At 69.8% G+C, this 90,506-nt stretch carries 92 protein-coding genes, 3 tRNA genes and 3 pseudogenes; 62 read left to right on the top strand and 36 right to left on the bottom strand.

All coding sequences use genetic code 11. The features are described 5' to 3' along the window. Nucleotides 1–31 precede the first annotated feature (31 nt). Nucleotides 32–2,299: an FdhF/YdeP family oxidoreductase gene (locus J2Y58_RS10920; RefSeq protein WP_310102803.1), complete on the bottom strand. Its 2,268-nt coding sequence runs from the start codon at nt 2,297–2,299 to the stop codon at nt 32–34. 6 nt (nt 2,300–2,305) lie between these two features. After that, on the bottom strand, nt 2,306–3,085 hold the full coding sequence (fdhD, locus tag J2Y58_RS10925) for a formate dehydrogenase accessory sulfurtransferase FdhD (protein ID WP_310102806.1): 780 nt from the start codon (nt 3,083–3,085) through the stop codon (nt 2,306–2,308). A gap of 131 nt (nt 3,086–3,216) precedes the next feature. On the opposite strand from fdhD, the gene J2Y58_RS10930 reads away from it, so the two are divergent. Beyond that, entirely contained in the window at nt 3,217–3,381 is a 165-nt protein-coding gene (locus J2Y58_RS10930) for a hypothetical protein (protein ID WP_310102809.1), read from the top strand. On the opposite strand, the gene J2Y58_RS10935 is transcribed toward J2Y58_RS10930, so the two are convergent. The 3 genes from J2Y58_RS10935 to J2Y58_RS10945 form a co-directional block, all read right to left on the bottom strand. Continuing rightward, nucleotides 3,363–3,956: an urea carboxylase-associated family protein gene (locus tag J2Y58_RS10935; RefSeq protein ID WP_310102812.1), complete on the bottom strand. Its 594-nt coding sequence runs from the start codon at nt 3,954–3,956 to the stop codon at nt 3,363–3,365. The genes J2Y58_RS10930 and J2Y58_RS10935 overlap by 19 nt on opposite strands. Then, a complete protein-coding gene (gene gntA, locus J2Y58_RS10940) occupies nt 3,953–4,654 on the bottom strand; it encodes a guanitoxin biosynthesis heme-dependent pre-guanitoxin N-hydroxylase GntA (RefSeq protein ID WP_310102815.1) in 702 nt (233 codons plus the stop codon). Before gntA ends, J2Y58_RS10935 begins: the two co-directional genes overlap by 4 nt. A 95-nt stretch (nt 4,655–4,749) precedes the next feature. Beyond that, on the bottom strand, nt 4,750–5,052 hold the full coding sequence (locus J2Y58_RS10945) for a 4a-hydroxytetrahydrobiopterin dehydratase (RefSeq protein WP_310102818.1): 303 nt from the start codon (nt 5,050–5,052) through the stop codon (nt 4,750–4,752). Nucleotides 5,053–5,099: 47 nt separating this feature from the next. On the opposite strand from J2Y58_RS10945, the gene J2Y58_RS10950 reads away from it, so the two are divergent. From J2Y58_RS10950 to J2Y58_RS10960, 3 genes are read left to right on the top strand one after another with little or no spacing between them, the layout of a single operon-like run. After that, nucleotides 5,100–5,510, top strand: a complete 411-nt coding sequence (locus J2Y58_RS10950; RefSeq protein ID WP_310102821.1) for a metallopeptidase family protein — start codon at nt 5,100–5,102, stop codon at nt 5,508–5,510. Then, nucleotides 5,507–6,082 carry a heme ABC exporter ATP-binding protein CcmA gene (gene ccmA, locus J2Y58_RS10955; protein WP_310102823.1) on the top strand — a complete coding sequence of 192 codons (576 nt, stop codon included), beginning with the start codon at nt 5,507–5,509 and terminating at the stop codon, nt 6,080–6,082. The genes J2Y58_RS10950 and ccmA overlap by 4 nt, the downstream gene beginning before the upstream one ends. Beyond that, nucleotides 6,079–6,714, top strand: coding sequence for a heme exporter protein CcmB (locus tag J2Y58_RS10960; RefSeq protein WP_310102826.1), 636 nt, complete (start codon nt 6,079–6,081; stop codon nt 6,712–6,714). The genes ccmA and J2Y58_RS10960 overlap by 4 nt, the downstream gene beginning before the upstream one ends. A 113-nt stretch (nt 6,715–6,827) precedes the next feature. Here J2Y58_RS10960 and J2Y58_RS10965 read toward each other — a convergent pair whose 3' ends face one another. Beyond that, on the bottom strand, nt 6,828–7,709 hold the full coding sequence (locus J2Y58_RS10965) for a class I SAM-dependent methyltransferase (RefSeq protein WP_310102830.1): 882 nt from the start codon (nt 7,707–7,709) through the stop codon (nt 6,828–6,830). Nucleotide 7,710: 1 nt separating this feature from the next. Then, complete coding sequence (thrC, locus tag J2Y58_RS10970; RefSeq protein ID WP_310102833.1) at nt 7,711–9,108, bottom strand: threonine synthase; 1,398 nt, start codon at nt 9,106–9,108, stop codon at nt 7,711–7,713. Between the two features lie 85 nt (nt 9,109–9,193). On the opposite strand from thrC, the gene J2Y58_RS10975 reads away from it, so the two are divergent. After that, entirely contained in the window at nt 9,194–10,423 is a 1,230-nt protein-coding gene (locus tag J2Y58_RS10975; RefSeq protein ID WP_310102837.1) for a cyclopropane-fatty-acyl-phospholipid synthase family protein, read from the top strand. A gap of 105 nt (nt 10,424–10,528) precedes the next feature. On the opposite strand, the gene J2Y58_RS10980 is transcribed toward J2Y58_RS10975, so the two are convergent. Both J2Y58_RS10980 and J2Y58_RS10985 read right to left on the bottom strand, forming a co-directional pair. Continuing rightward, a complete protein-coding gene (locus tag J2Y58_RS10980; RefSeq protein WP_310102840.1) occupies nt 10,529–10,960 on the bottom strand; it encodes a hypothetical protein in 432 nt (143 codons plus the stop codon). Nucleotides 10,961–11,004: 44 nt separating this feature from the next. Beyond that, nucleotides 11,005–13,047: pseudogene (locus J2Y58_RS10985) on the bottom strand (S46 family peptidase). Between the two features lie 138 nt (nt 13,048–13,185). On the opposite strand from J2Y58_RS10985, the gene J2Y58_RS10990 reads away from it, so the two are divergent. From J2Y58_RS10990 to J2Y58_RS11000, 3 genes are all read left to right on the top strand, one after another. Beyond that, complete coding sequence (locus J2Y58_RS10990; protein WP_310102843.1) at nt 13,186–14,403, top strand: argininosuccinate synthase; 1,218 nt, start codon at nt 13,186–13,188, stop codon at nt 14,401–14,403. A 134-nt stretch (nt 14,404–14,537) separates the two neighbouring features. After that, nucleotides 14,538–15,650 carry a hypothetical protein gene (locus J2Y58_RS10995; RefSeq protein ID WP_310102846.1) on the top strand — a complete coding sequence of 371 codons (1,113 nt, stop codon included), beginning with the start codon at nt 14,538–14,540 and terminating at the stop codon, nt 15,648–15,650. Continuing rightward, complete coding sequence (locus J2Y58_RS11000; RefSeq protein ID WP_310102849.1) at nt 15,650–16,027, top strand: hypothetical protein; 378 nt, start codon at nt 15,650–15,652, stop codon at nt 16,025–16,027. The genes J2Y58_RS10995 and J2Y58_RS11000 overlap by 1 nt, the downstream gene beginning before the upstream one ends. Nucleotides 16,028–16,108: 81 nt before the next feature. On the opposite strand, the gene J2Y58_RS11005 is transcribed toward J2Y58_RS11000, so the two are convergent. After that, a complete protein-coding gene (locus J2Y58_RS11005; protein ID WP_310102852.1) occupies nt 16,109–18,502 on the bottom strand; it encodes a hypothetical protein in 2,394 nt (797 codons plus the stop codon). Nucleotides 18,503–18,610: 108 nt separating this feature from the next. Between J2Y58_RS11005 and J2Y58_RS11010 the strand changes: the two genes are divergently transcribed. Genes J2Y58_RS11010 through J2Y58_RS11020 form a run of 3 tightly spaced genes read left to right on the top strand, consistent with a single transcriptional unit; the run spans nt 18,611 to nt 23,619 of the window. Continuing rightward, on the top strand, nt 18,611–20,137 hold the full coding sequence (locus J2Y58_RS11010; protein WP_310102855.1) for an NAD(P)/FAD-dependent oxidoreductase: 1,527 nt from the start codon (nt 18,611–18,613) through the stop codon (nt 20,135–20,137). Between the two features lie 31 nt (nt 20,138–20,168). Further along, nucleotides 20,169–21,905: a hypothetical protein gene (locus tag J2Y58_RS11015; protein ID WP_310102857.1), complete on the top strand. Its 1,737-nt coding sequence runs from the start codon at nt 20,169–20,171 to the stop codon at nt 21,903–21,905. A 10-nt stretch (nt 21,906–21,915) separates the two neighbouring features. Beyond that, nucleotides 21,916–23,619 carry a hypothetical protein gene (locus tag J2Y58_RS11020; protein ID WP_310102861.1) on the top strand — a complete coding sequence of 568 codons (1,704 nt, stop codon included), beginning with the start codon at nt 21,916–21,918 and terminating at the stop codon, nt 23,617–23,619. 37 nt (nt 23,620–23,656) lie between these two features. Here the strand turns inward: J2Y58_RS11020 and J2Y58_RS11025 are convergent, their stop codons facing one another. The 4 genes from J2Y58_RS11025 to J2Y58_RS11040 form a co-directional block, all read right to left on the bottom strand. Continuing rightward, nucleotides 23,657–24,787: a GNAT family N-acetyltransferase gene (locus tag J2Y58_RS11025; RefSeq protein WP_310102865.1), complete on the bottom strand. Its 1,131-nt coding sequence runs from the start codon at nt 24,785–24,787 to the stop codon at nt 23,657–23,659. Nucleotides 24,788–24,848: 61 nt separating this feature from the next. Further along, entirely contained in the window at nt 24,849–25,319 is a 471-nt protein-coding gene (locus J2Y58_RS11030) for a RidA family protein (RefSeq protein WP_310102868.1), read from the bottom strand. Nucleotides 25,320–25,351: 32 nt separating this feature from the next. After that, nucleotides 25,352–25,981, bottom strand: coding sequence for an HAD family hydrolase (locus J2Y58_RS11035; RefSeq protein ID WP_310102870.1), 630 nt, complete (start codon nt 25,979–25,981; stop codon nt 25,352–25,354). Further along, a complete protein-coding gene (locus J2Y58_RS11040; protein ID WP_310102873.1) occupies nt 25,978–26,259 on the bottom strand; it encodes a DUF3572 domain-containing protein in 282 nt (93 codons plus the stop codon). Before J2Y58_RS11040 ends, J2Y58_RS11035 begins: the two co-directional genes overlap by 4 nt. Before the next feature lie 34 nt (nt 26,260–26,293). Here J2Y58_RS11040 and J2Y58_RS11045 point away from each other — a divergent pair, with 34 nt between their 5' ends. After that, complete coding sequence (locus J2Y58_RS11045; protein ID WP_310102875.1) at nt 26,294–26,656, top strand: response regulator; 363 nt, start codon at nt 26,294–26,296, stop codon at nt 26,654–26,656. Between the two features lie 350 nt (nt 26,657–27,006). On the opposite strand, the gene rpmG is transcribed toward J2Y58_RS11045, so the two are convergent. Further along, on the bottom strand, nt 27,007–27,174 hold the full coding sequence (rpmG, locus tag J2Y58_RS11050; protein WP_028967260.1) for a 50S ribosomal protein L33: 168 nt from the start codon (nt 27,172–27,174) through the stop codon (nt 27,007–27,009). 160 nt (nt 27,175–27,334) lie between these two features. Between rpmG and J2Y58_RS11055 the strand changes: the two genes are divergently transcribed. The 4 genes from J2Y58_RS11055 to J2Y58_RS11070 all read left to right on the top strand — a co-directional run bounded on the left by J2Y58_RS11055 (nt 27,335) and on the right by J2Y58_RS11070 (nt 30,651). Next, complete coding sequence (locus tag J2Y58_RS11055) at nt 27,335–27,610, top strand: hypothetical protein (protein ID WP_310102884.1); 276 nt, start codon at nt 27,335–27,337, stop codon at nt 27,608–27,610. Between the two features lie 78 nt (nt 27,611–27,688). Continuing rightward, nucleotides 27,689–28,186, top strand: a complete 498-nt coding sequence (locus tag J2Y58_RS11060; protein ID WP_310102886.1) for a DNA starvation/stationary phase protection protein — start codon at nt 27,689–27,691, stop codon at nt 28,184–28,186. Nucleotides 28,187–28,221: 35 nt separating this feature from the next. Further along, nucleotides 28,222–28,407 (top strand): DUF1328 family protein, encoded by a 186-nt coding sequence (locus tag J2Y58_RS11065; protein ID WP_310102890.1) that lies wholly within the window; start codon nt 28,222–28,224, stop codon nt 28,405–28,407. A gap of 84 nt (nt 28,408–28,491) precedes the next feature. Continuing rightward, the gene (locus J2Y58_RS11070) at nt 28,492–30,651 is read left to right on the top strand and encodes a M3 family metallopeptidase (protein ID WP_310102892.1); all 2,160 of its coding nucleotides are present in this window, start codon (nt 28,492–28,494) and stop codon (nt 30,649–30,651) included. Between the two features lie 173 nt (nt 30,652–30,824). Here the strand turns inward: J2Y58_RS11070 and J2Y58_RS11075 are convergent, their stop codons facing one another. Both J2Y58_RS11075 and J2Y58_RS11080 read right to left on the bottom strand, forming a co-directional pair. Next, nucleotides 30,825–31,103 carry a GNAT family N-acetyltransferase gene (locus J2Y58_RS11075; RefSeq protein WP_310102893.1) on the bottom strand — a complete coding sequence of 93 codons (279 nt, stop codon included), beginning with the start codon at nt 31,101–31,103 and terminating at the stop codon, nt 30,825–30,827. Next, nucleotides 31,100–31,276 carry a hypothetical protein gene (locus J2Y58_RS11080; RefSeq protein WP_310102895.1) on the bottom strand — a complete coding sequence of 59 codons (177 nt, stop codon included), beginning with the start codon at nt 31,274–31,276 and terminating at the stop codon, nt 31,100–31,102. Before J2Y58_RS11080 ends, J2Y58_RS11075 begins: the two co-directional genes overlap by 4 nt. Before the next feature lie 138 nt (nt 31,277–31,414). On the opposite strand from J2Y58_RS11080, the gene recQ reads away from it, so the two are divergent. From recQ to J2Y58_RS11095, 3 genes are read left to right on the top strand one after another with little or no spacing between them, the layout of a single operon-like run. Continuing rightward, on the top strand, nt 31,415–33,184 hold the full coding sequence (recQ, locus tag J2Y58_RS11085; protein ID WP_310102898.1) for a DNA helicase RecQ: 1,770 nt from the start codon (nt 31,415–31,417) through the stop codon (nt 33,182–33,184). Nucleotides 33,185–33,228: 44 nt separating this feature from the next. After that, a complete protein-coding gene (locus tag J2Y58_RS11090; RefSeq protein WP_310102901.1) occupies nt 33,229–33,657 on the top strand; it encodes a TIGR01244 family sulfur transferase in 429 nt (142 codons plus the stop codon). A 47-nt stretch (nt 33,658–33,704) separates the two neighbouring features. Beyond that, the gene (locus tag J2Y58_RS11095) at nt 33,705–34,046 is read left to right on the top strand and encodes a hypothetical protein (protein WP_310102904.1); all 342 of its coding nucleotides are present in this window, start codon (nt 33,705–33,707) and stop codon (nt 34,044–34,046) included. 245 nt (nt 34,047–34,291) lie between these two features. On the opposite strand, the gene J2Y58_RS11100 is transcribed toward J2Y58_RS11095, so the two are convergent. Continuing rightward, nucleotides 34,292–35,179 (bottom strand): LOG family protein, encoded by an 888-nt coding sequence (locus J2Y58_RS11100; protein ID WP_310102905.1) that lies wholly within the window; start codon nt 35,177–35,179, stop codon nt 34,292–34,294. 38 nt (nt 35,180–35,217) lie between these two features. Beyond that, nucleotides 35,218–35,865: an extensin family protein gene (locus tag J2Y58_RS11105; protein WP_310102907.1), complete on the bottom strand. Its 648-nt coding sequence runs from the start codon at nt 35,863–35,865 to the stop codon at nt 35,218–35,220. Nucleotides 35,866–36,057: 192 nt separating this feature from the next. Here J2Y58_RS11105 and J2Y58_RS11110 point away from each other — a divergent pair, with 192 nt between their 5' ends. The 4 genes from J2Y58_RS11110 to J2Y58_RS11125 all read left to right on the top strand — a co-directional run bounded on the left by J2Y58_RS11110 (nt 36,058) and on the right by J2Y58_RS11125 (nt 40,642). Continuing rightward, nucleotides 36,058–37,227, top strand: a complete 1,170-nt coding sequence (locus tag J2Y58_RS11110; protein ID WP_310102909.1) for a phosphoserine transaminase — start codon at nt 36,058–36,060, stop codon at nt 37,225–37,227. A 127-nt stretch (nt 37,228–37,354) separates the two neighbouring features. Then, nucleotides 37,355–38,932 (top strand): phosphoglycerate dehydrogenase, encoded by a 1,578-nt coding sequence (gene serA, locus J2Y58_RS11115; RefSeq protein ID WP_310102910.1) that lies wholly within the window; start codon nt 37,355–37,357, stop codon nt 38,930–38,932. A gap of 217 nt (nt 38,933–39,149) precedes the next feature. Next, on the top strand, nt 39,150–39,530 hold the full coding sequence (locus J2Y58_RS11120) for a DUF559 domain-containing protein (RefSeq protein ID WP_310102913.1): 381 nt from the start codon (nt 39,150–39,152) through the stop codon (nt 39,528–39,530). After that, entirely contained in the window at nt 39,530–40,642 is a 1,113-nt protein-coding gene (locus J2Y58_RS11125; RefSeq protein WP_310102916.1) for an ATP phosphoribosyltransferase regulatory subunit, read from the top strand. The genes J2Y58_RS11120 and J2Y58_RS11125 overlap by 1 nt, the downstream gene beginning before the upstream one ends. A gap of 9 nt (nt 40,643–40,651) precedes the next feature. Here the strand turns inward: J2Y58_RS11125 and J2Y58_RS11130 are convergent, their stop codons facing one another. After that, nucleotides 40,652–41,146 (bottom strand): TlpA disulfide reductase family protein, encoded by a 495-nt coding sequence (locus J2Y58_RS11130; RefSeq protein ID WP_310102919.1) that lies wholly within the window; start codon nt 41,144–41,146, stop codon nt 40,652–40,654. A gap of 174 nt (nt 41,147–41,320) precedes the next feature. On the opposite strand from J2Y58_RS11130, the gene J2Y58_RS11135 reads away from it, so the two are divergent. After that, nucleotides 41,321–42,610, top strand: coding sequence for an adenylosuccinate synthase (locus tag J2Y58_RS11135; RefSeq protein WP_310102922.1), 1,290 nt, complete (start codon nt 41,321–41,323; stop codon nt 42,608–42,610). A 58-nt stretch (nt 42,611–42,668) separates the two neighbouring features. On the opposite strand, the gene J2Y58_RS11140 is transcribed toward J2Y58_RS11135, so the two are convergent. The 4 genes from J2Y58_RS11140 to J2Y58_RS11155 all read right to left on the bottom strand — a co-directional run bounded on the left by J2Y58_RS11140 (nt 42,669) and on the right by J2Y58_RS11155 (nt 48,354). Beyond that, on the bottom strand, nt 42,669–43,127 hold the full coding sequence (locus tag J2Y58_RS11140; RefSeq protein WP_310102925.1) for a hypothetical protein: 459 nt from the start codon (nt 43,125–43,127) through the stop codon (nt 42,669–42,671). A gap of 75 nt (nt 43,128–43,202) precedes the next feature. After that, entirely contained in the window at nt 43,203–44,279 is a 1,077-nt protein-coding gene (gene aroC / locus J2Y58_RS11145) for a chorismate synthase (RefSeq protein WP_310102928.1), read from the bottom strand. A gap of 252 nt (nt 44,280–44,531) precedes the next feature. Next, on the bottom strand, nt 44,532–46,274 hold the full coding sequence (locus tag J2Y58_RS11150) for a cisplatin damage response ATP-dependent DNA ligase (RefSeq protein WP_310102931.1): 1,743 nt from the start codon (nt 46,272–46,274) through the stop codon (nt 44,532–44,534). A gap of 1 nt (nt 46,275) precedes the next feature. Further along, a complete protein-coding gene (locus J2Y58_RS11155) occupies nt 46,276–48,354 on the bottom strand; it encodes an AsmA family protein (protein ID WP_310102934.1) in 2,079 nt (692 codons plus the stop codon). A gap of 179 nt (nt 48,355–48,533) precedes the next feature. On the opposite strand from J2Y58_RS11155, the gene rpmI reads away from it, so the two are divergent. The 11 genes from rpmI (at nt 48,534) to J2Y58_RS11210 (ending at nt 57,985) form a co-directional block, all read left to right on the top strand. Then, nucleotides 48,534–48,737 (top strand): 50S ribosomal protein L35, encoded by a 204-nt coding sequence (rpmI, locus tag J2Y58_RS11160; RefSeq protein WP_058755056.1) that lies wholly within the window; start codon nt 48,534–48,536, stop codon nt 48,735–48,737. Nucleotides 48,738–48,757: 20 nt separating this feature from the next. Then, nucleotides 48,758–49,123 carry a 50S ribosomal protein L20 gene (rplT, locus tag J2Y58_RS11165; protein WP_022687966.1) on the top strand — a complete coding sequence of 122 codons (366 nt, stop codon included), beginning with the start codon at nt 48,758–48,760 and terminating at the stop codon, nt 49,121–49,123. A 271-nt stretch (nt 49,124–49,394) separates the two neighbouring features. After that, the gene (locus J2Y58_RS11170; RefSeq protein ID WP_310103073.1) at nt 49,395–49,706 is read left to right on the top strand and encodes a GIY-YIG nuclease family protein; all 312 of its coding nucleotides are present in this window, start codon (nt 49,395–49,397) and stop codon (nt 49,704–49,706) included. Between the two features lie 4 nt (nt 49,707–49,710). Further along, nucleotides 49,711–50,859: a phenylalanine--tRNA ligase subunit alpha gene (gene pheS / locus J2Y58_RS11175; protein ID WP_310102945.1), complete on the top strand. Its 1,149-nt coding sequence runs from the start codon at nt 49,711–49,713 to the stop codon at nt 50,857–50,859. 104 nt (nt 50,860–50,963) lie between these two features. After that, nucleotides 50,964–53,327: a phenylalanine--tRNA ligase subunit beta gene (gene pheT / locus J2Y58_RS11180; RefSeq protein WP_310102947.1), complete on the top strand. Its 2,364-nt coding sequence runs from the start codon at nt 50,964–50,966 to the stop codon at nt 53,325–53,327. Then, a complete protein-coding gene (locus J2Y58_RS11185; RefSeq protein ID WP_310102950.1) occupies nt 53,320–54,198 on the top strand; it encodes an aldose 1-epimerase family protein in 879 nt (292 codons plus the stop codon). Before pheT ends, J2Y58_RS11185 begins: the two co-directional genes overlap by 8 nt. 180 nt (nt 54,199–54,378) lie before the next feature. Further along, a complete protein-coding gene (locus tag J2Y58_RS11190; protein WP_310102953.1) occupies nt 54,379–55,173 on the top strand; it encodes a ThuA domain-containing protein in 795 nt (264 codons plus the stop codon). Nucleotides 55,174–55,245: 72 nt separating this feature from the next. Further along, nucleotides 55,246–55,632 (top strand): DUF2147 domain-containing protein, encoded by a 387-nt coding sequence (locus J2Y58_RS11195; protein ID WP_310102955.1) that lies wholly within the window; start codon nt 55,246–55,248, stop codon nt 55,630–55,632. Then, complete coding sequence (locus tag J2Y58_RS11200) at nt 55,629–55,793, top strand: hypothetical protein (RefSeq protein WP_310102958.1); 165 nt, start codon at nt 55,629–55,631, stop codon at nt 55,791–55,793. Before J2Y58_RS11195 ends, J2Y58_RS11200 begins: the two co-directional genes overlap by 4 nt. Further along, entirely contained in the window at nt 55,794–56,534 is a 741-nt protein-coding gene (locus J2Y58_RS11205) for a 16S rRNA (uracil(1498)-N(3))-methyltransferase (RefSeq protein ID WP_310102961.1), read from the top strand. 77 nt (nt 56,535–56,611) lie between these two features. Continuing rightward, complete coding sequence (locus J2Y58_RS11210) at nt 56,612–57,985, top strand: glutamate--cysteine ligase (protein WP_310102964.1); 1,374 nt, start codon at nt 56,612–56,614, stop codon at nt 57,983–57,985. A 488-nt stretch (nt 57,986–58,473) separates the two neighbouring features. On the opposite strand, the pseudogene J2Y58_RS11215 reads toward J2Y58_RS11210, so the two are convergent. Further along, nucleotides 58,474–59,514: pseudogene (locus J2Y58_RS11215) on the bottom strand (family 43 glycosylhydrolase); the annotation flags it as partial. After that, complete coding sequence (locus tag J2Y58_RS11220; protein WP_405053092.1) at nt 59,514–61,064, bottom strand: alpha-N-arabinofuranosidase; 1,551 nt, start codon at nt 61,062–61,064, stop codon at nt 59,514–59,516. The gene J2Y58_RS11220 and the pseudogene J2Y58_RS11215, both read right to left, overlap by 1 nt. Before the next feature lie 149 nt (nt 61,065–61,213). On the opposite strand from J2Y58_RS11220, the gene J2Y58_RS11225 reads away from it, so the two are divergent. Continuing rightward, nucleotides 61,214–61,987 carry a FadR/GntR family transcriptional regulator gene (locus J2Y58_RS11225; RefSeq protein ID WP_310102967.1) on the top strand — a complete coding sequence of 258 codons (774 nt, stop codon included), beginning with the start codon at nt 61,214–61,216 and terminating at the stop codon, nt 61,985–61,987. 134 nt (nt 61,988–62,121) lie between these two features. Here the strand turns inward: J2Y58_RS11225 and J2Y58_RS11230 are convergent. Then, nucleotides 62,122–62,196 (bottom strand) — tRNA-Val (locus J2Y58_RS11230). Between the two features lie 71 nt (nt 62,197–62,267). Next, the gene (gene cpdR / locus J2Y58_RS11235; RefSeq protein ID WP_310102969.1) at nt 62,268–62,645 is read right to left on the bottom strand and encodes a cell cycle two-component system response regulator CpdR; all 378 of its coding nucleotides are present in this window, start codon (nt 62,643–62,645) and stop codon (nt 62,268–62,270) included. Between the two features lie 131 nt (nt 62,646–62,776). Between cpdR and J2Y58_RS11240 the strand changes: the two genes are divergently transcribed. Next, nucleotides 62,777–63,634, top strand: a complete 858-nt coding sequence (locus tag J2Y58_RS11240; RefSeq protein ID WP_310102972.1) for an N-formylglutamate amidohydrolase — start codon at nt 62,777–62,779, stop codon at nt 63,632–63,634. Between the two features lie 282 nt (nt 63,635–63,916). Here the strand turns inward: J2Y58_RS11240 and J2Y58_RS11245 are convergent, their stop codons facing one another. The 3 genes from J2Y58_RS11245 to J2Y58_RS11255 all read right to left on the bottom strand — a co-directional run bounded on the left by J2Y58_RS11245 (nt 63,917) and on the right by J2Y58_RS11255 (nt 66,806). Then, nucleotides 63,917–64,465, bottom strand: a complete 549-nt coding sequence (locus J2Y58_RS11245) for a cytochrome b (protein ID WP_310102975.1) — start codon at nt 64,463–64,465, stop codon at nt 63,917–63,919. 16 nt (nt 64,466–64,481) lie between these two features. Then, nucleotides 64,482–65,249, bottom strand: coding sequence for a SapC family protein (locus tag J2Y58_RS11250; RefSeq protein ID WP_310102978.1), 768 nt, complete (start codon nt 65,247–65,249; stop codon nt 64,482–64,484). Nucleotides 65,250–65,333: 84 nt separating this feature from the next. After that, entirely contained in the window at nt 65,334–66,806 is a 1,473-nt protein-coding gene (locus J2Y58_RS11255; protein ID WP_310102980.1) for an FAD-binding oxidoreductase, read from the bottom strand. 83 nt (nt 66,807–66,889) lie between these two features. Here J2Y58_RS11255 and J2Y58_RS11260 point away from each other — a divergent pair, with 83 nt between their 5' ends. Both J2Y58_RS11260 and J2Y58_RS11265 read left to right on the top strand, forming a co-directional pair. Further along, entirely contained in the window at nt 66,890–67,360 is a 471-nt protein-coding gene (locus J2Y58_RS11260) for a hypothetical protein (RefSeq protein WP_310102982.1), read from the top strand. A gap of 101 nt (nt 67,361–67,461) precedes the next feature. Continuing rightward, complete coding sequence (locus J2Y58_RS11265) at nt 67,462–68,895, top strand: DEAD/DEAH box helicase (RefSeq protein WP_310102985.1); 1,434 nt, start codon at nt 67,462–67,464, stop codon at nt 68,893–68,895. Between the two features lie 218 nt (nt 68,896–69,113). Here the strand turns inward: J2Y58_RS11265 and J2Y58_RS11270 are convergent, their stop codons facing one another. Both J2Y58_RS11270 and J2Y58_RS11275 read right to left on the bottom strand, forming a co-directional pair. Continuing rightward, a complete protein-coding gene (locus J2Y58_RS11270; protein ID WP_310102988.1) occupies nt 69,114–69,398 on the bottom strand; it encodes a transcriptional regulator in 285 nt (94 codons plus the stop codon). Between the two features lie 27 nt (nt 69,399–69,425). Further along, nucleotides 69,426–69,755, bottom strand: a complete 330-nt coding sequence (locus J2Y58_RS11275) for a type II toxin-antitoxin system RelE/ParE family toxin (RefSeq protein WP_310102991.1) — start codon at nt 69,753–69,755, stop codon at nt 69,426–69,428. A 256-nt stretch (nt 69,756–70,011) separates the two neighbouring features. Between J2Y58_RS11275 and J2Y58_RS11280 the strand changes: the two genes are divergently transcribed. From J2Y58_RS11280 to J2Y58_RS11380, 21 genes are all read left to right on the top strand, one after another. Further along, nucleotides 70,012–70,085, top strand: a tRNA-Gly gene (locus tag J2Y58_RS11280). A 136-nt stretch (nt 70,086–70,221) separates the two neighbouring features. Further along, on the top strand, nt 70,222–71,355 hold the full coding sequence (locus tag J2Y58_RS11285) for an acyltransferase (RefSeq protein ID WP_310102994.1): 1,134 nt from the start codon (nt 70,222–70,224) through the stop codon (nt 71,353–71,355). 190 nt (nt 71,356–71,545) lie between these two features. Then, a complete protein-coding gene (locus J2Y58_RS11290) occupies nt 71,546–72,043 on the top strand; it encodes a hypothetical protein (protein WP_310102997.1) in 498 nt (165 codons plus the stop codon). Then, complete coding sequence (locus tag J2Y58_RS11295; protein WP_310102999.1) at nt 72,040–73,347, top strand: terminase large subunit domain-containing protein; 1,308 nt, start codon at nt 72,040–72,042, stop codon at nt 73,345–73,347. Before J2Y58_RS11290 ends, J2Y58_RS11295 begins: the two co-directional genes overlap by 4 nt. A 111-nt stretch (nt 73,348–73,458) precedes the next feature. Then, nucleotides 73,459–74,538, top strand: coding sequence for a phage portal protein (locus J2Y58_RS11300; protein WP_310103002.1), 1,080 nt, complete (start codon nt 73,459–73,461; stop codon nt 74,536–74,538). Then, the gene (locus tag J2Y58_RS11305; RefSeq protein ID WP_310103005.1) at nt 74,535–74,864 is read left to right on the top strand and encodes a DUF6127 family protein; all 330 of its coding nucleotides are present in this window, start codon (nt 74,535–74,537) and stop codon (nt 74,862–74,864) included. The genes J2Y58_RS11300 and J2Y58_RS11305 overlap by 4 nt, the downstream gene beginning before the upstream one ends. After that, on the top strand, nt 74,861–75,229 hold the full coding sequence (locus J2Y58_RS11310) for an HK97 family phage prohead protease (RefSeq protein WP_310103008.1): 369 nt from the start codon (nt 74,861–74,863) through the stop codon (nt 75,227–75,229). Before J2Y58_RS11305 ends, J2Y58_RS11310 begins: the two co-directional genes overlap by 4 nt. A gap of 42 nt (nt 75,230–75,271) precedes the next feature. After that, on the top strand, nt 75,272–76,276 hold the full coding sequence (locus tag J2Y58_RS11315; RefSeq protein WP_310103011.1) for a phage major capsid protein: 1,005 nt from the start codon (nt 75,272–75,274) through the stop codon (nt 76,274–76,276). A 213-nt stretch (nt 76,277–76,489) separates the two neighbouring features. Further along, complete coding sequence (locus J2Y58_RS11320) at nt 76,490–76,999, top strand: hypothetical protein (RefSeq protein ID WP_310103014.1); 510 nt, start codon at nt 76,490–76,492, stop codon at nt 76,997–76,999. Beyond that, nucleotides 76,996–77,160 (top strand): hypothetical protein, encoded by a 165-nt coding sequence (locus J2Y58_RS11325; protein ID WP_310103016.1) that lies wholly within the window; start codon nt 76,996–76,998, stop codon nt 77,158–77,160. The genes J2Y58_RS11320 and J2Y58_RS11325 overlap by 4 nt, the downstream gene beginning before the upstream one ends. Continuing rightward, nucleotides 77,148–77,540: a DUF3168 domain-containing protein gene (locus J2Y58_RS11330; protein ID WP_310103019.1), complete on the top strand. Its 393-nt coding sequence runs from the start codon at nt 77,148–77,150 to the stop codon at nt 77,538–77,540. The genes J2Y58_RS11325 and J2Y58_RS11330 overlap by 13 nt, the downstream gene beginning before the upstream one ends. Before the next feature lies 1 nt (nt 77,541). Next, the gene (locus J2Y58_RS11335; RefSeq protein WP_310103022.1) at nt 77,542–77,949 is read left to right on the top strand and encodes a phage tail protein; all 408 of its coding nucleotides are present in this window, start codon (nt 77,542–77,544) and stop codon (nt 77,947–77,949) included. Further along, nucleotides 77,946–78,260, top strand: coding sequence for a gene transfer agent family protein (locus J2Y58_RS11340; protein WP_310103025.1), 315 nt, complete (start codon nt 77,946–77,948; stop codon nt 78,258–78,260). Before J2Y58_RS11335 ends, J2Y58_RS11340 begins: the two co-directional genes overlap by 4 nt. Next, entirely contained in the window at nt 78,257–78,451 is a 195-nt protein-coding gene (locus tag J2Y58_RS11345; RefSeq protein WP_310103031.1) for a phage tail assembly chaperone, read from the top strand. Before J2Y58_RS11340 ends, J2Y58_RS11345 begins: the two co-directional genes overlap by 4 nt. Then, nucleotides 78,444–79,034, top strand: coding sequence for a tail tape measure protein (locus J2Y58_RS11350; RefSeq protein ID WP_310103033.1), 591 nt, complete (start codon nt 78,444–78,446; stop codon nt 79,032–79,034). Before J2Y58_RS11345 ends, J2Y58_RS11350 begins: the two co-directional genes overlap by 8 nt. Beyond that, nucleotides 79,034–81,283: a DUF2460 domain-containing protein gene (locus J2Y58_RS11355; RefSeq protein WP_310103035.1), complete on the top strand. Its 2,250-nt coding sequence runs from the start codon at nt 79,034–79,036 to the stop codon at nt 81,281–81,283. The genes J2Y58_RS11350 and J2Y58_RS11355 overlap by 1 nt, the downstream gene beginning before the upstream one ends. Continuing rightward, a complete protein-coding gene (locus J2Y58_RS11360) occupies nt 81,280–82,083 on the top strand; it encodes a DUF2163 domain-containing protein (protein WP_310103038.1) in 804 nt (267 codons plus the stop codon). The genes J2Y58_RS11355 and J2Y58_RS11360 overlap by 4 nt, the downstream gene beginning before the upstream one ends. Next, entirely contained in the window at nt 82,080–82,514 is a 435-nt protein-coding gene (locus J2Y58_RS11365; RefSeq protein ID WP_310103040.1) for a peptidoglycan endopeptidase, read from the top strand. Before J2Y58_RS11360 ends, J2Y58_RS11365 begins: the two co-directional genes overlap by 4 nt. A gap of 1 nt (nt 82,515) precedes the next feature. Then, nucleotides 82,516–84,651 (top strand): phage tail protein, encoded by a 2,136-nt coding sequence (locus J2Y58_RS11370; protein ID WP_310103043.1) that lies wholly within the window; start codon nt 82,516–82,518, stop codon nt 84,649–84,651. Next, nucleotides 84,648–85,151, top strand: a complete 504-nt coding sequence (locus J2Y58_RS11375) for a DUF2793 domain-containing protein (protein WP_310103045.1) — start codon at nt 84,648–84,650, stop codon at nt 85,149–85,151. Before J2Y58_RS11370 ends, J2Y58_RS11375 begins: the two co-directional genes overlap by 4 nt. Nucleotides 85,152–85,281: 130 nt before the next feature. Beyond that, a complete protein-coding gene (locus J2Y58_RS11380) occupies nt 85,282–86,406 on the top strand; it encodes an OmpA family protein (RefSeq protein WP_310103047.1) in 1,125 nt (374 codons plus the stop codon). 287 nt (nt 86,407–86,693) lie between these two features. On the opposite strand, the gene J2Y58_RS11385 is transcribed toward J2Y58_RS11380, so the two are convergent. Continuing rightward, on the bottom strand, nt 86,694–87,425 hold the full coding sequence (locus J2Y58_RS11385; protein WP_310103049.1) for a folate-binding protein: 732 nt from the start codon (nt 87,423–87,425) through the stop codon (nt 86,694–86,696). A gap of 54 nt (nt 87,426–87,479) precedes the next feature. Here J2Y58_RS11385 and J2Y58_RS11390 point away from each other — a divergent pair, with 54 nt between their 5' ends. After that, complete coding sequence (locus tag J2Y58_RS11390) at nt 87,480–88,811, top strand: dihydroorotase (protein WP_310103052.1); 1,332 nt, start codon at nt 87,480–87,482, stop codon at nt 88,809–88,811. 19 nt (nt 88,812–88,830) lie between these two features. On the opposite strand, the gene J2Y58_RS11395 is transcribed toward J2Y58_RS11390, so the two are convergent. Further along, complete coding sequence (locus tag J2Y58_RS11395; protein WP_405053094.1) at nt 88,831–89,595, bottom strand: DUF1134 domain-containing protein; 765 nt, start codon at nt 89,593–89,595, stop codon at nt 88,831–88,833. Between the two features lie 161 nt (nt 89,596–89,756). On the opposite strand from J2Y58_RS11395, the gene J2Y58_RS11400 reads away from it, so the two are divergent. After that, nucleotides 89,757–89,846 (top strand) — tRNA-Ser (locus J2Y58_RS11400). 297 nt (nt 89,847–90,143) lie between these two features. Here the strand turns inward: J2Y58_RS11400 and J2Y58_RS11405 are convergent. Next, nucleotides 90,144–90,506, bottom strand: a pseudogene (locus tag J2Y58_RS11405) (methyl-accepting chemotaxis protein); the annotation flags it as partial.

Below are 90,506 nucleotides of genomic sequence, written 5' to 3' on the forward strand. Positions count from 1 at the left end.
TCACCCAACCCTCTCCCCGGAGGGGAGAGGGCTAAACGGCCACCACCCGCACCGGCACCGATTTCGCCGCCGGCACATGACTCTCTTCGGCATGATGCGACAGCGGGATCAGCGGGTTGCACTCCGGATAATAGGCCGCGATGCACCCGTCCGGAATGTCATATTCCACCACGATCAGGTCGCCGACCCGCCGGTCCTGATTGTCCTCCGCATCGGTCGCCAGCGTCACGGTCTGCCCGGCGGTCAGCCCGGCGCGGGCGATGTCGTTGCGGTTCATCAGCACCACCTGCCGCGTGCCGTTGATGCCGCGGAAGCGGTCCGAATAGCCGTAGATCGTGGTGTTGAACTGGTCGTTCGACCGCAGCGTCAGCAACCGGAAGCGCCCGTCGCCGTCGCTGAAGCCGGTCGCGTTCAGCGTGTCGGGCACCAGGAACTCGGCCTTCCCGCTCTTGGTATCCCATTCGCGCCCGGCGGCCTTGTTGCCCTTCCAGAATCCGCCTTTCTCCTGTTGCAACCGCTCGTTGAAGCGCGCGAAGAAGTTGGGGATCACCGCCGCGATCTCGTCGCGGATCAGCGCATAATCGCCGACCCACGCATCCCAGTCGATCGCCGGGTTCGGCGGCAGGAACGACTTGGCGATCCCGGCGACGATCGCCGGTTCGGACAACAGGTGCGGGCTGGCCGGCTCGACCTTGCCCAGCGACGGGTGGATGACGCTGGTCGAATCCTCCATCGTCACCCGCTGCGGCCCCGTCGCCTGCAGGTCGCGCTCAATCCGGCCCAGGCACGGCAGCAGCCAGGTGTCGCCCGCCGCCGGGATCAGGTGGCTGCGGTTCAGTTTGGTCGCGATCTGCACCGACAGGTCCATGCGCGCCCAGCCGTCCTCGACCAGCTCGGTTTCCGGCACCGCACGCGCGAAATTGCCGCCCAGCGACAGGAACGCCTTCACCGATCCGTCGATGATCCCGCGGCACGCCTCGACCGTGTCGAGCCCCTTCTCGGTCGGTGGTGAGAAGCCATAGCGTTCCTTCAATTTGTCTACCGGCGCCAGTTCGGTCTTCTCGGTGATCCCGACCGTGCGCTGCCCCTGCACGTTGCTGTGCCCGCGCACCGGGCACAGGCCCGCGCCCGGCCTGCCGATGTTTCCGCGCAGCAGCATGAGGTTCACGACCATCCGCACGTTGTCGACGCCCTTGACGTGTTGCGTCAGCCCCATGCCGTAGATCGCCATCGCCGCCTTCGATCGTCCGTACGCGGCGGCGGCACGCTCGATCGCGGCACGGGTCAGCCCGGATTCGCGCTCGATCTCTCCCCAGCCGGTCGCGCGGACCTTCTCGGCGAAGGCCGCGAAATCATGCGTGTGCGTCGCGATGAAGTCGTGGTCGATCGCGTTCTGCTCGATCAGCCATTTGGCGATCCCGGTCATCACGGCGATGTCGCCGCCGGCCTTCACCTGGTGATATTGGGTGGCGATCGGCGTCTCTTTGCCGGTGGCCATCTCCAGCGGGTTCTGCGGGTCGGTGAACCGCTCCAGCCCGCGCTCCTTCAACGGGTTGAACACGATGATGTCGGCGCCGCGCTTATGCACGTCGCGCAACTGGTGGAGCATGCGCGGGCTGTTGGTCGCAACGTTCTGCCCGAAGTGCAGGATGCAGTCGGTGCTGTCGAAATCCTCCAGCGTCGTCGTGCCGACCGGCACGCCGATCGAGGTCTTCAGCCCGACCGAGGTCGATTCGTGGCACATGTTCGAACTGTCGGGCAGGTTCTGGTTGCCGTACAGCCGCGCCATCAACTGCCACATGTACGACGTCTCGAGGCTGGCGCGCCCCGAGGCGTAGAAGACCACCGACTTGGGCGGCAACGCCTTCAACCGCGCGCCGATCGCCTCGAACGCTTCCTCCCACGGCGCGACGACATATCGATCGCTCGCCGCATCGTATTTCATCGGATGCGTCAGCCGCCCGGCTTCCTCCAGCCGATAGTCGCTCCACCCGCGCAGTTCGCTCAGCGTGTGCCGGCGGAAGAAGTCGGGGGTGACGCGCTGGCTGGTGATCTCCCACGCGGTCGCCTTCGCGCCGTTTTCGCAAAACTCGGCCGGATGCGGCGGGTTGGGCTTGGACCATGCGCAGCTGACGCACATGAAGCCGTCGGGCTTGTTCTGGCGCAGCAGTTCGGCGCTGGTCTGGGCGACGTTCTTCTCGCGCGGGATGATGTCGGCCAGCGAGCGGACCGACCCCCATCCGCCCGCGGGACCGTCATAGGGGGTGAAATCGGGGCGATCGTCGTGCTGCTGGGTCATGGACCCCTAACGCATGTGTGCGCCAAAAAGCACCGCATCGTCGCGCGCCAGCGACACCAGGGTCAGCCCGGCGGCGGCGGCGCGGTCCAGTGCCAGGCTGGTCGCCGCCGACACCGTCACCAGCATCGGACAGCCCGCCAGCGCCGCCTTCTCGACCAGTTCGTACGAGCAGCGCGACGACAGCAGCGCAAAGCCGCCGTCCCATGCCAGCCCCTGTCGCGCCATCGCGCCGATCAGCTTGTCGAAGGCATTGTGCCGCCCGACATCCTCGCGCGCGACGCGGATTGCCCCGTGCGCATCGCACAGCAGCGCGGCGTGCGCGGCGCCGGTCGCGCGGTTGAGCGGCTGGTGATCGCGCATCGCCGCCAGCGCCGCGAAGATCGCCGCTGGTGCGGCGCTGCTGTCGGGTACGCGCGGCAGGTCGCGGTGCACCGCGTCGAGATTGTCCATCCCGCACAGTCCGCACGAACTGTCGCTGGTGCGGCGCCGCACCCGCTCCATCACCGCGGCGGCGCGGGCCGGGGGCACCGCCATCCGCACGATCGTGCCCCGCGGCGTCTCATGCAGGTCGAGCGCGTCGATCTCGCCCGCGGTCGCGACGATCCGCTCGGAGAGCGCGAAGCCGGTCGCGAAATCCTCCAGTGCGTAGGCGCTCGCCATCATCACCGCATAACCGATGCCGTTCACCTCGATCGCGACCGGCGATTCGTCGATCACCGCACGCTCGACGCGCGAGTCGGACCCATCGGCCGCTGCGCGGCGGAAGGAATGGGCGAGCGTCTTCAATCCACGTGATCCCGATGGTGCAATTTGGACGCTTCCTTCCTGATCGACATCAACGCCGCGCGACCCGGCCGGGTGCATCATCGCGCCCGTCGGCAGCGTACCGCAATCCCTCCAGCATCGGAGCATCGGTCATGGCCTATAGCAACGACGGCGACTATTACCGCCAACGCGTAGCGCAGGAGCAGCAGCACGCCCGCGCCGCGCCGGACGGCCCGATCCGACGGCTGCACCTCGACTTTGCGGCGCGCTACATGCGACGCGTCGCCGAGACGGAGCGTCAGTCCTCCACCCGGTAGTGGATCGGCTTGAAGCTGCCGCCGTTCGACGCCGGCGCCGAACAGGCGGTCAGCCCGATCACCAGATCCATCGCAGCGCGGAAGACGATCCGATCGCCCGCACGGCTGGTCGGCGGCAGCACCTCCAGCCGTCCGGTCGTGCCGTCGACCGGCACGTTCATGAAGCAATTGAACGCGACCGGGATCATGTCCTCGGTCACCCCCCACGGCGCCAGCGCCTCGGCGAGGTTGCCGAAGCATCCGCGATGCCGCGGCAGGTCGGGATAGAAATGGTCGAACGTCGCATAGGAGCACGGCGTCAGCAGGAAGTCGTGCCGCCCGACCGTATCCTCGACGATTTCCAGCATCACGTTCGAGCGGTTGGAATAAAGCTTGTGCCCGGTCGTCAGCCGGATCGTCTCCGCATAATCCAGCGTCCGCCCCGACGACAGCACCTCGCGCACGTCGGCCGCATTATACGCCAGCAGGTCCGCGACCTGCACCCCCTGCGGGTCGATCACGGTCAGGGTCTGTCCGGCGCCCAGCGTGAACCCCGCGCCGCTGCGTGGGGCGATCTCATGCACCGTGCCGGTCATGCGTGCTTGGTATCCTCGCCCTTGCCCGCATAGTGGAACGGGCAGCGCCACGCCTCGTCGACGACGCGCCCGCTATATTGCCGCGCCTCGCTGGCCTCGCCGTGGCGCGCCAGCATCGGGTTGCGCGATCCCGCGATCGCCTCGTCGCGCACCATGATCGCCTCGCGCATCGTTTCGTACCGGCCATCGGCCCGCAGCTGTTCGAACTGATCGTGCAGATTGAAGACCAATGTCGGGCGCGCGAAGCGGCGCGCCGGGCGCGACGCGTGCGGATGCAGCCCGACGACGAAGAACGCCTCGCCGCCGAAGCTCAGCGAGAAATGCGAATCGGCCGGGTCGTGGCTGACGCGCGCGTCATATTGCTGTCCGCGCCACACGTCCTTGTCGGACAGCGACTGGATCCGCTGCCACAGCGCCGCTTCGAACGCCGGCTCGTCGAGATCCTCGGGACCGTCGAACACCACCGCGAAGCTGCGGAACAGCGTCGGATCCTCGCGATACGCCGCCGCGAACTGGACCAGCCCGTCATGGATGCGCAGGTCGTCCCACGCGCTGTCGATGCTGGTGCACGCCAGCACGTTCATCGTGCCGCGTGCCATCGCCGCCTTCGCGCCCACACAGGGAAAGGCGCGATCGGCGATATGCGCGTGAAGCAGGGATTCCAGCCCCGCCTGCGCATGATGCGTCCAGCGGAACATCGGTGTCTCGGGTGCCGGCATAGGGTGACGGATACGGGCGACTCCGCCGGGATGTTCCGTCAAATCATGTTGATGACGATCAGTCGCTTATGCTTCTAACCTCCCAGGATCGCGTCGATCGCGGTCGCCAGTTCGATGTCGCGCCCCGACAGCCCGCCGGCATCGTGCGTGGTCAGCAGGATTTCGACGCGGTTCCAGACGTTGCTCCACTCCGGATGGTGATCGGCGCGCTCGGCGAGCAGCGCGACCTGCGTCATGAACCCGAACGCCTCGGCGAAGTCGGTGAACACGATCGAGCGGGTGATCGCGTCGCGCCCCTCGTCGTAGTCCCAGTCGGGCAGCGCATCGAGCGCGTCGGCGCGCTCGGCCTCGCTCAGCGGTTCGATCGTGTCGGCCATGTCGCGCTCCCTTCCGTGTCGGTCCGCGCACGGGTATGGCGGGCGGCATGGACCGGCAAGAGGCAATGGGGGCGGCGCCCTCCGCGGACGCGATCGAGGCGCATGCCCGCGCGGTGATCGCGCGACTCCCCGCCGAATTTCGCGCCCATCTCGGCGACGTCGTGCTGCTGGTCGAGGAAGAGGCGGACGCGGAGACGCTCGCCGCGCTCGGGCTGGAGCACCCGCTCGATCTGACCGGCCTCTACCACGGGCGGCCGGTCGGCGAGAAAAGCGCGTTCGACAGCGGCGCGATGCCCGACCGCATCCATCTGTACCGCCAGGCGATCCTCGCCGAATGGTGCGAGACCGGGGTGCGGCTCGACGACCTGGTCGCGCACGTCACCGTTCACGAGATCGGGCATCATTTCGGCCTGTCCGACGAGGACATGCACGCGCTGGAAGATGCGGTGACCGATTGAGCACGCTGACGGCGCGCGCGTTGACCGTCGCCCGCGGCCGGCGCGTGCTGGTCGAGGGGCTCGACCTCGACGTGCCGCGCGGCGGTGCGCTGCTCGTTACCGGTCCGAACGGCGCGGGCAAGTCGAGCCTGTTGCGCGTCCTGGCCGGATTGCTCGCTCCCCTCGCCGGCACCGTCGCGCGCGACGGGCGCGTCGCCTGGCTGGGCGAGGCGGCCGCGCTCGATGCCGAGCGCCGGCTGGGCGAGGCGCTCCACTTCTGGGCCACGCTGGATGGCCGCGCATCGGCGGACATGCGCGTCGCAGCGGCGCTGGCGGCGGTCGCGCTCGACGACCTCGCCGACGTGCCGGTGCGGATGCTGTCGACCGGCCAGCGCCGCCGCGCCGCGCTGGCGCGCGTGGTGGCGAGCGGCGCCGACCTCTGGCTGCTCGACGAACCCGCCAGCGGGCTCGACGCCGCCGCGGTCGCGCGGCTCGAAGGATTGATCGAGGGGCATCGCGGCGGCGGCGGCGCGGTGGTCGTCACCACGCACCAGCCGCTGTCGGTGCGCGATGCCGCCACGGTGGCGCTGTGATCGCGCTGTTCTGGCGCGACGTGCGCCGCGGCTATGCCGGGGGCGGCGCGACGCTCGTCATCGCCTTCTTCCTGCTGGTCGCGGTGCTGTTCCCGTTCGCGATCGGCCCCGACGCGACATTGCTGGCGCGGGTCGGCGGCGGGGTGATCTGGGCCGCCGCGCTGCTGGCGGCGCTGCTCCCGGTCGAGCGGCTGGTGCAGCCCGATCTGGAAGCTGGCGTGCTCGATCAACTCGTCGTTCGCGGAATCGCGCCGACGACCGTGGCGGCGATAAAGATCGCCGCGCATTGGTGCGCCTTCGCCCCGCCGCTGATGCTGGCGGCGGTGGTGGCCGCCGGGCTGCTCGACCTGTCGGCGCAGCGGTTGCTTATGGTCGAGGCGGGGCTTCTATTGGGAACGCCCGGGCTCGCCGCGCTGGCGGTCGCCACCGGCGCATTGGTCACCGGCTTACGCGGCGCGGGCGCGGTGGCGGGGCTGGTCATGCTGCCGCTCGCCGTGCCGCTGCTGATCTTCGGCGCGGGCGCGATCGACGGGGGCGTAAGCGGGCTGAAGCTGCTGGCGGCGGTCAGCCTGGTGTTGCTGGCGGGCGCGCCGCTCGTCGCCGGCGCGGCGATGCGCGCCGGCAGCGCGTAAAAGGCACTTCGCGGGCCTGCATCCACCACCCCGTTCGTCCCGAGCTTGTCGAAGGGCGTGTTCCGGGGGAAGGATTGGGCGACCGACTGCCGGTACCGATTGACGCCCCGAACCTACCGCGACCAGCGCGCCCAGATCGCCGTCGGTAGCGCCAGGCCGCGCGCTTCCTCGCGGACCGCCAGTTCGCCCGCCTCCACCGTACCGGGCAGGTCCGCGAACACCTGTCGCAGCATCTCGCCGATCGCCAGCGCCGACATCCGCACCGCATAGACGGTCAGGAACAGGTAGCGCGACTCGGCATCGAGCAACCGCCGGCAATCCGCGATCAGTGCCGGCAGATGCTCCTCCAGCCGCCACACCTCGCCGTCCGGCCCACGCCCGTATTTGGGCGGGTCGAGCAGAATGCCGTCATAGCGCCGCCCGCGCCGCACCTCGCGCGCGACGAACTTGGCGGCGTCGTCGATCATCCAGCGCACCGGCGCGCCCGAAAGTCCGGACAGCGCCGCATTGCCGCGCGCCGCCTCGACTGACTTCTTCGACGCATCGACATGCACCATCTTCGCAGCCGTAGCCGACAGCGCCAGCGTGCCGACCCCGGTATAGCCGAACAGGTTCAGGCACTCGGGTTCAGCGCAGCCCGCCAGCCGCCCGCGCATCCACGACCATACCGGCGCCATGTCCGGGAAAAAGCCCAGGTGTCGGAACGGCGTGGTCTGCGCGGTGAAGCGCACCTTGGCGTCGCCTTCTCCCCAGGCCAGCGGCCAGCCATCGCGCGGCACCGGCTCGGCGAAGCGCCACTGCCCGCCGCCGTCCTCGTCGCTGCCCGGCACGAACTCGCCGTGCGCGCGCCAGTCGGGCCTGGCGGGTGCCCACAAGGCCTGCGGCTCGGGGCGGATGAAGCGGAACCGGCCATAGCGTTCCAGCTTGCGGCCATGGCCCGAATCGACCAGCCCGTAATCCGCCCACGGCTCCCCGATCAGCGTCGACAGCTGCATGTCAGCCGCGCGGCACCGCATGTTGCGCCACGTAACCGCTGACCGCCTCATAAGTGGCGTCGAGCGTTACATACCGTTCCTCGCGCTCGAACAGGTCGCCGACGCGCGGCGGCAACGCGGGGCGGGTGCCGGTCGCGCGCTCCACCGCGTCGCCGAACTTGGCGGGGTGCGCGGTCGCCAGCGTCACCATCGGCACGCCCTGCGCGGCATGGCGTTGCGCCGCCGCCAGCGCGATCGCGGTATGCGGGTCGACGATCTGCCCCGCACGCTCGTGCGCGTGCCGCATCGCCACCGCCATCTCGTCGGTATCGACACGCTCGCCGACGAACAGCGGCGCCGCTCCTTGCGTCTGCGCATTGGTCAGCCGGATGCTGCGCGCATCCTCGAAGCTACGCATCTGCTCCGCCAGTGCCGCGCCGTCGCGCCCGCCCAGGTCGAACAGCAGCCGCTCGAAGTTGCTCGACACCTGGATGTCCATCGACGGCGTCGGGGTCGGCACGACCGCGCGGCTGGAATAATCGCCGTTCGACAGCGCGCGCGCCAGGATGTCGTTGACGTTGGTCGCGACCACCAGCCTGGCGACCGGCAGCCCCATCTTCGCCGCCACGTATCCCGCGAAGACGTCGCCGAAATTGCCGGTGGGCACGCTGAACGCCACCGGCCTGGCGGGCGCGCCCAGCCGCACCGCGGCGTAGAAGTAATAGACCACCTGCGCCATCAACCGCGCCCAGTTGATCGAATTCACCGCCGACAGCCGGAAGCGGCCTGCGAACGACGCGTCGTTGAACATCGCCTTCACCAGCGCCTGCGCGGTGTCGAAGTCGCCGCGGATCGCGATGTTATGGACGTTGGGCGCGCCGACCGTGGTCATCTGCCGCCGCTGCACCTCACTCACCCGGCCCTCTGGGTGGAGCATGAAGATGTCGACCCCCTCGCGCCCCGCCACCGCGTCGATCGCCGCCGATCCGGTATCGCCGCTGGTCGCGCCGACGATCGTCAGATGCTGGTCGGTGCCCTTCAGGAACCGCTCGAACAGATGTCCCAGCAGTTGCAGCGCCACGTCCTTGAACGCCAGCGTCGGCCCATGGAACAGCTCCAGCAGCCACTGGTCGTGGTCGAGCTGCACCAGCGGCGTCACCGCGTCGTGGCTGAACGCGCCGTAGGCGGCCGCGCACAGCCCGCGCAGCTCCTCGCGGGTCAACGTGCCCTCGACGAACGGCGCCATCACCGCCACGGCGGTATCGACGTAGGACAGGCCCTTCAGCGCGCCGATCGCGTCCGGCGACAGCGTCGGCCAGGTTTCGGGCACGTACAGCCCGCCATCGGAGGCGAGGCCGGCGAGCGTGACGCCCGCGAAGTCGAGCGCGGGCGCGTTCCCGCGGGTGCTGACATAGCGCATGGACGTGCTGCCTAGAAGGCGAGCTACCCTCGCGCAATGCTTCCGCGGTTGCGTCGCGCCCAAGGCAGGGTTTAGCACGCGCGCCATGGCATTGATCGACGTTTTCCTCCGCCGCGCGATCCAGCGCGGCCGCCTCACCCTCACCAAGCCCGACGGCTCGGTCTCCACCTTCGGCCAGGACGATCCCGCGCTGAAGCCCGTGTCGTTCCGCATCACCGACACGAAGGTCTATCGCGAGATCGCCGCCGACCCGGCGCTCGGCGTCGCGGAGGCGTTCATGGACGGGCGGCTGATCGTCGAGCAGGGCGACATCCTCGACCTGCTGATGCTCGCGACCAGCAACAGCCGCTGGGAGAACGGCAGCAACAAGCTCGCCGCCAGCCCGCTGCGCCGGCTGGGCGGGCAGATCCGCCACCGTTTCCTCACCGCAAATAAGGCGCTGCAATCGAAGCGCAACGTCGCGCATCATTACGACCTGTCGGACCGGCTCTACGACCTCTTCCTAGACGTCGACAAGCAATATAGCTGTGCCTATTACACCGATCCCGCCAATCCGCTGGAACAGGCGCAGGCCGACAAGAAGGCGCATATCGTCGCCAAATTGAGCATACGGCCGGGGATGCGCGTGCTCGACATCGGCTGCGGCTGGGGCGGGATGGCGCTGTACATCCATGCCAGGACCGGCGCCGAAGTGCTGGGCATCACGCTATCGGAGGAACAGCTCAAGGTCGCCCGCCGCCGCGCCGAGGATGCCGGCGTCGCCGACAAGGTGCGCTTCGAACTGATCGACTATCGCGCGCTGGAGGGGCCGTTCGACCGCATCGTGTCGGTCGGCATGTTCGAACATGTCGGCGTGCGCAATTTCCGCACCTATCTGAACAAATGCCGTGACCTGCTGACCCCCGAGGGCGTCATGCTGCTCCACACGATCGGGCGCGGCGACGGGCCGAACTTCACCGACAAGTTCACCGACAAGTACATCTTCCCCGGCGGCTACATCCCGGCCTTGTCGGAGATCCTGAAGGCCAACGAATACATCCGCTGGTTCGTCACCGACGTCGAGGTGCTGCGGATGCATTACGCGATGACGCTGCGCGACTGGTACGACCGCACGGTGGCGGCCCACGACGACATCGTTGCGCTCTATGACGAGCGATTCTTCCGCATGTGGACCTATTATCTCGCCGGCGCGATCGTGTCGTTCACGAACGGCCCGTTGGTGAACTACCAGATCCAATTCAGCCGCGACCGCCTCACCCTGCCGCTGACCCGCGACTACATGTTTGAGGAAGAGCGGCGGCTGCGGGAGGGATAAAGCGCCTTTCGCCTTTTTCGTCATTCCCGCGAAAGCGGGAATCCAGAACCTCTGACGTCGCGGCGCTTGTCAGAACCCCCGCCTTCGCGGGAGTGACGGAACAGACTACCGTGTCGGTCCGGCCTTCTGCACCGCACCGTTCGCCGCCGCCCGCGCGCGTGCGGCTTCGGCGGGGTCGACCTTGCCGTCTCTGTTCGTGTCATAGGCGCTGAACACCGCGCCCATCAGCGCGTCCGATTCGGCCTTGCTCACCTTGCCGTCCTTGTTCGTGTCCGCGCGCGCCAGGAACAGTGCGGCGACGCGCTTGGCATGGGTGGCGTCCAGCGTCTTGCCGCCACCGACCTTCATTTTGCCCATCCGCGCCTCGATCTCGGTGCGCGACAGGAATCCGTCCTTGTTCGCGTCCGACGCGGCGAACTCGCGGTTCAGCTTGGCGGTGGCGCTGGCGCGCGTCTCCTGCGCCAGCACGGTGGCGGTCAGCGCCGGCAGCGACAGGAACGCGACGAGCGCGGCGGCAAAGGTGGCATGATGCTTCATATCCGCTCCCCTGCCGCCCGCCGCTTTTACCCGCGCTGAACGGATCAGCGCGCCGCCAGCTCGCGCACGAGCGCGGGGGCCGGGTAGACCTTCTCCAGCGCCTGCTGCACCGCCGCCGCCGAGACGACCACCGTACGATTCAGCGCCGGATCGTAGCCGAAGTTGCCGCCCAGCGAGTGGATGTTGCCGTCGAAGGCCGCGCCGATCACCGAACCGTCCTTCGCGATCACCGGCGATCCCGAATTTCCGCCGATGATGTCGTTGGTGGTCACGAAGTCGAACGGCACGTTCAGGTCCAGCTTCGGGCGCGCCGCGGCATAGGCCTTGGCCAGCACGAACGGCTCCTGCCCCGTCGCGCGCTCGTACAGTCCGGCGACCGTCGTCTGGTAGGGCACCGTCCGCCCGCGCTAGGTCCAGCCGGCGACCTTGCCGTAGCTGATGCGCAGCGTGAACGTGGCGTCCGGATAGTTCGCCGCCCCGAAGGCCGCGAAGCGCGCCTGCGCCAGCTTCGCCTGTGCCGCGGTGATCGGCGCGTCGACCTTCTCGGCATATTGCGCGCGCAAGGCCCGCGCCGCCGGATCGTTCTTCAGCACGAAGCGGATCAGCGGATCGTCCGACGCGCGGATCGCCGCCATCCCGCCGCTGAACAGCCGCTCGCGAACCTTCGGATCGGCCAGCTTCGTGCCGTCGACCAATTGCTTGGCCAACTGCTCGGGCGAATCGCGACCCAGCAGCGCCTTCACCTGCGGCGCATCCGCGGTCAGATACTCGCGCGTCTTCGACAGCCAGAACGACAAGGCCATCTTCTCCAGCCACAGATAGGTCGGCGTCGCGTCGGTCAGCTGCTTTTCCAGCAGCGGCAATGCCGAGTCGGTATAGCCCGGCAACCGCTCCGCATTGGGCTTCTCGCGCTCGGCGGCGGCACGGACCAGCGCCTTCGCATCGGCGTACAGCGTCGAGAACATCCCGGCGCGCTGTTCGAGGAAATAGTAATCGAGGGCGATGTTGCGATAGTCCGCGTCCGCCTTGACGATGTCCGCCCACGGATCGCCGAACTTGGTCCCCGCCTTGGCCTTCAACACGCGCTCATTTTCCGCCAGCCGCTTGGCGAACGCATTGTCGTCCAGCGCGCGCGCCTGCCCCCAATACACCTTGTAGCTGTTCTCGACCCCGAACAGCGTGTCGGCCGCCTCGCGCCGCCGCTCGGGATCGTCCATCCCGGCCGCGATCAGGCGCCCGCGGAACTCCGACAGCAACGTCGTCTGCAGCGGCAGGATCAGCTCGCGCTGCACCTCCTGCTGGTCGAGCGTCAGCAGCCGCTGCGTCCGGCCGGGATTGCCGACCACGAACGTCGCCTCGTTCGCCACCGGTCCGCGCGGGTTCCACGTCAGGTGCTGCGGCGTCGCCACCGGCCTGCCGTTCTCATACGCGCGCAGGAACGAGGCATCCAGGTTGTAGCGCGGGAAATTGAAATTGTCGGGGTCGCCGCCGAAGAACGCCGCCGCGAACTCCGGCGCCCACACCAGCCGCACGTCAGAATATTTCCGATAGGTATACAGCTTGTACTGACCGCCGCCGAACAGCGTCACCACCTGGCATCGCGTCGTTGCCTTGTCGGTGCAGCCCGCCGCCTCGATCCCCGCGATCGCGGCGTCGCGCGCCTTGGTCAGCGCCTCGCCCGACAGGCCCTTGATCGCGGCGGTCACGCGCGGGGTCACGTCGCTGATCGCGGTGACCACCTCGGCCTGCTGCCCGGGGCATTTCATCTCGCGCGCACGGTCGTCGGCGATGAAGCCGTCGGCCAGATAGTCCTTGCTCTTCGACGAGAGGTCGGCCGCGCATTGCGCCACGCAGTGATGGTTGGTCAGGATCAGCCCTTCGGGCGAGACGAACGACGCCGAACAGCCGCCGGTCAGGCGCACCGCCGCCGCGCGCACCTTGTCCAGCCACGCCTGATCGGGTGCCCAGCCATAGGTCGCCGTCATCCGCGCCGCGGGAAAGGCGTCGAAGGTCCACATCCCCTCGTCGGCCAGCGCCGGGGTGGCGGTCAGCACGGTCGCCAGCGACAGCGCGGTCAGCTTCTTCATCGCTCATCCTATGTGATGTTGTTACGTGGTTCTTTGCGCCAGGCGCAGCGCCGCGGCAAGATGCCGGCCGCCGGGGTGGGTAAGTGTTGCCCTCGCGCGCCCGAGCGCGTAGCGGCGCGCGCAAAGGAGCCTTTGCCCATGACCGATCAGATCAAGCGTGTCGTTCTCGCCTATTCCGGAGGGCTGGACACCAGCGTGATCCTGAAATGGCTCCAGACCGAATATGGCTGCGAGGTCGTCACCTTCACCGCCGATCTGGGGCAGGGCGAGGAGCTGGAGCCCGCGCGCGCCAAGGCCGAGCTGATGGGGATCAAGCGCGAGCATATCTTCATCGACGACCTGCGCGAGGAGTTCGTCCGCGACTACGTTTTCCCGATGATGCGTGCGAACGCGCTGTACGAGGGGCTGTACCTGCTCGGCACCTCGATCGCGCGTCCGCTGATCGCCAAGCGGCAGATCGAGATCGCCCGACAAGTGAACGCCGATGCGGTCAGCCACGGCGCGACCGGCAAGGGCAACGACCAGGTCCGCTTCGAACTCGGCTATTATGCGCTGAACCCCGACATCAAGGTGATCGCGCCGTGGCGCGAATGGGACCTGACCAGCCGCACGAAGCTGATCGAATTCGCCGAGGCACACCAGATTCCGGTCAGCAAGGACAAGCGCGGCGAGGCGCCGTTCTCGACCGATGCGAACCTGCTCCACACCTCCTCGGAGGGCAAGGTGCTCGAGGATCCGTGGGACGAGGTCCCCGACTACGTCTATTCGCGCACCGTCAATCCGGAGGACGCGCCCGACCAGGCGGAGACGATCACGATCGACTTCGAGCGTGGCGACGGCGTGGCGGTGAACGGCGAGGGGCTGTCGCCGGCCTCGCTGCTCGCCAAGCTCAACGAACTCGGTCGCCGGCACGGCATCGGCCGCCTCGACCTGGTCGAGAACCGGTTCGTGGGCATGAAGAGCCGCGGCATGTACGAGACGCCGGGCGGCACGATCTATGCGCTGGCCCACCGCGCGATCGAGCAACTGACGCTCGACCGCGGCGCGGCGCACCTGAAGGACGAACTCGCCCCGCGCTATGCCGAGCTGGTCTACAACGGCTTCTGGTTCTCACCCGAGCGCGAGATGCTGCAGGCCGCGGTCGACCATTCGCAGGAGAAGGTCGCCGGCACCGTGCGGCTGAATCTCTACAAGGGCAACGTCATCGTCACCGGCCGCAAGTCGCCCAACTCGCTGTATTCGGAAAAGGTCGTGACGTTCGAGGACGACCAGGGCGCCTATGACCAGCGCGATGCGGCGGGTTTCATCAAGCTCAATGCGCTGCGCCTGCGCCTGCTCGGGCGGCGCGATCGGTAGGTCTTCCGATACGGGGATGATTACCTCTCCGAGGTAAGCAACGGCCGGCACTCCAGCAATGGAGTGCCGGCTTTTTCTTGACATTTTGCCAAACGTTCTTCAAATGTTCCTGTCAAGTTGAAGGGCGAGGTGAGATGAATCACATTTCTGACTTCGACAGGCGACGCGACTTCTCGGTCTGGCTGCGCACCGGCCGCCCGCCGACGCGAACGGAGGACGGTATCGAGTTGAAGTTCAACCCCTATCACGATCCGCGCAACGGGCAGTTCACCTTCGGGCCGGGCGGCCCGAGGCCGCTCTCCCGAGTCGTCATCTCCCACCGCCGCCCGAAAGCGGACGCGCAACGTTTTTCGGAGGCTGTGTGGCGAAAGCCTCCTGCCGCTGCGCTCGACAAGATGCCGGAGAGCGGCGGCATCGTCGATGCCGTCTATCGCCCGGACGACGCGGCGGGATCGTTCCAGACCGTCCAGTTTCGACCGCCGCGGATGCCGCGAGGCAGCAACAGCCGCGCGTTCGAAGACCCGCTGACGCTTGAGCAGACCTTTCCCGGCCTGCGCGACGCACCCGGCGGCGCGGTCATCTCGCTGCTGGATAATGTGTTTGGTCTTAGCGCGCCAGCGAACGCGGACATGGCGGCAACGACGCAGGAGCGAAGCGCGCTGCTCATAGAGCAGATCAGCGCCCTCGACGCGAACTGGAAGTTTCAGTCGCTGGGCTTTCCTACCACGTGGGAAGGGATGCAGAACCAATTGAACGATTTGCGCCTACAACGCGCGGCGACATTTGCCAGGGTGAAGGGCGAGTTGCGGCCGATGCAAGTCGAAACGATGCGCGTCATGCAACGTCTGACGGATCGCGCTTACAGCAAAGCGCTTAAAATGTATGATAACGGATTGTTGAAAGGGCAGCTGTCAAAAGAGCAGGCCATCGGCAGCTATGTCGACTATGAGGTGCGCCGAGACCTTCGGAGAACATATGATAATTATCAGGTAGGATCGGTTGGTGACGAGGTCCGCGTCAATCGGAGGGAATATGATACTTCGAAGCCGGAAACCTCTTACAGGCTACCTGATGCGAGAGTAGGCGACGTCGCCTACGACGTGACTTTGTCGCAGAAGACCCTGAAAGACGCTCAAATTCGTGGCTTTTTCAGTGCAGATTTTCGTCCCGCGCTTGTGGTCATCATTCGGCCTCGCCGTCTTGGCCCGGGAAGCAGCTACATCATAAACAAACCGGAGAAGCGCTAATGATCAACTACAGGCCATACATCCCCCAAACGCTCAGCGAGCTCATGGATCATGTCGTGCCGATGATGGGCGATGCACCCAAGTTTGAAGATGATACCGGATACTTTTCAGGGCAAAATATCGACACCGAATTCCACGCCCTTGTCGAAGGCTTCGGCAAGGTCCGCGACAAGATCGGTGAGGATCGCTATGCCGCCGCGATCGACATCGCCGCGCGCATGAAGGCGTTGTTTCTGGAGGCGGCGGACGAGGACGATCCCAAAACGAGGGAGGGCATCCTGCTGATCCACGAGCTTATCGACATCATCGACGCGGCGCGGGCACGGCGGGTTAAGTCGAAGCTGAAGGATGACGAGGGTCGCGTCACCGGCGACTGATCGTATCAGCGTCCCGGTCGCGCGCATCGCCGCCCACGATGCGCGCAAGCTTCACAAGCGTCCGTGCCGAACGACGTTTCGTCACGAAGCCTTACCCGCCGGCACCGAGACGACGTCCTCCGGCGCATCCACCAGCTTAAGGTACAGCCGGTCCCCCGCAGGCCTGGGCACCGTCACCGTCGTGCCGACATAGCCGGCCGGCACCGCTACCCCGCCGCTCCCGTCCGCGCTCCCCGACACTGCCGCGATCAGGTACAGCGCGTCGCCGGTGATCGTGCAGTCCTTGTCGCCGCACGCCACCTTGGTCAGCGCGGGCAGCCGCACGACCCGCGCCAGCGGCTGCCACTCGCCCAGCGTGTCGCCCTGCACCAGCCGCATCCTGAGCGGCCCCACCGCCGCCGCGCCCAGCGCCTGTCGCGGCGCGATGCTGCCGACCGCGACGTCGCCGCCCAGCGATTGCAGCTTGCCCGATGCCACCGTCAGCTTCGTCGACGCCGTGTCGTCGGCGGTCGCAACCTCGATTGCATCGTCGCTCGTGAATCGCGTGCCCACCGCGCGCACCGAGAAGGTCAGCGTCGCGTCGGATGCCAGCAATCCGGCGGGCAGCGTCAGCGCCACGCGCCCCGGCGCGGGGGCCACCTCGACGTTGCTGCCGACCAGTTCGAGCCGTGGCCGCGGCGGGGTGATCGTCGCGCGCACCGTTGTGGTCCGACCGTCCTTCAGCGTCACCTTCGCATCGCTCGCCCCCTGCGGCAGCGTCTCGGTGTTGGCGGTGGTGGTCAACGCCAGCCGGTCGCTCCCCGCCGGATCGCGCGTCAGCGCCCCGGCGGCAAAGGTCACCCCCGCCACTTCCAGCTTCGCGACTTGGTCGAGCCGTGCGCCCACCAGCCGGCCTTCCCTGTCGCCGGTGTAGAGCGTGAAGCCCTCCAGCCGGCTCGCCTCGGTCTGTCCCTTCAGCGCCAGCTGCGCGGGTGCGCTCTGGCCATATTGCGCGAGCAGCAGCGTCAGCTCGCCCGGCCGCGCCCGCGCGAGCGGCAGCGTCGCGGTCAGCTCGTCGGGGGCGCTCGCCTTCCACTCGACCGGCTTGGTCGCGCCACTGCGGTCGCGCAGCGCCACCTGCTCGACGCAGGCCGAGGCACCCCCTTGCAAGGTCAGCGGCGCGTCGCGGCCGACCACCACCGCATCGTCCGGCCGGGGCTGCCACGCCGAAGGCGCGCCGTTCTGCACCGGGAAGCGCGGGCCGGTGAACGTCTCGAAGCCCCACCGCCCGGTCAGCACCGCCTCGCTGACGCCCGTCAGCCCGACCTTGGCCGCATCGGCGACCACCAGCCCGCCGCGTTCGGCATCGGCGGCGACCGGCAGCTCGGTGCTGCGGCCGTCCTGCAAGGTCAACCGCAGCCGAAGGTCGCGTGCGAAGCCGGTCGCGAACAGCAGCGGCGCATCGTCCAGCCGCAGGACGAGCCCCGGTTGCGCCAGGCACATCGCGTCCTTGGCCACCGCGCGCAGCGGCGGCGGCGCGGCATTGCCGATCGGCGGCAGCGGCGCGACCAGCACCGTTTGCGGATTCTGGAACGACGGCGGGTTGTTGAGTTGCAGCCGCAGCCGGTCGCCCGCGCCGACCGCCAGCGCCGGCGCATATTGGTAGCTGGCGCTGCGGAACACGCCGAACAGCCGTGCGAAATCGCGCGCCAGCGAGATATACGGGCTGTACAGCCCCGCGCCGCCCTCCCGGGTGGCCGCCAGGCTATAGGCGAATTGCGTCGTCGTGCCGCCCAGCATCTCGGCCATGGTCGTGCCGCCGCCGGTCTGGAGCACCATGCCGTCGCGGTTCTGCGTCAGGCACGACGCCTGGAGCGACCGTGCGCGCGTCAGGCAATCGGCGTCCAGCTTGATCCCCAGCGTCCCCGCCAGCGCGGTGGAGACCGGCACCAGCCGCTCGGGCGCGCCTTCCTCGACCCGCGCGACGCCGTTCACGAACGTTTCCAGCCGCGCACGGTCGAGCGAGGCCTGGAACAGGTCCTGCGCGGCGCGCACGAACACGCCCGGCCGCCCGCGCACCGCCTTGACCAACGCATTGTACCCGCCGCCGGTCTCCGGCGCCATGAACGCGATCGCCTGCTCCGCGCCCTCCGGCACGGTGATCGACAGGCCGGACTTGCTCGGCTTCTTGTCCCAGGTCTCGGCCTTGAAGAACCAGTCCTTGGGCGGCGGGTTGGTCGCGCCGCGCAGGAACGCGACGACCAGCACGTAGCGCGCCGACTGGTCGGCGGGCAGGTCGGCGCGCACCTCCAGTCTGTCGCCGGCGCGGATCCCCGGCACCGCGCCCGCCGGCAGCGTCACCCCGCCGCGCGTGACCCGCATGGTCAGCGTCGGACCGGCGAGGTCGAAGGTGGTGCTCTGCGCCGCCGCCGCGGGCGGCAGCATCGGGGCGACGAGGGCCGCGACGGCCAGCACGCGGGGGAGAAGGGCACGCATCCGCGCCGCTATAGAACAGCCGCGCCGCGCTGTGCACCCGCTGGCGTTAACTCCGCTTCAACCAGTTTCCTTCATTGCGTCTCCACGTACAGGAGCAGGCAAGGCGCGATGGCGAAGTCAGGCATTACGGTCGACGTGGCAATCATCGGCGCAGGCCCGGCGGGGCTGACCGCCGGCTATCTGCTGACGAAGGCGGGCTATACCGTCGCGATCATCGAAAAGGACGCGCAGTACGTCGGCGGGATCAGCCGCACCGTCGAGCACGACGGCTTCCGCTTCGACATCGGCGGGCACCGCTTCTTCTCGCGCTCCAAGGAGGTGGTCGACCTCTGGAACGAGATCCTGCCGGACGATTTCATCGAACGCCCGCGGATGAGCCGCATCTATTACGAGGGCAAGTTCTACAGCTACCCGTTGCGTGCGTTCGAGGCGCTCGGCAATCTGGGGATCATCCGCTCCGGGCTGTGCATGGCGAGCTTCGCGAAGGCGAAGCTGTGGCCGAAGCGCGAGGTGCGCAGCTTCGAGGACTGGACCGTCAACGCCTTCGGGCGGAAGCTCTACTCGATCTTCTTCAAGACCTATACCGAGAAGGTATGGGGGATGCCGTGCGACCGCATGAGCGCGGACTGGGCGGCGCAACGCATCAAGGGGCTGTCGCTGTGGGGCGCGGTCGTCGACGGGCTGAAGCGGTCGCTGGGCCTCAATCGCCGGCCCAACGACGGCATGGAGCAGGCCAAGACGCTGTTGGAGAACTTCCGCTATCCGCGCCTCGGTCCCGGCATGATGTGGGAGGCGGCGCGCGACCGCATCGTCGAGCGCGGCGGGCAGGTGCTGATGGGCCATGCGCTCCACCAGTTGCGGCTGACGGAGGCGACCGGACGCTGGACGCTGACCGCCAACGGCGCCGACGGCCTCGTGGCGCTCAACGCCGCGCACGTCATCTCCTCGGCGCCGATGCGCGAGCTGGCCAGCCGCATCCACCCGCTGCCCGCCGCGCTGCCGGAGGCGTCGAACCTGAAGTATCGCGACTTCCTGACGGTCGCGCTGATGATCCGCTCGCCCGATCTGTTCCCGGACAATTGGATCTACATCCACGATCCCAAGGTGAAGGTCGGCCGCATCCAGAACTTCCGTTCGTGGTCGCCCGAGATGGTGCCTGACCCCGCGATCGCGTGCGTCGGCCTCGAATATTTCTGCTTCGAGGGCGACGGGCTGTGGACGTCGAGCGACCAGCAGCTGGTCGCGCTCGCCACCGCCGAGATGGCGACGCTCGGCCTGTGCGATCCGTCGCAGGTGACCGGCGGCGTGGTGGTGCGGCAGGAAAAGGCCTATCCCGTCTATGACGAGGATTATGCGCAGAACGTCGACATGCTCCGCCGCGAGATCGAGGGTCGCTATCCGACGCTCCACTGCGTCGGGCGCAACGGCATGCATCGCTACAACAACCAGGATCATGCGATGATGACGGCGATGCTGACGGTCCGCAACATTCGCGCCCGCGCGCGCGTGTACGACGTCTGGGCGGTCAACGAGGATGCCGAATATCACGAAAGCGGCAACGAGGGGGACCGGGACGGCGGAACCGCCGCGCTCGCCAGCCTGCGCCAGGTGCCGACCGCGCTGAAGGCGGCGTAAGCTGGCGCCCGATCGCCGCCATGCCGCCGTCGTGCTCGGCGCATGGGCGCTCGCCGCGCTGGTGCTGGTCGTCGGCGGCTGGGATGCGATCGTCGCGCGGCGGTTCGCCGACGCCGACGATGCGATGCGGCTGTTGCAGGTGCGCGACTGGCTGGCCGGGCAGGGGTGGTTCGACGTCGCGCAGCACCGTCTGAACGGCGGCGACTTTCCGATGCACTGGTCGCGGCTGGTCGACCTGCCGCTCGCCGCGACGATGCTGCTGCTCCGCCCGCTGCTGGGCGGCTCGCTGGCCGAGCATGCCGCGCTCGTCGTCGTGCCGTTGCTCACCTTGCTGGCGACGCTGGCGCTGGTCGCCTCCATCGCGCGGCGGGTCGGCGGGGAGGCGCTGGTTGTCCCGGCGCTGTCGATGGCGGCGCTGGCGATGCCGCTGACCTTCCAGATGTCGCCGCTGCGCATCGATCATCACGGCTGGCAGGTCGTCTTCGCGCTCGCGGCCGTGCGCGCGTTGCTGGCGGCGCCGACCACGCGCAGCGGCGCGGCGGCGGGGATGGCGCTGGCGACGCTGCTGACCATCTCGCTCGAGGGACTGCCGGTCACGGTCGCGATCACCGGGGTCGCGGCGTTCGCCTGGGTCGCACACCCCGGCCGCGGCGCGCAGCTGCGCGCGTTGGTGGCGATGCTTGCGGCCGGTGCCTTGCTCCTCCACGCCGCGACGCGCGGGCCGGGCTTCTGGCAACCCGCCTGCGATGCGATGGCGCCCGGCTGGCTGGCGGCGCTCGGCCTGGCGGCGCTCGGCGTGGTTACGGGCCGCGCCGTCGAGCACCGCGGCGTCATCGCTCGTATCGTGGCGCTGGCGACGACAGCAGTGGCGGTGGGCGCGACGCTCCTGTGGTCGTCGCCGACGTGTCTCGCCGGACCGTTCGGCACCCTCCCGCCGCTCGTCTACCGCATCTGGTACCTGTCGGTGCTCGAGGGGCGTCCCGTCTGGGCGCAGGAATCGGTGTGGGCGTTCACGACGCTGGCGCTCCCGCTTGCCGGGCTGGCCGGTGCGGCGATCGGCTGGCGAGGGGCGGCGGGCGAGGCGCGCACGCGCTGGACGATCCTGCTCGCGCTGATCGCGGCCGGCACCGTCACCGCGGCGCTGGTGGTGCGCGCGGGCGCGACCGCCAACGCGCTCGCCGCGCCCGGCGCCGCGGTGTGGCTCGCCGCCCTGCTGGCGCGCGCACGCGGCATCATGCGACCGCTGCCGCGTGTCGCCGCCACCGTCGCGGTGCTGGCGCTCGCCGCGCCCGGCACGCTTGCCGGCCTGGCGGTGCTGGCCGTGCGCCCCGCCACACCGGTGAAGGCCCCGCCCGAGGCGTTCGCCTCCTGCGCCACCGCGCTCGACATGCGCCCGCTTGCCGCGCTGCCGCCGGCGACGGTGTTCGCCCCGATCGACATGACCCCCGAACTGCTAGTCGACACCCCGCACCGCGCGATCGCGGGCGGCTATCACCGCGGCGCATCCGCCATCGCGAAGGTTATAACGGGCTTCGCCGCCGCGCCCGGCGCCGCGCGCCGGACCATCGTGGCAAGCGGCGCCGATTACCTCGCCGCTTGCCCGGGGATGCCCGAACTGGCGCTCTATCGCCGTATCGCCCCCGCCGGGCTGTGGGCGCGGCTGGCGCGCGGGGAGCGGTTCGCGTGGCTGCACCCCGTGGCACTCCCCGGCCCCGCGCGGGCGTGGCGCGTCATCCGCCCCTTGCCCGAAGGGCGCTCCGCCCCGTAAGGCGCGGGAGATGCAGCAAGACCGGCTTCACTGGTGGCAGACGCGGTGGTTCGTGATCGCGGCGGTGCTGGCGGCGGCGATCCCGTTGCTATGGCCCGACATTCCGCCGATCGTCGACCTGCCCGGGCACATGGGCCGCTACCGTGTGCAGCTCGATCGCGGCGCGCATCCGTGGCTGGCGGACTGGTATTCCTTCAAATGGGCGCTGATCGGCAACCTCGGCGTCGACCTGCTGATCGAGCCGCTCGCGCCGGTGATCGGGCTGGAGGCAGCGGTCAAGCTGATCGTCATCGCCATCCCGATGCTGACCGTCGCCGGCCTGCTATGGATTGCGCGCGAGGTGCATGGCCGCATCCCCGCCACCGCGCTCTTTGCGCTGCCGCTCGCCTACGGCTATCCGGTGCAGTTCGGCTTCGTGAACTTCGCGCTGTCGATGGGGTTCGCGCTCTGCCTGTTCGCCTTGTGGCTGCGGATGGCGCGGCTCGGGCGGATCGGGGCGCGCGCGTGGCTGTTCGTGCCGCTGTCGTGCGTGCTGTGGGTGGTGCACACCTTCGGCTGGGGCGTGCTGGGCGTGCTGGCCTTCTCCAGCGAGCTGATCCGCCAGCACGACCGCCGCAAGGAGGCGGGCAGCGGGCATTGGCTGGAGAGCATGATCCGCGCCGGGCTCGGCTGCGTGCCGCTGGCGCTGCCGATGCTGCTGATGATCGCGTGGCGCTCGGGTGCGGACGTCACCGGGCAGACCGCGGACTTCTTCTACTGGCGCACCAAGATCGCGTGGATCGTCATGGCGCTGCGCGACCGCTGGCTGTGGTTCGACATCGGCAGCATGGCGGTGATCTACTTCGTGCTGTTCAAGGCGCTGCGCGATCCGCGGATCGGCTATTCGCGCCACCTGGGCCTGTCGGCGCTGTTCATGCTGGCGGTCTATATCGTGCTGCCCCGCATCGTCTTCGGCTCGGCCTATGCCGACATGCGGATGGCGCCGTACATGATCGCGGTCGCGGTGATCGCGATCCGGCCGAAGCCGGGCACCACCTTCCGCCACGCCGCGGTGCTCGCCGCGCTCGGGCTGGCCTTCTTCCTCGTCCGGCTCGGCGGCACGACGCTCAGCTTCCTTGCCTTCGACCGCGATTATGACGAGGAACTGGCCGCGCTGCCGCAGGTGCCGGTCGGCGCGCGGCTGATCAGCTTCGTCGGGCACAATTGCCACAACGCCTGGCGGATGTCGCGGCTGGAGCATCTGCCCGCGATCGCGCTGGTCCGCCGCCTCGCTTATACCGACGACCAATGGTCGATGGCCGGGGCGCAGCTGCTGACCGCGCGCTACGCCGCCGCCGGCCCCTATGCGCACGATCCGACGCAGATCGTGACCTCGGTGAAATGCCCCGCCGAATGGTGGCGGCCGGCCAATTACGCGCTGGCGCGCTTCCCGCGCGACGCGTTCGACTATGTCTGGCTGATCCGCCCGCCCGCCTACAATCCGCGCTTCACCGCCGGGCTGGTGCCGATCTGGCGCTCGCCGACCAGCAACTCGGTGCTGTTCCGCATCGATCATGACGCGATCGTTCCCGAGGCGACCGACGAGGAACTCGGCGTCCCGCGCTGGCTGATCGAGCGGATCAAGCGTCGCCGCGAGCGACTGGAAGCGCTGCGCGACCGGCAGGAACGCGAGCAGGAGCGGCTGGAGCGGTTGCGCGTCGAGCAGGCGCGGTAACGCGACACGGCCGAAAATACCGGCCCCGGTGCACAAACTACCCGCGTTTGAACGGGGTCAGTTCGCCCAGGAACGCCTGTTCGCCCTCAACCGCCGCACGTTCCTGCTCGAGGAACCCGGCGACCGCGCGGCGGAAGTTCGGATCGGGGATGAAATGCGCCGACCAGGTCGGCACCGGCGCATAGCCGCGCGCCAGCTTGTGCTCGCCCTGCGCCCCGGCCTCGACCCGCGCGAGCCCGCGCGCGATCGCGGCGTCGATCGCCTGATAATAGCATAGCTCGAAATGGAGGAACGGCACCTCCTCGGTCGCGCCCCAATAACGGCCGTAGAGCGCATCGTCGCCGATCAGGTTCAGCGCTCCCGCGATCGGCACCCCGTCGCGCTCGGCGAGGATCAGCAGCACGCGCTCGCCGAGCGCCTCGCCCAGCAGCGGGAAGAAGCCGCGCGTCAGGTACGGGCGGCCCCATTTGCGGCTGCCGGTGTCCTGATAGAAGCGCCAGAACGCGTCCCACTCGCGCGCGCCGATCTGCGCGCCGGTCAGGTGGCGAACCGTCAGCCCCTCGATCGCGGCGGCGCGCTCCTTGCGGATCGCCTTGCGCTTCCGGCTGGCCAGCGCGGCGAGGAAGTCGTCGAAGGTCGCATAGCCGTCGTTGCGCCAGTGGAACTGCGTCCCCTCGCGGATCAGCCACCCCGCGGCCTCGAACAACGGCAGCTGCTCGTCCCCGACGAACGTCGCGTGCGCGGAGGACAGGTCGTGCTGCGCCACCACCGCCTCGATCGCCGCGATCAGCGCCGGCGCAGCCTCGGCATCGCGCAGCAGCAGCCGCGGACCCGGCACCGGCGTGAACGGCGCTGCGACCTGCAATTTCGGATAATAACGCCCGCCCGCCCGCTCCCACGCGTCGGCCCAGCCATGATCGAAGACATATTCGCCCTGGCTATGCCCCTTGGCATAGGCGGGCGCGATCGCGGCGGGCGCGCCGTCCGCGCCGTCGACCACGATCGGCACCGGCTGCCAGCCACTGCGCCCGCCGACGCTGCCCGACGCCTCCAATGCGGCGAGAAAGGCATGGCCGACGAACGGATTGGCGGTGCCGGCGCACGCGTCCCAATGATCGGGGCGGATCGCGGAAACGCCATCCACCATGCGCGCGGTAAGCGAGGTCATCGCGCGCGAGATAGGATGGCGCCCGCTACGATCAAAGGGCGGCCGATCAAAGGGCGCGCGATCAAAGCGCGGAGGCGACCTCGACGATCGCGTCGACCTCGACCGCGGCGCCCAGCGGCAGCGCGGCGACGCCGACCGCGGCGCGCGCATGCTTGCCGTTGTCGCCGAACAGCTTGACCATCAGCTCCGACGCCCCGTTGGCGACCGTGGGGTGATCGGCGAAGTCGGCGGTCGAATTGACGAACACGCCCAGCTTCACGATCCGCGTGATCCGCTGGAGATTGCCCAGATGCGCCTTGATCTGCGCGATCACCATCAGCGCGCATGCCTGCGCCGCGGCCTGTCCGTCCTCGATCGAGGTGCCGTCGCCCAGCCGGCCGGTGATGACCGCGCCGTCCTTGAACGGCAACTGGCCGGAGACGTGGAGCAGCCCTCCCGCCTCGACGACGGGGACATAGGCGGCGATGGGCGCGGCCGCCTGCGGCAGCGTGAGGCCCAGCTCTTCGAGAGCGCGGTCGATACGGTCGGTCATGGCGGATGCTTGCCGCCTGCGGACCGGCGCGGTCAAGCCTGTGCCGGTACGCCGTCGTCGAAGCGCGCCGCGATCCAGGCCTCGGCCTCGCGCCAGTCGTCGATCCGCGCATGCGCGTGCGGGGAGGGCGGGACGCCGGGCGACAGCTGCGGCTCCGACACCATGTGCAGCCGCCACACCCCCGGCGCCGCGACCGCCACCGATTCGTGATGATGCGGCAGGTCGTCGACGAACACCGTCACCGGAGCGCCGAATTCCGCGACCAGCCGTGCGACCGGCGCCCCCTTGCCGCCCTGGTTGCATTCGACGCGGTGCGCGATGCCGTGCCCGGCCAGCTGGTCGATGCGGTGCGTGCGGCAATGATCCTCCAGGTTGGTGAGGATCACGATGTCGGCACGCGCGGCGAGCGCCGCCAGCGCCTCGCGCGCATGCGGCACCAGCGTCTGGCGGTGCATCTCGTCGGGGAAGAAGCCGCCCAGATAGCCGAACATCTCCTCGCGCGTCAGCGGTTCGTCGCTGCCGCGCCGCTTCATGCTCTTGGCCAGCTCCCACGTTCCGATCGTGAAGTCGACCGCGTGCGCCTCGTCCAGCCAGGTCGCGAAATGCCGCACCATGTGCAGCAGCACCTCGTCGCAGTCGGTGATCAGCAACGGGCGCGTCATGCCGCCTGCTCCAGCGTGCGGCGCGCCGCGACCAGCGCTTCGGGCGTGTGGCCGGTCGATTCGGCGCAGGCGATCAGATCGGGCTCGTACGCCTCCAGAAAAGCGAGGATCGCGGCAAGCGTCGATGGATCTTTAAGCCTTTCCCGCAGGTTATCCGGTGTCAGCCCCGTCATGCCGATAAAACGGTCGGCGCGTAACGGTTCGTTAAGGACGAAGGTCAAAGCGTCGAGCGCGAGAGTCGCGGCGTAGTCCGGGTTTGTATCGCTGCGCACCGTCATTATCTCTCGCCCGGTCGTTGGGAGTAGCCGTCGCGTGGCAAAAAGGGTGCTCGTTGTCGAGGACAACGAACTCAATCTGAAGCTCTTCTGCGACCTGCTACGGGCGCATGAGTTCGTTGTGGAGCCGGTGCGCGACGGGCGCGAGGCGGTCCAGCGGGCGCGCGAATTCGCGCCCGATCTGGTCGTCATGGACATCCAGATGCCGCACGTCACCGGCTACGACCTGCTGCTCCAGCTGAAGGCCGACCCGGGGCTGCGCCACATCCCCGTGATGGCAGTCACGGCCTATGCCGGGCGTGACGACGAGGAGCGGCTCCGCGCGGCCGGTGCCGAGGCCTATGTGTCGAAGCCGATCACGCTGGCACGCTTCATGGCGGCGATCACCGCGCTGATCTGAGGGGGCATTCGATGCCCTCGCCCCTGGACAGGGGAGAGGGATAGCGGAGCTTGCCAGTTTACTGGCTAGCGCAGCTTGGGTGAGGGGTTGAGCGAGCCGCAGGCTCGCGCGCTCGCTCACGCGAGCGCCACCCCTCACCCAGCTCCGACTAAGCCTCTGCTGCGCAGAGACTAGGTCTGCACATCCCTCTCCCCTCTGCGAGGGGCGAGGGAAGAATGCCGAACACGCAAAAAGCCGCCGGCGCGGGGCGCGGGCAGCTTTTTCGGAAACCTCAGTGATACGCATCGCGTGCGGCGCGAGATCCCGGCGTTCGCCGGGATGATCGAACGATCGCTACGCGATTAGTTCGATCACTTGATCTTGGCTTCCTTGAACTCGACGTGTTTGCGCACGACGGGGTCGTACTTGTTGAAGCTCAGCTTTTCGGTCTTGGTGCGCGGGTTCTTCTTGGTGACGTAGAAGAAGCCGGTGTCGGCCGTGCTGACGAGCTTGATCTTGACGGTGGTCGGCTTTGCCATGACCAAATCCTAGCGAATGAAAACGAAAAATGCGGCGAAGGCTCCTCCGCCGCGTCAGGTGGGGGCGCTTGGCGCAAATGACGGCGCGAGTCAAGCATCGGCGGGATTAAGCGCCCGGTAACCATGGCGCGGGTAGCGTAAGCGCCAAGGAGAATTCGTCATGAGCAACGACGCCCTGATCACCGCCCGCGCCGAAATGGCGACGCGAATCGCCGCGATCGAATGGCGCGCCGGCCCGGCGCGGCTCGCCGCCGACATCGCGCGCATCCAGGCGCTTGCCGAGCACCACCATCTGCCCGCCGCGGTCGACGTCGCGAATCAGCTGCGGCTGGCGCTGTCGCGCGGCGAGCGGGGGGTGCCGGTCCACCGCTGGCTGCAACTGCTGGGCGAGGCGGTCGCCGGCGACGGGGCGGAGGCGCCGCGCCGCGCCGCCTGAGCACGCCCCGCCGGCGGGTGGAGCCATTCCGCACCCAAACCGTTTCGCCACCGACACCCGATCTGCACGGAGCGAAACGTGACCGAGACCAACCCCGCCCTCGAGACGCCGACCGACCTGGCGCGCAACGACACGCGCACCGTCGCCGACGCGCTGAACGCGGCGCTGGCGGACAGCTACGCGCTGTATCTCAAGACCAAGAACTTCCACTGGCATGTCAGCGGCCCGCACTTCCGCGACTATCACCTGCTGCTCGACGATCAGGCCACGCAGATCCTGGGCGTGACCGACGCCATCGCCGAGCGCGTGCGCAAGACCGGCAACACCACGCTGCGCTCGATCGGCGACATCTCGCGCCGGCAGTCGATCAAGGACAACGACCGCGACTTCGTGCCCGCCGCCGAGATGCTCGCCGAGCTGCGCGACGACAATCTCACGCTGGTCGAGCGTTTCCGCGAGGTGAAGCAGGCCTCGGAGGAGGCGGGCGACAACGCCACCAGCGGCATCGTCGACGACTGGACCGACCAGGCCGAGGAGCGCGCCTGGTTCCTCTTCGAGGCCAGCCGCAACGGCTGATCGCCAATGTCCGCCCTGCCGAAGGAACACCGATCATGCTGAAACTCGCCGTCATTTTCCTCGTCGTCGGGCTGTTGCTCGGTGCACTCGGCTTCGGCGGGATCGGCGGCGCGTTCGTCGGCGTCGCCAAGATCCTGTTCTTCATCGCGCTGGCGCTGTTCCTGATCTTCCTCGTGCTCGGGCTGGTGGCGGGCAAGAAGGTGAAGGACGCGGTCGACTGAACGCACGGGAATAGGGCAGCCGTCTTGCCCTGACTGGCGCGCGGGTGCATCACCGCGCGCAGCTTTCGTTCCCGAGGAGTTCCGATGCGCCTGCCCTTCGCTGCCGTCGTGTTGACGGCATTGACGACCACTGCCGCGATTTCGTCCCCCGCCATGGCCCAGAATGCCGCGACAACGCTGCCGGCCAGCAACCCGTTCGCCACGCCCAGCACGCTGCCGTTCGAGGCGCCGCCGTTCGACCGTATCAAGGACACCGACTATCAGCCCGCGCTGGAGGCCGGCATGGCGCAGCAGCTGGCCGAGGTGAACAACATCGTCCGCGTCCGCTCCGCGCCGACGTTCGACAACACGATCGTCCCGCTCGAACGCTCGGGCCGCTTGCTGGAACGCGCCGCGCTCGCCTTCTACGGCGTCAACGGCGCGAACACCAACGACGTGCTGCAGAAGACGCAGGAGGTGCTGGCGCCCAGGTTCGCCGCGCACCAGGACGCGATCCAGCTCAACCCGCAGCTTTTCGCGCGCGTCCGCACGCTCTACGACGCGCGCCAGACGCTGAAGCTGACGCCCGAGCAGTTGCAGGTCCTGACGCTGACCTATGAGAACATGGTGCGCGCCGGGGCCCGGCTGTCGCCCACCGACAAGACGAAGCTGAGCGCGCTCAACGCGCAGCTGTCGACGCTCGAGACCGCCTTCCAGCAGAAGCTGCTCGCCGCCGCCAAGGCCGGTGCGCTGGTGGTGGACGACCGCGCGAAGCTGGCCGGGCTGTCGGAGGCGGAGATCGCCGCCGCCGCGGACGCCGCGAAGGAGCGCGGAATGCCCAGCAAGTACGTGCTGACGCTCCAGAACACCACCGAACAGCCCGCGCTCGCCTCGCTCACCGATCGCGCGACCCGCGAGGCGCTGTTCAACGCCGGCTGGACGCGCGCCGAGAAGGGCGACGCCAACGACACCCGCGCGACGATCAGCCAGCTGGCCGAACTGCGCGCGCAAAAGGCGAAGCTGCTCGGCTTCCCGACCTGGGCCGATTACGTGCTGGCCGACCAGATGGCGAAGAATCCGACCACCGCGCTCGGCTTCATGCAGCAGCTGGGCCGCCCGGTCGCGGCCGAGCAACGTCGCGAGGCCGCCGAGTTGCAGGCGCAGGTCAAGGCCGAGCGCGGCGATTTCCAGCTCAAGCCGTGGGACTGGGATCTGTATGCCGAGAAGCTGCGCAAGGCGAAGTACGACCTCAACCAGGACGAGCTGAAGCCGTATTTCGAGATCAACAAGGTGCTGACCGACGGCGTCTTCTATGCCGCCAACCAGCTCTACGGCATCACCTTCAAGCGCCGCACCGACATTCCCGTCTACCAGCCCGACGTGATGGTCTATGAAGTGTCCGAAGAGAACGGCACGCCGATCGGCCTGATGTATTTCGACTATTGGAAGCGCGACAACAAGAACGGCGGCGCGTGGATGTCGAACTTCGTCAACCAGTCGAAGCTGCTCGGCACGAAGCCGGTGATCTACAACGTCGGCAATTTCACGAAGCCCGCGCCCGGCCAGCCCGCGCTGATCACCTTCGACGACGTGACGACGATGTTCCACGAATTCGGCCACGCGCTGCACGGGCTGTTCGCGAACCAGACCTATCCGTCGGTGTCGGGCACCAACACGGCGCGCGACTTCGTGGAATTCCCGTCGCAGTTCAACGAGCATTGGGCGCTCGATCCCAAGGTGCTGCCGCATTATGCGGTGAACCGGCAGGGTCAGGTGATCCCGCCCGAACTGGTCGCCAAGATCAAGCGCGCCGCGACCTTCAACACCGGCAACACCTTCGGCCAGGCGCTCGCGGTGGCCGAACTCGACATGAGCTGGCATTCGCTGCCCGCCACCGCCGGGCGGCAGGACGTCGACGCGTTTGAGACGAAGGCGCTGGCGGCGACCGGGCTCGACACCGCCGACGTGCCGCCGCGCTACCGCTCCAGCTATTTCCTCCACATCTGGGGCAACGGCTATTCGGCGGGCTATTACGCCTATCAGTGGACCAAGATGCTCGACGCCAACGCTTATGCCTGGTTCGAGAATCACGGCGGGCTGACGCGCGCCAACGGCCAGCGTTTCCGCGACATGATCCTGTCCAAGGGCCATACCGAGGATTACGCCCCGATGTTCCGCGCCTTCAACGGCAAGGACCCGGAGGTCGGGCCGCTGCTCCACGACCTCGGGCTGAATGCCGACGGCAGCCGGGTGGCGGCGGAGTAATCCGCGCCGTCTGTCCGCTACCCGTCACCCCGGCGAGATCGGGGCGACGGATAGTGAACGAATATATCACGAACGATACACCCTCCCGTTCGTGCTGAGCCTGTCGAAGCACGTGCCCGGAACACGCCCTTCGACAAGCTCAGGACGAACGGAGTGGTGCTGATTCCCGGGCCCTACGCCAGCAGGTCGCGCATCTCCGGATGCTTCTCGATATAGGCCCGCACGAACCGGCATTGCGGCACCACCTTCAACCCGCGGTCGCGCACCAGGTCGAGCGCACCGTGGATCAGCTTCGTGCCCACACCGCGCCCCTCGATCTCGGGCGGCACGACGGTATGCGTGAAGACGATCGTGTCGTCCTCCAGCTGATACGCCGCCACCGCGACATGGTCGCCCAGCGTCAGCGTGAACTCCTGTTCGGAGCGGTTGTCGACGACGCGCGCGACGCTCATCGCGCCGCCGCCGGTGCCTCGGCCGGCGCGTCGGCACCCTTGGCAGGAGCGACGAGCGGAGGCTTGGCATCGGCGCGCTCCGCCATGCTCTCGGGCGTGCGCCGTTCGCACGCCGTCAGCGCGGTCGCGGCGGCGAAGGTGAACAGCGCAAGATTGGGGCGGGTGCGCATCATCGTCTTTCGTGGCAAACGGGAATGGGGACTACGCGCGGTTCCACAGGCCGTTCCCCCGCCCCTTGCAGAGGGGCAAGGGACAGTGCGCGCCTCCCCGGTTGCGGAACCCACCCGCCGCGCCTAGGTGCAGCACCGTCCATGGCGCGCGACCCGCTTCCCGATCTCCACCGCATCTTCGGCTTCCCGGCGTTCCGCGGCGTGCAGGAGCAGGTGGTGACGCGCGTGCTGGCGGGCGAACGCACGCTGGCGGTGATGCCGACCGGCGCGGGCAAGTCGCTGTGCTACCAATTGCCCTCCGCGATGCTGGACGGGACGTGCGTCGTCGTCAGCCCGCTGATCGCGCTGATGCACGACCAGCTGCGCGCCGCAACCGCGGTGGGACTGCGCGCCGCCACGCTGACCAGCGTCGACGAGAACAAGGCCGAGACGCGCGGCCGCTACCTCGACGGCGAGCTCGACCTGCTCTACGTCGCGCCCGAACGCGCCTCGACCGCCGACTTCCGCGACCTGCTGACCCGCGGCCGCCCGGCGTTGTTCGCGATCGACGAGGCGCATTGCGTCAGCGAATGGGGACATGACTTCCGCCCCGACTACCGCCTGTTGCGCCCGCTGCTCGACACGTTCGCGGACGTCCCCCGGCTCGCGCTGACCGCCACCGCCGATGCGCACACCCGCGCCGACATCCTCGAGCAGCTCGGCATCCCGCACGACGGGATGATCGTAGCCGGCTTCGACCGCCCCAACATCCGCTACGCGATCCGCCCCAAGGACAATACCACCCGCCAGATCGCCGACGTGGTGCGCGACACCCCCGGCCCCGGGATCGTCTATGTCCAGACCCGCGCCGCGACCGAGAAGATGGCGGCGCAGCTGACGCAGGTCACCGGCCGCCCGGTGCGCGCCTATCACGCCGGGCTCGACCCCGCGGTGCGCGCGAAGAACCAGGCCGATTTCGTCGCGTCGGAGGACATGGTGATGTGCGCGACGGTGGCGTTCGGGATGGGGATCGACAAGCCCGACGTGCGCTTCGTCGCGCATGCCGGGCTGCCGAAGTCGATCGAGGCCTATTATCAGGAAACCGGCCGCGCGGGGCGCGACGGCGACCCGGCGGTGGCGCATCTGTTCTGGGGCGCGGAGGATTTCGCGCGCGCGCGTCAGCGGATCGCCGAGGTCGAGGAACATCGCCAGCCCGGCGAGCGTCAGCGGCTGATGGCGTTGGGTGCGCTGGTCGAGACGGCGGGGTGCCGCCGCGCGATCCTGCTGCGCCATTTCGGCGAGCATCCGCCCGAGACCTGCGGCAATTGCGACAATTGCCTCTCGCCCCCCGCCGCCATCGACGCGACCGAGACCGCGCGCAAATATCTCTCGGCGGTGTTCCGCACCGGGCAGATGTTCGGTGCCACCTATATCGAGGAAGTGCTGACCGGAACGTCGAGCGAGCGCAGCCTGATGAACGGGCATGAAGCGCTGTCGGTCTGGAACATCGTCGACGGCGCCGAGACGGCGATGCTGAAGCCGGTCGGGCGCGCGCTGCTGCTCAAGGACGCGCTGCGCACCAATCCGCACGGCGGGCTGGAGTTCGGCCCCGCCGCGCGCGCGCTGCTGAAGGGCGAGGCGACGCTGTCGCTGGTCGAGCCGCCCAGGCGCGAGCGGCGGCGGCGCGGCGGCGGGGCGGGCGACAATCCGGTCGACGATCCGCTGTTCGAGGCATTGCGCACCACCCGCCGCGAACTGGCGAAGGAAGCCGGGGTGCCGCCGTACGTGATCTTCCACGATTCGGCGCTGCGCGAGATGGCGGCGCTGCGCCCCGCCTCGCTGATGGCGCTCGGGCGGATCGCGGGGGTGGGGCAGCGCAAGCTCGACGCCTACGGCCAGGCGTTCCTCGACACGCTGCGCGCGCACGGCTGACGTTTCCGGCTGACGCGCCGCCGTCGCTCGGCTAGGGAAGCGCGATGCTTCGCCCTCTCGATCAAACGATCGCGGTCGCTCCGCAGATCCACCCCGAAGACCTGCCCGCGATCGCCGCCGCCGGCTATGTCGCGATCGTCAACAACCGTCCCGATGGCGAGGAGCCGGGGCAGCCGGACGGCGAGACGATCCGCGCCGCCGCCGAGGCCGCGGGGCTTGCCTATACCGCGATCCCGATCACCCATGCCGGCTTCTCGCGTCCGCAGGTCGATGCGATGGCCGCCGCGCTGGCGGCGGCGGACGGTCCAGTGCTGGCCTATTGCCGCTCGGGGACGCGCTCGTGCAACCTGTGGGCGCTCGCCCGCGCCGCGGCCGGCGACGATGCCGATGCGGTCACCGGCAAGGCCGCCCAGGCCGGCTATGACGTGCGCGGACTACGCCCGGCGATGGACGCGGTCGCGCATAAGGGCTGAGGCGGGTGCGACTGCGGGCGTTGTTCGGCTTCGGCCGGACGGAGCGCTTGATCCATACCGTCGACGAAGCGATCGCCGCGCTGGCCGAGGCGTTGCCGGGGTTCGCGGCATTCGATGCGGCGATCGCCGACGACGGCCGCGCCGCGCTGGCGATCGACCCGACCGGGCGGATCGCGCTGCTGGTCGTGCAGGGTACGCGCGTGCGGGCGCGCGAGGTCGATTGGCCGATGCTGCGGCTGACGGGGGCCGGCGTGCTGGTCGAGGCGCGCGGCCGGTTCGCCGGCGTCCTGCTCACCCGCCTGACCGCAATCGACATGCGCCGCCTGGGCATGCCGCCGCTACCGCAGCGCGAACCGGCAGAGATCGTGGGGGAGCCGGAGGCGGCGTAGCGGTCGCCCCCCAAAAATCGTTCGTGCTGAGCCTGTCGAAGCACGTGCCAAGCAGCGCCGTCCCATGTGGGGCACGTGCTTCAACAGGCTCAGCACGAGCGGGTGGAAGGGGAGGCGCCTTGCCCCAGCCAGTCGTCATTGCCGCGAAGGCGGGAATCCAGAACCTCCGCCATTCCGCCTCTATCGCGAAACCTGCGCGTCTGGATCCCCGCCTCCGCGGGGATGACGGGACGGGCGATGCGGCCCTACTTCCCCTCCGCCTCGCGCTTGGCCTGTCGGTCGCGATAGAATTGCTGTACCACCGCCCAGCCTTCCGCCGCGCTCTCGACATAGCGGAAGATGCCCAGGTCGCGCTCCGACACCACGCCTTCCTCGACCAGCGCCTCGAAGTTGACGACCCGCTCCCAGAATTCGCGCCCGAACAGCAGCACCGGCATCGGCTCGATCTTGCCGGTCTGGATCAGGGTCAGCAGCTCGAACAGTTCGTCGAACGTCCCGAACCCGCCCGGGAATGCCGCGAGCGCGCGTGCGTGCAGCAGGAAATGCATCTTGCGCAGCGCGAAATAGTGGAATTGCGTCGACAGGGACGGCGTGACGTACGGATTGGGCGCCTGTTCGTGCGGCAGGACGATGTTCAGCCCGATCGATTCGGCATGGACGTCCGCCGCGCCGCGGTTGGCCGCCTCCATGATCGACGGGCCGCCGCCCGAGCAGACCACGAAGTGCCGCTTCCCCGCCTCGTCGCGCGGGAAGTTCGAGCAGAGCTGCGCCAGCTCGCGCGCCATGTCGTAATATTTGCTCTTCGCGACGAGCCGCTCGGCGATCCGGCGGCTCTTCTCGTCGGTGGCGAGGTCGAGCAGCGCCTGCGCCTTCGCCGGCTCGGGGATGCGCGCCGAGCCGTAGAAGACGAAGGTCGACCCGATATGCGCTTCCTCCAGGATCAGCTGCGTCTTGAGCAGTTCGAGCTGGAAGCGGACCGGGCGGAGATCCTCGCGCAGCAGGAAATCCATGTCCTGAAAGGCGAGGCTGTACGCCGGGCTCTCGGTCTGCGGGGTGGAGATGCTGGTCTTGGCGACCTCCGCATCCTGCTTGGCGCGCGGAAAGACGCGGCTGGGTACTCGGGTATCACTCATTTCGTCGAAGATAGAACGCGCGTATGACAGCCGCAAGGTCAGCGGCAGAAGCGCGCGCCGTCGTCTTCCAGATGCAGGTGATCGCGATGCACCGCATTGTAATCGGGCGACAGCACGGTGCCGAAGCGGCGGCAGGCGGAGGTATGCACCGTCTTCAGGAACTGCCGCACCGCCGGGTCGGGCGAGTTCCAGTCGCGCAGGATCGAGATGCGCCGCCCGTCCTTCAGCTCGAACGCACCGATGTCGATCGCATTGGCCAGCGCATGGCCCGAACGCCGCGCCGGCCCGCTGGTGCCGACGGTGTTGCGGCAGGCATAGCTGCCCATGCTGACCACGCGCGACAGCTCCGAGCCCAGGATCTGATACGCCGCCGGCGCCACGCCGTTGCGCGCCCAGGCGGCATAGGCGCGCGCCTGTCCGCACCGCACCGCGCCCAGGTTCGCGGTCGGCACCCCGATGTCGAGCAGCTTCACCGTCCCCACCAGCGCGCAGCCGCCGCCGAAATCCTTGTCGGGCAGCGGCTGGAAATCGACGCCGAGCGCGCGCAGGTCGGCGAAGCATTGCCGGGTCTCGCGCGCCGACGGCGCCTCGACCCGCGCGCGCTGCGCCGGCGCGGCCGGGCGCTCGCTGCGCCCGCATGCGGCGAGCGCCAGCGCCATGCCTGCCCCGATCGCTACACCTCGCATCGCGTGGCTCTGCGATACGCGCGCACGCCGGACAAGCCCGCGGTGACGAACGGCGGCGCGGGCGCGGCAGGCGGCGGCGCGGGCGCGACGACCCGATCGATCCATGTTGCCAACCGGCGGGTCCGCCGCTAGGGCCGTCGACGGGCCACGCGGTCCCAACGCCGCGCGTGCTCTCTGTGAGGAGAGTCTGACATGACTGATTCGACTGCCGCCGACGCCACTCTTGCGCCCGCGGCAAAGCCCGCCACCAAACCGGCGCGGCCTTATTTCTCGTCCGGGCCGTGCGCCAAGCCGCCCGGCTATGATCCCGCCAAGCTCGCGACCGACGTCCTGGGACGCTCGCATCGCTCGAAGCTCGGCAAGCAGCGGCTGCAATATTGCATCGATCTGATGCGCGAATTGCTGAACCTGCCCGACACGCACCGCATCGGCATCGTCCCGGGCTCCGACACCGGCGCGTTCGAGATGGCGATGTGGACGATGCTGGGCGCGCGTCCGGTCACCGCGCTGGCGTGGGAAAGCTTCGGCGAAGGCTGGGTGACCGACGCGGTCAAGCAGCTCAAGATCGATCCGACCGTCATCCGTGCCGACTACGGCCAGTTGCCCGACTTGGCGCAGGTCGACTGGTCGAACGACGTGCTGTTCACCTGGAACGGCACCACCAGCGGCGTGCGCGTGCCGAACGGCGACTGGATCCCCGACGATCGCGAAGGACTCAGCTTCGCCGACGCGACCTCGGGCGTGTTCGCCTACGACCTGCCGTGGGACAAGATCGACGTCGCGACCTTCAGCTGGCAGAAGGTGCTGGGCGGCGAGGGGGCGCACGGCGTGCTGATCCTGGGCCCGCGCGCGGTCGAGCGGCTGGAGAACTACACCCCCGCCTGGCCGCTGCCCAAGGTCTTCCGCCTCGTCTCGAAGGGCAAGCTGGCCGAGGGCGTGTTCAAGGGCGAGACGATCAACACGCCGTCGATGCTGGCGGTCGAGGATGCGATCTGGGCGCTGGAATGGGCCAGGGGGCTTGGCCCGAATGGTGATGGGCGCGGGCTGATCGCGCGTTCCGATGCCAATGCCGCCGCGCTCGACAAGATCGTCGCCGAGCGCGACTGGCTCGGTCATCTGGCGCAGGACGAGGCATCGCGGTCGAAGACCAGCGTCTGCCTGACCGTCGAGGGTGCGGATACCGATTTCATCAAGAAGTTCGCCGCGCTCCTCGAAAAGGAAGACGCCGCCTATGACGTCGCCGGATACCGCGACGCGCCCGCGGGCCTGCGCATCTGGTGCGGCGCCACCGTCGACACCGCCGATATCGAGGCGCTCGGGCCGTGGCTCGACTGGGCCTACGCGACCGCGAAGGCGGGCTGACTCTTAACTTCGTCATTCCCGCGAAGGCGGGAATCCAGACACGCAGGTCGTCGTTGGAGCCGCAACGTCAGAGGTTCTGGATCCCCGCCTCCGCGGGGATGACGGCCGTTTCCGAAAGGGAATGAATATGCCCAAGGTACTGATTTCCGACAAGATGGACCCGCGCGCTGCCGAGATCTTCCGCGAACGCGGGGTCGAGGTGGACGAGATCACCGGCAAGACCCCCGACGAGCTGAAGGCGATCATCGGCGAGTATGACGGCCTCGCGATCCGCAGCTCGACCAAGGTCACCAAGGACATCCTCGAGCACGCGGCGAACCTGAAGGTGGTCGGCCGCGCCGGGATCGGCGTCGACAACGTCGACATTCCCGCCGCCAGCGCCAAGGGCGTGGTCGTGATGAACACCCCGTTCGGCAATTCGATCACCACCGCCGAACACGCCATCGCGCTGATGTTCGCGCTCGCGCGCCAGCTGCCGGAGGCGGACGCCTCGACGCAGGCGGGCAAGTGGGAGAAGAACCGCTTCATGGGCGTCGAGGTGACCGGCAAGACGCTAGGGCTGATCGGCGCGGGCAACATCGGCTCGATCGTCGCCGACCGCGCGTTGGGGCTGAAGATGAAGGTCGTCGCCTTCGACCCGTTCCTCACCGAGGAGCGCGCGGTCGAGCTGGGCGTGACCAAGGTGACGCTTGACGAGCTGCTGGCGCGCGCCGACTTCATCACGCTCCACACGCCGCTGACCGACCAGACCCGCAACATCCTGTCGGCGGAGAATCTCGCCAAGACGAAGAAGGGCGTGCGCATCGTCAATTGCGCGCGCGGCGGGCTGATCGACGAGGCGGCGCTCAAGGAAGGGCTGGATTCCGGCCATATCGCCGGCGCCGCGCTCGACGTGTTCGTGACCGAGCCGGCCAAGGACAGCCCGCTGTTCGGCACCCCGAACTTCGTCTCCACCCCGCATCTGGGCGCCTCGACCACCGAGGCGCAGGTGAATGTCGCGATCCAGGTCGCCGAGCAGATGGCCGATTACCTCGTCTCGGGCGGCGTCACCAACGCGCTGAACGTGCCCAGCCTGTCGGCGGAGGAAGCGCCGAAGCTGCGCCCGTACATGGGCCTGGCCGAAAAGCTCGGCTCGCTGGTCGGGCAGCTCGCGACCGGTGCGATCGACCGCGTGTCGATCCACCGCGAGGGCGCCGCGGCGGATCTCAATCCGAAGCCGGTGACCAGTGCGGTGCTGACCGGTTTCCTGCGCCAGCAGACCGACACGGTGAACATGGTCAACGCGCCGCTGCTGGCGCGCGAGCGCGGGATGGAGGTGCGCGAGATCCGCACCGAGCGCGAGGGCGACTACCACACGCTGCTGCGCGTCGCGGTCCGCACCGCCGACGGCGAGCGCTCGGTGGCCGGCACCTTGTTCGGCGACAGCGCGCCGCGGCTGGTCGAGCTGTTCGGGATCAAGGTCGAGGCCGATCTCGCCGGCCCGATGCTCTACGTCGTCAACGAGGACGCGCCGGGCTTCATCGGCCGGATCGGCACGTTGCTGGGCGAGGCGGGCGTCAACATCGGCACCTTCCACCTCGGCCGGCGCGAGGCCGGCGGCGAGGCGGTGCTGCTGCTGTCGGTGGACGAAGCGGTCGACGCGGAGCTGCTGGCGAAGGTCAAGGCGCTGCCGGGCGTGAAGACGGCGATGGGGCTGTCGTTCTGATGTGAAGGGGCGGGGTGGTCTCGGTGAGACCCCGCCCCTCACCCAACCAGTGCCGGGTCAACATCGCCCCGCGATGTTGAGAATGTGCCGGGGGCACATTCGACCCGGAATTCCCCGAGGGGGAGAGGGCTAGAGCGACCTAAAGCCCTCTCCCCTATGGGGAGAGGGTTGGGTGAGGGGTTGCCGCGCACGCCACCGTCAATGATGGTGCGAGCCGATGCAAACCGACCCCCTCCTCCTCGACCGCGCCCGCAGGATGCGGCGCGAGATGACCGAGCCGGAAACCCGCCTGTGGCTCGCGCTTCGCGGTGGTCGCCTCAATGGCATCAAGTTCACCCGCCAGGTTCCCGCCGGTCCGTACATCCTCGATTTCTGCGCGCGCACGTTGAAGCTGGTGATCGAGGTTGACGGCGACACCCACACCGACCAATCGCGAGATGACCGGCGAACGGCGTGGCTCGAAGCGCACGGCTACCGCGTCATGCGTTTCACGAATGCGGATGTGACGATGAATTTGGACGGGGTGCTTCAGATTATTGCCGTCGCGTTGACGACTGCCCCTCACCCAACCCTCTCCCCTGAGGGGAGAGGGCTATAATGACCGCGCTCCTCCCCGAAGGCCTCCGCGACCGCCTCCCGCCCTTCGCCGACGCCGCCGCCGCGATCGAGGGGCGGATGCTCGCCGCCATCCGTGCACACGGCTATGAGCGCGTCGATCCGCCGCTCGCCGAGTTCACGGAGGCGCTCGGCACGCGGCTCAAGGCCGGGGCGCTTCACGACGCGGTGCGCTTCGTCGATCCGGTGTCGCAGCGGACGCTCGCGATCCGCCCGGACCTGACCGCGCAGGTCGCGCGGATCGCCGCGACCCGCATGGGCCACCACCCGCGCCCCGTCCGGCTCAGCTATGCCGGCGCGGTGCTCAAGCTGCGCGCCAGCCAGCTGTCGCCTGCGCGCGAGACGCGGCAGATCGGCGCCGAGTTGCTCGGGCTCGATTCGGTCGCCGCCGCGCAGGAGATCGTGACGGTTGCCATCGACGCGCTGGAGGCGGCGGGCGTCGCCGACGCCTCGATCGACTTCACGCTTCCCGACGTGGTCGACACGCTCGCCGCCGGGCCGCTGCCGATCGCGCCGGAGCGGATCGACACGCTGCGCCAGCTGCTCGATGCCAAGGATGCCGGCGCCGTCGCGGCGTTCGCGCCCGATTATCTCCCGCTGATCGAGGCCGCGGGGCCGTTCGACCAGGCGCTCGCGCGGTTGCGCGCGCTCGACCGCGACGGCGTGCTCGCCTCGCGGATCGACGGGCTCGCGGCGATCGCGGCGGCGGTCAAGGCGGGGGGCGGGGGGCGGGTCGCGCTGACGCTCGACCCGACCGAGCGGCACGGGTTCGAGTATAAGACGTGGCTCGGCTTCTCGCTGTTCGGCGGCGCCGCGAACGCCGAGATCGGGCGCGGCGGCACCTATGCGGTCGTCCACGAAGGCGGCGCGGAGGAGGCCGCGATCGGCTTCTCGCTCTACGCGGACCGGCTGGTCGGCGAGCAGCCGGCCGGCGATCGCCGTCGCCTGTTCGTGCCGTTCGGCACGCCCGCGGCGGAGGCGGCGCGGATGCGCGCGGCGGGCTGGGTGACGGTCGCCGCGCTCGAGCCCGGCGACACGCCCGAGGCGCAGGTCTGCACGCACTTCTACGCCGCCGGCGAGGCGCGCGCGCTGTAGCGCCTGCCGCTATCCCGCCGGCGGGCGCTCGTTGAGCAGCGGCACGAGTTCGCGATTGAGGTCGTCGAGCGCGAACGCGCCCGCCTTCGCGTATCGGACCACCCCGGCGCGATCGACGATATAGTTGGTCGGCACCGCGGTCATCGCGACCGGCACGCCCTTCACCCGCCGGACGGACGGGATCGCCATGGCCGCGAACAGCTCCTTCATCCGGTACAGCGGCAGCGACCCCTCGGTGGTGATCGCGAAGACGCGCAGCCCATGGTCGCGCAAGCGGCGGTAATAGGCGTCGAGCAGCGGCAGCTCCTGCCGGCACGGCACGCACCACGTCGCCCAGAAGTTGATGACGATCACCTCGCCCTTGTGCTCGGCCAGCGTCGTCTTCGTCCCGTCGACCAGCGTCAGCTCGACCGCCGGCGCCGGTTGCCCGACCCGGAAGTCCTTCGCCGCCGCCGGTGCCGCCGCCATCGCCGCGGCCGCCCCCAGCGTCATCCATCCCCGCATCGCGCACCCCCCTTGCGTGCGCAGCGTGCCGCGTGCGCCGCCGCGGCGTCAACCAGCCCGTTGACCCGGGACGGCCGCCCCGCTACCCGCGCCCCCGACATTCCTGAACCGCCCGCGTGCCGAGTCCTGTCGAAGGGCGCGCGGGTCCGCAGCGGCAGGCGGGGAATCGCATCCATGGCAAATGTGGCAGTCATCGGCGCGCAATGGGGCGACGAGGGCAAGGGCAAGATCGTCGACTGGCTGGCCGAGCGCGCCGACATGGTCGTCCGCTTCCAGGGCGGGCACAATGCCGGGCACACCCTGGTCGTCGGCGAGAACGTGTACAAGCTCTCGCTGCTTCCCTCGGGCATCGTGCGCGGCACGCCGTCGGTGATCGGCAACGGCGTGGTGCTGGATCCCTGGGCGCTGAAGGCGGAGATCGAACGGCTGGCGGCGCAGGGCGTCACCGCCACGCCGGAGACGCTGCGCATCGCCGATAATTGCGCGCTGATCCTGCCCTTCCACCGCGACCTCGACGGGCTGCGCGAGGATGCCAGCGGCGCGGGCAAGATCGGGACGACGCGGCGCGGGATCGGCCCGGCCTATGAGGACAAGGTCGGCCGCCGCGCGATCCGCGTCTGCGACCTGGCGCATCTCGACGATCTCGGGCCGCAGCTCGACCGGCTGACCGCGCACCACGACGCGTTGCGCGCCGGGTTCGGCGAGCCGCCGATCGACCGCGACGCGCTGGTCGCCGAACTGCGCGACATCGCCGGGTTCGTGCTGCCGTTCGCGCGTCCGGTGTGGCGCGACCTGAACATCGCCAAGGAAAGCGGCAAGCGCATCCTGTTCGAGGGCGCGCAGGGCGTGCTGCTCGACATCGACCACGGCACCTATCCGTTCGTCACCTCCTCGAACACGATCGCGGGCAGTGCGGCGGGCGGGTCGGGGCTGGGGCCGGCGGCGGTCGGCTTCGTGCTGGGGATCGCCAAGGCCTATACCACCCGCGTCGGCTCCGGCCCGTTCCCGACCGAGCTCGACGACGACACCGGCGAGCGGCTCGGCACGCGCGGGCACGAGTTCGGCACCGTCACCGGACGCAAGCGCCGCTGCGGCTGGTTCGATGCGGTGCTGGTGCGGCAATCGGCGGCGGTCGGCGGGATCACCGGCATCGCGCTGACCAAGATCGACGTCCTCGACGGCTTCGAGGAGGTGAAGATCTGCACCGGCTACCGCCTGCGCGGGCAGGTGATCGATTATTATCCCGCGCACGCCGCCGATCAGGCGCTGGTCGAACCGGTCTACGAGACGATGGAGGGCTGGCACGAATCGACCGCGGGTGCGCGCAGCTGGGCCGATCTGCCGGCGCAGGCGATCAAGTACATCCGCCGCGTCGAGGAGCTGATCCGCTGCCCGGTGGCGCTGGTCTCGACCAGCCCCGAACGCGCCGACACGATCCTCGTCCGCGATCCGTTCGCGGATTGATACGGAAAGGGCGGCGGGATGATGTCCCGCCGCCCCTTCTTCGCAACCGGTCGGCGGCTTAGTTGCGCGGTCCCGGCTGCGTCGTCGTGCCCGCCGCGCCGCCCTGCGGCAGCTGTTCCAGCGGCGTGTTGGTCGATTCGGTCGGCTGTCCCTGCTGCGGCTGGCCCAGCGTCGTGCGCGAGTTGGTCACCGCGTCGGGGCCGGTCGTCGTCGTGCTGCGGTTGCGGGTGCCGCGGCGCGAGGTGGTGGACGAGCGGGTGTCGGTGCTGGTGCTCGGCGTGCTGGTCTGCGGCGACGTGGTCATCGGATCGGTCGTCGATCCGCCCATCGTCCCGCCGGGCTGCTGCATCGTGCCGCCCATCGTGCCGCCGCCCATGGTGCCACCGGTCTGACCGCCCGCCTGGCCCCCCGCCTGACCCATCGTGCCGCCACCACCGGCGGTGCCGCCGGTCGTCTGGGCGATGGCGGCGGCAGGCAGCAACAGGGCAGCGGTCGTGATCGCGATATAGGAACGCATCGAACCTCTCCTTCATGGAATGGCCCGTCAACGAAGCGGCAAAGCCGAACGTTCCTGACGTTTCGCGCAAACGTCCTAATGCATGCCGCATTGTGCGCGGTGGAGCAAGGCCTGGTCGGCGAGCACCAGCGCGACCATCGCCTCCACCACCGGCACGCCGCGGATGCCGACGCACGGGTCGTGGCGGCCCTTGGTCATCACCTCGGTCGCGGTCCCGTCGCGGGTGATGCTGGCGACGGGGGTCAGGATCGAGCTGGTCGGCTTGAACGCGACGCGCACGCGGATCGGCTGCCCGGTCGCGATCCCGCCCGCGATCCCGCCGGCATGGTTGGCGAGGAACTCGGGCACACCGTCGGCTCCGGGGCGCATCGCATCGGCATTCTGCTCGCCCGACAAGGCCGCGGCGGCGAAGCCGTCGCCGATCTCGACGCCCTTGACCGCGTTGATCGACATGCAGGCGGCGGCCAGTTCGCTGTCGAGCTTGGCATAGAGCGGCGCGCCCCAGCCCGCCGGCACGCCGGTCGCCTCGCATGCGATCACCGCGCCCAGCGACGATCCCGCCTTGCGCGCCGCATCCATCTTTTCCTCCCAGCGCGCGGCCGCACCGGCGTCGGGGCAGAAGAACGGATTGGCGTCGATCTGCGCATCGTCGAACGCGGCATAATCCATCGCGTCGCCGCCGATCGCCTCCACCCATGCGCGCACGCGGACCTGCGGGATGGCGAGCCGCGCCACCGCGCCGGCCGCGACCCGCGCCGCGGTCTCGCGCGCCGACGAGCGCCCGCCGCCGCGATAGTCGCGAAAGCCGTATTTGGCGTCATAGGCGTAATCGGCGTGGCCGGGGCGATAGGCCTGCGCGATCGCGGAATAATCCTTCGATCGCTGGTCGACGTTCTCGATCATCAGGCTGATCGGGGTGCCGGTGGTCCGCCCCTCGAACACGCCCGACAGGATGCGCACCTGATCGGGTTCCTGACGCTGCGTGGTGAAGCGCGACTGGCCGGGGCGGCGGCGATCGAGCCACGGCTGGATGTCGCTCTCGCTCAGCGCGATACCCGGCGGACACCCGTCGACGACCGCGCCCAGCGCCGGCCCATGGCTCTCGCCCCAGGTGGTGAAACGGAACACGCGGCCGAAGGTGTTGAAGCTCATGGGGCGGCGCTTTGCCAGAAGCGGGGGGCGGGGGACAGTCCTTGGCGTGCTGCGTCGTGCCCGTCCCCTCCCGTCATCCCCGCGCCTCTCCTCCCGTCATTCCCGCTCTTCTTCCGTCATTCCCGCGCAGGCGGGAATCCAGAACCTCTGACCGTCCGGCCCTTGCGAACACCTGCGCGTCTGGATCCCCGCCTGCGCGGGGATGACGAAGGGCAGGGGCGCGGGGATGACGAAGGGCGACGGCGAATCAACTCACGTAATCAACCGCTGCAACCCCGCCAGCGTATCCGCCTCCGCCGCCGGCTTGTCGGTCCGTATCCGCACGATCCGCGGGAAGCGCATCGCCACGCCCGACTTGTGCCGCTTCGATTCGTGGATCGAATCGAACGCGATCTCCAGCACCAGCGACTTCTCGACCTCGCGCACCGGCCCGAAGCGGCCCACCGTATGCTGGCGCACGAACCGGTCGAGCTGCGCGATCTCCTGGTCGGTGATCCCCTGATACGCCTTGCCGACCGGCAGCAGCTCGCCGTTTTCCGTCCAGCACCCGAACGTATAGTCGCTGTACCAGCTCGATCGCCGCCCGTTGCCGCGCTGCGCATACATCATCACGCAATCGGCGGTCAGCGGATCGCGCTTCCATTTGTACCACAATCCGGTGCGCCGCCCCGCCACATAGGGGGAATCGCGCCGCTTCAGCATCATCCCCTCGATCGCGGCGTCGCGCGCACCGGCGCGGATGCCCTCCAGCGCGGTGAAATCCGCCGCCTCGACCACGCGGCTCAGATCGAAGCGGTCAGGGTCGAGCCGCGCGACGAACGCCTCCAGCCGCGCGCGCCGCTCGGTCCACGGCAGCGCGCGCAGGTCCTCCGCGCCGTCGAAGAGGATATCGTAGAGCCGCACGAACGCCGGCGATTCGGCGAGCATCTTCGCAGAGACCTGCTTGCGCCCCAGCCGCTGCTGCAATGCGTTGAAGCTCGCCGCCCCGCCGCCGTCCTCCAGCCCGCCGCCCTGGACATCGCCCTTCACCATCAACTCGCCGTCGACGACGCCATGCGTGGCGAAGGCGGCGGCGACATCGGGAAAGGCGCGCGTCACGTCGTCGCCGGTGCGGCTGTAGAGCCGCGTCTCGCCGCCGTCCGCGCCCGGCACATGCACGATCTGGACGCGGATGCCGTCCCATTTCCATTCCGCGACATAATCGGTCAGGTCGACGCGCAGATCCTCGAGCGGATGCGCGAGCATGAACGGGCGAAAGACGGGCACGTCGGCGGCGGTCGGCTGCGTGCCGGTCCCCTCCGCCCAGGCGAACAGTGTCGGATAGGGCGGCTCCAGCCCGTGCCACACTTCCTCGACGGCCTCGACGTCCAGCCCGAACGCATCGGCCAGCGCCTGCTTGGCGAGCCGCGCCGACACGCCGACGCGCAACGCACCGGTCGCCATCTTGAGCAGCGCGAATCGTTCGTCGGCATCCAGCCGGTCGAGCATCGCCGCCAGCGCGGCGGGCGCGTCGGAGCGGGACAGATGCGCCAGCCGGTCGACGACATCGCCGACGCTCAGAACATCGCCTGCGCGACGCGTATCCCCTTTGCCGTTCGTGCTGAGCGTGTCGAGGCGCGTGTCCCGCGGCACGCCCGTCGACACGCTCGGGGCGAACGGTCCTTGGTGATCGGACCGGTGCGGAACATGCGCCGACGGCGGCGCCTCCGCTGGCGGCGGGTCGGGTTCGGGCCACAGCAGCGCGACCGTCTCGGCGGTGTCGCCGACATAATCGCGGCTCATCCGGAACAGCACCGGGTCGACCCGCGACTCGATCAGGGCGCGGATCACCGCCGGCTTCACCCCCGGCAGATCGAGCTCGCCGGTCAGCGCCGCCATCGCCCAGCCGCGATCGGGATCGGGCGTCGCGCGCAGATAATCGCCGATCAGCTTCAGCTTGGCGTTGCGCGACCGTGTGTAGATCAGCGCGTCCAGCAGGGCGGCAAAGGCGTGCACGTCAGAAGATACCCAGGAACTTCTTGCGCTTGGCTCCCTCGACCTTCCCCGCGCCGACGTCCTTGCGCGGGTTGCCGTCCTTGTCGCGCTGCGCGGCGGCGGTCTTGCCCGCCAGGATCGGCCCGCATTGCGCCGCCTTCGCGTCGCCCGGATCGACGAACGCCAGCAGCGCCGCGACCGGCGTCGCCACCAGCGCGAGACCGAGTCCCGCCCCGGCGCGCGCCACCAGCTGCGGCGAAATGACCTCGAGCGACGGGGACGCGAAATAGCCCGTCACCCCGACCGGCGACTGGCCGGAGAACAGGCTGAACTTCTTCGCATCGGCGCGGAAGGCGAGGTCGAGCGCCTCGCTCCTGAAACTGAAGCCGCCGTTGCCGAGGATGACGTTCTTCTTGGTGTCGATCAGGATCGGGTCCGTCGCTGCCACGCCGTTGCGGACGGTGAAGGCGACCAGCCCGCAGTTCATCTGCACCGGCTCCTTCAACTCGTCCTCGAACATCTTCTGGACGAAGGTGCCCAGGTCGATCTCGGCGAGCTGGACGTTGCGGGTCCACAAGGTTCCGGTCGGGATGACGAAGGCGATCCGCCCGTTCGAGGTCGCCAGGGAGTCGTGGATCGTGTCGCCGCGCCCTTTCAGCTGGATGCGCCCGCGCACCGTGCCGCTGGTCCCCGATTCGGCCACGCCGTAGCCGGCCAGCAATCGCCCGAGCGGGGTGGGCGCGAGCCGCACGTCATAGCTGACCGCGCTCGGTCGCTGGCGCGTGTCGAAGATCATGTCGGTCGCCAGGTTGCCGCGCGCCATCGCCATCGTCAGCGGCGACAGCGCCAGCCGGCCGCGCTCGAGGTCCAGCACCATGTCGATGTCGCCGATCGGCAACCGCTTCGACCGCACGCGGTCGATGTGCCATTTGAGGTCGGCGTCGAACCGCTGCATCGTTGCGATCGGCAACGCGGCGTCGGGCAGGATCCGCGCCGGTGCCGCGCCGGTCGCGGCGGCGGCGGCGACCGCGCCCTTTTCCGCGACGATGTCCGGGTTGTAGCCGATGAACGGCGCGGCATCGACGATGTCGAGCGTGCGCGTGGTCAGCGCCGAATCGAGGTGCAGCCGTTCGCCGTTGGTGATCGTCAGCCGGCCGGCCAGATCGCTGTCGCCGAACCGCCCGCGCATCCGCGTGAAGCGATATTCCTGCCCGCTCTGCACCAGTTGCGCGGTCAGCGTGTAGGTCCGCGTGTTCGGGATCACGACGCCGATGATGTCGAGCAGCGTCGACAGGTTGCGCCCGCGTGCCTTTACCGCCAGCGGCACGTCCTCGATCGCGGCGATGCTGGGCAACGTGCCGGCGACGTCGATCGTGTTGCCCGCGGCGCGTGCGCGCAGCACCAGCTCGTTCTTGCCGCGTGCGACCGTGGCATCGGGGGACAGCAGCCGCGCGACAACTGTGAACGGCGTGTCGCGCAACTGCCCGCCGCCGCTCAGACCGACGGCCTCGCCGATCCGGGCGTCGGTGGAGCGGATCGTGTCGAGTTTCACCTCCGTCAGCAGCCGCATCCGCGGGTCGAGGTAGCGCACCTGCGTCCCGACGACGGTCGCGCGGTCGATCCGCGGCAGATCGAGCGGCTTGCCGCCCTTGCCGTCGCCGAACGTCCAGGTGTTTGAATCGTGCGCGCGGTTCCATTCCAGGTCGACCGCGCCGTTCGTCAGGTCCAGCCAGTACAGCCGCCGCTTGCCGAACAGCAGCGACAAGGGCGCGATCCGCGTGTCGATGCGGTCGGCGGTGAACAGGTGCGGGCGCGTCGCCCAGGCGGGGTTGCTGATCGCCAGCTTCTCGGCGACGAACTTGATCTTGAGCGGCGCGAAATACAGCTGGAAGTCGCCGCCGACCGTCACCTGCCGGTTCGTCAGCTTGCCTACGACGTTCTCGAACGTGCCGCGCAGAAACCGGCCCTTGGTGACGAACAGCACCAGCCACACCGCGGCGAGCACCGCGACCGTCCCGATCGCGACGTTGCGCGCGATTCGCTTCCACCGGCGGGGCCGGGTCGGCGTAGGCCCGATGGAGGGGGGCGCGGTCGTTGCCATCGCGGTACAATCGCGAAGCGGGCGGGGCGGTTCCCCCATGCCAGATCGCGGGCCGGTTGCTTTTGCGCGCGACCCTCGCTATGCGGCCCGCTTCCCGAGCGATCGGCGGATACGGACGGCCCGGCCACCTGGGGCTGCCGCGGCCGTCTCAGTCGATCCTCGCAGCAGAAAGGATGAAAATGCCCAAGCTCAAGACCAAGAGCGGCGTGAAGAAGCGCTTCAAGCTCACCGCCACCGGCAAGATCAAGCACGGCGTCGCGGGCAAGCGTCACCGCCTCATCAGCCACAACGCCAAGTACATCCGCCAGAACCGCGGCACCACGGTGCTGTCGAAGGCCGACACCGCGACGGTGAAGGCCTGGGCGCCGTACGGCCTGAACTGAGCGACGAGGAGGACTAGACCATGGCACGCGTCAAGCGGGGCGTAACCACCCGCGCCAAGCACAAGAACATCCTGGAACAGGCCAAGGGCTATCGCGGTCGTCGCAAGAACACGATCCGCGTCGCCCGTCAGGCGGTCGAGAAGGCCGGCCAGTACGCCTATCGCGACCGCAAGGTGAAGAAGCGCACCTTCCGCGGCCTGTGGATCCAGCGCATCAACGCCGGCGTCCGCGCCGAGGGGCTGACCTACAGCCAGTTCATGCACGGCCTGAAGCTGGCCGGCGTCGAGCTGGACCGCAAGGTCCTGGCCGACATCGCGATGCACGAAGGCGAGGCGTTCAGCGCCATCATCGCGCAGGCGAAGGCGGCGCTCCCGCAGGCCGCGTAAGTGCGGGCGGCCCGCGCCTGCGACAGCAGGCGCGGGACTCGTCACGGCGGGCAGCGGACCGGCAACGCCGATCCGTCTGACGGCGTGACGGTTGAGACGACGAAAGGGCGTCGGTGGCAACACCGGCGCCCTTTTTCTTTGGCCGGTGTGGTTGCCTGAGTTCGTCATTCCCGCGCAGGCGGGAATCCAGACGCGCAGGTCTCCGCAAGAGCCGGTAGGTCAGAGGTTCTGGATTCCCGCCTTCGCGGGAATGACGGGCGAGGGGGCGGGAATGAAGCGACAACCGTGCGTCTACGTCCTCGCCAGCCGTCCGCACGGCACGCTCTATATTGGTGTTACGTCAAACCTGCTCACCCGCCTCATCCAGCACCGCGACGGCACCTTCAAGGGCTTCACCGAGCGCTACGACATCACGCGCCTCGTCTGGTATGAGGTCGCCGATACGATGGACGCCGCCATCCACCGTGAGAAACAGCTGAAGAAATGGAATCGCGACTGGAAGCTGCGGCTGATCGAGGAAACGAACCCGCAATGGCTGGACTTGGGGCCAAGCATCGGCTTGGACGGCATGCATGACGGATGACACGATGACCGACACCGACGACCTGAAGACCCATCTGCTGGTCGCGATCGACGCCGCCGCCTCGCTCGACGCGCTGGAGGCGGTGCGCGTCGATGCGCTCGGCAAGCAGGGGCGCGTCACGCAGCTGCTCAAGACGATGGGCGCGCTGTCGCCGGAGGAACGCCAGACCCGCGGCCCCGCGATCCACGGGCTTCGCGAGGCGGTCACGACTGCGATCGCCGCCCGCAAGGCGCACCTCGAACAGGTCGCGCTCGACGCGCAACTCGCCAGCGAGGCGCTCGACATGACGCTGCCCGCCGACGCGCCGCTCGCCGGCACCGTCCACCCGGTCAGCCAGGTGATGGACGAACTCGCGGAGATCTTCGCCGACCTCGGCTTCGCGGTGGCCAGCGGGCCGGAGATGGAGACCGACTGGCACAATTTCGGTGCGCTCAACATCCCCGAAACGCACCCGGCGCGCGCCATGCACGACACGTTTTATCTCGAGCAGCCAGCGAGAGCGGACCGCGACGGGCAGAGCCCGTCGTCGGCCGATGCGCAGCACGACCGCGAGACGCCGCGCGTCCTGCGCACCCACACCTCGCCGGTGCAGATCCGCACGATGCTGGCCAACAAGCCGCCGATCCGCATCATCGCGCCGGGCCGCACCTATCGCTCCGACAGCGACGCCACCCACACCCCGATGTTCCATCAGGTCGAAGGGCTGGTGATCGACAAGGGCATCACGCTCGGCCACCTGAAATGGACGCTCGAGACCTTCCTCAAGGCGTTCTTCGAGCGCGACGACATCGTGCTGCGGCTGCGCCCCAGCTATTTCCCTTTCACCGAACCCTCGGCGGAGGTCGACGTCGGCTATTCGATCGTGAAGGGCAAGCGCGTGATCGGCGGCGATCCGACGAAGGGCGACGGCGGCTGGATGGAAGTGCTGGGCAGCGGCATGGTCCATCCGAAGGTGATCGCCGCGTGCGGGCTCGATCCCGACGAGTGGCAGGGTTTCGCGTTCGGCTGCGGGATCGACCGGCTGGCGATGCTGCAATACGGCATGGACGATCTGCGCGCCTTCTTCGACGGCGATATCCGCTGGCTGAAGCATTACGGGTTCAGCGCGCTCGACGTGCCGACGCTGTCGGGCGGCGTGGGAACGCCGGCCTGAGCCACGCACGTCACCCCGGCGAAAGCCGGGGTCTCCCGCGGGTCGACGTTACGCCCGCCCCAGAAAGGCCCCGGCACGCGCTGGGACGACGGAAGTAGAGACGCATGAAATTCACCCTTTCCTGGCTCAAGGACCATCTCGAGACCACCGCCTCGCTGGGCGAGATCCTGGTCGCGCTCACCAACATCGGGCTGGAGGTGGAGGGCGTCACCGATCCCGCCGCGAAGCTGGACGGCTTCACCGTCGCGCGCGTGCTCACCGCCGAGCGCCATCCGCGGGCCGACAAGTTGCAGGTGCTGTCGGTCGATGCCGGTGACGGTCCGCTACAGGTCGTCTGCGGCGCCCCCAACGCGCGCGCCGGGCTGGTCGGCGTGTTCGGCAAGCCCGGCGCGGCGGTGCCCGCCAACGGCATGGTGCTGAAGGTCGCGGCGATCCGCGGCGTCGAATCGAACGGCATGATGTGCTCGACGCGCGAGCTGGAATTGGGCGACGATCACGACGGCATCATCGAACTGCCCGCGGATGCGCCGGTCGGCACGTCCTTCGCCGATTACGCCGGGCTCGGCGATCCGGTGATCGAGGTGTCCGTGACGCCCAACAAGCAGGATTGCATGGGCGTCCACGGCATCGCGCGCGACCTCGCCGCCGCCGGGCTCGGCACCCTGGTCGCGCCGATCGTGCCCGAGGTCGCAGGCGAGGGCGCGGGGCCGGAGGTGCGGATCGAGGACCCCGCCGGCTGCCCGGCCTTCTACGCCCAGGAGGTGCGCGGCCTTCGCAACGGCGACGCGCCGGCGTGGATGACGAAGCGGCTGCGCGCGATCGGGCAGAAGCCGATTTCGGCGCTGGTCGACATTACCAACTACCTGACCGTCGACCTCGGCCGTCCGCTGCACGTCTATGACAAGGCGAAGCTGTCGGGCGGCCTCGTCGCGCGGCAGGCCAAGGACGGCGAGACGGTCGAGGCGCTCAACGGCAAGACCTATACGCTGTCAGCCGGCATGACGGTGATCGCCGACGACGTCGCGGTCCACGACATCGGCGGGATCATGGGCGGTGCGCATTCGGGCGTGTCGGAGACGACCACCGACGTCGTCATCGAATGTGCGTACTTCACCCCGGAGGCGATCGCACGGACCGGGCAGAAGCTCGCGCTGACCAGCGACGCGCGCCAGCGCTTCGAACGCGGGGTCGATCCGGCGTTCCTCGACGATGGCCTCGCGATCGCGACCTTCCTGGTCCTCGAATATTGCGGCGGCACCGCCAGCGGCGTCACACGCGCGGGCGAACCGCCGCTCGGCACCCGCAGCTACGCCTACGATCCGGCGCGCGCGGAAACGCTCGGCGGGCTGGCGGTCGCGCCGGAGCGGCAGCGTGCGATCCTCGCCTCGCTCGGCTTCACGGTCGACGACGCGTGGAACGTCACGCCCCCGACGTGGCGGCGCGATATCGACGGCACCGCCGATCTGGTCGAGGAAGTGATCCGCATCGAGGGGATCGACAAGGTCGCGCCCGTCCCGCTGCCGCGCGTCCCCGGCGTCGCGCGCCCGACCGCCACGCCCGATCAGCGTATCGAGCGCCGCACCCGCCGCGCCGCCGCCGCACGCGGGCTCGACGAAGCGGTGACGTGGAGCTTCCTCAGCGAAAAGCAGGTCGCGCCCTTCGGCGAGGCGGCGTGGCGCCTGGCGAACCCGATCAGCGAGGAGCTGAAGGTGATGCGCCCGTCGCTGCTCCCCGGCCTGCTGTCCGCCGTCGAGCGCAACCTGCGGCAGGGCGCGGAAACGGTGCGGCTGTTTGAGATCGGCCGCCGCTACCTGCCCGATGCCGAGCGCGCGACCCTGGGCGTCGTGCTCGCCGGTGATCGCCGCCCGCGCGGCTGGCGCGAGGGCAAGGCGGCCGCGTTCGACGCCTATGACGCCAAGGCCGAGGCGCTGGCGCTGCTCGCCGCCGCCGGCGCGCCGGTCGACAACCTTCAGGTGATGGGCGACGCGGGCGCGGCCTTCCATCCCGGCCGCTCGGGCACGCTGCGGCTCGGGCCGAAGACCGTGCTGGCCGCGTTCGGCGCGGTCCACCCGGCGGTGATGAAGGCGTTCGACCTCTCGGGGCAGGTCGCCGCGGTCGAACTCTATCTCGACGCGATCCCGGCGAAGCGAGGGGCCGGCTTCATGCGCCCCGCCTATGCGCCGCCCGCGCTCCAGCCGGTGCGCCGCGACTTCGCGTTCCTCGTTCCCGCCGACGTCACCGCCGACGCGCTGGTGCGCGCGGTGAAGGGCGCCGACAAGGCGACGATCGTCCGCGCGCGCGTCTTCGACGTGTTCACCGGCGCGGGCGTGGCCGAGGGGCACAAGTCGGTCGCGGTCGAGGTGGTGCTGCAACCCGCCGAGAAGAGCTTCACCGACGCCGATCTGAAGGCGATCGCCGACAAGGTGGTGGCTGCCGCCGCCAAGCAGGGAGCGCAATTGCGTGGCTGACGACTGGATCCGCATTTCGAACGGCACCTTGAGCGCCGCGATCAACCCGCTCGGTGCCGAGCTGTCGTCGCTGACCGACGCGCGAGGCCGCGAGCTGATGACCGACGCCGACCCGCGCTTCTGGACCGGGCGGGCGCCGCTCCTGTTCCCGGTGATCGGCATGACCGCGACCGGCGCGATCCGCATCGACGGTCAGGCATATCCGATCGCCAAGCACGGCTTCGCGCGCCGCAGCACCTTCTCGGTGATCGAGTCCGGTGCGACCCGTGCGGTGTTCGCCCTGGCCGACGATCAGGCGACCCGCGCCTCCTATCCGTTCGCGTTCCGGCTGGAGGTCGCGTTCGAACTGCGCGACGCGACGCTCGCGATCGAGGTGACGGTGGTGAACCCCGCCGACGAGCCGCTGCCCGCCAGCTTCGGCTTCCATCCCGCCTTCGCCTGGCCGCTCCCCTACGGGCAGGATCGCGCTGCGCATCGGATCGCGTTCGAACGGGACGAGCCGGCCGCGCTGCGCGTCATCGCTCCGGACGGCACGATCGCGCCCGAGACGCGGCCCTCGCCGCTCGACGGGCGCGTGCTGCATCTGGCCGACGACCTGTTCACCGACGATGCGCTCGTCTGGGATCCGGTCGAGTCGCAGTCGGTCCGCTACGGCGTCGACGGTGCGCCGCAACTCGATATCGCCTTTCCCGACACGCCGAAGCTCGGGATCTGGACCAAGCCCGGCGCGGCCTATGTCTGCGTCGAACCCTGGCACGGCATCGCCGACCCGCACGGCTTCGACGGCGACTTCCGCGACAAGCCCGGCGTGTTCGAGGTCGCGCCGCGCGGCGAGAAGCGCATCGCGATGCACATCACGCTCACCGACTAAAAGCCGCTTTCCCCGCCCGATCAACGCGCTAAGCTCCCCAACACCGTTCGTCCCGAACCTGTCGAAGGACGTGTCCGAAGCGTCCGGCTCCGCTAGGCACGTGCTTCGACGGGCTCGGCACGAACGGACGGGGCGGGCGAGCCGGAAGATAGCGCTCAGGCAGGGGCGGGGAGACGGATGATGCTGAAGACACTGGCGATGATCTTGGGCGTGGCGCTGGCGCAGGCGACCGGCAACCCGCATCTGCCCCCGAAGGTGGTCGACACCACCCCGCCGCCGGTGCCCGCAGGGTTGAAGGACGCGGTGCTGATCGTCTCCAAGACGAACGGCTGGCGCCACATCGAGCATATCCCGCATTCGAACGAGGTGATCGCCGGGATCGCACGCGATCTCGGGCGCCGGAGCTTCACGACCGAAAACGCCGCGGTCTTCAACGACCGCGACCTGCGCCGTTTCGCGGTGGTGGTGCTCAACAGCGCCAGCGGCGACTTCCTGACCCCTGCGCAGCAGGCGGCGTTCACGCGCTTCGTCGCGCGCGGCGGCGGCGTCGTGGCGCTCCACGCCGCCGGCGACGACAGCCACAAGGAACCGTGGTACGATGCCACGATCATCGGCACGACCTTCATCGGTCACCCGAACGGCGACGACCATATCCAGCCCGCGCGCGTGGTCGTCGACCGGCCGCAGCACCCGGTGATGGCCGGCGTGACGCAGCCGTGGACGCTCAGCGACGAATATTATTCCTTCTCCGCCAATCCCGCCGCACGCGGCATGACCGTGCTCGCGCGCGTCGACGAGGGCAGCTACCGCCCTGGCGCGAAGCTGGCGATGGGTGCCGAACATCCGGTGATGTGGGTCAACCCGCGCGCGAAGGGCCACGTGTTCTACTCCGCGCTGGGCCACAACCCGGAAGCGTACGACGACCCCAACATGCGCCGCATCCTCGCCAATGCGATCCGCTGGGCGGCGAAATAGTCCCGCAGCGGTTCATTCCCGCGCACCGCCTCCCTAGATAGGGGGCCGTCGCGTTTTTCGAGGATCGCCCGGATGTTCACCCTGTTCGCCCTGCTCGCCGCCACCGCCGCCGATCCGCTGGCGGGCACGTGGCGCAACGCCGCCGACAGCGTGCGCATCCGCGTGGCCGCCTGCCGCGGCGAGCCCGGCATGTGCGGCACGATCGTCTCGGCGAGCGAGCGGGCGAAGGCCGATGCCGCCGCGGCGGGCACCGATCGCCTGGTGGGCACGCCGCTGTTCCGCGGGTTCGAGCGTGACGAGGACGGCAGCTGGGCCGGCACCGTCTTCGTCCCCGACATCGGGCGCGAGGTCGACGGCACGCTCCACCTGGAAGGCCGCAACACGCTGGTCGCGGAGGGGTGCCTGTTCGCCGGCTTCGGCTGCAAGGAGCAGCGCTGGACCCGCGTCGCCGCTAAGTGATCCACCTGTCGGTCGCGATCGGCCGGTTTTTCGAGGCGCTGTTCTATGCCATCCTGCGCGTCGCCGGTGCGGTCGCGGGCGTCGTGCTGGCGGTCGCGCTGGCCGGCGCGATCCTGTTCCTGATCGCGCGCGTGCTGCTGGCACGGGGAAGGAAGAAGTAAATGGGGGCGGTGCCCGCCTGGCCGCCGCGCTCGACGCCGCGGCTGTTCGTCGAAACCTCGCTGGCGCCCGGCGCGCTGACGCTGACCGGCGCGCAGGCGCATTACCTGGTGTCGGTGATGCGCACGAAGCCCGGCGACCCGGTCAAGCTGTTCGACGACGCCACCGGCGAGTGGCTGGCGGTCGCGACCGCGGTCGGCAAGCGCGACCTGACGCTCGACGTGCAGCAGCGCCTGCGCGATCGCGAACCCGTCCCCGACCTGTGGCTGGTCGCCGCCCCGCTGAAGAAGGGCCGCGTCGACTGGATGGCGGAGAAGGCGTGCGAGCTGGGCGTCGCGCGGCTCGTCCCCGTCGTCACTCGCCGCACCGTCGTCGACAAGCCCAATACCGAGCGGCTGCGCGCCCACATGATCGAGGCGGCCGAGCAATGCGGCCGCACCGCCGTTCCGGAGGTGGCCGAGCAGGTGAAGCTGGCGGCGTTGCTGCGCGACTGGCCCGCCGACCGCGCGCTCTTCTTCGCCGACGAACTGGGCGGTACCCCCGCCGCTGAGGCGATGCGCGCGCACCCCGGCCCCGCGGCGATCCTGATCGGCCCCGAGGGCGGCTTCGACGACGAGGAGCGCGCCGCGATCCGCGCGCACCCCGCCGCGACCGGCATCGCGCTCGGCCCGCGCATCCTGCGCGCCGACACCGCCGCCGCCGCCGCGGTCGCGATCTGGATGTCGGTCGCCGGAGACTGGTAGCGCCGACTGGTAGCGCTTTACACATCGCAACGCGATCCACCCTAGCGCGCCCGTTCATCGCGGCGTAAGGCGCGGCCATGACGACCAAGACCGTTTCGGACACGCGCGCAGCGGTCATCGAATCGCGCGACCAGCTGATCGCCCGTTTCGCCGGGGGCGAGAAGCCCGCGGAGCGCTGGCGGATCGGCACCGAGCACGAGAAGTTCGTCTACGCCACCGCCGACCATCATGCGCCGGCATGGGACGAGCCCGGCGGCATCCGCGACCTGCTCCACGCGCTGGAGCCGCACGGCTGGCGCCCGGTGGAGGAGGGCGGCAAGATCATCGCGCTGACCGGCGCCGACGGCTCGGTCAGCCTCGAGCCCGCCGGCCAGTTCGAGCTGTCGGGCGCCCCGCTCGACAATCTGCACCAGACGTGCGCCGAAACCGGTCGCCACCTGGCGCAGGTGAAGCAGGCCGGCGAGAAGCTCGGCATCGGCTTCCTCGGCCTCGGCATGTGGCCCGACAAGGCGCGCGCCGAGCTGCCGATCATGCCCAAGGGCCGCTACGCGATCATGCTGCGCCACATGCCGCGCGTCGGCACGATGGGGCTCGACATGATGCTGCGCACCTGCACGATCCAGGTGAACCTGGATTATGCCAGCGAAGCCGACATGGCCAAGAAGTTCCGCGTCGGGCTCGCGCTGCAACCGCTCGCCACCGCCTTGTTCGCCAACTCGCCGTTCACGGAAGGGCGGCCGAACGGCTTCCTCAGCTACCGCAGCCACATCTGGTCGGATACCGATCCGGCGCGCACCGGGATGCTGCCGTTCGTCTTCGAGGACGGCTTCGGCTACGAGCGTTATGCCGAGTACATGCTCGATGTGCCGATGTACTTCGTCTATCGCGACGGCCGGTATATCGACGCCGCGGGCCTCAGCTTCCGCGACTTCCTGCGCGGCGAGCTGTCGGTGCTGCCGGGCGAGAAGCCGACGATCGAGGATTGGGACGACCATCTCTCGACCGCCTTTCCGGAAGTCCGGCTCAAGACGTTTCTGGAGATGCGCGGCGCCGACGGCGGTCCGTGGAACCGCATCTGCGCGCTCCCCGCGCTCTGGGTCGGCTTGCTGTACGACACCACCGCGCTCGACGCCGCGTGGGACCTCGTGAAGCACTGGACGCTCGACGAACGCCAGGCGCTGCGCGATGCGGTGCCGCGGCTCGGGCTGTCGGCGCCGATCCCCGGCGGCGGGCAGCTGCGCGACATCGCCGCCACCGTCCTCGACATCGCGCACGGTGGCCTGAAGGCGCGCGCCCGGTTCGGCGCGTCGGGCGAGGACGAAACCGGCTTCCTCGAACCGCTGCGCGAAATCGTCCGCGCCGGCAAGGTCCCCGCCGAGCAACTGCTCGACCTGTACCACGGCGCATGGGGCGGCGACGTCTCGCAGGTATACGGCGCGGCGAGTTTCTGACCCTTTCCTGGCCCGATTCCCTTCGGGGAGCATCGGGTCGGTCATGCCGGTCGGGTGAGGAGCAGGGTTCTCGCGAATCTTAGCCCTCTCCCCTCCGGGGAGTTCCAAGTCGAATGTGCCCCCGGAACATTCTCAACATCGCGGGGCGATGTTGACCCGGAACTGGTTGGGTGAGGGGCAGGTGTCTCACCGAGACCGAACCTCTCTGCAGGCCCCGAACCCCTCACCCAAACCCTCTCCCCAGAGGGGAGAGGGCTTTGCCTCAGCCCCCGCCCCCCGTCCGGAATACCCGCTCGCCAACGGGAAAAGCGGTTCCGATCGGCGACGATCGCGGGATCATGCACCGGTTTTTCCAGCGCAAAGCGTGCGGACGTCGCTATTTTGGCGGCAGTCGGTGCACCCGCGACGGCGATCGCCGCACCAGCAGCCACCGGGCGCTACCGCCCCCATGCAGAAGCCAGCAATAGTCCGACATATTACGCCGCGCGCAGCGGGCCGTTGGCGGCGGGCGGCATGAATTGCGGCACGCCGTCGCGGTCGTAGCGGATCGGCTGGACGCGGGTATGGCGATTGGGGTCGAACAGCGGGTCGCCGACGATCTTCTCATAGTCGCGCGCGTGATAGACCAGCATGTCGCGGCCGCGCTCGTCGACCGTGAAGCTGTTGTGGCCGGGGCCGAAGATCTTGCGCTCGGGCGCGCTCGTCATCACCGGCACCGGCGACTTGCGCCATGCCGCCGGGTCCATGATGTCGGCATCGTCGCGCGCCGTCAGCATCCCCAGGCAATAGCGCGCGTCGGTGGCGCTCGCCGAATAGGTGAGGAACAGCCGCCCGTTGCGCGCCAGCAGCGCCGGCGCCTCGGCGACCTTGAAGCCGCGGATTTCCCACGGCAATTCCGGGATGGTCAACCGCGCGGGCTTGGCGGCGAAGGTCAGCGGGGTCGCCAGCGGCGCCAGGTACAGGTTCGAATTGGTGTTGATCCCTTCCTCGCGCTGCGCCCAGGCCAGATAGCGCTGGCCACGGTGGACGAAGCTGGTCGAATCGAGATTGAAGCTGTCCCACGGCGTCTGGAGCTGCCCCAGCACCGTCCAGTTGCCGGTCATCGGGTCCTGGCCGTCGCACACCACCGCATGGGTGCGGATGCGGAACACGTCCTCGCCGCCCCCGCTCGGCCCCGCGGCGAAATACATGATCCACCGTCCGTCGATCAGGTGCAGCTCGGGCGCCCAAAGGAAGCCCGACAGCGCGCCGCTTTTCTCGTGCCGCCACAGCACCCGCTCCGGCGCGGTCGACAGGCCGGCGATCGTCTTCGCGCGGCGCAGCACCAGCCGGTCGTATTCGGGGACCGATCCGGTCAGGTAATACCAGCCGTCGGTGTGGCGGAACACCTGCGCATCGGCGCGTTGACGGACCAGCGGGTTGACGATCGCGGGGGCCGCGCCCCGCGTTCTGGCCCACGCGGGGGCAGCGGCGAGCGCCGCGCCCCCGGTGACGAACAGGCGGCGCGACAGCAGCGGCGCGTCGCGCATCAGTTCAGGTCCAGCATGACGACCGACTTGGCCGGCAGCGTGACCGTCAGCTGCCCGCCGTTCAGCTGCGCGCCGTTGAAGGCGGCGGGGACGACGGCGTTGGGCTGGTCGAAGGTGTTGAGCGAATTGATCTTCGGACCGGTCAGGATCTGGCCGGAGACGCGCGAGGCGGTCAGGCCGGTGATCGTCGTCGTCACCGTGATGTCGCGGTTGGGATCGGCATTGGCGAGCGCGACGTGCGCCACCCCGGCCTTGTCGCGGACCGCCGAAGCGCTGACCGCCGGCATCACCCACTGGTCCTTGTTGTACCACGGCGACTTCACGTCGATCGGCAGCACGGTGCCGTCCATGTACGGCTTGTACATCTTGAAGACGTGATAGGTGGGGGTCAGCACCATCTTGTTGCCGTCGGTCAGGATCATCGCCTGGAGGACGTTCACCATCTGCGCGATCGCGGTCATGCGGACGCGGTCGGCATGCTTGGCGAAGATGTTCAGGTTGATCGCGGCGACCAGCGCGTCACGCAGGCTGTTCTGCTGGCGCAGGAAACCCGGATGCGTGCCTGGGTCCTGATCGTACCAGGTGCCCCATTCGTCGACCGCCAGGTAGACGCGCTTGGCGGGGTCGTACTTGTCCATGATGGCGGTGTGCTTGTCGAGCAGCTCGTCCATCTTCCACGTCTTGGCAAGCGTGACCGCCCAATCGCCTTCGTCGAAGTCGATGGCCGAACCCTTCTTCACCCAGTTGTGCGGGACGGTGTAGTAATGCAGCGACAGGCCGTCGAGCATCCCGCCCGCCTCGCGCATCATCACTTCGGTCCAGTTATAGTCGTCGACGTTCGCGCCCGATGCGATCTTTTCGATCCGGGTGCCGGCCGGCGCCTTGATGAAGGTGGCGTAGCGGCGCGTGACGTCGGCGGCATATTCCGGCTTCATGTTGCCGCCGCAGCCCCACAGCTCGTTGCCGATCCCGAAATACGGCAGCTTCCACGGCGCCTTATGGCCGTTCTTGGCGCGTTCGTCGGCCAGCGAGCCGGCGGGGGAGGTGATGTACTCGACCCATTCGGCCATTTCCTGCGGCGTGCCGTTGCCGACGTTGCCGGAAATATAGACCTCGGCGCCGATCTGCTCGGTCACGTCGAAGAATTCGTGCGTGCCGACGGTGTTCGGCTCGGTCACGCCGCCCCAATGGGTGTTGATCTTGACCGGGCGCTTGTTCTTGGGGCCGATGCCCTCGCGCCAGTGGTATTCGTCCGCGAAGCACCCGCCCGGCCAGCGGATGACGGGGGTCCCCAGGTCGCGCAGCGCGCCGACCACGTCGTTGCGGAAGCCGCGGGTGTTGGGGATCTTGCGGTCGTTGCCGACCCACAGCCCGCCGTAGATGCCGTTGCCCAGATGCTCGGCGAACTGGGTGAAGACGCGCTTGTCGTACCGCGGTCCCGGCCGGTCGGCGTGCACCGCGACCGTCGCGGTCTCCTGCGCGGCCGCGGGGGTGAGCGCCGCGAAGCCCATGGCCAGCGCCCCGGCATAAGCGAACAGACGTGCCTTCATCCTATCCTCCCGATTGCGGCACCGGACGATCTTTGCGCCCGCCGCCATTTTCCTCATTACTCGGACATTAGGATCCGCTACACGCCAATGCAACGATATTTGAAACACCACTTGCCACATCAACAACAAGCGGATCACAAGGGGCAGTGATGGCGGATCGGGAGAGCGACGCGGCGCAGGACGTCAAGGGTAGCGCGGATGCGGTGGTCGAGCGCGTGTCGCTGCGCGGCACCGGGCGGCGGCTGCACGGCGCAATCGCGCACAAGCTCGGCACCGCGATCGTGTCCGGCGAATATGCGCCGGGCGATACGCTATCGGGAGAGGTCGCCTTTTCCGAAGCGTTAGACGTTTCACGCAGTGCTTACCGCGAGGCGATGCAGGTGCTCGCAGCCAAGGGGCTGGTCGAAAGCCGCCCGAAGGCGGGGACGCGCGTGCTGCCGCGCGAGCGCTGGAACCTGCTCGACCCCGACGTGCTGGCCTGGGCGTTTGCGGGGGCGCCCGATATCGGCTTCGTGCGCGCGCTGTTCGAACTGCGCGCCATCGTGGAGCCCGCAGCGGCAGGACTGGCAGCGCAGCGACGCGAGAAGGCCGATCTGAAGGCAATGAAGGATGCGCTGGCATCGATGCGCCGCCACACGCTGGCGACCGAGGCGGGGCGCGCGGCGGACAAGGACTTCCACAATGCGGTGCTGCGCGCAACGCGCAACGACGCATTGATGGTGCTGAGCGCGAGCATCGGCGCGGCGATCCACTGGACGACGCAGTTCAAGCAACGCGCGCGCTCGCTGCCGCGCAATCCGCTGCCCGACCACGTCCGCGTTCATGACATGATCGCGGCTCAGGACGTCGCCGGAGCGACGGCGGCGATGCGCGCATTGGTCGATCTGGCGCTGGAGGATACGAAGTTCGCCATGGCGGAGTGATCGAGAAGCTGCCGCCGGTGGTGCCGCACGTCGCGTTGCCCCAAAGACAATGACGGCATTGATGGCCTGCCGCGGCAGACCGACACGCCAAACATCAAAAACCCCGCCGATCCGAAGATGGGCGGGGTTTTAAGTGGTGGGCGTGGCAAGGATTGAACTTGCGACCCCTGCGATGTCAACACAGTGCTCTACCACTGAGCTACACGCCCTCCGTAGGGGAGCGCCTCTAGCGGGTGGGCCGGAGGCACGCAAGCGGCTTTTTCGCTTTTATCGCTCCCCGTCAGATCAGCTCGTTGGCAGTGCCGTTGTCGAACAGGCGGTCGACCTCAAGCACCAGATCGCGCAGGTGGAACGGCTTGGACAGGACGCGCGCCTGCGGCATCGCGTTGCCGGCCTTCAGCGTGACCGCCGCAAAGCCCGTGATGAACATCACGCGCATCCCCGGCGCGATCTCCTGCGCCTTTTGCGCCAGCTCGATCCCGTCCATCTCGGGCATGACGATGTCGGTGAGCAGCAGGTCGAAGCGCTCCGCCTCCAGAAGCGGCACGGCTGCCGTACCGCGGTCGACCGATGTGACATGATAGCCCGAGCGTTCGAGCGCGCGACCAAGATACTCGCGCATTACCGCATCGTCTTCGGCCAGCAGAATCCGTATCATCGCAACCACAACTCCCGTTCACGCCGTAATATGCCCGAGGGGCGTTGATTTTTCCACCAGCGGAGATGGTGAACGCGCGCGCCACGACGACACGTTGCGGACCTGCGCCGGCTTCCATAGGGTGGCCGCGGATGACGCGTTCCTTCGACATGATCGGCGACCTGGAGCCTGTCAGCCCGGTGGTGCTGTCGGTGCCGCATGCCGGACGCGACTATCCGCCGGAGTTGCGCATGGCGCTGCGCGCGCCGCTCGCCAGCCTCGCGGCGTTGGAGGACCGGTATGTCGACACGGTGGCGCTGGCGGCGCGGCGCGACGAAACGCTGCTGCTTCAACGGCGCCCGCGCGCGTGGATCGACCTGAACCGCGCCGAGCATGAACGCGACCCGCTACTCGACGATGGAGCGTGCCGGGCGTCGTCGTCGTCGGCGAAGGTGCGCGCCGGGATCGGGCTGGTGCCGCGACGAACCGCGGCGGCGGGCGAGTTGTGGCGGTGCCGGCTGAGCGCGGCGGATGTGGAGGCGCGGATCGCGGCGGATCACCGCCCGTACCACGATGCGCTGGCACGGTTGCTGGAGGCAGCACGCGCACGGTTCGGGTGCGCCGTGCTGCTCGACGTCCATTCGATGCCGCCGATCGCCGGCGGCCGCGCGCGGGTGGTGATCGGCGACCGGTTCGGACGCGCGGCGGCGGGGCGCTTTGTCGCGCGGGTCGAGGAGGCACTGGGGCGCGAAGGACTGCACCATGCGCTCAACACCCCATATGCGGGCGGGCACATCCTTGAGCGGCACGCGATCCCGCAGCACGGGGTGCATGCAATCCAGTTGGAGATCGACCGCGGGCTGTATCTCGACCGCCGGCTGGACCAGCCGGGAAGCGGGATGGCGGCGACGGCGCGGATGCTGCGTGCGGTAATCGATGCGCTTGCCGAGCAGGCGCTGGCGGATGGTGCGGTCGCGCCGCCGTTCCCCATCGCCGACGCTGCTGAATAGCGGTCGAACCAGGCATACCTACAGAAAAAAACCACCGGGTGCGTGCACCCGGTGGCCAAGGTTCAGGGAGGAGACACGCCTAAGCGTGTCATACGGGCTCGCGAAAGGGGGGACACGAGCGCCGTACGACCATAACTTAGGAACTGTGATTTCGGTTGCAAGGGGGTGGCTATAAAAGGTTGGCGTCGTGCGACGAGGTGAGAGGCGTTCGGTAACGCATGCGAGCGCATTGGCGATGTCGCTCCTCGGTGGGATGCTCCGCCTGCGCGGATTGCCCCACGATCAGCGCGTCGCGCGCGGAAGAATGCGCAGCAGAACCGAATCGCGCAGGATCAGGTGATGGCGCAATGCAGCGGCGATGTGGAGCATGACCAGCAGGAGCATGGCCCACCCGACAACCGCGTGCACTTCGTGTCCGGCACTCGCGCCGGCTGCATCGACGGGGAGGTAGGGCAGGTCGGCGATCCCGAACCACGACAGCGGACGGCGGCCCTCGGGACCGGATACCATTGCCCAGCCCGACAGCGGCATGACGAGCATCAGCGCGTACAGCGACCAATGCGTCGCATGGGCGAAGCGTCGTTCCCAGTTTGGTACGAAGGCGGGCAGCGTCGGTGGACGATGCGCCAGCCGCCACAGGATGCGGAGCAGCGTGAGGGCGAGAACGGTCATCCCGATCGCCTTGTGCCCCGGCATCCACGCCCGCAGCGCCGGCACCGCGTCATGCCCGATGCCGACGATCAGGTTGACGATCACGAGTAGCGCGATCGCCCAGTGAAAGGCGATGGCCACTCCCGAGTAACGTTCCGTCACCGGCAGGCGGGTGGCCATCGTCTGTGTCCTTCTATCAGGCGTTCAACTGCGGCTGCGGCATCTTGCCCAGCTTGACCTGGCGGGCGAAGATGTCGCGCATCAGCGCCAGCGAGAACAGGTGCGCGTAGAGCAGCGGGAGCATGCCCGACTGCGAGATCTTGCGCAGCTGGTCGCCGCGCAGCTCCGAGAGCTTCTTCTCGTCGATCATCTGGAAGCCGCGGTAGACGAACGGCTGCTCGATGCCGTCCTGCTGAATGGTGACCTCACCTTCCATCAGCAGGTCGAGTTCCTTGATTTCCTTCATGAACTGGCCGGTGCGCGCCGCGGCCTGCTCGAAATTTTCGTTGAACTTGAGGATGTTCTGCGTCAGCTCCGAGGGCTGGCCATCGGTGAACAGCGGGTCGCCGTCCTCGAACGCGCCGATCGTCGGCGAGCTCGGGTCGAAGCACAGCGACAGCTCGTCGGCGTCCGGGCGCAGCCGGGCCAGCATGTACGGATAGCGGCGGACATAGGCCGGCACGTAGATCGTGTCGTCGTTCAACCGGCCGTCCGGCGACATGAACACGTTGACGCCCTCGTTCAGGCCCATCAGCGCGATCGGGATCGCGTCGTCGCCGGAGGAGAAGACGATCGGCATGTGCCGCTGAATCAGCGGAAATTCCTCGACGGTGACCGGGATCGCATGCTGATCGACCAGAAACGGCGCGGTGTCGGACGGCTTCACCTTGTAATTGGCGTGAACCTCGCTCGAAAGCGGTTCGAGGCCGTTGTAGAAAAGCGGAAGTTGCGGCGCGCTGGCCATGGGTATCTCCAGAACGGACGGTGTTCGTCGGTGCATGCGCAAAGGGGACGTCACGTCCTGCCGTCCCCCCGGACGCGACCGGTGCTATTGAATGGGGGCGTCCGGCGCAAGCGTGACGAGCTTGCCGGGATTGAACAACTGGCCCGGATCGAACGCGCGCTTGATCGCGCGCAGCGCGGCCAGTCGGGACGGCGGGGCGACCCGCTCCAGCTCGGTGCGCTTCATCTGGCCGATGCCGTGTTCGGCCGAGATGGATCCGCCGGCCGCGACAACCAGGTCGTGGACGAAGGCGGAGACAACCGGAACGTGCTCGGCATACCAGCGCGCGGGATCGGTGCCGGGCGCGGCGCGGACGTGGAAATGGACGTTGCCGTCTCCGAGATGCCCAAAGCCGGACGCGCGTGTGCCGGGGAAGTGCGCCTCGCATGCCGCCGCCGCCTCGACCATGAAGCGCGGCATCGCCTCTACCGGCACCGAGATGTCGTGCTGCGCGGCTGGGCCGGTAGCGCGTTCGGCGTCGGAGATCGACTCGCGGATCCGCCAGAACGCGTCGGCCTGCGCCTCGCTGGCGGCGAGCGTCGCGTCGACGACGAGACCGTCGTGAAGCGCGGGGGCCAGGACGCGCTCGATCACGGCGGCGGGGTCGTCGTCGGCGGTGTCCGCGGTGACCTCCAGCAGGACGTGCCACGGATGGTCGCTCGCCAGCGGCGCGCGGGTGCCGGGAATGTGCGTGAGCACGGCCGAAAGCGATTCGGCCGGAAGCAGTTCGAAGCTTTCCAGCGCCGGGGTCGCACGCTGGAAACGACGCAGCACCGTGAGCGCCGCCTCCGGCGTCGCAACGCCGATCCAGGCGACCGCGCGAGCGGCGACCGCAGGCACGAGCCGCAGCGTCGCGGCGGTGACGATGCCGAGCGTTCCCTCCGCGCCGATCAGCAACTGGTCGAGATCGTAGCCGCGGTTGTCCTTCTTGAGCGCGGCCAATCCGTCATGGAGCGATCCGTCGGGCAGCACCGCCTCGACACCGGCCACCAGCGCACGCATCGTGCCGAAGCGCAGCACCTGCGTGCCGCCGGCGTTGGTCGAGACGAGCCCGCCGATCGTCGCGACGCCCTTGGCGCCGAGCGACAGCGGGAAGCGGCGGCCGACGCCGAGGGCGGCGGCGTGGAGGTCCGAGAGGACGAGGCCGGCTTCTGCGATGGCGAGCCCGGCCTCGGCGTCGAGCGTGCGCAGGCGGTTGAGGCGACGCAGCGACAGGATCGCGGCGCGGCCGTCCGCGGGCGGGGTGGCGCCACCGACCATCGAGCTGTTCCCGCCCTGCGGGACCAGCGGCACGCCTTCATCGCGGGCGGCGAGGACGATCGCCTGCACCTCGGCCACGCTCGCGGGGGCGAGCATCAGCGCGGTGTGGCCGTAGTAGCGGCGGCGCCAGTCGGTGAGCGACGGGGCGATCGCGTCCGGATCGGTGACGATCGCCTTGGGCGGCAGCTGCGCGGAGAGGCGAGCGATCAGGCGGCGCTGCGCGTCGGTGGGGGCGGGGGTGGGAAGGGGGGCGGTCATGCGGTTTTCTCTTGGCGGATGCGCGATGTGCGTCCAATTCATCACGCGTTCAACCGTCGATGGTCAGTGCTCCTGCCCCGATTATGACCCTGCGCGCTCTGCCTGTCCTGCTGCTCGTATCGGCGGCACCGTTCGTGCTGTCGGCCAGCCCGCCGCAAGCCGAAGGCGTGCAATATGCGCAACTTACGATCCACGAGCGGCTGATCATCCGCGTGCCGCGCGTCTCGCCCGCCCCGATCCGCGGGCGTCCCGCGCCGGTGCCGCCGGTGCGGTGGGACGAGAAAAAAGGGCCTGTTTGCATAGCGATGAACACGTTGACCGGCGCGGCGGTGGACCGGGAGGGGGAGGTCGACCTGGTCGTCGGCGGCGCCCGGCGGGTCCGCGCCAAGCTGGACGACGATTGCCCGACGCTTGATTTCTATCGCGGATTCTACCTGAAACCGACACCCGACGGGCAGCTGTGCGCCAAGCGCGACGGCATCCGGTCGCGATCGGGCGCGTATTGCGCGGTGACGCGGTTCCGCGCGCTGGTACCGCGACCGGCCAAGAAATAGCCGCGCAGGGCGCAAATTCCTTGACTTTACGCAGGGGATGGGGAAGCGCGGGGAGCGATGGGAACCGCCACGCCGCGCCGCCCGACAGCCCGGACATCCGCATGAGCTTCGCCGACCTCGGCCTTTCCGACGAACTTCTCCGCGCCGTCGGCGACACCGGCTATACCGAGCCGACGCCGATCCAGGCGAGCGCGATCCCGCCCGTCCTGATGATGCGCGACATCATCGGCATCGCGCAGACCGGCACCGGCAAGACCGCCAGCTTCGTCCTGCCGATGATCGACATCCTGGCGCAGGGGCGCAGCCGCGCGCGGATGCCGCGCAGCCTGATCCTGGAGCCGACGCGCGAACTGGCCGCGCAGGTCGCCGAGAATTTCGAGACGTACGGCAAATACCACAAGCTCTCTATGGCGCTGCTGATCGGCGGCGTGCAGATGGGCGACCAGGTGAAGGCGCTGGAGAAGGGCGTCGACGTCCTGATCGCGACGCCCGGCCGGCTGATGGACCTGTTCGGGCGCGGCAAGATCCTGCTGACCGGCTGTTCGATGCTGGTGATCGACGAGGCCGACCGGATGCTCGACATGGGGTTCATCCCCGACATCGAGGAAATCTGCACCAAGCTGCCCGCGCAGCGCCAGACGCTGCTGTTCAGCGCGACGATGCCCGCGCCGATCAAGAAGCTGGCCGACCGCTTCCTGACCAACCCCAAGACGATCGAGGTCGCGCGCCCGGCGACCACCAACACCAACATCACCCAGTGGGTGGTGCCGGTGAAGGGGCCGGCGGTCGAGAAGCGCAAGGCGCTGCGCACGCTGCTGGCGCAGGAGGACGTGCGCACCGCGATCATCTTCTGCAACCGCAAGACGACCGTGCGCGAGCTGAACAAAAGCCTGAAGGGGCATGGCTTCGCCAGCGGCGAGATCCACGGCGACATGGACCAGCCCGCACGGCTGGCCGAGCTGGAGCGGTTCAAGAAGGGCGACGTCAACATCCTGGTCGCCAGCGACGTCGCGGCGCGCGGGCTGGACGTGAAGGGCGTGAGCCACGTCTTCAATTATGACGCGCCGTGGCACCCGGACGATTACGTCCACCGCATCGGGCGCACCGGGCGCGGCGGGGCGACGGGCGTCGCCTATACGTTCGTCGGGCCCGACGACGTCGAGAATATCGACAATATCGAGAAGCTGACCGGGCAGAAGATCGCGCGGGTCGACGCGCTGCCCGCCGCCGAAGCCGAGCCCGCGGAAGTCCCGCGCCGTGAGCGGGGCCGGCGGCGCGAGCGCATCGCAGACGAGGCGCCGCAGCCGGAGGTGCGCGAGGAAGCGCCGCGCCGCGAGCGCTCGCGCCGTTCGCGCGACGCGCACCAGCCTGTCGAGCGGGAGCGCGACGACCAGCCGCGCGCGGCGCGCCAGCGCGAGGACCGGCGCGACACCACGCGCGGACGCGCGCGCGCGCCGGCGGTAGTCGAGGCGGTCGACGACGGCGGCTGGAACGGTCCGGTGCCGGACTTCCTGCACGTCGGCTTGACTTACTGAGGCGATGGCACGCCGGCGGACCACGCCGTTCGTCCGATGCTGCGCCCGGCCGATGCTTCTTCGGCATCTCGCCGATCGCGAGTTGCTGGTGAGCTGTTGGACGGAGGTTCGCGCCGACCAAAATGTGGCGTTCCACCACGGGCAGCAGGCGCTCCGCTGGATCGTGGCCGGGCTGGTCGAGCGCAGCCATCCGGTCCGGGCGCAGTTCCGTCGAAGGGTCAGCTCGTCCGCGCGATGATGCGCTCGACCGTCTCCGGCTCGACCTGGATCATCTTGAGCAGGACGGCCGACCCGGCGTCGGGCTGACGACGACCCTGTTCCCAATCGCGAACGGTCCCGATGGGAAAGCGATATGCCTTGGCGAAGTCGCTCTGCGTCTTGTTCGTGGCGGCGCGCACCGCCTTCACGTCGACGGTCGCCTTACGCCCGCGGCTGTCATCGCCCTCGGCATAGGCGATGGCATCGTTCAGCCCCGCTGCGATCTTGTCGAATGCGCTCTTCATGTTCGTTTCCTTCAATCGACCGCCCGCCTAGAAACGGGCGGCTAGAGTCTTTGTCAGTTCGGCAAGGGCGTTGCGCTCCGCCTTCGTCAGGTTGGCCTTCTCGTTCTTGCCGAACACGGTCAGCAGGAAGGCCGGGCGGGTCGTGCCGGCGTAGTAGGTGATGACCCGATAACCGCCCGATTTGCCCTTGCCAGGCTTTGCCACACGCAGCTTACGAGCGCCGCCGCAGCCCGGCATGATCTCGCCCGCTTCCGGGTTGGCAGCGATCAGGTCGACTACGGCGGTCATCTCGGCAACGGTCATTCGCGCATCTCTGGCGGCGGCGATGTAGGCAGCTGTTTCGATGACTGTGTGCATCGGCATCCTGCTACGGCAATGCCGTATGTACATCAAGCAAAAAATACGGCATTGCCGTATTAGGAAGACGTGTCCGTCAAGCGGACCTCAGATGACGGTCCTTTAGGGGTTATCCGGCAATCCCCTTGCCCGATCCAGCCCGTTCGCGCGCCGGATTGACCGCTCCCGAATGCTGCGCTATTCGCTGCGGCGGCAAAGCAGGATCGCAAAACAATCCTGAGCCACGGCGAGAAAAGCCAGCTTTCTTGCGGTGTCGGCGGGTATAGCACAATGGTAGTGCAGCAGCCTTCCAAGCTGAATACACGGGTTCGATTCCCGTTACCCGCTCCATCCCCGCTCCCGAACATCGCCCGCTCCGTCCCGGGATGGTCAGGCCGTTGGCATTGCGCGATTTAATTCGGGCGGTTGCGTGTGCTACGCCGCGCGTCGGGTCGTGTAACGGGTCCGCGGCGGGAGTAGCGTAGCGATGGCGGCAGGGCGGGAAGGCGACGGAGCGATCCGGTCCAGCGTCGCGCGGGACGGGACGTTCACCTCCGTCCAGATGCTGCGCGCGGTCGCGGCGCTGTCGGTGGTCGCCTATCATGCCGGGGTGCTGTGGCGCGACAAGACGTCCGCCGCCGTCGCCTATGTCTGGGAGAACGGCGGCGCGGGCGTCGACCTGTTCTTCGTCATCAGCGGCTTCATCATCCTGATCTCGGGCCAGAAGATGGGCGCCGCGGCGGGAGGGCCGGGGGCCGGGCGGTTCCTCGAGCTGCGGCTGATCCGGCTGCTGCCGGTCTATTGGCTGGCCACCGTCCTGAAACTCGCGATGCTGGCGGTGGTGCCGGCGGGGGTCGCGGTCAACGGGGCGCCGCCGCTGAGCAACATCATCGCGTCCTTCTTCCTGATCCCGGCGCGCAACGCCGCGGGGGACGTGTTCCCCGTGGTCGTCGTCGGCTGGACGCTGTCGTTCGAACTGCTGTTCTACGTGCTGTTCGCGGCGGCGCTGAAAGCGCGACGCGATCCGGTACGATTCGTGGTGCCGGTCCTGATCGCGCTGACCGTGGCGGGGCTGTGGCGACGCGAGGACTGGCCGGCGCCGACCGTCCTGCTCTCCCCGATGCTGCTGGAATTCGCCGGCGGGATGATCCTGGGCCGGCTGTACCTCGACCGCAGGCTGCCGGTGGTGCCGGCGGCGGCGGCGGTGGCGATGCTGATCGCGGGCGGCGTGTATCTGGCCGTGGGGCCGTTCGAATCGTGGTGGGCGCGCGCTATCGGCTTCGGCACGGCGGCGTGCATCGTGCTGTGGGCGGCGTTGTCGCTGGAGCGGTATTGCACCGGGCCGGTGTCGGCGGCGCTGCGGTTCGTGGGGGAGACATCCTATTCGCTGTATCTGATCCATGGCTTCGTACTGCCGGTGGTGGGCGTGGTGGCGATGAAGCTGCCGCTGTCGGGCGTGTGGCTGGGGATCGTCATCGCGGTCGCCAGCATCGTCGGGTCGGTGATCGCGGGGATCGTGCTGCACCTCGCCTTCGAGCGGCCGGTCACGCGGGCGCTGCGCCGCGTGGCGCACGACCGCCGCGACCGGGCCAGTCTGGCGAGTGCCAAGTCGCCGTTGTGACGGTGATGGGGGGCGACGGCGTGATCGGCGCTTGACAGCGCGACGCTGTTTGTGTACAAAACGGGAACATCGAGATGATGTGAGACGGGCCGGGCGGCTCGGGGCTTCGGCTCCGGTCGCGCCGGCCCGATTGCGTTGGGGCGTGGGGCCCCGCGGGGGCGACAACGCGGCGGCAATGGCGGGGGGCGGGATGCAGCAAGGCGAACGGGCAGCAGGGAGCGACGCGCCGGTCCGGAGCGGCGATACGGCGGATAGTGGTGCGGCAGCGGGGGCGGCCCGGCCGTCGCAGCGGTGGTCGCGCAACGACCGCAACACGTTCCTCGATCATTTCGCGATCGACGGCGACGTGGCGCGCGCGGCGGCGGCGGCGGGGAAGACGGCGCGGTCCGCCTATGCGCTGCGGCGGCGGAGCACGGCGTTCGGGGCGGGATGGCGGCTGGCGCTGGACGATGCCTATGAACGGATGGAGGCGGCGCTGGTCCGGCAGGTGCTGGGCGATACCGACACCAGGATGGACGTGGCCGCGGCGCTGGTGCTGCTGGAGCGGCGCCCGGGCGCGGCGATCGATGTCGCGACGACGCCGCGCAAGGTGGCGACGCGCAACAGCCCGCTGGCGAAGGCGGAGCGCGAGCTGCTGCGGCGGGTGCAGGCGATGGCCAGGCGTTCGGCCGCGAAGGCCGCGGAATGAGCGGCGTCGGGCTTCGCGCGCTCGGCGGACTGGCGCAACTGACCGAGCGTGAGCGGGAACGGGTGGTCGCGACGGTCGGCGCGCAGGCGGCGGCCGAACTGAACGCGGCATGGGAATTGTGGGCGCACGCCGGGCAGCTGGCGCCCGCGGGCGACTGGCGGGTGTGGCTGATGCAGGCCGGGCGCGGGTTCGGGAAGACGCGCGCGGGGGCGGAATGGGTGCGGGCGATGGCGCGCGCGGTGCCGGGGGCGCGGATCGCGCTGGTCGGTGCGACGGTCGAGGATGCGCGCAAGGTTATGGTCGAGGGGCCGAGCGGGGTCGTCGCGGTGGCGCGCCCCGCCGATGCGGTGGTGTGGCGCCCGACCAGCGGCGAGGTGCGGTTCGGGAACGGCACGGTGGCGACGCTGTATTCGGCGGCGGCGCCGGAGAAACTGCGCGGGCCGGAGCACCATTTCGCCTGGGCGGACGAGCTGGCGAAATGGAGCCATGCCTCGGCGTGGGACAATCTGACCATGGGGCTGCGGCTGGGCACGTTGCCGCGCGCGCTGGTGACGACGACGCCGCGTGCGACCGCGCTGATGCGGCGCGTGCGGGCGGCGCCGGGCACGGTGGTGACGCGCGGGCGGACGCGCGACAACGCGCACCTGCCCGAGGCGTTCGTCGCCGCGATGGAGGCGAGCTACGGCGCCACGCGACTGGGGCGGCAGGAGCTGGACGGCGAGCTGATCGACGACGTGGCGGGCGCGCTGTGGCCACGCGCGCTGATCGAGCGGCAACGCGCGGGCGTGGTGCCCGAACTGACGCGCGTGGTGGTGGGCGTCGATCCGCCGGCCGGGGTCGGCGGCGATGCGTGCGGGATCGTCGCGGCGGGGCTGGGCCGCGACGGCCACGGCTATGTGATCGAGGATGCCAGCGTGACCGGCGCGAGCCCCGAGCGGTGGGCGCACGCGGTGGTAGCGTGCGCGGCGCGGGTGTCGGCGGAGCGGGTGGTCGCCGAGGCGAACCAGGGCGGCGCGATGGTCGAGCAGGTGCTGCGCGCGGCGCAGGCGTCGCTGCCGATCCGGCTGGTCCATGCGACGCGCGGCAAGGCGGCGCGCGCGGAACCGGTGGCGGCGCTCTACGAACGCGGGCGGGTGTGGCATGCGCGCGCGTTTCCGGCGCTGGAGGACGAACTGGCCGGGCTGGTCGCGGGCGGCGGGTACGAGGGGCCGGGACGATCGCCGGACCGCGCGGACGCCTGCGTCTGGGCGCTGACCGCGCTGATGCTCGACAAGCAGGGCGAGGTGCGGGTGCGGACGATGTGAGGGTTCGGGCGGGTGCGCTGCGTGTGTGGCGCCCCCTTTCTCATTGCTTCGCTACGCCCGCAATGACGGCGCGGCCGGAGCGGGCGCGGACGATCTTCGGAGGTATCGGACATGGCATGGTTCGGATGGAAGTCCGGGCGCGCGGTCGCGCGTCCGGCGTTGGGGCGTGCGGGCGGGGTGCCGCGCGCGATCGGGGAGTGGCCGCAGGGCTATGAGGCGCAGGTGCGCGCCGGCTATTGCGGCAATGCGATCGCGCAGCGCGCGGTGAAGCTGGTGGCGGAGGCGGTCGAGGGCGCGCCGCTGGACGTGTCGGACGCGCGGCTGCGCGCGCTGGTGGCGGGGCGCGGGTTCCTGGAGGCGGTGAGCGCGCAGGTGCTGCTGCACGGCAACGCCTTCGTCCAGGTGCTGCGCGACGGCGACGGGCAGGTCGCCGAGCTGTTCGCGCTGCGCCCGGAGCGGGTCAGCGTCGAGCTGGGCGCGGACGGGTGGCCGGGCGCGTATCTCTACCGCGTCGGCGTGCGCACGACGCGGCTCGATCCGGGGAGCGTCATCCATGTGCGGCGCTTCAACCCGGTCGACGATCATTACGGGCTGGGCTGCCTGGGCGCGGCGTCGGCGGCGATCGCGATCCACAATGCGGCCGCGGCGTGGAGCAAGGCGCTGCTCGACAATGCCGCGCGGCCGTCGGGCGCGCTGGTCTATGACGCGGGCGACGGGTCGGTGCTGAGCCCCGACCAGTTCCGGCGGCTGCGCGAGGAGATGGAGCAGGGGTTCGCGGGGGCGGCCAACGCCGGGCGGCCGATGCTGCTGGAGGGCGGGCTGAAATGGCAGGCGATGAGCCTGACGCCCGCCGACATGGACTTCGCGGGCACCAAGGCGGCGGCGGCGCGCGAGATCGCGCTGGGTTTCGGGGTGCCGCCGATGCTGCTCGGGCTGCCGGGCGACAGCACGCACGCGAATTACAAGGAGGCGAACAAGGCGCTGTGGCGGCTGACGGTGCTGCCGCTGGCGGGGGCGATCCTGTCGGCGATCCGCGACGGGCTGGCCGAGGCATTCCCGGCGGCGCGGTTGCAGATCGACCTCGACCGCGTGCCGGCGCTGGTCGAGGATCGCGAGCGGCTGTGGCGGATGGTGGCGGCGGCCGACTTCATCACTCGCGACGAGAAGCGGCAGATGGTGGACTGGGCATGAGCGCGGCGGGCGGCAGCGTGCTGGCGCAATTGCTGGCGCAGGGGCGTGGCGAGGGCGCAGACATCGCGACGCTGCGCGCGATCGCGGAGGAGGCGGGCGAACTGGGCGCGGTGCGCGCGCTGAAGCGGCTGGGGCTGGCCGACGACGGCGCGGCGGGCGACGTGGCGGAGCTGCGCGAACTGCTGCGCGCCTGGCGCGATGCGAAACGTTCGGCATGGCGCGCGCTGGGGGCGTGGGCGATGCGGATCGTGCTGGCGCTGCTGCTGGCGGGGATCGCGATGCGGCTGGGGTTCGAGGACCTGCTGAAGCCCGGCGCGCTGAAATGAGGATCGTCGGTTACGCGGCGGTGTTCGACCGGGTCGATCGCGCGGGCGACGTGATGCGGCGCGGCGCCTTCGCCGGGGCCGGCGCGGTGCCGCTGCTGATGCAGCATCGCGGGGCGCCGGTGGGGGCGGTGATCGACATCGGCGAGGATGCGCGCGGCCTGCGCGTCGCGGCGCAGGTCGACGACCAGGAGGTGGCGCGGCTGGTGCGCGCGCGGGCGTTGCCGGGCCTGTCGGTCGGGTATCGCGCGCGCGCGGTGCGGCAGGGCGCGTGGCGCGAGATCCTGCGCGCCGAGCTGATCGAGGTGAGCCTGGTGGCGGTGCCGATGCAGCCCGCCGCGCGCGTCGAGGCGATCACGCGGCTGTGATTTTCCAGGGGTCGCGGGGACCCCTTTCCTGTGGAGAAGAGCATGAACGATACGGTGGTGGCGCGCCCGGTGCTGGACGGCGCGCGCGTGCAGGGTGGTGGCGCCTTCGACGGCTTCGTGCGGTCGGGCGCGGTGATCGAGCAGAAGGCGTTCACCGGCGCGACCGGCGACCAGGGCGGCTTCGCGATCCCCAAGGAGATCGATGCGCAGATCGACGCGGTGCTGAAAAGCGCCAGCCCGATCCGCAGTATCGCCAACGTGGTGCAGGTCGGGTCGGCGGGGTATCGCAAGCTGGTGACGACCGGCGGCACGCCGTCCGGCTGGGCAGCGGAGACCGATGCGCGGCCGGTGACCGCGTCGCCGACCTTCGTCGAGATCGCGCCGCCGATGGGCGAGCTCTATGCCAATCCCTCCGCCAGCCAGGCGATGCTCGACGATGCGCAGTTCGACGTCGAGGCGTGGCTGGCCGGCGAGATCGCGGCGGAGTTCGCGAAGGCCGAGGGCGCGGCGTTCGTGAACGGCAACGGCACCAACCGCCCGCGCGGCTTCCTGCAGGCGCCGACCGCGGCGGCGGGAGATGCGACGCGCAGCTTCGGGACGCTGCAATATCTGCCGACCGGTGCGGCGGGCGATTTCGGCAGCAACGGTGCCGAGCGGCTGATCGACCTGGTCCAGGCGTTGCGCGCGCCGTACCGGCAGGGCGCGGCCTTCGTGATGAACGCGACGACCGCGGCGCGCATCCGCAAGTTCAAGAGCAGCGACGGGCAGTTCCTGTGGCAGCCGAGCATGGCGGCGGGGCAGCCCGCGACGCTGCTCGGTTACCCGGTGGTCGAGGCCGAGGACATGCCCGACATCGCGGCGGGCGCGCATGCGGTGGCGTTCGGCAATTTCAAGCTGGGCTATTTGATCGCGGAGCGTGCGGAAACGAACGTGCTGCGCGATCCGTACAGCAACAAGCCGTTCGTGACCTTCTACGCGACCAAGCGCGTCGGCGGGTGCGTGTCGAACAGCGAGGCGATCAAGGTCCTGCGGTTCGCCGCAAGCTGAGCCTGCGATTGCCAAGGCAATCGCAGGACCCGGCAAGGCCGGGCAGCGGGGGGCAGCCGCAAGGCCGTCCTCCGTCTGACGGCGTTGCCGGTGGCGGGTGGAGCGCAGGAGCCGCAAACAAGGCGCGCGCGGAGAGATGGACCCCGGCCTTCGCCGGGGTGACGGTAAAGGGGGAGGGCGGCGCCCCCCACCGGAACAGAAAGGACATCGATGATGATCGTGGCAGGGGCGCCCGGCGTGGTGACGCTGGGGGCGGAGGATCGTGCGCGCGCGCTGGCGGCGGTGCGCGCGGAGTTGCGGGCGGCGGCGATCGACGACGATGCGCTGGCGCTGGCGTTCGTCGAGGCGGCGCTGGGGCTGGCGGAGCAGTTCACGGGGCGCGTGCTGATCGTGCGCGAGGTGGTGGCCGACCTGGACGGCGCGGCCGGGTGGCAGGTGCTGCCGGTGGCGCCGGTGCGCGCGATCACCGCGGCGGGCTTTGCGGTCGACATCGATGCGCAGGGCGTCGGGTGGGTGAAGAGCGCGGCGGCGGTGCGGGTGACGTTCACCGCCGGGCTGGCGAGCGGCTGGGCGGGGTTGCCCGCGCCGCTGAGGCAGGGCGTCGCGATGCTGGCGGCGCATCTGTTCAGCGACCGCGCCGGGAGCGCGCCGGTGCCCGCCGCGGTCAGCGCGTTGTGGCGGCCGTTCCGCGACGTGCGGCTCGCGCAGCCGGTGCACGCATGAAGCGCGCGGTCGAGCAACTGCGCGCGCGGGTGGTGGCGCGGCTGCGCGTCGTGCTGCCCGATGCCGAGGTGGAGGAGCACGACGACGGCGTGACGGTCGGCGCGCGCGGGCTGAAGCGGCGGTGGGTGGAGGATCCGTCGCTGGCGTGGTGGCGGCAGTGATGCGCGCGGGCGTGCTGGCGCGGTTGCGCGAGCGGGTGGCGGTGACGCGGGTATTCGAGGGCGCAGGCACCAAGGGAACGGTGCCGTTCCTGACGCTTCGCGAATGGAGCGCCAGCGACTGGGGAACGAAGGACCGGGCGGGGCGCGAGCTGCGCATCGGGGTGGCGATACGCGACGAGGGCGAGAGCGGCGCGCGCGCGGTGGCGCTGGCGGCGGATGCCGAGGCGGCGTTGCTGTCGGTGCCCGGCGTCGCGGGATGGCGGGTCGTGAACGTGGTGCCGGTGCGCAGCGCGCTGCTGAACGAAGGTGTGGGAACCGTGGGCGCGGGGCGGTGGGTGGCGCTGGTCGACGTGCGGGTGCGGATGATGGCGGAGGATTGAGATGGCGGCGGAAAAGGGCAGTGCGTTCCTGCTGAAGGTCGGCGACGGAGCGACGCCGGTGACGTACCGGACGGTGGCGGGGCTGCGCACGACGCAGCTGAGCGTCAACGGCGAGGCCGTGGCGATCACCAGCAAGGATTCGGGCGGGTGGCGCGAATTGCTGTCGGGCGCGGGGGTGCGGTCGGTAAGCGTCGCGGCGGCGGGGGTGTTCACCGGATCGGCGGCGGAGCTGCGCGTGAAGGCGAGCGCGCTGGCCGGGACGCTCGACGACTATCGGCTGACGTTCGAGAGCGGCGAGACGATGACCGGGCGGTTCCTGGTCACGCGGCTGGACTATGCCGGGGATTACAACGGCGAGCGCAGCTACACGATCGCGCTGGAAAGCTCCGGCGCGGTGGTGAGCGCGTGAACGCGGTGCCCAACCCCGTTCGGGGGGAGGCGGCGGTGCGCGTGGCGGGCGAGATGCTGGTGCTGCGCCCGACGTTCGCGGCGCTGGTGGCGGCGGAGCAGGAGCTGGGGCCGCTGTTCGACCTGGTCGAGCGGGCGGCGGCGGGGCGGCTGGCGCTGGCGGAGCTGGTGGGGCTGTTCTGGCACTGCCGGCACGGCGCGCCGGCGGCGCTGACGCGCGACGCGCTGGGCGAGGCGGTGGTGGAAGGCGGCATGAGCGCGGCGACCCCCGCGCTGAAGGTGCTGCTGACGCAGATCCTGGCGGGGCGGTGACGACCTTCGCCGAGGCGGCGCGGCGGCTGGCCGGGCTGGCGGGGGCGGTGTTCGGGTGGCGCGCGGACGAGTTCTGGCGGGCGACCCCGGTGGAACTGGCCACGCTGGTGCAGGCGTGCGTGCCCGCGGCGACACCGCCCCCCGATGCCGCGACGATCGCGGCGATGCAGGAGGCTTTTCCCGATGGATGACGAGATCGAGCGGCTGGTGATCGGCGTGCGCGCCGACACCGGCGGGTTCGCGCGCGACGTGGCGGCGATGCGCGCCACGCTGGAGAGCGGGCTGGGGAACGGTGCGGAGCGCGCCGGGCGTGCGGTGGAGACCGCGCTGGCGCGTGCGGTGCGGACCGGCAAACTGGGGTTCGACGACCTGAAGGCGGTCGCGCTGTCGGCGATGGGGGAGATCGCGGCGGCGGCGCTGCGACAGGGGATCGGGCACGTGCTGGGCAGCGGCGGCGCGGCGGGCGGCGGGGGCGGCCTGCTGGGGGCGGGCGGGCTGGCCGGCCTGCTGACCGGGTTGCTCGGCTTGCCGGGGCGGGCGACCGGCGGGCCGGTGAGCCCGGGACGCGCCTATCTGGTCGGCGAACGCGGGCCGGAGGTGTTCGTGCCGACCACCAGCGGACACGTGGCGGTGCCGGGAAGCGGCGGCGGCGCCCGCGACGTGCGGGTGGCGATCACGATTAATGCCGGCACTGCCGGCGCGCCCGAGGCGATGGCGCGATCGAGCCGGCAGGTGGCGCGTGCGGTCCGTGCCGCGCTGACGGAGGCCGAGTGATGGGGCATTGGTTGACGGCGGCGCGTGGCCAACAGGACGCGGGGGTTCTGACGCGCTTCGACCCCGTTTACTGGACGGTGAACTTCCCGCGGCCGATGATGGCGGCGGTGACGACGACCGCGGCGGATGCGCTGCGCGTCGATGCGGTATTCTACCGTCGCGACGATCTCGCCGGGCTGATCTGGGAAAGCGAGGACCGGCACGATCATCCGCTGCTGCGCTACGAGACCGCGCGCGATTACCGGCGCTGCCGGCTCTCGTTCCGGTGGCGGTCGGCGGGGGTGCTGGCGCTCGATGCGGTCAACGGGCCGGTGCTGACGATCGAGGGCCGCGACGCGGACGGGAACGCGCGCGCCTGGTACGTGCGGTTGTGGAATTACGCGACCGGTACGCCGCAGGATGCGCGGGTGGCGATCGACTTTGCAAGCGTCGACGGCGGGTTCCTGTTGCCGGGCGAGCGCGATCCCGTGTGGGCGGGGGATGTCGAGCGGATGTTCGTGTCGCTGGTCGCGCCCGGCTACGATGCGGCGGGCGGGGCGCTGCCGGCGCCGGTCGAGGCGTGGGTGGAGGTGAGCGAGATCGCCTGCACCGGCGCGGGGGCGGTGATCGCGATCGGCGACGTCGTGCTGCCGGAGCACGACGTGCGCATCGCCAGCGGCTATGACGACAGCTACCACCTGACGCCCGCGCGGTTGCTGCGCAATGCGCTCCAGCTCGGGTATCGCGGCGCGATCGTCCATTATGTGGGCATGAGCCACTATTTCCGCCTGCGCGGCGGCGTGGTGGAGGGCGCGCTGAACGTCGCATGCGCGGCGTGGCACCGCGATTTCGCGGCGCGGGCGAAGGTGCTGGGCTACGACCTGATCTGGTCGCTGTCCTACGAACTGTTCGACGCGCATTGCCCGGCGGGGTGGAAGCAGCGCGCGGCCGACGGAAGCCCGGCGCTGACCGGGTGGGTGCCGCCCTCGACCCTGCTGTCGCCGAGCAACGTCGCGGCGATGGCGTATCTGCACGGCGTCGCGCGCGCCTTCGTCGCGATCGGGCAGGCGGCGGGGCTGGCGCCGCACTTCCAGATCGGCGAGCCGTGGTGGTGGGTGACCCCCGAGGGCGCGCGGCCATGCATCTATGACGACAGCGCCGTGGCGGCGTTCGCGCCGGTCGCGGTGCCGAGCGTGCGGGCCACGCTGGATGCCGCGCAGCGCGCGACGCTCGACCGCGCGGGCGCGGCGCTGGCGGCGTCGACCGCGGCGCTGGCGGCGGCGGTCAAGGCGGCGGCGCCGGGGTGCACGACGTATCTGCTCACGTACCTGCCGACCGTGCTCGACGCCGCGGCGCCCGAGGCGAAGCGGATGAACATGCCGCTCGGCTGGGCGGCGCCGGCGTTCGACGTGCTCCAGCTCGAGGATTACGACTGGGTGACCGAGGGCGACACCGCGTCGAGCGCACGCGGCGCGGCGGCGGCGACGCTGCGGCTCGGCTATCCGGCGGGGGCGCAGGATTATCTCTCCGGGTTCGTGCTGCGGCCCGAGCAGCGCGGGCAGTGGCGCGCGATCGTCGCCGCCGCAGGGGCGGCGCAGGCGCGCGGGGTGCCGCGCGTGTACCTGTGGGCGCTGCCGCAGGTGCTGCGCGACGGGCTGGTCTATTGGCAGGAGGAGGGCGCGGTGGAGGCGTTCGACGACGTGATGTTCCCGCTGGCGCTCGGTCGCGAGGCGGAGGTGACGCCGACCTTTTCGACCGGCGTGACGACCAGCGCGGGCGGTCGCGAGACGCGCAGCGTCGCCTGGGCGGAGGCGCGCACCCGCTACGACGTGGGGCCGGGGGTGCGCAGCGAGGCGGATGTCGCGACGCTGCTCGCCTTTTTCCGCGCGCGGATGGGGGCGGCGCGCGGGTTCCGGTTGCGCGATCCGTTCGACTGGCGTGGCGTCGGCGAGGCGATCGGGACCGGCGACGGTGCCACGCGGACCTTCGCGCTGGTGCGGCGCTACGGGCAGGCGGTGCGGCGGATCACGCGGCCGGTGTCTGGAAGCGTGCGCGTGGCCGTCGGCGGCACGGCGACGGGTGCGTTCACGCTGGCGCCCGGCGGGGTGGTGACGCTGGACGCGGCACCGGCGAAGGGCACGGCGGTGACGGCGTCGTTCGACTTCGACGTGCCGGTGCGCTTCGCCGAGGACCAGCTGAGCGTGACGCGCGCGACGCATCTGGCGGGCGCGGCGCCGTCGGTCCCGCTGATCGAGGTGCGCGAGGCATGAGCGACCGGCTGTTGACGCAGGCGTTGTGCTGGCGGGTCGAGCGGCGCGACGGGGTGATGGTGGCGCTGACCGATCACGACCGCGACCTGGCGGTGGACGGCGTCAGCTATCGCGCCGCGCCGGGGGTGACGCCCTCCGCCGTGGTGCGCGCCGAGGGGCTGGACGCCGACACGATGGAGGTGACCGGCGCGCTGGGGGAGGGCGCGTTCCGGCGCGCCGACCTGATCGCCGGGCGCTGGGACGGGGCGCGCGTCGCGATGCTGGCGGTCGACTGGAGCGATCCGGCGCGCGGCGTGGTGCCGCTGGGCGAGGGGCGGATCGGCGCGGTCGAGCTGGGTGCGGACGGCTTCACCGCCGAATTGCGCGGGGTGCAGGCGATGCTGGAGCGGCCGGTGAGCGAGGCGACCTCGGCGGCGTGCCGCGCCACGCTGGGCGATGCACGCTGCCGGGTGGCGATGGCGGGGCGGCGACGCTTCGCGCGGGTCGTCGCGTGGGAGGGTGAGCGGGTGACGCTCGACCGTACCGAGCCGGTGGCGGATGCGTATGGCGAGGGCGTGCTGCGGTGGTTCGGCGGCGCGAACGCCGGGCTGGCGAGCGCGGTGGAGCGCTCGGACGGTGCGGTGCTGACGCTGCGCGCGCCACCGGCGTTCGCGGTGGCGGCGGGGACGCTGGTGGCGGTGGTCGAGGGGTGCGACCGGCGGCTGGCGACGTGCGCGGGGCGGTTCGGCAATGTCGCGAACTTTCGCGGCGAACCGCACCTGCCCGGCATCGACCTGCTGACGCGGTATCCGGGGGCGTGACGGCTGGCGAGCGGGTGCTCGCCGCCGCACTGGAACTGGTGGGAGTGCGGTTCCGCCCGCAGGGGCGCGATCCGGCGCTGGGGCTGGATTGCGTCGGCGTCGTGGCGGTCGCGCTGGAGCGGGCGGGGGCGGAGGTGATGTTGCCGCGTGCCTATGCGCTCGCCAGCGGGTGCGTGCCGCCGGGCGCGGTGCCGTGCGCGGTTCAGGGCGGGGTGCGACCCTGCGACGGGAGCATGGCCGGAGACGTGCTGTTGTGCCGCATTTCGGCGGCGCAGCTGCATCTGGTGGTGCGCGGACACGACGGGATCGTCCACGCCGATGCGCAGGCGCGGCGGGTGGTCGCGCGGCCGGGAGCGGTGCCGTGGCCGGTCGATGGGGCGTGGCGCTGGACGGGGCGGCCAAGGGGGCTGCGGATAGCGGAGGGGGACTGACATGGCGACATTGGTGCTGACGACGGTCGGCGGCGCGATCGGCGGGCCGGTGGGCGCGGCGCTCGGCGGCGTGCTGGGGCAGGCGGTCGATCGCAGTGTCCTGGCGCCGAAGACGCGGCAGGGACCGCGGCTATCCGACCTGAAGGTACAGACCTCGTCCTATGGCACGGTGATCCCGAAGGTGTTCGGGACGATGCGGGTCGCCGGCTGCGTGATCTGGGCGACCGAGCTGATCGAGACGCGCAGCACGACCCGCGGGGGCAAGGGGCGGCCGGGCACGACCGGCTACAGCTATGCCGCGTCCTTCGCGGTGGCGCTGTCGGCGCGGCCGATCGCCGGGGTGGGGCGGATCTGGGCCGAGGGCAAGCTGCTGCGCGGGGCGGCGGGCGACTGGAAGGTGCCGACCGGGTTCCGGCTCCACGCCGGCAGCGAGGAACAGGAGGCCGACCCGCTGATCGCCGCATTGGAGCCGCAAGCGCCCGCCTATCGGGGCCTTGCCTATGCGGTGTTCGAGAATTTGCCGCTGGGCGAGTTCGGGAACCGCATCCCGTCGCTCAGCTTCGAGGTGATCGGCGATGCCGTGCCGCCGACGATCGGCACGGTCGCGGCGGCGCTGGGCGGCGGCGCAGTGGTCGGCACGGGGCCGGCGGCGGTGCTGCCGGGCTATGCGGCGGGTGGCGAGAGTGCAGCCGCGGCGCTGGAGACGCTGGCGACGATCGCGGGGGCGTGGTGGGTGCCGGAGCGCGGTGCGCTGCACCTGGCGGAGGCGCCGCGAGTGGTGGTGGCGGTCGACGCGGATGCGGCGGTCAGCGAGCGGCGGCAGTCGATCGAGACGGTGCCGCGGCGGGTGACATTGTCATGCTACGACCCGGCGCGCGATTATCAGGTCGGGGTGCAGCAGGCCACGCGACCGGGCGGCGGCGGCTGGCGCGAGACCGCGCATGACATGGCGGTGGCGCTGGAGGCGGCGGCGGCGCGCGGGCTGGCGCAGGCGTTGCTGAAGCAGGCGGAACGCGGGCGGGTGACGCGGCGGGTGACATTGGACGCCAGCGCGGCGGCGATCGCGCCGGGCGATGCGGTGCGGTTGGGCGAAGGCGACGCGGCCTGGCGGGTGACGCGTGCGGAGCAGACCGGGCGCGGCGTGGTGCTCGACCTGACCCCGCCCGCCGCCGCGACGATCGCGCTGCCGGCCGACGCCGGGCAGGTGCTGCCGGCCCCCGATCGCGCGGTGGCGGCGACGCGGCTGGTCGCCGCCGAGCTGCCGCCGCTGGACGACACGCGCGCGGACACGATGCGGATCGCGGTGCTGGCGAGCGGTGACGCGCCGGGCTGGCGCGCGGCCGCGCTGATGATGAGCCTGGACGGCGGCGCGACCTGGGAGGCGGCAGGGACGACCGCGGCGCCGGCGATCATCGGCGTGACGGCCATGCCGGTCGCGGCGCGCGGCGCGTGGCTGGTCGACCGGGCGTCCGCGATCGAGCTGGTACTGGCGCATGCGGACATGGTGCTGGTGTCGGTCGACGATGCCGCGCTGGACCGCGGCGCGAACCTGGCGTTGCTCGGCACGGAGCTGATCCAGTTCCGCGATGCGGTGGAGGTGGCGCCACGGCGCTGGCGCGTGTCGACGCTGTTGCGCGGGCGACGCGGGACCGCGGCCGGTGCGCATCCGGCGGGGGCGGCGTTCGCGCTGGTCGAGGCGGAAGGCGTGGCGGCGATCGCGGTGCCGCGCGCGCGGGCCGGGGACACGATCCGGTTGCTGGCGAGCGGGATCGGCGATGCCGAGCCGGTGGCTGCGTCGGCGGTCGTCACCGGCGCCTCGGTCGCGCCGCCGGCGCCGGTGCGGCTGCGCGCGGCGCGGACGGCGGACGGTGGAGCTGCGCTGCGCTGGGTGCGGTGCAGCCGGCTGGGGTGGCGCTGGGTCGACGGCATGGATGCGCCGCTGGGCGAGGAGCGCGAGCTGTATGCCGTGACGCTCGAGGGCGGCGATCCGCCGCGCGTGGTGACCAGCGACGCGCCGCAGCTGGTGCTGCCGTCGGCGATGCTGCGCGACGGCGCGACACGGGTCGCGGTGCGGCAGCTGGGAACGCTGGCGGCGTCGGGCGCGGTCGAGGGTGTGATCGAGGGAGACGGACGATGACCGAGGAGGATAGCGCACGGTTGGGATTGCCGTTGCTGGCGCCCGGGCAGGCGCAGAAGGAACTGTGGCACAACGAGGCGCTCGCGCTGCTCGACATCGCGGTGCAGGCGGTGGTGGAGGAGGTGGGGCGCGACGCCCCGCCCGGCGCGCCGCAACCGGGGCAATGCTGGATCGTCGGCGCGGCGCCGACCGGCGACTGGACGGGCCATGCCGGCGCGATTGCAGGCTGGACCGCGAGCGGCTGGCGGTTCGTGGCACCGCGTGCCGGCTTGCGCGCATGGCACCCGGCGAGCGGGCAGGAGGCGGTTCACGACGGCGCCGGCTGGCGACGCGGCGACGTGCGCGCGGCGCGCGTCCTTGTCGACGGGCAGCAGGTAGTCGGCGCGCGGGGTTCCGCAATCGCCGTGCCGAGCGGCGGCGCGACGATTGATGTCGAAAGTCGTGCCTGCGTCGAAATGATCTTGATTGCGATGCGAAAGCATGGACTTATCGGCACATGATTGCCGCTCCCGGCATGAAAAAGGTGTGGCAATAACGCCACAGCACCCGGTATTTGTCAGCTTGTCCGGAAACCATCCTTTCGATAGTGAGTTTGGCCGTCCGTAGTGACACCATGGAAAGGGGATTTTGATGCGTAAGGTAGCCATGTTCACGGCACTCGCTTCCACCGCCCTCGCCACGCCAGCGCTTGCGCGCGACAAGGCGTGGTATGTCGGCGTTGAAGGCGGTGCGATGATCGTCGAGGACATCGACTGGAGCGTGACCGGCACCGCGGCGAGCCGCAACGGCACCGCGACCGTCGACCACGACTACGGTTGGGATGTCGACGGCGTAGTCGGCTATGACTTCGGTGCGTTCCGCCTGGAGACCGAGGCCGGCTACCGCCGTGCGACGATCGACAGCCTCCGCACCACCGCCGCCGTTCCGCTGAGCGGCACGACGCAGGCGAACCCGGGCACCTATGATGGCGTCGGCGGCCGTACCACGGCGCTGAGCTTCATGGTCAACGGTTTGCTCGACTTCGGTGAAGACGACGGCCTGCAGGGCTTCGTCGGCGGCGGTGCGGGTGTCGCCCGCGTCCAGGCCCGCATGTCGGCGCCGAACGCCTATCGTTTCCTCGACGATTCGGACACGGTCTTCGCCTGGCAGGCGCTGGCGGGTATCCGTGCGCCGCTGACCGAGAACATCGACGTGTCGTTGAAGTATCGCTTCTTCAACGCCGACAACGTCAACCTGTTCGACGCGCGTGGCAGCGAGTATGACGGTCGCTTCCGTTCGCACAGCCTGCTGGGTGGCGTGACGTACAACTTCGGTGCGCCGGAAGAAGCGGCTCCGCCGCCGCCCCCGCCGCCCCCGCCGCCGCCCCCGCCGCCCCCGCCGCCGCCTCCGCCGCCGGAAGTGGTGTGCTCGCCTGGTCCGTTCATCGTGTTCTTCGAGTGGAACAAGTCGGACGTCACCCCGGAAGCGGCGTCGATCCTCGACAACGCGGTCACCCAGTATCAGAGCTGCAACAACGCGCAGGTCATGCTGGCTGGTTACACCGACACCTCGGGTTCGGCGAAGTACAACGTCGGCCTGTCGCAGCGTCGCGCGGACTCGGTGAAGGCGTACCTCGCGTCGAAGGGTATCCCCGACGGCGTGATGACGACCGAAGCGTTCGGCGAGACCAAGCTGCGCGTCGAGACCGCCGACGGCGTCCGCGAAGTGCAGAACCGCCGCGTGGAGATCACCTACGGTCCGGGTTCGGGCCAGTAAGGTCGATCACTTCGGTGACGAAAGAGGGAGGTCGGCGAAAGCCGGCCTCCTTTTTTGTTGAAGCCACGTGATGCCGGCCGGCATGTGAGGGGAAAGCGGCACTTGCCGGCGCGCTGAACCTCCCGTCCATCTTTGCGCCGAATGCGTTCGATGGCGTGGCGATCGGCCTGCCGCGGCCGCATCCGGCCCATGGGTCCAAGCGTCGCGCTACGCTGTCGATCGGCTGGCCGTCCGGGCGGGCGCTTGGCGAAGAGCCGCGATCCGCATGCGGGTCGCAGCACTCAGCCTTATGTGGTGGTAGAGTCGCTTAATTCCGCTCCCAGCCAGGCCGGGATCAATGCATCGCCCAAGGCATCGACGCGGCGCAGCGTGACCATGACACCGTGCTCGGGGTAGAGGCTGCGGCGTCGCGCGTCACCCTCATCCAGCGGCGCGACCACCAGCCGGCGGCGGACCTTGTCGCGGTGATGCATCCGCGCGGTATTCTCCTGACCGACGTAGCAGCCCTTGGTAAAGCTGACGCCGTTCAGTTCGCGCGGGTTCGCCTCCAGCCACAAGGTCTCGCCCGAACCGAGATCGGCGACGCCCTCCGCCACCCCCAGCGACAGGCGATGCGCATGCCAGCCCGCGGCCGCGCGCGCAGGCGGCCCCAGCCAGCGCGCCCCGAGCGCCGCCAGCCGCGGATCGTGCGGGCCGTCGGCCGCGTCGCGCGACCAATGCACCGCCAGCGCCGCGTCGGGCGCGATCGTGATCGCGCGCCGCAGCCGGTACATCGCGAGGCGTCGCGCGATCGCTTCGGCGTGGTCGCGCTCGACGTCGAGCAGCACGTCGTCGCCATCGGCCCACACGATCATGTCGAACAACGCCTTGCCCTGCGGCGTCAGCAGGCCCGCCCAGACCGGCAGCGCGCCGCCGACGTCGTTGGTCAGCAGCCCTTGCAGGAAGCCGCGCACATCGTCGCCGGACAGGCGCAGCAGCGCGCGATCGGCCAGCATCGTCGCCGGGGTGGTATCGTCCATGCCGCCAAGGTAGGAAGGGCGGCGACCCCGCGAAAGAGCCAGAAAGGGCTGACGATGCCGACCTACGATCTCCTGCTCACCGGCGGCACCGTGCACACCCCCGGCGGCCCGGTCGCGGCCGATGTCGGCGTGCGCGACGGCCGGATCGTCGAGATCGGTGCGCGTGGCGATGCGGGACGGACGATCGACTGCACCGGGCTGGACGTGCTGCCCGGCGTCATCGACACGCAGGTGCACTTCCGCGAGCCGGGGCTGGTCCACAAGGAAGACCTGGCGACGGGCAGTGAAGCGGCGGTGATGGGCGGCGTGGTGGCGGTGTTCGAGATGCCGAATACCAAGCCGAACACCGATTCCGCGGAAGCGATCGAGGACAAGCTGACCCGCGCCGCGGGGCGGATGTGGTGCGACCATGCCTTCTATGTCGGCGCGACCAACCACAATGCGCGCGACCTGGCGGAACTGGAGCGGCTGCCCGGCACGGCAGGGGTCAAGATCTTCATGGGTGCGTCGACGGGCGACCTGCTGGTCAGCCAGGATGCACGGCTGGCCGAGGTGCTGGCGAGCGGGCACCGCCGCGTCGCGATCCATGCCGAGGACGAGGATCGCATGAACGCCCGTGCGGGCGAGCGCGTCGAGGGCGATCCGTCGTCGCATCCGGTGTGGCGCGACGACGAGAGTGCCCTGCTGGCGACGACGCGCATCCTGCGGCTCGCGCGCGCGGCACGTCGACGGATCCACGTCCTGCACGTCACCACCCCCGCCGAGCTGGAGCTGTTGGGGCAGAACAAGGACATCGCGACGTGCGAGGTCACGCCGCAGCACCTGACGCTGGCGGGTGAGGAGGCCTATCCGCGGATCGGCACGCTGGCGCAGATGAACCCGCCGATCCGCTCGGGCGCGCACCGCGACGGGCTGTGGTACTGGCTGAACCAGGGCGTGCCCGACGTGATCGGATCCGACCATGCGCCGCACACGCTGGAGGAAAAGGCGAAACCCTATCCGGCCAGCCCGAGCGGCATGCCGGGCGTGCAGACGCTGCTCCCGCTGCTGCTCGATCACGCCGCACACGGCCGGCTGTCGCTCCAGCGCGTCATCGAACTGACGAGCGCGGGCGCGCAGCGGATTTTCGGACTTACGGCCAAGGGGCGGATCGCGGCCGGTTACGACGCCGACTTCACGATTGTCGACCTGAAGAAGCGCTGGACGATCGAGGAGCGCTGGCTGCGCTCGCGCGCGGGCTGGTCGCCGTTCACCGGTATGGAACTGACCGGCAAGCCGATCGGCACGATCGTGCGCGGTCAGGTGGCGATGTGGGAGGACACGCTGGGGGACGCGCCGCAGGGGGCGCCGATCCGCTTCGACGCGACCGGCTTTCCGGGCGGCTGAGCCGCCCGTCAGCAGGCCGTCAGAACGGCAGCCACTTCGACGTTTCGGTGAACTTCATATAGCCGACGTTGACGCCTGCGCGCCACCCGACACCGAGCCGCACCGGGATCAATACGACATTGCCCTTGCGCAGGTAGGTCGCCGCAAACCCGCCGACGAAGTACAACCGCCCCTCCGCGCCGGGGAAGCGGGCGAACAGGTCGTGCGAGTCGTAGAGATTGTAGACCAGCACGAAGACCTTGTTGGCATCTCCCCCGACATCGAAGCCGACCGAAGGGCCGGTCCAATAGACGGGACGCTGCCCCTCGACCTTGTGCGTCATGATGCCCGAGCCGTAGCGCACCCCGAGAATGAACGCGCCCGACGCCTCGCGCCCCGCGATATAGGCATTGGGCTCGCCCTGGTCCTTCAGGATCTTCTCGATGATCTGCGCGAAGCCCTCCGCGCCCTTGCCGAACACGCCCTCGCCCGCCGCGATCAGGTCGTCGCGCTTGTAGGTCGAGGCGGCGGTGGTCGTCGCATCCGCGCGCGTTTCGGAGCCGGTCGGGGGCGGCGGGGTCTGCGGCAGCGGCGCCGAGGTCGGCTCGTTCTCGGGCGAGGGGTCCGAGCGCTGCGGCGCCACCGGTGCGGTCGGCGTGCGCACCGGCGGGGGAGCGCCGGTGACGTCCCCGTCGATCGCCGCGTTCGGGTCGATCGTGCGCACTTGCGCCATGGCGCCGGCGGGCGTGCCGAGCATCATCGCCGCCAGCACCGCCGCCCAGATGCCGCGCCCCATCGTTCGCATCATGTCCGCCCCCTCGATCATCGCGACGTTATAGGCCGCGCGGTACTGTCGCGGCAATGAACGGCGCGACGAGGGGACTCGTGGGCGGGACGTGCGGAAAACGCGCGCAACCGGTTGATCGCCGCTCGCACCCCCGCTATAGCCGCGCCCTACGCCGGCCCGGAGACGTGGGTGAGTGGCTGAAACCAACGCTTTGCTAAAGCGTCGTACGGGAAACCGTACCGAGGGTTCGAATCCCTCCGTCTCCGCCACCGACGCGTTCTTTCAGCGTCCTTAAAGAGCCCGCCAAGCGCGGTTTCACGCAGAGTTTCAGAAGCGATCTGGACCAGGTGCCGTCCGCGTCATCGGAGGTGGAGCGGGTCCCCTCGCACGCTGCGCTCCCCATGCGATGTGTCGACGAGCGTCCGGGCCGCCCTGAGCAGCCTGCGGCGGATGGCTGCCGCTCGTTGCGGCGCCGACCGCTCGAAACGAATTTCATCTCGAGCGATCGGCGACTTCTTGGAAGTCCTCGAAGTAAGACGGCCGGGCCGTAAACCCGACCGGGGACGTTAAAAGGCCGACCAGTCGTCCGTTGCCACCGCAAGGTTGCCATGACTTGGACGCTGGATCGAGGCGACAGGGCGGCGTGTCGCATCCTGGGCGATGCGGCGGCCAACGTCGGCGGCACGGGCCTGAAGCGCACGTACTGGCGACGCATGCGACGCACGTTCGGCGGTACCCTTGAGGGTGAACCGCGCCACTTCCCCGGACAGCGTTCCGGCTTCGTCGGCCAGGCTGCGTGCGGCGGCGGTCGCTTCCTCGACCATCGCGGCATTCTGCTGCGTCACGCCGTCCATCTCCGACACCGCGGTGTTGACCTGCTGCAGGCCGGTCGCCTGCTGCTCGGCGGCGGCGGCGATGCTGCCGACCAG

Source organism: Sphingomonas sp. BE138 (genome assembly GCF_031456125.1).
Lineage (GTDB): Bacteria > Pseudomonadota > Alphaproteobacteria > Sphingomonadales > Sphingomonadaceae > Sphingomonas.

Excerpts from the sequence above, each read along its gene's own strand:
- thrC (WP_310102833.1), bottom strand. The coding sequence starts at position 9,108 with ATGCGCTATGTCAGCACCCGCGGGAACGCGCCCGCGCTCGACTTCGCG.
- J2Y58_RS11390 (WP_310103052.1), top strand. The coding sequence starts at position 87,480 with ATGCCGACCTACGATCTCCTGCTCACCGGCGGCACCGTGCACACCCCC.
- J2Y58_RS11100 (WP_310102905.1), bottom strand. The coding sequence starts at position 35,179 with ATGAGTGATACCCGAGTACCCAGCCGCGTCTTTCCGCGCGCCAAGCAG.
- J2Y58_RS11295 (WP_310102999.1), top strand. The coding sequence starts at position 72,040 with ATGAGCGGCGTCGGGCTTCGCGCGCTCGGCGGACTGGCGCAACTGACC.
- J2Y58_RS11260 (WP_310102982.1), top strand. The coding sequence starts at position 66,890 with ATGACCCTGCGCGCTCTGCCTGTCCTGCTGCTCGTATCGGCGGCACCG.
- J2Y58_RS11000 (WP_310102849.1), top strand. The coding sequence starts at position 15,650 with ATGATCAACTACAGGCCATACATCCCCCAAACGCTCAGCGAGCTCATG.
- aroC (WP_310102928.1), bottom strand. The coding sequence starts at position 44,279 with ATGAGCTTCAACACCTTCGGCCGCGTGTTCCGTTTCACCACCTGGGGC.
- J2Y58_RS11380 (WP_310103047.1), top strand. The coding sequence starts at position 85,282 with ATGCGTAAGGTAGCCATGTTCACGGCACTCGCTTCCACCGCCCTCGCC.
- J2Y58_RS10920 (WP_310102803.1), bottom strand. The coding sequence starts at position 2,299 with ATGACCCAGCAGCACGACGATCGCCCCGATTTCACCCCCTATGACGGT.
- J2Y58_RS11005 (WP_310102852.1), bottom strand. The coding sequence starts at position 18,502 with ATGCGTGCCCTTCTCCCCCGCGTGCTGGCCGTCGCGGCCCTCGTCGCC.
- J2Y58_RS11110 (WP_310102909.1), top strand. The coding sequence starts at position 36,058 with ATGACTGATTCGACTGCCGCCGACGCCACTCTTGCGCCCGCGGCAAAG.
- J2Y58_RS11335 (WP_310103022.1), top strand. The coding sequence starts at position 77,542 with ATGGCGGCGGAAAAGGGCAGTGCGTTCCTGCTGAAGGTCGGCGACGGA.
- J2Y58_RS10965 (WP_310102830.1), bottom strand. The coding sequence starts at position 7,709 with ATGCAGCTGTCGACGCTGATCGGGGAGCCGTGGGCGGATTACGGGCTG.
- J2Y58_RS11035 (WP_310102870.1), bottom strand. The coding sequence starts at position 25,981 with ATGACGCGCCCGTTGCTGATCACCGACTGCGACGAGGTGCTGCTGCAC.
- gntA (WP_310102815.1), bottom strand. The coding sequence starts at position 4,654 with ATGTTCCGCTGGACGCATCATGCGCAGGCGGGGCTGGAATCCCTGCTT.
- J2Y58_RS10980 (WP_310102840.1), bottom strand. The coding sequence starts at position 10,960 with ATGAAGCATCATGCCACCTTTGCCGCCGCGCTCGTCGCGTTCCTGTCG.
- J2Y58_RS11305 (WP_310103005.1), top strand. The coding sequence starts at position 74,535 with ATGAGCGCGGCGGGCGGCAGCGTGCTGGCGCAATTGCTGGCGCAGGGG.
- J2Y58_RS10950 (WP_310102821.1), top strand. The coding sequence starts at position 5,100 with ATGGACCGGCAAGAGGCAATGGGGGCGGCGCCCTCCGCGGACGCGATC.
- J2Y58_RS11010 (WP_310102855.1), top strand. The coding sequence starts at position 18,611 with ATGGCGAAGTCAGGCATTACGGTCGACGTGGCAATCATCGGCGCAGGC.
- J2Y58_RS10990 (WP_310102843.1), top strand. The coding sequence starts at position 13,186 with ATGACCGATCAGATCAAGCGTGTCGTTCTCGCCTATTCCGGAGGGCTG.
- J2Y58_RS11350 (WP_310103033.1), top strand. The coding sequence starts at position 78,444 with ATGGATGACGAGATCGAGCGGCTGGTGATCGGCGTGCGCGCCGACACC.
- J2Y58_RS11070 (WP_310102892.1), top strand. The coding sequence starts at position 28,492 with ATGCGCCTGCCCTTCGCTGCCGTCGTGTTGACGGCATTGACGACCACT.
- cpdR (WP_310102969.1), bottom strand. The coding sequence starts at position 62,645 with ATGATACGGATTCTGCTGGCCGAAGACGATGCGGTAATGCGCGAGTAT.
- J2Y58_RS11355 (WP_310103035.1), top strand. The coding sequence starts at position 79,034 with ATGGGGCATTGGTTGACGGCGGCGCGTGGCCAACAGGACGCGGGGGTT.
- J2Y58_RS11220 (WP_405053092.1), bottom strand. The coding sequence starts at position 61,064 with ATGAAGGCACGTCTGTTCGCTTATGCCGGGGCGCTGGCCATGGGCTTC.
- J2Y58_RS11075 (WP_310102893.1), bottom strand. The coding sequence starts at position 31,103 with ATGAGCGTCGCGCGCGTCGTCGACAACCGCTCCGAACAGGAGTTCACG.
- J2Y58_RS11055 (WP_310102884.1), top strand. The coding sequence starts at position 27,335 with ATGAGCAACGACGCCCTGATCACCGCCCGCGCCGAAATGGCGACGCGA.
- J2Y58_RS11170 (WP_310103073.1), top strand. The coding sequence starts at position 49,395 with ATGAAGCGACAACCGTGCGTCTACGTCCTCGCCAGCCGTCCGCACGGC.
- J2Y58_RS11310 (WP_310103008.1), top strand. The coding sequence starts at position 74,861 with ATGAGGATCGTCGGTTACGCGGCGGTGTTCGACCGGGTCGATCGCGCG.
- J2Y58_RS11025 (WP_310102865.1), bottom strand. The coding sequence starts at position 24,787 with ATGACCTCGCTTACCGCGCGCATGGTGGATGGCGTTTCCGCGATCCGC.
- J2Y58_RS11320 (WP_310103014.1), top strand. The coding sequence starts at position 76,490 with ATGATCGTGGCAGGGGCGCCCGGCGTGGTGACGCTGGGGGCGGAGGAT.
- J2Y58_RS11120 (WP_310102913.1), top strand. The coding sequence starts at position 39,150 with ATGCAAACCGACCCCCTCCTCCTCGACCGCGCCCGCAGGATGCGGCGC.
- serA (WP_310102910.1), top strand. The coding sequence starts at position 37,355 with ATGCCCAAGGTACTGATTTCCGACAAGATGGACCCGCGCGCTGCCGAG.
- J2Y58_RS11370 (WP_310103043.1), top strand. The coding sequence starts at position 82,516 with ATGGCGACATTGGTGCTGACGACGGTCGGCGGCGCGATCGGCGGGCCG.
- J2Y58_RS11245 (WP_310102975.1), bottom strand. The coding sequence starts at position 64,465 with ATGGCCACCCGCCTGCCGGTGACGGAACGTTACTCGGGAGTGGCCATC.
- J2Y58_RS11250 (WP_310102978.1), bottom strand. The coding sequence starts at position 65,249 with ATGGCCAGCGCGCCGCAACTTCCGCTTTTCTACAACGGCCTCGAACCG.
- J2Y58_RS11210 (WP_310102964.1), top strand. The coding sequence starts at position 56,612 with ATGACGACCAAGACCGTTTCGGACACGCGCGCAGCGGTCATCGAATCG.
- J2Y58_RS11090 (WP_310102901.1), top strand. The coding sequence starts at position 33,229 with ATGCTTCGCCCTCTCGATCAAACGATCGCGGTCGCTCCGCAGATCCAC.
- J2Y58_RS11270 (WP_310102988.1), bottom strand. The coding sequence starts at position 69,398 with ATGAAGAGCGCATTCGACAAGATCGCAGCGGGGCTGAACGATGCCATC.
- J2Y58_RS11375 (WP_310103045.1), top strand. The coding sequence starts at position 84,648 with ATGACCGAGGAGGATAGCGCACGGTTGGGATTGCCGTTGCTGGCGCCC.
- rpmG (WP_028967260.1), bottom strand. The coding sequence starts at position 27,174 with ATGGCAAAGCCGACCACCGTCAAGATCAAGCTCGTCAGCACGGCCGAC.
- J2Y58_RS11325 (WP_310103016.1), top strand. The coding sequence starts at position 76,996 with ATGAAGCGCGCGGTCGAGCAACTGCGCGCGCGGGTGGTGGCGCGGCTG.
- J2Y58_RS11395 (WP_405053094.1), bottom strand. The coding sequence starts at position 89,595 with ATGCGAACGATGGGGCGCGGCATCTGGGCGGCGGTGCTGGCGGCGATG.
- J2Y58_RS11040 (WP_310102873.1), bottom strand. The coding sequence starts at position 26,259 with ATGACGGTGCGCAGCGATACAAACCCGGACTACGCCGCGACTCTCGCG.
- J2Y58_RS11265 (WP_310102985.1), top strand. The coding sequence starts at position 67,462 with ATGAGCTTCGCCGACCTCGGCCTTTCCGACGAACTTCTCCGCGCCGTC.
- J2Y58_RS11315 (WP_310103011.1), top strand. The coding sequence starts at position 75,272 with ATGAACGATACGGTGGTGGCGCGCCCGGTGCTGGACGGCGCGCGCGTG.
- J2Y58_RS11140 (WP_310102925.1), bottom strand. The coding sequence starts at position 43,127 with ATGCGTTCCTATATCGCGATCACGACCGCTGCCCTGTTGCTGCCTGCC.
- J2Y58_RS10945 (WP_310102818.1), bottom strand. The coding sequence starts at position 5,052 with ATGGCCGACACGATCGAACCGCTGAGCGAGGCCGAGCGCGCCGACGCG.
- pheS (WP_310102945.1), top strand. The coding sequence starts at position 49,711 with ATGACCGACACCGACGACCTGAAGACCCATCTGCTGGTCGCGATCGAC.
- J2Y58_RS10935 (WP_310102812.1), bottom strand. The coding sequence starts at position 3,956 with ATGACCGGCACGGTGCATGAGATCGCCCCACGCAGCGGCGCGGGGTTC.
- rpmI (WP_058755056.1), top strand. The coding sequence starts at position 48,534 with ATGCCCAAGCTCAAGACCAAGAGCGGCGTGAAGAAGCGCTTCAAGCTC.
- J2Y58_RS11385 (WP_310103049.1), bottom strand. The coding sequence starts at position 87,425 with ATGGACGATACCACCCCGGCGACGATGCTGGCCGATCGCGCGCTGCTG.
- rplT (WP_022687966.1), top strand. The coding sequence starts at position 48,758 with ATGGCACGCGTCAAGCGGGGCGTAACCACCCGCGCCAAGCACAAGAAC.
- J2Y58_RS11155 (WP_310102934.1), bottom strand. The coding sequence starts at position 48,354 with ATGGCAACGACCGCGCCCCCCTCCATCGGGCCTACGCCGACCCGGCCC.
- J2Y58_RS11285 (WP_310102994.1), top strand. The coding sequence starts at position 70,222 with ATGGCGGCAGGGCGGGAAGGCGACGGAGCGATCCGGTCCAGCGTCGCG.
- J2Y58_RS11130 (WP_310102919.1), bottom strand. The coding sequence starts at position 41,146 with ATGCGGGGATGGATGACGCTGGGGGCGGCCGCGGCGATGGCGGCGGCA.
- J2Y58_RS11225 (WP_310102967.1), top strand. The coding sequence starts at position 61,214 with ATGGCGGATCGGGAGAGCGACGCGGCGCAGGACGTCAAGGGTAGCGCG.
- J2Y58_RS10975 (WP_310102837.1), top strand. The coding sequence starts at position 9,194 with ATGGCATTGATCGACGTTTTCCTCCGCCGCGCGATCCAGCGCGGCCGC.
- J2Y58_RS11020 (WP_310102861.1), top strand. The coding sequence starts at position 21,916 with ATGCAGCAAGACCGGCTTCACTGGTGGCAGACGCGGTGGTTCGTGATC.
- J2Y58_RS11190 (WP_310102953.1), top strand. The coding sequence starts at position 54,379 with ATGCTGAAGACACTGGCGATGATCTTGGGCGTGGCGCTGGCGCAGGCG.
- J2Y58_RS10995 (WP_310102846.1), top strand. The coding sequence starts at position 14,538 with ATGAATCACATTTCTGACTTCGACAGGCGACGCGACTTCTCGGTCTGG.
- J2Y58_RS11240 (WP_310102972.1), top strand. The coding sequence starts at position 62,777 with ATGACGCGTTCCTTCGACATGATCGGCGACCTGGAGCCTGTCAGCCCG.
- J2Y58_RS11135 (WP_310102922.1), top strand. The coding sequence starts at position 41,321 with ATGGCAAATGTGGCAGTCATCGGCGCGCAATGGGGCGACGAGGGCAAG.
- J2Y58_RS11300 (WP_310103002.1), top strand. The coding sequence starts at position 73,459 with ATGGCATGGTTCGGATGGAAGTCCGGGCGCGCGGTCGCGCGTCCGGCG.
- J2Y58_RS11065 (WP_310102890.1), top strand. The coding sequence starts at position 28,222 with ATGCTGAAACTCGCCGTCATTTTCCTCGTCGTCGGGCTGTTGCTCGGT.
- J2Y58_RS11290 (WP_310102997.1), top strand. The coding sequence starts at position 71,546 with ATGCAGCAAGGCGAACGGGCAGCAGGGAGCGACGCGCCGGTCCGGAGC.
- J2Y58_RS11080 (WP_310102895.1), bottom strand. The coding sequence starts at position 31,276 with ATGATGCGCACCCGCCCCAATCTTGCGCTGTTCACCTTCGCCGCCGCG.
- J2Y58_RS11360 (WP_310103038.1), top strand. The coding sequence starts at position 81,280 with ATGAGCGACCGGCTGTTGACGCAGGCGTTGTGCTGGCGGGTCGAGCGG.
- pheT (WP_310102947.1), top strand. The coding sequence starts at position 50,964 with ATGAAATTCACCCTTTCCTGGCTCAAGGACCATCTCGAGACCACCGCC.
- J2Y58_RS11205 (WP_310102961.1), top strand. The coding sequence starts at position 55,794 with ATGGGGGCGGTGCCCGCCTGGCCGCCGCGCTCGACGCCGCGGCTGTTC.
- J2Y58_RS11125 (WP_310102916.1), top strand. The coding sequence starts at position 39,530 with ATGACCGCGCTCCTCCCCGAAGGCCTCCGCGACCGCCTCCCGCCCTTC.
- J2Y58_RS11275 (WP_310102991.1), bottom strand. The coding sequence starts at position 69,755 with ATGCACACAGTCATCGAAACAGCTGCCTACATCGCCGCCGCCAGAGAT.
- J2Y58_RS11255 (WP_310102980.1), bottom strand. The coding sequence starts at position 66,806 with ATGACCGCCCCCCTTCCCACCCCCGCCCCCACCGACGCGCAGCGCCGC.
- J2Y58_RS11030 (WP_310102868.1), bottom strand. The coding sequence starts at position 25,319 with ATGACCGACCGTATCGACCGCGCTCTCGAAGAGCTGGGCCTCACGCTG.
- J2Y58_RS10930 (WP_310102809.1), top strand. The coding sequence starts at position 3,217 with ATGGCCTATAGCAACGACGGCGACTATTACCGCCAACGCGTAGCGCAG.
- J2Y58_RS11105 (WP_310102907.1), bottom strand. The coding sequence starts at position 35,865 with ATGCGAGGTGTAGCGATCGGGGCAGGCATGGCGCTGGCGCTCGCCGCA.
- J2Y58_RS11195 (WP_310102955.1), top strand. The coding sequence starts at position 55,246 with ATGTTCACCCTGTTCGCCCTGCTCGCCGCCACCGCCGCCGATCCGCTG.
- recQ (WP_310102898.1), top strand. The coding sequence starts at position 31,415 with ATGGCGCGCGACCCGCTTCCCGATCTCCACCGCATCTTCGGCTTCCCG.